This window comes from Nocardia sp. NPDC059180, assembly GCF_042754945.1.
Lineage (GTDB): Bacteria > Actinomycetota > Actinomycetes > Mycobacteriales > Mycobacteriaceae > Nocardia.
Genome location: NZ_JBHZBU010000004.1, coordinates 575334 through 685299, shown reverse-complemented (window position 1 = coordinate 685299; position 109966 = coordinate 575334). Strand labels below are relative to the sequence as shown.

The following is a 109966-nucleotide window of genomic DNA, read 5'->3' as shown; positions in this document are numbered from 1 at the left end:
GCTTGCCTTCGGCTTGCGCAGCGGCACCGGAGACGCGAGACGGGCCGCGAACTCTATGCTCGGTCTCGCTTCGCTCGAAATTTGAGATGCACCGACAATCGCATTCGGTTGCGTCTGGCAGGGCTGGGCGTCTAGGGGTCAGCGCCCGGAGCGTCGGCCGAGGGGGACCCTGAGCACGGCGTCGGTGCCGATGTCGGCACCAGGATGCAAGCCGATGGATCCGCCCAGTTCCGCCGTCACCAGTGTGCGCACGATCTGCAAGCCGAGCCGGTCGGAGGCTTCCAGACTGAAACCGGCGGGCAGGCCGCGGCCGTCATCGCTGATGATCACATCCAGCCAGCGCGCCGAACGCTCCGAACGAATCGTCACCGTGCCGTTCTCGCCGGCGTCGAAAGCGTGCTCGATGGCGTTCTGCACCAGCTCGGTCAGCACCATCACCAGCGGGGTCGCCCGTTCGGCGGAGAACACGCCGAGCGAACCCGCCCGCCGCACCTTGATCCGCGCGGTGTGCACGGTCGCGACGTCGGCCATGATCGGCAGTAGCCGGTCCACCACTTCGTCGAGGTCGACCTCTTCGTCCACCGACATCGACAACATCTCGTGCACCGAGGCGATGGAGGTGACGCGGCGAACCGACTCGGTCAGCGCGACCTGCGCCTCCTCGTTCTCGGTGCGTCTGGCCTGCAAACGCAGCAGCGCGGCCACGGTTTGCAGATTGTTCTTCACCCGGTGATGGATCTCCCGGATGGTCGCGTCCTTGCTCAGCAGCGCGCGGTCGCGGCGCTTGACCTCGGTGACGTCGCGCACCAGCACCGCCGCACCGGCCAGTTCACCGTGCGGGCGCAGCACCAGTGTGCGCAGCAGCACCGTCGCGCCCCTGGCCTCGACCTCCATCCGGCGCCCGGTCCGCCCGGCCAGCGCGGCCTGGATATCGCCGACCACTTCCTGGGCATCGAATGGGTCGGTGATGAGTGAGCGGGTGGTGACGGCCAGATCTTGCCCGGCCAGATCGGCCTGCAATCCCATCCGGTGGTACGCCGAGAGCGCATTTGGGCTGGCGTAGGTGACGATGCCCTCGGTGTCGAGTCGGATGAACCCGTCGCCTGCCCGCGGGCTGGAATGGGTGGCGGCGCGATCCTCGGTGGTCGGGAAGGTGCCGTCGGCGATCATCTGGCACAGATCGTCGGCGCAAGCGACATAGGCGATCTCGAGGGTGCTGCGCACCTTGGAGCGCTGTAGATCGGTGTCGCGGCTGAGGACCGCGATCACATCGTCACCGCAGCGCACCGGGATGGCTTCGCGGAAAGCATCCACCGGATGCGGGTGATAGACGCCCTTGGCGTCGGACTCGCCGTCGGTGCGCACGATCTGGCCGGTGGTCAGGGCGTCGAACACCTGAGGATGCTCGGCACGTAGGGCCTGGGTTCCGACCAGGTCCTCGTAATGGACCGTAGGCGCGGTGGTCGGCCGGCACTGGGCCACGCACACGATGTCGGCCCCGTCGGTGACAGGTCCGGCCCCGACCCACAGCAGCAGATCGGCGAAGGACAGATCGGCGAGCAGTTGCCAATCACCCACCACTCGTTGCAGATGATCCACGGCGACGCCGGGTAGGTCGGTGTGTTCGGCAAGCAGTTCGCTCAGTGTCGCCATGATCGGTCAGTCGCTTCGATTCCGGCTCGCGCCACTCAGGAGATGACGGCGATCAGATCGCCCTGCTGGAGCACCTGGCCAGGGGTGACCGCGATCGAGGTGACCTCGCCGCCGACCTCGGTGATCACCGGAATCTCCATCTTCATCGACTCGAGCAGTACCAGCGTCTGGTCGTGCGCGACGTGATCGCCGACCGCGACCTCCACCGTCAGCACGGTCGAGACCATCTCCGCACGTACTTCCTCAGCCATGACACCCCGTTCGCTGTGTTGTATGGGTCACCACCGTCGGCGGCGCGTCCCGCTGACGATATAGCCAATCACACACCCGGCCACCGCCTTCGCCGAGGAATGCCCCCAGCCGTTACCGCACACCTGTGCGGTAGATTGTCACGAGCCCCGCGCAGGCGGGGAGGATCGATATTTCCGCGTTGAGCGGGGATGATCCCAATTGTCGACACGAGCCCCGCACAGGCGGGGGTGATCCAGGAGCTACCGATGGGTAAACGTGGCCGTAAGAAGCGCAGCCGCAAGGGCAACGCCGCAAATCACGGCAAGCGGCCGAACGCCTGAGGCGCGGTTGCGCACAGCTGTTGATCGGTCTTCGACCGATACGCGAGCGGCACGTCACTTCCTGACCGGAAGGACGTGCCGTTCGTTTGTTTCAGGGCTGTCAGGACTCTGCGGATTCGGATCGGATCGTCACCGTCCGGCGGATCTCCACCGTCAGCCGATCCCGCAGCGAATCGGGGGCGCGGTCGCCGCCGCACTTGCGGCTGAGCAGCCCCTTGATCTTCTCTTCGATGCCGTAGGCCTCGATGCAGGGCGCGCAATGATCCATATGATGCTGCAGCCGCGCCCGGGTCGAATCGTCGCATTCGCCGTCGAGCATCAGCCACACATCGGCGAGGACCGCCGTGCAGTCGAGCTCCATATCGGGATCGTGCTCGGCGCTCACTGCTTGACCTCCTGGCGCACCGTGCCCGCGGTGGACGCGGACTTCGTGTCGGACGTGCCCCCGGTGCGGTTGAATCCACGTTCGCGCGCCACGTCGGCGAGCAAACCCTTCAATTGCTTACGGCCGCGATGCAGCCGGGACATCACCGTACCGATAGGAGTGCCCATGATGTCGGCGATCTCCTTGTACGGGAAACCTTCGACGTCGGCGTAGTACACCGCCATCCGGAATTCCTCCGGCAACTCCTGCAGCGCGGCCTTGATGTCGTCGTCCGGCAGCGCGTCCAGCGCCTCCACCTCGGCCGAACGCAGACCGGTGGAGGTGTGCTCGGCGGTCGCGGCCAGCTGCCAGTCGGTGATCTCGTCGGTCGGGTACTGCGCGGGCTGGCGCTGCTTCTTGCGGTAGGAGTTGATGTAGGTGTTGGTCAGGATCCGGTACAGCCAGGCACGCAGGTTCGTGCCCTCTTTGAAGGACTTGAAGCCCTGGTAGGCCTTGACATAGGTCTCCTGAACCAGGTCCTCGGCGTCGGCCGGGTTCCTGGTCATGCGCAGCGCGGCGCCATAGAGCTGGTCGAGCAGCGGGAGCGCGTCGCGCTCGAACCGCTGTGTCAGCGCGTCCGAATCCTCCACGCCACCGGCACCCGCGGCGGGGCCGTCGGCCGCGGTAGCTTCCTCGCCTGTCACACGTGTCCCTTCGATCGGCGTCATCGCCAAATCTACCGGCACCAGCGTAACGACTCGGAACCGCGCGTCCGACGCCTCGGTCCGGACCGGGCGTTCCTCGACCAGAACGGGCAACGGGCTCCTCCTTCAGACGTACACCGGACAGACGTGCGGCGGCCGGTGAATCCGCCGAACCGTGGCCTCGCGCCGCACCGGCACTCACACGGCTTCGCTATTCGCATGCAACATGCGAACCGGCTCGCGTGTTCCCGACGTGCGGCGCTGCGTTCGAGCCCGCCGAATTAGGGTGGTCGCTATGGCAGCAGCCGCCACACCGGCGATCCGCACCCTGGTCGAGGCACGGGTCGAGCACCGGGTACACGCCTACACCCACGACCCGCGCGCCGATTCCTATGGCGCCGAGGCTGTCGACGCGCTCGCCGCCGAGCTGGGCCTCGACCCCTGGCAGATCTTCAAGACGCTGGTGCTGGAGTTGTCGACCGGCTCACTGGCCGTCGCGGTGCTGCCGGTGCCGCAGAGCCTGTCGCTGAAGGCGGCGGCCGCGGCGCTCGGCGCGCCCAAAGCGGCGATGGCCGATCGCGCCAAGGCCGAACGCAGCACCGGATATGTGCTCGGCGGAATCTCACCGCTCGGCCAGCGCAAGACACTGCCGACGGTGGTGGACGCGTCGGCGTCGAACTGGGACCGAATCCTGTGCAGCGCCGGACGCCGGGGGCTCGAAATCGATCTGGCCCCCGCCGATCTGATCCGATTGACCGACGCCGTCACCGCCCCCGTGGCCGCAGGCTGACAGACACGTGGTGCGCCACGCCGGTAAACCTCGCCTCGTCCACGTCGGTGTGCGTTACTTGAATCGCCAAGTTCCGACCGATCCGAGGATGTGATGCGAATGTCCCCGCGCCAACGTCTGCGCACCACGATCGCCGCCCTGTCCGGGGCGCTGGTCCTGGCCGCGGGCCCCGCGGTGCTGGCCACCCCGGCCGCGGTCGCCGCGCCGCAGGGCGGCCAGGCCCAGCCCGCCTACCCGTTCGACGGTGACGAGGGCGGCACCACCCATGAGCCCAAGAAGGACGAGCGCGCCGAGCGGGCCGAGGAGTTCGGCGGCGGACTCGCCGGCGAGGTCATCGACCTGGCGGCGAACATCCTCAAGTGCGGCCTGAATGTCGTGACGCCCACGGTGGGGTGCTCGATCTGAGCTGACCAGCGGTCTGCGCGGATGCCCCATGGCGGGCCGGACGTCTCGGCTGCGGCCGATACTCCGGCCCGTTCCATTTCGGCATCCGGACGACTCCTCAGCGGGGCGGACGAGGTGCGCCTGCGCGACAACCGTCGCCCGCATCTCCGCGCGGACACCCTGCGTCGCGTCGTGTACCGCTCAACGGCCGCCGCCTCGCGGGCAGCGAGGGCTACAGCAGACTGATCTGTTCGGACTGCTCTTCTGCCGGTGCCAATAGCTCGGGCCCGTTGTTGCGGACGCTGTTCACCAGCGACGACACCGAGCGCGCGGTGATACCGGCCACCAGTACGGGCGTGGGCGGTTCCAGCAGTTCGGCCGGGGCCGGATGATCCGGGTCCAGCCACGCCTCCCAGTGCTCACTCGGCATCGGCAGCGGCATCCGGTCGTGAATGCGGGTGAGGTCGCCGATGGCGTCGGTGGTCAGGATGGTGCACGACAGCAGCGGCTCGGGCTCGTCTTGGGTGCGGTCGCGCCACACCGACCACAGCCCCGCCATGTACAGCCGCGAACCATCGGCGGCGGACATGAAATAGGGGTGCTTGACCACCTTGCTCTTGGCACCGGAGGGATCCGGCTCGACCAGCCACTCGTACCAGCCGTCCATCGGCACCAGGCAGCGCCGGTACTTCACCGCGTCCCGGAACGACGGTGTCGTTGCGGCCTTGTCGGCGCGCGCGTTGAACAGCGGCTTGCCCTTCACCGGCACGCCCGGCTCGGCCGCTTTGGACCAATGCGGGATGAGCCCCCAGCGCATGCGCCGGATCCGCAGCCGCGGATCGTCGTCGGGGTTGCCGTGTTCGTGGCGTTCGACCACCGTCAGCACCTGCGTCGTCGGGGCGACGTTGTAGTTCGCGGCGCCGCGATCGGAGCCCTCCGAGCCCGCGGCGTCGCCGGTCTCATCGATCGCGTCCAGCTCGACCGCGAGCCGTCCGGGATTGGTCGTCGTCGCATAGCGTCCGCACATATCCCGATACTGCCACCGGGCACCGACATCGGCAGTGAACCGCGCGCCCGCGCACCGGATTCACCGCTCGGCGTGCCGCCGCAAATCCGCCCGTCGACCTGGGAACCACTGCTAGCGTGAGCCCATCTGACGAAGAGGAGAGATCCATGCTTCGATCCAGTTTCCTCCGTACCGGCATCGTCCGAATCTGCGCGGCGCTCGCGCTTGCCGGGTTCACCGCGACCGCACTTCCGGCCATCGCCACCGCACAGGACCCGAGGCCACCGGTATTGCTCAACACGACGGTGTCGGGGGCCACCATCGACTACACGATCGATAACGTCCCCAACCGGCGCGACACCTTCCCGGTCATCCGCGGCGAATGCACCACCGCCGTGGTCGACGTACTCGTCGCCGCGCCCATCCTCGCCCCCGCCGCCATCGACACGATCAGCGGGCGCGAACCCGATGTCTTCGCGCTGCTACAGCGTTTGATCGCCGACGGCGCGCTGGCTGCCGGGCCGCGGATCCAGATCGCCTCCTCGACCGGACAGATCACCGGATCGTTCCCCGACCTCCCGCGTGGAATCTACGCGGTGGGCACGATCTGCAATATCAACCCGATCAGTGGCGAATTCGATCCGGCGCTGTTCGATATCTCCCCCGCGGTCGTCATCGATCTGCGATCGGGTTCGTCGGCACCGGCACCCATGCCGTGATCGAGTGAACTCCGCTGTCACGAAGGGGTAAGAGCGGCAGAGGCGAGATTGTTCACCCAGAACTGATGACACCCTGAGAGTAATGTCATAACATTCTCTCAACGAGTCGGGAACTGCACCCGACCCAGTCGGCATGCGCCCGATAGGCCACGCCACCACCCAGCGCCCGGGCCGAACCCGCCCGGGTGCCCGGCACGAGGAGCCCCTGTGACAACGACCGACGCCGCCCCCGCGGACACGGTGCTCACCTCGGTCGACCCCGCCTCCGGCGCGACCCTGGACACCTTCCCGATCGCCGACGAGGACGCCGTGCGCGCCGCCGTCGCCACCGCCCGCCAGGCCGCCGAGACCTGGGCCGCACTCGATTTCGACGAACGCCGTAAAGCGCTGCTGCGCTGGTCGAGCCGCCTGGTCGCCGAATCCGACGAGTTCTGCGCGCTGATCCACGCCGAGAACGGCAAACCGCTCGACGACGCCTTTCTCGAGCTGATGCTCGCGCTCGAGCACATCGCCTGGGCCGCCAAGCACGCCAAGAAGGTGCTCGCGCCCAAGAAGATCTCCCCCGGCGCGTTGATGTCGAACTTCTCGGCCCGGCTCGAGCAGCGCCCGCTGGGTGTCGTCGGCGTGATCGGCCCGTGGAACTACCCGGTCTACACACCCAACGGTTCCATCGCCTACGCGCTCGCCGCGGGCAACACCGTGGTCTTCAAGCCGAGCGAATACTCGACGGGTATCGGCAATTTCCTCGCCGACGCGTTCACCAAGGCCAATCCGGAGCTGCCCAAGGGCGTGTTCGCCACGATCAACGGCTACGGCGCGACCGGTGCCGCGCTCGTGCGCGCGGGCGTGGACAAGATCGCGTTCACCGGCTCGCCCGGCACCGGCCGCAAGATCATGGCCGCCGCCGCCGACTCCCTGACCCCGGTGCTGCTGGAATGCGGCGGTAAGGACGCGGTGATCGTCGCCGCCGACGCCGATGTGAAGGCCGCGGCCGACGCGGTCGCCTGGGGCGCCACTTCCAACAGCGGCCAGACCTGCGCGGGCGTCGAGCGGGTGTACGTCGACCGATCGGTGCGCGATGAATTCGTCGCCGAACTGCGGCGCATCCTCACCGACGTCAAGCCCGGCTCCGGCTCGGACGCCGACTACGGCCCGATGACGATGCCGAGCCAGGTCGATATCGTGCGCCGCCACATCGAGGACGCCATCGCCAAGGGCGGCACGGCGGTCGTCGGTGGCCCGGAATCGGTCAAGGCCCCGTTCATCGAACCGGTGGTGTTGCTCGACACCGATGAGGATTCGTCGGCGGTCAAGGAGGAGACCTTCGGCCCGACCATGACCATCCGCACCGTCGACAGCATCGACGAGGCCGTCGACCTGGCCAACGACTCCACCTACGGCCTGTCCTCGGCCGTGTACTCCCGCAAGCAGGGTCTCGAGATCGCTCGCAGGCTGCGCGTCGGTGCGACCTCGGTGAACTCGGTGCTCGGTTTCGCCGCCATCCCCGGTCTGCCCTTCGGCGGCAGCGGCGATTCCGGTATCGGCCGCATCCACGGTGAGCCAGGCCTGCGTGAGTTCGTCCGCCCGCATTCGATCGCGATCCAGCGATTCAGCATCCCTGGCATGGCGCTGCTGAGCTACTCGCGCACCCAGTCGACCATGAAAATTCTGCGACGAGTGGTGCCGCTGTTGCACGGGAGGCACAAGTAACAGATCGGGCGGATTCCACGCCGCCCGTGTGTCCACGCCGCGGATAAGCGAAGATGGACTGGTGAATTTCTGGCCAGCGCCCCATGTCGACGCCCCCGTGCACGCGACCGTGACCCTGCCCGGATCGAAATCGATCACCAACAGAGCCCTGATCCTGGCTGCCCTCGCCGAGGGCCCGTCCACGATCACCGGCGCGCTGCGCAGCCGGGACACCAACCTGATGATCGAGGCATTGCGGGCGCTCGGCGCCCGCATCGACGGTGACGCCGAGACCCTCACCGTCACGCCTGCCCCGCTCACCGCCGGCACCGTCGACTGCGGGCTGGCGGGGACTGTCATGCGGTTCCTGCCGCCCCTGGCCACCCTGGCCACCGGCGACGTCGCCTTCGACGGTGACGCACAGGCAAGGGTCCGGCCGCTGCGCACCATCCTCGACGCGCTGCGCGGGCTCGGCGCTCGGATCGACGGGGATGCCCTGCCGTTCACCGTGCACGGCGCCGGTTCGTTGCGTGGCGGCGCGGTCACCATCGACGCGTCGGGTTCCTCCCAGTTCGTCTCCGGGCTGCTGCTGTCGGCGGCCCGCTTCGACGAGGGGATCACCGTCCATCACGACGGCAAGGCACTGCCGTCGATGCCGCATATCGAGATGACGGTGGAGATGCTGCGCCGCGCCGAGGTGCAGGTGCAGGAACCGGCCGACAGCCGCAAGGCGCAGACGTGGGTCGTCGGCCCCGGCCCCATCGCCGCGGTGGACTGGGATGTCGAACCCGATCTGTCCAATGCCACGCCGTTCCTCGCGGCGGCCGCGGTCACCGGCGGCGAAATCAGCATTCCGCATTGGCCGCGGTTGACCACCCAGCCAGGCGACGTCATCCGCGAGATCCTGGTGCGGATGGGTGCCGAGGCACGCATCTTCGACGGCATCTTGACCGTCAGCGGTCCGGACCGGCTCGCCGGTATCGATATCGACCTGCACGACGTCGGCGAACTCACCCCCACTGTCGCCGCGCTGGCCGCGCTGGCCGATTCACCGTCTTACCTGCGCGGCATCGCCCATCTGCGTGGCCACGAAACCGACCGGCTCGCCGCGCTGTCCACCGAGATCAACCGGCTCGGCGGCAATGTCACCGAGACCGAGGACGGGCTCGAGATCGTTCCCGCCCCGCTCACCGGCGGACGCTGGCATTCCTACGCCGACCATCGGATGGCCACCGCGGGTGCCATTCTCGGACTCGCTGTTCCCGGCGTCGAGATCGAGGACATCGGCACCACCGCGAAGACCCTGCCCGATTTCGTCGCCCTGTGGGAGCGGATGCTGGATCCCGCTGATCAGGGAGCGGTGCGCTGAGCTCGCGCGGCCGCTCCACCGCCAGCTACGACGAATCCGATGTGCGGGTGCGTCCCGGCAAGAGTTCGCGTCCGCGCACCAAGACCCGCCCGAAGCACGATGACGCCGAATCCGCCATGGTGGTGTCGGTGGACCGAGGCCGCTGGGGGTGCGTACTCGGGGGCGACCCGGATCGGTTGATCGTCGCCATGCGTGCGCGGGAGCTCGGCCGCACCCCCATCGTCGTCGGCGATCAGGTCGACGTCGTCGGCGATCTGTCCGGCAAACCCGACACCCTGGCCCGCATCGTTCGCGTCGGTGAACGCCGAACGGTGTTGCGCCGCACCGCCGATGACACCGATCCCTTCGAACGTGTCGTCGTCGGTAATGCCGAACGCCTGTTCATCGTCGTCGCCCTTGCCGATCCGCCGCCGCGCACCGGTTTCGTCGAACGTGCCATGGTCGCCGCGTATGCCGGTGGCCTGCAACCGATCCTGTGCCTGACCAAACACGATCTGGCCGCGGATTCCGAATTCGCCGCCCTGTTCGACGATCTCGAACTCACCATCGTCTACGGCGGTGTCGACGACGGCATCGAACCGGTCCTCGACCTGCTCACCGGCCACCTCACCGCCTTCATCGGCCATTCCGGTGTCGGCAAATCCACCCTCGTCAACCGCCTGGTCCCCGACGCCGACCGCGCCGTCGGCGAGGTCTCCGGCGTAGGCAAAGGCAAACACACCTCCACCCAATCGGTGGCCCTGCCCCTGCCCGCGGGCGGCTGGGTCATCGACACCCCCGGTGTCCGCTCCTTCGGCCTTGCTCACATCACCCCCGACGACGTCATCGCCGCCTTCACCGACCTCGCCGACGCCATCGAAGACTGCCCGCGAGGATGCACCCACCTCGGCCCTCCCGCCGATCCGGAATGCGCACTGGATGCATTGCCCGCCAAGGAGCGCCGGGTAGCGGCGATCCGCCAGCTGCTGACGGCCTTGAATTCGAACGATCCGTGGTAATCGCTCCCGGCTGAGGTCAGTCCGGACTGCGCGTAACAATCCGCGCGGAAGGAACCGCAGCAGCCAGCTGCCGAATGTCATCCGGATCAGAAGTGATGACGAGCCCACCGCCATATCGAGCGCACAGGGCAACGACGTGAGCGTCGGCGAGGTAACGGCTGCCCAGCTGTGAGCCATGCAGGATCGCACCAACCTGACGTGCCATGTCGAAGTCTGTGGGTACCACCGCGATCGGCCGCTGCCACGCGTGATCATGAGGCTTGCGTGAGACCAGCGTTTCCACCCGCCGCGTACGGGCCACACCCCGGCACACTTCTGCGCACACCACAGCCGGCACCAGTACTTCGCTGGACCGAACCCGGGCGGCGGCAAGCAGCGCTCGCAGCCGAGCAGGCGGCTTCGGCTCACACAGTGCCGACAACCCGTCCGAGTCGAGCACGATGGGCAGGCTCATGCGATCTCGCGCCGACCACTAGATCCATCGAGTTCAGCGAAGGCATCTTCGGCGTACTGCGCGTCCTCATCAGACACCGGACCGAACTCGTCATCCCAGCCATCCAGCAGATCGCCCAGCGCCGCGTTACGCGCCATCCGCTCGACATGCTCGGCCAGCGCCGCATTCACAACAGCAGACAAATGCGAGTCGCCGAGCTTACGAGCCTGCTCGACCACCTCTTCATCAATCGTCACCGTTATCTTACGTTTGGCCATACAAGTATCGTACCTTGCCCGAATCCATAGCGTATGACTGTCGGTAGCGCTGCGAACTCGGCCCTACGCCCGCGCCGATGACACTCACGCAGAGCCGGTTCAGCGAACGAAGTCAACCGTTACGGATAGCAGACAGGCATCCAGAGCGTGCCGCACCACATGCGGTTCAGCGCCTGGGCCGAACCGCTGGTCAGGAAGTCGGCCGAGCCGCTGTTCACGGCCGTGCCTGCCTGCTGCGGAGTTGACTGGGTTTCCGTGAGCCGCAGCCCGGATTCGGCATGCGCGGGGGCGATGGACATCAGCATCGCGCCGCCCAGAAGTGCGCCCGCGACGATGTGCCGGTTGATACGAGTCATGTCAAACCTGTTCTTCTTCAGTGACTTTCGGCTCACAGAATGTGGTCCGGAGGTTTCATCGCCATCATTTGATGGCCCGTTACATAGCGGCCCGCCATTTCTGACGACACCGCTCGACCGCACGGTTACGGCAGATGACCGACCAGCGCTTCGCCGACAACTGCAGCGTGGCCACATGCCTCACCAACGGTGGTCTCGCCGTGCATGCGCACCGAGAACATGACGCTGCCGTCCGGGACCGCAACGCTGACCGCGCAGGTCGAGTTCTTCACGTCCTGGATCGAGCGGTATTTGAGAGCATCGCGGCCGCCGACGAACACCTGGGCGAATTGCTTGAACTCGGGGTCTTGCCGGACAGCGTCCAGTGAGCGGTCGGTGGATTCCATCGTCAGATCGAAGGCGCCACTGCTGGACTGCCATTGGCAGGTCAGCCAGTCCGGACGCCAGGCACCGGGGATGCTCCGCTCAGTGGAGGCGTCCAGGCCCGCTCCGGCGAGAGCGTCACCGGGTAGGGCGCACGGGTCCCAGAGGCCGGTAGGGACCTCGGTCGATACCGGGTCTGCCTCGGGAGCGCCCGAGCCCTCCGATGGCGCCGGGCTCGCCTCCGGTTCCGAACCGCCGTCCTCGGGCGCCGGCGCCGAGCCTCCGCTTTCTCCGGCGGGACCGCCGTTTTCGCCAGTCGCACCCGTCGCTGTCGTTGTCGTCGCGGCCGAGACGGTCGTGCTCGCCGCGGCGCCGCCGTCGGCAGGCCGAGCCTCACCCGAACTGCCGCTGCACCCGGCGAGCACCAGCACCGAGCAGGCCAGTAGTGCCCCGGCGACGATGTGGCGGTTGATTCGAGTCATCGCAAACCTGCTCTTCTTCAGTGACTTTCGGTCCACGAGCGTGAATCCGGAAGCTTGATCGAGAGCAGTCAACGGCCCGTTACATAGCGGTCCGACCTCACTGCCCATCCGGTTGACCAGGGGCGAACGGCCATTCCTCGAACCAGGTGCAGCGGCCGACGGCGTCGAAGCGCAGAACCCACAGGTCACGCCAGCGGGCCGGGGTATCGCGGCGATACTCGACTTCGACCCGGACGACCGCGGTGGCGCCGTCGATGGCGACGACCTCGGAATCCATGGTGAACGCTTCATCGGGGCCATCGCGGCCTGTGTCCCAGAATTCGGCAAGGGCCGCCGAGCCCCGGATCGGATCGGCCCACGGGGAAACGAGATAACCGATGTCAGGGGCGAAAAGACCGTCGAGCAATTCCGTGCCGGGCGAGCGCCAGGCTCGTTGGTACTCCTCGACCCATGCCTCGACAGCATCGCGGTCCACAACGCGCAGCTTAACGGTCATTTCGCGGGACAACGCGGAAAGACGCGCCATGACATGACGGAGGCGCCCATGGAAACCCATGGGCGCCTCCGCTACTGCTTACTCAGTGCTTGCGACGCGACTTCGGTGCGCGCTTGCCCTTGGACTGGGCGCGGGCGGCTTCGCGGCGTTCGCGGCGGGTGGCGTGGGAATCGTCGCCGTCGCCGTCGCCGTATTCCTCCGACGCGCTGTGGACGGCGGCGTGGCCACCCTCGTCCGGGCCGGAGTAGCTCAGGCCGCGGGGGCCGGAGGTGTCGATGCCCTTGGCGCGCAACGCGGCGGGGGCACCGTTGGCGGCGGGCTGGGCGGGGGCGGCGGGTACCGGGGCAGGAGCCGCGGCGCCGACGGGAGAGCGCAGGCCGGGCTCGACCGCGACACCTTCGGGCTGCGGCTGCTGCACCTCGACCTGGAGGTTGAACAGATAGCCGACCGACTCTTCCTTCAGGCCCTCGAGCATCGCGGCGAACATGTCGAAACCCTCACGCTGGTATTCGACCAGCGGATCACGCTGGGCCATCGCGCGCAGGCCGATGCCCTCCTTGAGGTAATCCATCTCGTAGAGGTGCTCACGCCACTTGTGGTCGAGGACCTGCAGCAGCACCTGACGCTCGAGGGTACGCATGCTGCCCTCGCCGGCCAGGCCGTCGATCTCTTCCTCGCGCTTGGCGTAGGAGTCGTGCGCGTCATCGAGCAATGCCTCACGCAGCTCGTCACTGTCGAGTTCGCCGGCCTCACCGATGGCGGTCTCACCGACCAGCTCCTTGTGGTCGATGCCCACCGGGTACAGCATCTTCAGCGCGGTCCACAGCTTGTCCAGATCCCAGTCCTCGACATAGCCCTCGGCGGTGGCGCCGTCGACGTAGGCGGAGACCACGTCGGCGATCATCTCCTGGACCTGACCCTCCATGTCCTCACCGCGCAGGATCCGGTTGCGCTCGCCGTAGATGACGGTGCGCTGTTGGTTCATCACCTCGTCGTACTTGAGCACGTTCTTGCGGATCTCGAAGTTCTGCTGCTCGACCTGGGTCTGCGCGCTCTTGATGGCCTTGGACACCATCTTCGCCTCGATCGGCACATCATCGGGCAGATTCAGCCTGGTCATGATGGCTTCCAGGGCGGCACCGTTGAAGCGGCGCATGAGCTCGTCACCGAGGGACAGATAGAACCGGGACTCACCCGGGTCACCCTGACGGCCGGCGCGACCACGCAGCTGGTTGTCGATACGCCGCGACTCGTGCCGCTCGGTGCCGAGCACGTACAGCCCGCCGGCGTCACGCACCTTGTCGGCGTCTTCGGCGGTCTGCTCCTTGACCTGCTCGAGGGCGGGCAGCCAGGCCGCCTCGTACTCCTCCGGCGTGTTCACCGGGTCGAGGCCCTGCTTGCGCAGCAGGATGTCGGCGATGATGTCGGGGTTGCCGCCGAGCACGACGTCGGTACCACGACCGGCCATGTTCGTCGCCACCGTGACCGCGCCGGGACGGCCGGCCTCGGCGATGATCTCGGCTTCCTTCTCATGGAACTTCGCGTTCAGCACCGTATGCGCGACACCGCGCTTGGTGAACTGCTTCGACAAGTACTCCGAGCGTTCGACGCTGGTGGTACCGATCAGCACCGGCTGGCCGTTCTCGTGCCGCTCGACCACATCGTCGACCACGGCCGCGAACTTGGATTCCTCGGTCTTGTAGATGAGGTCGGCCTGGTCCGCGCGGATCATCGGCTTGTTGGTCGGGATCGGGATGACGCCCAGGCTGTAGATCTGGTGCAGCTCGGCGGCCTCGGTCTCGGCGGTACCGGTCATACCGGACAACTTCTCGTAGAGACGGAAGTAGTTCTGCAGCGTGATGGTGGCCAGGGTCTGGTTCTCCGGCTGGATCTCGACCTCTTCCTTGGCCTCGATCGCCTGATGCATGCCCTCGTTGTACCGGCGACCGACCAGGATGCGGCCGGTGAACTCGTCGACGATGATCACTTCGCCGTCGCGGACGATGTAGTCCTTGTCGCGGGTGTAGAGCTCCTTGGCCTTGATGGAGTTGTTCAAGTAGCTCACCAGCGGCGAGTTGGCGGCCTCGTAGAGGTTGTCGATGCCGAGCTGGTCCTCGACGAACTCCACACCCGCCTCGTGCACACCGATGGTGCGCTTTTTGATGTCGACCTCGTAGTGCAGGTCCTTCTTCAGCAGCGGCGCGATGCGGGCGAATTCCGCGTACCACTTGCTGGAGGCATCGGCCGGGCCCGAGATGATCAGCGGGGTGCGGGCCTCGTCGATGAGGATGGAGTCGACCTCGTCGACCACGGCGAAGTTGTGCCCGCGCTGGACCAGATCATCCAGCGAATGGGTCATGTTGTCGCGCAGGTAGTCGAAGCCGAACTCGTTATTGGTGCCGTAGGTGATGTCGGCGCCGTAGGCGACGCGGCGCTGGGCCGGCGTCATACCGGACAGGATCGATCCGACCTCGAGCCCGAGGAAGCGGTGCACACGGCCCATCCACTCCGAGTCGCGCTTGGCGAGGTAGTCGTTGGTGGTGACGATGTGCACGCCGTCGCCGCTGATGGCGTTCAGATAGGCGGGCAGCACCGAGGTCAGGGTCTTGCCCTCACCGGTCTTCATCTCGGCGATATTGCCGAGGTGCAGCGCCGCGCCACCCATGATCTGGACCTTGTAGTGCTTCTGGTTCAGCACCCGCCACGATGCTTCACGCGCCACCGCGAACGCCTCGAGCAGCAGCTCGTCGAGGGGTTCACCGTCGGCGTAGCGCTGCTTGAACTCGTCGGTCTTCTCACGCAGCTCGTCGTCGGTGAAGTCCTCGAAATCGGACTCGAGCGCGAGAACCTCGTCGGCGAGATGGGAGAGCCGCTTGACCATGCGACCCTCACCAATCCGTAGCAACCTCGTCAGTGTCAGCGCAGGCACGGGTCTCGTCAGTCCTCTGGTCGGTGTGTCGTCGTGTCCCCGGCCCCCCGGGCCGGTACGCACGGCCCGCGTGGTGCGGAAGCCGCAGCTCGCTTCATGGTAATGCGGCACCCATGGTAGGCGCCGTGGTCAGCCGGTTACAGGGCCGGGCCGAGCACGGGCGAGGCAGCCACCGCATACGCGGTGTCGTTTTGATGAACCCAACGGTACCCGTGCACGACCGATTGCCGGGATATGCCACAGAATGGGAGAAGAATCGCTGTGGCGGGACCACAATGGGTCGGGACGAGCAGCTCGCAGGGGCGGCACGGGAAGGAGCATCGGGCAGCGTGATCACGAGGCTGACGCCGCAGGACGCGTCCTTCTACCGGCTGGAGTCGAGCAGCAACCCGATCCACATCGGCTCCCTCGCGATCCTGCAGAACACCGCTGCCGGTACCGGCGACGGCCACGGCAAGCCCGTTCTCGACTACGGGCGCCTGGTGGACCTGGTGGAATCGCGACTGTCGCTGGTGCCGCGCTACCGCAGGAAAGTGCGGGAGATCCCACTATCGCTCGGCAGGCCGGTCTGGGTGGAGGACAGCCACTTCGACATCAACTACCACATCCGACGCTCCGCGCTACCGGCTCCGGGCACCGAAGAGCAGCTGCACGAACTGGTCTCCCGGCTGTCCTCGCGTCCGCTCGACCAAGGCAGGCCGCTGTGGGAGATGTATCTGATCGAAGGCCTGTCGGGCGGGCGCTGCGCGGTGTTCACCAAATCCCACTCCGCGTTGGTCGACGGTGACGGCGCGCTGGAGATCGGGCACGTCATCCTGGATTCGGGTACCTCGCCGCGCGGTTTCGCCGATGACGCCTGGTGCGCCCCGCGCGAACCGAGCGATGCCGAGCTGCTGGTCGGCGCGTTGTCCCACCTGGCAGGTCAGCCCCGCGAAGCCATCGAGGTGGTGCGCGATGCGGGCTCGGGCGGATTCGGGCTGATCGGCGCGACCGGGCGCGCGGTCGACGCGGCGGTCTCGGCGGTCCGCTCGGTCACCACCGGCGCCCCCGACAGTCCGCTCAACGCGCGCACCTCCCGGCAGCGCCGCTTCGACGTCGTCACCACCGGCCTCGAGGATTACCGCAAGATCCGTCGCCGCTTCGACTGCTCGATCAACGATGCGATCCTCGCGGTGGTCACCGGCGCGCTGCGCAACTGGCTGCTTTCCCGCGGTGAGGCGCTGGTCGATTCGAGCGTGCTGCGTGCGGTGGTGCCGATGTCGGTGTACGTCGAAGGCGCCAACGACAAGCTGAAACCGGCCGGTGAGGTGTCCTCGTTCCTCATCGACCTGCCCGTCGGCGAACCCAATCCGGTGATGCGGCTGAGGCATATCTCGCATGCCACCGATGCCACCGCCAAACACCGGCGCGGCGTGCGGGCGCGCACGCTGGTGCATCTGGCCGGGTTCGCCCCGGCGAGCCTGCACGCGATGAGCGTGCGGGCAGCGAGTACCTTCGCAGAACACACGTTCAACCTGGTGATCACCAATGCGCCGGGTCCGCAGACGCCGATGTATATCGGTGGCGCGCGGATGCTGGAGATGTATCCGGTGTCGCCGTTGCTGCGCAATCAGGTGTCGAGCATCGGGATCACGTCCTATGACGGGCGGGTCTTCTACGGGCTCAATGCCGACCGCGACGCGATGGCCGATATCGGGGTGCTGTCGGCATCGGTGCACGAATCCATGGAGGAGATGCTCGGTGCCTGCCTCTGAGAGCAAGCTGCGCGTCTATGTACCCGCGACTGTGCCGATGCTGCGCGAGCTCGTCGAACAGCGCGAACTGCGCGCCCTCGGCGGCACCGCCTTCGCGGTGACCCCCACGTTGCGGGAGGCCTACGCCTCCGGTGACGACGAGGAGCTGGCCGAAGTCGCCATGGGTGAGGCCGCCCGCGCCGCGCTGCGGCTGATCGCGGCCGAGCGCGACGCCATCACCGAATCGGCGGAGGAGGGCCCGAGCGAGGACGCCGCGCCCGCGCTCCCGGCCGGTGCCCCGGTGTACCGCCGCGCGGTCATCGCCGCCGATGTCACCGGCGCCGAACTGCGCCCCGACCTCGACGACGCGGTGGTCCGGCTGTCCGGCCCGATCACCTATGACCGCATCGCCTCGGTGCACGTCGACCTGGCCGAGGCCGAACCGGCGGTCGCCAAGGCGGTCGATGTCATCGATGCCGCCGATCTCGGCGATACCGACGCCGAATTCGTGCTCGGCGACGCCGAGGATCATCAGCTCGCCTGGTACGCCGCTCAAGAGCTGCCGTTCCTGCTCGAATTGCTCTGAGCGCTGCCGAATCCTTGCCCGAGTGAACCACCGGCGGTCCTGACACCGCCGCGCCGAGCGGCTAACCTACGATGCCGTAACCTTGCGGGCAGGCGGTGGACCGGTCCGCCACGACCAGGGAGACGAACGGCAGCGATGGTTTTCAAGAATGTCCGCGAATGGCTCGAGGCACCGGCCGCGAGCGTCGCCGAGCGCGGCGGACGGTTGAACGTGCTGCGCGGCGCGGTCGCCAGGGTGACCACCCCGTTGCTGCCCGATGACTACCTGCATCTGGCCAACCCGCTGTGGTCGGCGCGGGAGCTGCGCGGCCGCATCGTCGACGTGCGCTCCGAGACCGCCGACTCGGCCACCCTGGTGATCAAGCCGGGCTGGGGCTTCGACTTCAAGTACCAGCCGGGCCAGTACATCGGCATCGGCCTGCTGGTCGACGGCCGCTGGCACTGGCGCTCCTACTCGCTGACCTGTCCCCCCGACTGGACCGACGCCGACGCAGGCGGCAAGGGCAAGCAAAAGGTCATCTCCATCGCCGTGAAGGCGATGCCGGAGGGCTTCCTGTCCAGCCACCTCGTCAACGGTGTCCCGGTCGGCACCGTCGTGCGGCTTGCCGCGCCACAGGGTGCGTTCGTGTTGCCTTCCCCGCCGCCGGAGAAGGTGTTGTTCCTCACCGCCGGCAGTGGCATCACCCCCGTGATGTCGATGCTGCGGGCGATGGATCGCCGCGATGTGGTGACCGATGTGGTGCACATCCATTCCGCGCGCACGGCCGAGGACGTCATGTTCGGCGACGAACTACGCGAGCTGGATCAGCGGCATCCGGGCTTCACCGCACAGCTGCAGCTGACCGGCCAGCAGGGCAAGTTCAGTGTGGCCGCGTTGGACGAGCGCATCCCCGACTGGCGCGAACGCCAGACCTGGGCGTGCGGTCCGCTGCCGATGCTCGACGACATCGAAAAGCACTGGGAAGACGCGGGTATCGCCGACCGGCTACACGTCGAGCGATTCGAGATCGAACGGTCGGCTGTCGGGGAGGGCGGCACCGTCACCTTCGGCCGCAGCGACCGAAGCACCGAGGTCGATGGCGCGACCAGCCTGCTCGAGGCGGGCGAGGCGGCCGGTGTGCAGATGCCGTTCGGCTGCCGGATGGGCATCTGCCAGACCTGTGTGGTCACCATCTCCTCCGGCCACGCCCGCGATCTGCGCAACGGCAATGAGAAGCGCGAGGGCGAGAAGGTGCAGACCTGTGTCTCGGCCGCGGCCGGGGACTGCACACTCGACGTGTGAGCGTGCTCGAGCCGATCGCGCTCCCCTGAATCGGGTGTACGGCGGGTACCCTCTGGGTAAGTCGACTACGGCCCACGGGGACGATCGAATACGGCCCGCCGGGCTGATCGAAATACAGAAGGGACGCCGGTGGCCATCACCGACATCAAAGCCTTTGCCCATCTCACGGCCACCGATATCGAGACCCTCGGACATGAGCTCGATTCCGTGCGTCGTTCGGTGGAGCAGTCGCTCGGCGAACGCGACGCGAACTACATCCGCCGCACCATTGCCGCGCAGCGTGCGCTGGAGGTCGCAGGCCGGGCCGTGTTGTTCGGCAGCCGCAATCGCTGGGCCTGGGTGACGGGTACCGCACTGCTGTCGGTGGCCAAGATCATCGAGAACATGGAGCTCGGCCACAACATCAGCCACGGGCAGTGGGACTGGATGAACGATCCGGAAATCCACTCCAGCTCCTGGGAATGGGATATGACCGGCCCGTCGGCGCAATGGCGCCGGGCCCACAACTACTCCCATCACACCTACACCAACGTCCTGGGCAAGGACGAGGACCTCGGTTTCGGCATCCTGCGGATGACACGGGACGAGCCGTGGCGGCCGCTGCACCTGGTGCAGCCGGTGGCGAATCTGATCCTGGCGGCGACCTTCGAGTGGGGTATCGCCCTGCACGACTGGAGCATCGAAAAGGAGCTCTCCGGCGTACCGCCGCGGCAGCTGCGATCCGAACCGAATGTTGTGTTCGGCCGCAAGATCGCCAGGCAGGTCGCCAAGGACTTCGTGTTCTATCCCGCACTCACCGGCCCCGCCTTCACCTCGACATTGAAAGCCAACGCCACCGCGAACCTGGTCCGCAACCTGTGGGCCTATGCGGTGATCTTCTGCGGCCACTTCCCCGACGGCGCCGAGAAGTTCACCATCGAACAGCTCGAGGACGAGACCAGCGGCGAGTGGTACCTGCGCCAGATGCTCGGCAGCGCCAATTTCAAGGCCGGGCCGACGATGGCGTTCATGAGCGGCAACCTCTGCTACCAGATCGAGCATCACCTCTTCCCGGATCTGCCGAGCAATCGTTACCCAGAGGTCGCCGCGCGGGTACGGGAACTGTGCGACAAGTACGACCTGCCCTACACCACGGGCTCGCTGGGCAAGCAGTACCTGCTGGCGTTCCGCACCATCCACAAGCTCGCACTTCCGGACCGATTCCTGCGCCGCACCTCCGACAATGCGCCCGAGACCTCCTCCGAACGCAAGTTCGCAGGCATCACTCTCCCGACCCCGGTCACGAACTGGAACGGGACCGAGCACCTGCACTGGTCCATCGATCCCGCGACCGGCCGCCGACGTGGCCTGCGATCGGCGCTGCACGAGGCCAAGACGGTGCTGCAGGAGAAGGCCAGGCACGAAAAAGAGGTGCTGCGCGAAGCCAAGCGCACCCTCAAAGAGAAGGCGCGGCACGAGAAGGAAGTGCTGCGCGAGGCCAAGCGCTCGCTGAAGGAGAAGGCCAAGGCCGAACGCGAGTCGCTGCGCCGGGAATACCAGCTGCGGCGGGCGGCAAAATAACAGCTGTGACCGGGTGAACGCAATGCGGGATTTGCCACATTTTCGGCAAGATCTCGATAACCTACGGTCTCGTAACTTACGGTACTGTAACCGCCATGGCGATCTCGGATGTCAAGGAGTACGCGCACCTCACCGAAGCCGATGTGGAAGCACTCGGCGCGGAGTTCGATGCGATTCGGCGCGAAATCGAATCTTCACGTGGTGAGCGAGACGCGCGCTACATCCGCAATGTCATCCGGTTGCAGCGCGCACTCGAGATCAGCGGCCGCACGGTTCTGTTCGCCAGCTTCCTGCCGCCGGCCTGGCTGGCAGGCGTCGCCTTGCTCGGCACCGCCAAGATCATCGAGAACATGGAGATCGGGCACAACGTCATGCACGGGCAGTGGGACTGGATGAACGATCCGGAAATCCACTCCAGCTCCTGGGAATGGGACAACACCGGCCCGTCCAAGCACTGGAAGCACACCCACAACTACCTGCATCACAAGTACACCAACGTCCTCGGCATGGACGACGACATCGGCTACGGCCTGCTGCGGGTCACCCGCGATCAGCGCTGGCGGCCGTTCTACCTCGGCAATCCGGCCTACAACCTGGTGTTGCAGCTGTTCTTCGAATACGGCGTCGCCATCCAGCATCTCGAGCTCGGCAAGCTGGCCGCGGGCAAGTACAAGCCCGGCACCCCCGAGCGCGCCGAATTCGAGCGCAAGCGGTCGGAGGTGCTCACCAAGATCGGCAAGCAGACGCTCAAGGATTACCTGGTGTTCCCGCTGCTGACCGGTCCGGCGTTCTTCAGCACGCTCACCGCCAATCTGGCCGCGAACATGGTCCGCAACGTGTGGACCAACGCCGTCATCTTCTGCGGCCACTTCCCCGACGGTGCGGAGAAGTTCACCAAGGCCGATATCGATAACGAAACTCAGGGCGAGTGGTACCTGCGTCAGATGCTCGGTAGCGCCAACATCTCCGGCGGCCCGGTCATGCACTTCATGACCGGCAATCTCAGCCACCAGATCGAGCACCACATCTTCCCCGACCTGCCGAGCAACCGGTACGCCGATATCGCCGTCCGGGTGCGCGCGCTGGCCGAGAAGTACGACCTGCCCTACACCACCGGTTCGCTGCCGGTGCAGTACTTCAAGGCCTGGCGCACGATCGCCAAGCTCGCGCTGCCGAACAAGTACCTGCGCCACACCGCCGACGACGCACCCGAAACCGCCTCCGAGCGCAAATTCAACGGCAACACCACCGCCACCTTCGACCCGGTCACCGGCCGCCGCAGGGGGCTGCGCACGGCACTGGCCGAAGGCCGCAGGCGCTTCGCGCGCAAGGCACTGCCGATCGGCTAGGCCTGCTCCGCAGTCTGGCGACGCCACCATGCGCACGCCCATCGCGGTCACGCCGACCGAGGTGCGGTGCGCCCGTGATTCACTCTTCGAGTGAGTTCTGCGCGAATGTCGGTGTACGACGCCATCCGGTTGCGGCGCGATGTGCGCGCCGAATTCACCGGAGACGTCGTCGACGAGGGCACCCTGTGGCGCATCCTGGAGGCGGCGCACTGCGCACCGAGCGTGGGTAATACGCAGCCGTGGGACTTCACGGTCGTGCGTGACCGGCAGCGGTTGCGCACCTTCGCCGAGCACGTTGCCGGCAAACGCCGCGAGTTCCACGACTCACTGCCGCCGGAGCGGGCAGCGACCTTCGATCCGATCAAGATCGAAGGTATCGAGGACAGCGGCACCGGCATCGTCGTCACCTACGACCACGGCCGTGGCGGAGAGCATGTGCTCGGCCGGGCCACCGTCCCCGAAACCGGCGTCTACTCAGCGGTTCTCGCTATCCAGAATCTGTGGCTCGCCGCCACCGCCGAAGGTATCGGCGTGGGGTGGGTGTCGTTCTACGATTCGGAGTTTCTGGCAGAGCTCATCGGAATTCCAGCTGGGATTCGCCCGATCGCCTGGTTGTGTATCGGGCCGGTCCGCGAATTTCAGGAGGTGCCCGACCTGGAACGGTTCGGGTGGCGTACCGGTCGTGCATTGAGCGAGGCAGTGCACCGGGAAACCTTCGGCCGACCACAGGACGACATGCGCTGATCGGGAGTCGGTGAACGGAAGACCAGCCGAAGCCGTGGTGGCTCGCCGATCCTCCGCGTCACATCTCAGCCGAAGCCGAACGCGCTCAGACCCGCTCGAGCACCGCAGACGCCCCGATCCCACCGGCTGCGCAGATCCCGAGCAGCGCAGTCTGTTTCCCCGACCGCGCCAGTTCATTGGCCATGGTGGTGACCATCCGCGCGCCGGTCGCCCCGAACGGGTGGCCGATCGATACCGAACCGCCGTGCACGTTCAGCGTGTCGATATCCACCTCGCCGACCGCGGTGTCGCGGTCGAGGCGAGTCTTGGCCCACTCGTCGCTGGCCAGCGCCGACAGCACCGACAAGGTCTGGGCGGCGAAGGCCTCGTGGATATCGACCAGATCGATATCGGCCAGCGACATGCCCGCCTTGTCCAGCGCCCGCGGCATGGAGATCGCCGGGCCGATGAGTACCTGATCGGTCGGGTCGACGCTGACATAGCTCCATGAGCGAAAGGCCGCGAGCGGCTGGTAGCCGAGCGCCAGCGCGGTCTCTTCGCTCATCAGCAGCACCGCCGAGGCGCCGTCGGTGAGCGGGCTGGCATTGCCCGCGGTGACGCTGCCGTCCTCGGCGAACACCGGCTTCAGCTTCGCCAGCTTCTCGATACTGGTATCAGCACGGACCAGACCGTCGCGAGTGATCCTCGGGCCGTCGGGGGTGTGGACCGACAGCACCTCGTCATCGAATCGGCCGGAGGCAATGGCCGCGGCGGCGCGGTGATGGGAGCGGGCGGCGAATTCGTCCTGCGCGGCCCGGCCGATGCCGTGAATGCGCGCCATCTTCTCCGCCGACTCCCCCATCACCTCGCCGGTGGTGCGTTCGGCGATCTTCGGCCGCGACGGCAGCAGGTCGGTGAATGGCGCGAGCTGGGAAATCGCCGACAGATAGTCCTTCGGCTTCGGTTTGCCCAATGCCAGCGGCGCCATCGCGTGCACGATCTTCTGCGGCAGTTTGACCTCGGCACCGCTGGTGGAATCGCTACCGCCGGCGATCATGATGTCGTATTCACCGCGCTCGATCGCAGCGGCCGCCGAGGTCACCGCCTGTAGGCCGGACGCGCACGCCCGGGTGACGGTGTACCCCTCACACCCCGGATCCAGCTTCAGGTCAAGGGCGATCTCGCGCGCGATATTCGGCGCGGCGCTCGGCAGCACCACCCCGCCCCAGACGATCGCCTGCACCTGGTCACCGGCCAGGCCCGTACGTTCCAGCAGACCGCGTACCGCGATATCGGCGAGGTCGATCGAATCCAGCCGGGTGTAATCGGTGAACGCGCGCACGAATGGAGTACGCGCGCCGGAGACGATTACGGCACGGCGAGCAGCACTGGAGGCCATGCGAATTCCTTTCAGCCATCGGTGCATCCAACTTACTCTCAAGTAAGTTGACCGTCGAGGGGGTCGCCGAAAACAACGAGACCCGGCCGGTGCACAGGCACCGACCGGGTCGCCGGAATGTCGGATGGCCGTGGCGGCGGTGCTCGACCCGCCGCGGGCCGTGGCCGTCAGGCCAAGCGGATCAAGCCGTAATCGAAGGCATGTCTGCGGTAGACCACCGAGGGACGGTCGGTCTCCTTGTCATGGAAGAGGAAGAAGTCGTGACCGACGAGCTCCATTTGATAGAGCGCGTCGTCGACCGTCATCGGCGTTGCCGAATGCACCTTGGTCCGCACGATGTGGCCGGGGCCTGCCGCGTAGTCAGGATGTTCGCCCGACTCACGACCGCGACCCTCATCAGGATGCTCATGAGCGCCGCCGCCCGGCTCGAACAGTGCCTCGTCCACCAGATCGGCGGTGGCCCGTGCGACCGAGAGCGGAGTCTTCTCGCCATAGTGCACCCGGCGGCGGTCCTTGGTCCGGCGCAGCCTGCTCTCCAGCTTCGCCGTCACCGATTCGAAGGCGGCGTAGAAGCTGTCGGCGCAGGCCTCTGCGCGGACGACCGGACCTTTACCGCGGGCGGTGATCTCCACGCGCTGGCAGGCCTTGCGTTGACGACGATTGCGCTCATGGAACAGTTCGACGTCGAACAGGAATATCGACGGGTCGAAGCGTTCCAGTCGAGATAGCTTCTCCGACACATAGATTCGATAATGGTCGGGAACCTCGACATTGCGGCCCTTCACCACGATGTCGGCGTTGTTGGCTCGTTGGCGGTCCGCTTCGGGTTGCTCGGCCCGCTGAGCATCCAGCGTCGAAGGATCTACATCTTGCACTGAAGGTCGTGAAGAAGTCGTCACGCGTACCTCCCGGATCTGGCCGCACGACCCGACTGGCGTGCGGCGGGATTGAGAAGTGCCGATCGATCTTGTCGGATGACAGACGCTCGGCACCAGTTGTCCGAGACCCACCTCCAAACTGCCGGTTCGGGTGTGTGACCGCGACGGTAGTACGCCAACCGCTGGTCCGCCACTGTTCACGCAAATTTCCTGAAGTCAAGCCGCACACGTCACCAACGCGGCGTCGACCCGTACTCCGGCACCGGTAAGTGCTCGCACCGACTCGGCGACCGTCGCGCCTGTCGTCAGCACGTCGTCGACCACCACTACCTGGGCATTTGCCGTAATTTCCAGATTCGGGCCGGCCATAATACGGCCTTGCAGATTGTTCCTGCGTTCACCAGCGGAAAGCCCCACCGAATCGTGTACACCGCGCCACACACCCAATGCGCACCACACCTGGCAACCAGGCAGCCAACTCGCCGCCACGCGCGCCGCACGCACCACCGGATCGCCGCCCCGCTGTCGCGCCGCTGCCGTACGGCTCGGCGCCGGAACCAGCACCAGCGGCCGGGAATCGGCCCGCAGGCGAGCCAGTCCGCCAGCCATCGCGCGGCCGAGCGGTTCGGCCAGATCCCGCCGTCGCCGCTCCTTCGCGGCCAGTATCGCGCGCCGTGGCGGACCTGCGTAGCGGCTCAGCGTCCAGCACGGCACACCGGGATCGGTGCGCGGGTGCACTCGCCGCGGGCAAACGGTCAGGTGGGCGGCGCACCACTTACACCAGCCGATGCCCGCAAGTCCACAGCCGGCGCATTCCAGGGGTAACACCAGATCCAGCAGCGTCCGCATCGCCCGAGTGTGCCCGCACCCACCGACACGCATGCTCGCCTCGGGTGGCGGTTCGGCCCACCGGTGCTGCCGGGACGGGCTCGACCGATCAGCCGGGAAGGATCGGCACCGCGCTGGCACCGAGGCCGGGAACCTCGCGCCAGTATTGTTCGCCGCCTTCGGGGTTGGTGGTGAACTCCAGCACGGCGCGGGAATCGGCGACGTACTGATGGTCGGTGGCGGCGGTGACCGACCGGACCGGCGGGGTCAGGTTACGGGTGGTCTGCGAGATGAGCTGGGAGCCGTCGATCGAGACGGTGCTGACCGGGTCGACGTCACCTTCACGCGCCAGGATGATGGTGTCGGAGGTCAGCCAGTTCAGCGAGACCGCGGGCGTACTGAGCCCCACCGCGATGGGCAGCGGCGACGTCAGCGCAAACTTGCCGTCAGGGCGACGTTCGACCACCGCCACATACACCTTGCCGTCGGCGATCAGCGCGGCTCGCACACCGGTGCGCGCGATCCTGATCTCGGTAATGGGCATGCGCAGCCCGTTGGTCATCGCGGAGATGTCCACGTCCTGCACCGACACGTTGCCGGTGGAGCGGTCGTTGACCACCCGGATCACCCGTTCACCGTCGATCACCGCCCACGCCGCCGAACCGTCGACGGCCCACGACGGACGACTGATGGTGGTGCCCTCCGCGACCGGGAACTGATTGCCGCCGTAACTGCCGATCATCAGTGTCCGCGGCGGCTCCGGTGCGGGGCGGCCCGCGTCGGCGACGGCGGCGACGAATTGCCCGTCCGGGGTCAGCGCGACCGATTGCAGGTTGTGCACCGCACCGAAATAGCCGGGCGCCGGGGCGATTCCGTCGCCGTTCACCTCCACCAGAGCACCGTCGCGCAGGGCATGCAAACCGGTCCGGTTCTGGGCGTAGGCCTCGGCGCTGAATTGATGCACATCGGCGACCGACCAGCCGTTGGCGGCGAACCGCTCGTCGAGCGGTTTACCGTCGGCCAGCAGCATGTACGGGCCGAGCACGTCGGCCTTGGCGAGGGTGAGCACGACCTGTGCGGCGAGTAGTTCGCGCTCGCGCGGCGCGAGTTCGGAGGCTCCGGCGAAGTCGACGCGCACACCGCCGAGGCCGACGCCGACCTCGTCGGGATCACCGTTGGCCTTGGTGATCGGGCCGCGCAACGTCACCCGCCTCGCGTCGAGTTCATTGAGCACCACCGGGGCGATGGCGGGCTGTGGACCCTCGCCGAGCAGGGTCAGCAGCCGCTGGGTCAGCTGATCTTTCGGCGAGGCGATCCAGCGCGGGTCGGGCACAACGGCACTGCCGGTCGGATCGACGAAGTACAGCACGTAGCGGCGGTAGAACTTGGCGAAGGCGGGCTTATCGATGACGACACCGTCGGGCAGATCATCGATGCGCCATTCGCCGTCGACCTTGCTCATCTCGACCTTGTACTCGAGCGGGGGCCCGTCGATGGCCCGGTAGGCGCCGTCGGGGGCGAGTTCGGCGACGCGCTGCGCGCGGATTCGGTAGGTGGCGCTGTTCTCGGTGCGTTCTTCCAGCAGGGTGTCGGGCCGTTCCACGATCACAGTGCCCGCCGCGTCGTTCCATTTGGTCGCCGCGGACGGGTTCATGTACTGACGAGCCGCCAGATGCCGGTTGGTCGGGTCCGCACTGGCCTGCAGGAAGTCCAGCAGCAGCAGGCCGGGATCGCGGCCCTCGATGGGTGCGGGCGGACCTGCGGCGGCCGGTTCCCGGTTGATGGTGCCCAACGCCTGCGGCTGCGAGGACTCCGGCAGGCTCGCACAACCACCGAGCAGCAGGACACCGGTCAGCGCCACCGCCAGCGCGGCAAGTAATCGCCCGCGCCGCGCACTGCTGGAATCGGTGGGCCGCATGGTCATGGCTGTTTGTCTCCGGTGTCGGTGAGCACGGCGTCGGTGGGCGACCCGGTGCCGGGCATATCGTCGGCGGGCGGTCCGGCCGTGCCGTCGCCCGGGTGCGACGGTGGCGTGTCAGGCGCGTCGGCGGAACCCGATGCCTGCGCACTCGCGCCAGGACCGTCCGCGCCGGACGTTCCGGGATTCGCGGTGGCCGCAGCCTGTTCGTCGACTGCCTCCGCGCCGGTCGTCTCCGCCTCCGGTTCCGGTGCCGCACCGCGGGTCTTGCGGGCACCCGGCTCCAGCGGCAGCGGGCTCTTACCGAGTTTACGGCCACGTACCAGCGGCAAGGTCAGCCGGAAACTGGCGCCGACGCCGGGTTCGCCCCAGGCCTCGAGTTTGCCGTCGTGCAGGTTGGCGTCTTCGACACTGATCGACAACCCGAGCCCGGTGCCACCGGAGCGACGCATCCGCGACGGGTCCGAACGCCAGAAGCGACTGAAAACCAGCTTCTCCTCGCCGGGGCGCAGGCCGATGCCTTGATCGCGCACGACCACTGCGACCGCATTGGCCTCGCCGTCGCCGCGCATCCGGATCAGCACCGGCTTGCCTTCGCTGTGGTCGATGGCATTGGCCAGCAGATTGCGCAGCACCCGCTCCACGCGCCGCGGATCGACCTCGGCGACCACCGGCTCCTCCGGCAGATCGGTGACGACCTCGACGCCGGATTCTTTCGCCAGATGCCGCACCGTGGAGATCGCGGCGCGCACACACATCCGCACGTCCAGCGATTCCACCTGCAGCTCGGCCACACCGGCATCATGGCGGCTGATCTCGAGCAGGTCGTTGAGCAGTCCCTCGAACCGGTCGAGTTCGGTGACCAGTAGCTCGGCACTGCGCGCCAGGGCCGGGTCGAGGTCTTCGCTGCTGCTGTGGATCAGGTCGGCGGCCATGCGCACCGTGGTCAATGGTGTGCGCAGCTCATGGCTGACGTCGGAGGTGAACCGGCGTTGCAGATTGCCGAATTCCTCGAGCTGGGTGATCTGGTTGGACAGGCTTTCGGCCATCTCGTTGAACGCCTCGGCCAGCCGCGCCATATCGTCCTCGCCGCGCACCAGCATGCGTTCGCGCAGCCGCCCGTCGGCGAAGCGGCTCGCGATCCGCGCGGCCGACCGGATCGGCAGCACCACCTGCCGGGTGACCAAGGCGGTGATCGCGGCCAGCAGCACCAGCAGGACCAGGCCGCCGACCATCATGGTGCCGCGCATCAGCGCCAGCGAGCGTTCCTCGTTGGCGAGCGGGAAGATCAGGTAGGTCTCCAGCGTCGGGTTGTCGGCGCTGGGGCTTCCGATGATCAGAGCCCGCCCGCGGAGACCGTCCGGATCCGACACCGTGGCGAACTGGTAGCTGACCTGGTTGCCCTGGACGAACCGGCGCAGCTCGTCCGGAATCTGGTCGATCGGGCCCGCGGCGATCTGCTGCGGCGGGGTGCCGCCGACGATGCTCAATGCCGAATCGAAGCTGCCGGCCGCACTGCCGGAGCGGCTTTCACCGCCACGATCCGACAGCGCACTGCGGGCATCGGCGAGGCGTTGCTGCAACAGCGCCGGATCGTGGGCACCCTGCAGCTGGCTCTGCACCGTGTTGCGGGCACGGTCCATCTCCTCGACGGCCGCATTGATCTTGGCGTCCAGCAGCCGATCGGTGATCTGGCTGGTGAGCACCACACCGAGAATGGTGATGACGATCAGCGACAGCGTCAGCGTCGAGACGATGACGCGCAACTGCAGCGATCGCCGCCACAGATGGCCGAGGGAACTACCGACGCCCTTGAACCAGGCGCCGACCGGCGCCAGTCCTCGCTGCAGCGAGGCGAGGCGGCCGCCTTCGTGCTCAGGCAAGCCGCCGCCTCCGAGTCATGGACCCGGACCGACTACCGATCACGGCGGTCCGGCCTTGTACCCCACCCCACGCACGGTCAGCACGATCTCCGGGTTCTCGGGATCCTTCTCGACCTTGGCGCGCAGGCGCTGGACATGCACATTCACCAGACGGGTATCGGCGGCGTGCCGGTAACCCCAGACCTGCTCGAGCAGCACCTCGCGGGTGAACACCTGACGAGGTTTACGCGCGAGCGCCACCAGGAGGTCGAACTCGAGTGGGGTCAGCGAGATCTGCGCACCTTCACGGCTCACCTTGTGGGCCGGCACGTCGATGACGATGTCGGCGATGGTGAGCAGCTCGGCGGGCTCGTCCTCGGTGCGACGCAGGCGTGCCCGCACGCGGGCGACCAGTTCCTTCGGTTTGAAGGGTTTGACGATGTAATCATCGGCGCCCGACTCGAGACCGAGCACGACGTCGACCGTATCGGTCTTGGCCGTGAGCATCACGATCGGAACTCCCGAATCGGCCCGCAGCACGCGGCACACATCGATGCCGTTCATACCCGGCAGCATCAGGTCCAGCAGCACCAGATCGGGGCGGATCTCCCGCACTGCCGACAGCGCCTGCGTGCCGTCGCCGACCACATGCGGGTCGAACCCTTCCCCGCGCAGGACGATGGTGAGCATCTCCGCGAGTGCCATATCGTCGTCGACGACCAGAATCTTCGGCTTCATATCTCTATGTTGTCATCTCCCACGCCAGTATCGGGCCACCACGCGCATTACTCGTGCACGCGCGCCGCATATCCAACCTTATTCGCCGAGGATTTCCACACAACGGGCGAGTAGGGCGTCTCGATCGTCATCGGATCGGTATGTCCACCACGGGCCGTACCAGTCGCGGTCGGCCAGCTGCCGGTACACCGCGCCGGTGCGCGCCTGCAGGCCGCCGTCGCGCTCATAGGCGTCCAGCGCTCGCGCGGAGTCGAGTTCGCCTCGCCTGCGGGCTCGTTCGGCGGCGACCTCGGTGGGGATATCGAGCAGCACGGTGAGTGCGGGAACCGGCAGCTTCAGCCTGCCGAACTCCAGATCGCCCACCCAGTCCACGATTTCGCCGTCGGCGCCTTGTTCGGCCCGCGCCGCCGAATACGCTGCGTTGGAAGCGATATAGCGATCGAGGACGACGATGTCATTGCTGTCCAACAGGTTCGACAACTCGGCGGCCGCCTCGGCACGATCGAGCGCGAACAGCACCGCCATACCGTTGATCGAGCCGGCGAGATCACCGTGGGCGCCGCGCAGCGCCTCGGCCGCGAGGTCGGCGTGGATCGACCGGCCGTAGGCGGGGAACGCGAGGGTGCCTGCCCGCAGTCCGCGCTCACGCAGGGCGGTGAGCAGGCCGTCGATCAGCGTCCGTTTTCCGGCGCCGTCGAGCCCCTCGACCGCGATCAGTTCACCCATGGCCAGCAGGGTACTCGGCGCTGGTCCCGGGCCGGAAATCGTTGCTTGCAGCCCTGCAAATATGTGAAGTGGCCACGATTCGGATCCCATAGGATTCGGGTCTGGTCACCGGCGAGCACACCGGGCATTGTCGGTGCACCCGGACAATCTCCGGCCTCGGAGCACACAGGCTCCACATTTCACAGGGAGAACACATGTCGATCAAGCGCGCCCTGCACACCGCCGCCGTAGTAGTCGCCCTCGGCGCCACCGTCGCCGGTGGCACAGCGACCGCGACCGCTGCGCCCCTGGCGCTGGAGCCCGCGGCCCCCGTCGCCAACGCCCCCATCGACGACAGCGGGACCGGCAGCGCCTCGGGAAGTGCGGATATGGTGATCAACACGCTGGAACTGCTGGCCAAGATCAGCCAAGGTTGTTCGCCCGGCACCGTGTGCTGAGCGAGTACCCGCCCTGAACGCGAGTGGCCCGTCGACAGATGCGTCGACGGGCCACTCGGGTATCAACCGATCAGTAGCGGTAGTGGTCGGGCTTGTACGGGCCCTCGACATCCACCCCGATGTACTCGGCCTGATCCTTGGAGAGCTTGGTCAGCGTCCCGCCGAGTGCCTCGACGTGGATGCGGGCGACCTTCTCATCCAGATGCTTGGGCAGGCGGTAGACCTCGTTGTCGTACTCCTCCGGCTTGGTCCACAGCTCGATCTGAGCGATGACCTGGTTGGAGAAGCTGTTGCTCATCACGAACGAGGGGTGACCTGTGGCGTTGCCCAGGTTGAGCAGGCGACCCTCCGACAGCACGATGATGGCCTTGCCGGACTCGCCGAAGGTCCACAGATCGACCTGCGGCTTGATGTTCAAACGCGTTGCGCCCGAACGCTCCAGCCCCGCCATATCGATCTCGTTGTCGAAGTGACCGATATTGCCGAGGATGGCCTGGTCCTTCATCGCCTTCATGTGCTCGAGGGTGATGATGTCCTTGTTGCCGGTGGAGGTGATGACGATATCGGCATTGCCGATGGCCTGCTCCACGGTGACCACGTCGTAGCCGTCCATCAGGGCCTGCAGCGCGTTGATCGGGTCGATCTCGGTGACCTGCACCCGGGCACCCTGTCCGGCAAGCGATTCCGCGCAGCCCTTGCCCACATCGCCGTAACCACAGATCAGCACCTTCTTGCCACCGATCAGCACATCGGTGCCGCGGTTGATGCCGTCGATGAGGGAATGGCGGGTGCCGTACTTGTTGTCGAACTTGGACTTGGTGACCGAGTCGTTGACGTTGATCGCCGGGAACACCAGCTCACCCGCGGCCGCGAACTGGTACAGCCGCAGCACACCGGTGGTGGTTTCCTCGGTGACGCCCTTGACGCTGTCGGCGATCGCCGACCACTTGCCCTTATCGGTCTCGAACCGCTCACGCAGCAGGTTCAAGAACACCGTGTACTCGGCCGAATGGTCCTCATCGGCCGGCGGCACCACGCCGGTCTTCTCGAACTGCGCGCCACGCAGTACCAGCATGGTGGCGTCACCGCCGTCGTCGAGGATCATGTTGGCCGGCTCGTTCGGCCAGGTCAGCATCTGCTCGGCGGCCCACCAGTACTCCTCGAGGGTCTCGCCCTTCCAGGCGAACACCGGGGTGCCCTTCGGCTCGTCGACGGTGCCGTTCGGGCCGACGACGATCGCCGCGGCGGCATGGTCCTGGGTGGAGAAGATGTTGCACGAGGCCCAGCGGACCTGCGCGCCGAGCGCGGTCAGGGTCTCGATCAGCACCGCGGTCTGCACCGTCATATGCAGCGAGCCCGAGATACGCGCGCCCTTCAGCGGCGCCACCTCGGCGTACTCGCGACGCAAGGCCATCAGGCCGGGCATCTCGTGCTCGGCCAGGCGAATCTCCTTACGACCGAACTCGGCCAAGGACAGATCCGCCACCTTGTAGTCGATGCCGTTACGGACATCGGCGGTCAGCGACGTGCGTGCGGGAAGTTCTGAGGTCGTCATGCGCCTGGATCAGCCTCTCTCCGGATATCGGTTCCGAAGCCAGGCTAGTCGCTTCGGTGGCAGCGGTGTTCGGCAACCGATAGGCAGGCCTCAGGCGGTGTTGGATCAACGCCCGATCCGGAGCCCTGCGTGGCTACGCTCCGCTGCCGCCGCCGAGCCCTGACGGATCAGGCGGTCGTGACTCCATGGCGCGCCAGCATCCGGACACGCCTGCGCGGAGCGATATTGGCAAGAGTGATGTCGCCGCCATAGTGCGCGAGCACCCGCGGATCCATCACCCGCCGCCACAGCGGTGGGACCGCGGCGAGCAGGAGCATGGTGGCGTAGCCGGCAGGCAGCTGCGGCGCTTGCTGGGAGCTGCGCAGCGTCTGATACCGGCGTCCGGGATTGGCGTGGTGGTCGCTGTGGCGCTGCAAATGGAACAGGAAGATGTTGGTCACCAGCCGGTCGCTGTTCCAGCTGTCCCGTGGCGAACAGCGCCGGTAGCGACCGCTTGGCCTGCGCTCACGCAGCAGCCCGTAATGCTCGACATAGTTGACCGTCTCCAGCAACATCACGCCGATGACGGCTTGCAGCAACAGGTACGGCAGGATCTCGACGCCGAAGGCCGCCATCAGCGCGGCGAACAGCACGACCGTCATCGACCAGGCTTGCAGGATGTGGTTGTGCACGCTCCACCAGCGCAGCTCGCGTCGCGCCAGCCGGGCGCGTTCGAGCCGGATCGCCGAACGGAATCCGCCGGACACGCTGCGCGGCAGGAACTCCCACAGTGATTCCCCGAGCCTGCCGCTGGCCGGATCCTCCGGAGTGGCCACCCGCATGTGGTGGCCACGGTTGTGCTCGACGAAGAAGTGGCCGTAGCCCGACTGCGCCAGGGCGATCTTGGCCAGCCAGCGTTCCAGGCTCTCGACGCGGTGCCCGAGTTCGTGCGCGGCGTTGATGCCGATTCCGGAGACGAGCCCGAGGGTGGACGCCAGCCCGAGTTTGTCCGCGACGCTGAGTTCGTCACCGGACCAGAGATAGCCGGCGAGTATGAGACCGAGCAGCTGGATGGGCAGGAACAGGTAGGTGCACCACCGGTAGTAGCGGTCGTTGGACAGCAGCTCGTAGTCCTCGTCACGCGGGTTGCTGCCGTCCTCGCCGACCAGCTGATCCAGCAGTGGGATCACGCCGAGCACGATGATCGGACCGATCCACCAGAAGATCGTCAGCCCGGTGTGTAACACCAGTTGAGAAGGCAGCAAAGCGCACGCAGGCGCGATGAGACCGAGAAACCACAGGTGGCGTTTGGGATCGGCCGATCCCCTCGGTTTGCCAACCGTTTGCACGCTTGCCCCGCTAAAAATGAACCCTGACACCAACGGAGATCCATAGTCTCAGACGTGTGGTCTGTTACACCTTTCGTTGGTCCCGAAACGTGGCGACCGTTACAGCCCTGATAGGAGGACGTTGTCCGATCAACCATGTGATCGACGTCACGGCACACCCGCCGCAAACGACTCCGTGGGATCGGCACGCGTTCAAAAGGCCACCGTGCCGTAGCTGAACACATCTCCGTGATCACAGCGGACACATGCAGGCCACGCCCGGCAGCGCCGCAGCTACCGCAACTCGCGGGCCGCCAGAATCGCCTCGACGTATGGCCCGAGCAAGGCGCTCAGTTCCTCGGGTGCATCACGGCCGGGCGCCGGCGGGGTGGGGATATAGCTCAACGCGATCCGCACGAGTGCCTGGGCGAGCACATCGGCCTCGGCAGCGGTGGCATCGACCCAGCTGTGCCGAAATGCCACCGATAGTCGTTCGGTGGCATGCTCGACCAGCGGCTCGGCGTCGAGGGTGATCAGCCGAAGCAGATCGAGCTTGACCTCACCCGCGACCAGCGAGCGCACCAGCGGGTCGGCGGCGGCTTCGAGGAAGAATCCGGACAGGCCCTGCCGGAAGGCGGCTCGGGCGTCGCCGACATTGTCGTCGATGGCGGCCCCGACGTGGTCGACCAGATCGTCGGCCAGTCGCAGGGCGTAGGCCTGGGCCAGACCCGCACGGGAACCGAACTCGTTGTACAGCGTCTGCCTGCTGACACCGGCGCGAGTGGCCACGTCACCGAGGGTGATCTTGGACCAGTCGCGCTCGGTAAGCAGTTCGCGCATCGCATCCAGGACCGAGCTGCGCAGCAGCTCCCGCGCGGCCTCCTGATAGGTGACTCTGGACCCGTTGCGCGGCATGCCTGCGACATTGGCACGGGCATCTGTCGCAGTCAAAACCTCACGACCGCTCGATCTCGACCATGAAGAAATCGGCCTTGGCTGCGCCGCAGTCCGGGCAGGTCCAGTCGTCGGGGATATCGTCCCAGCGGGTACCTGGCTCGATGCCGTCCTCCGGCCAGCCCTGCGCCTCGTCGTATTCGAAGCCACACTGGATGCACTGGTACAGCTTGTAGTCGGTCATCTCGTCACCCTTTTCTCTCGCCTGACTACCGTCGCGCCTGATCGCTGCCGACCGGTTCGAAATCGATCTTTTCCCGCACCCCGCAGTCCGGGCAGCACCAATCGTCGGGAACCGCCGACCACGGCGTTCCCGCCGGGAAGCCCTCATGCGGCTCGCCCTCGACTTCGTCGTAGACGTACTCGCACACCGGACACCGATACGCGCTCATGCTGCGCCTCCTCGACTCACGCCATAACGGGCCAGCACCTTGTCCTGCTTGGCCGGGTGGATATTGGCCCTGGTGATATCGCCGTCGTAGTGCGCGAGCACCCGCTTGTCCATCACCCGGCGCCAGATCGGCGGGAAATAGGCGAGCAGGATCATGCTCGCGTACCCGCTGGGCAGATTCGGCGCACCATCCCAGCTGCGCAGCGTCTGGTAGCGCCGGGTCGGGTAGGCGTGATGGTCGCTGTGGCGCTGCAGGTGGTACAGGAAGATGTTGGTGACGATGTGGTCGCTGTTCCAGCTGTGGGTCGGTGCGGGCCGCTCGTAGCGTCCACTGGCCGTCCGCTGGCGTACCAGACCGTAGTGCTCGAGGTAGTTGACCGCTTCGAGCAGGCTGAATCCCACGACGGCCTGCAACAGCAGATACGGCAGCACCTCGATGCCGAACACCCCGATCAGAACCGCGAACAGCAGCACCGACATCAGCCACGCACTGAGCACCTCGTTCTGCAGCGTCCACGGTTTCTTGCCGAGCCGCTCCAGCCTCGTCTTCTCCAGCCGCCACGACGAGCGAAGACCACCGATGACCGTCCGCGGCCAGAAGGCCCAGAAGGTCTCCCCCACCCGGGAACTCGCCGGATCCTCCGGGGTCGCGACGCGCACGTGATGGCCGCGGTTGTGCTCGATATAGAAATGGCCGTAGCAGGACTGGGCCAGCGCGATCCGCGACAGCCAGCGCTCCAGGTCGACCTTCTTGTGGCCGAGTTCGTGCGCGGTATTGATGCCGATGCCGCCGATAATGCCGACCGTGACCGCGAGGCCGATCTTGTCGACCACCATCAGCCCGCCGTCGATCCCGAGCCAGCTCAGATCACCCGCGGTGATCAGGTAGCAGGCCATGATCAGCGAGGCGTACTGGAACGGCAGGTAGAGGTAGGTCAGGTACCGGTAGTACTTGTCGTTTTCCAGGTACTCCATCACTTCGTCGGGCGGGTTGGCGCCGTCGGGCCCGAAGAAGATGTCGGCCAGCGGGATGATCAGGTACACCAGGATCGGGCCCAACCAGAACGGCACATGAGCCAGGCCCGTCCAGCCCAGTTCGTTCAGCGCCCAGATGAGCGGAATCCCGATGGTGAACAGTCCGGTGGGCGCGAACAGTCCCCACAGCCACATATACCGCTTCCGGTCCCGCCAGGCCGGCGTCTCGGGCGCCAGACCTGCGGTTTCGGCATCAGTAGACATCATCGTCTCCTTCATGCGACACACATCACATGTGATGTGCACTACCACCTAAGGTTGACGATAGACGTTGATTTGTCCTGGGTCTATACAAATGACTCAATTTGTAAAGTGTCCGTGACCTCGCAGGCGATCCATCAGGCAAAGACACACAAAGGCGCCCGCACACTGCCGTGCGGGCGCCCTTCGCAACGCTGCGATAACGACGACTCAGCGAATCAGCACATCGGCGTTATCCGGGAGGGCGCCGATCGGCCACCACCGCAGATCGGTCGATTCGGCACTGCGCACCGGTACCGCGCCCGCAGGCGCGGTGATGCGGAACAGCAGATCCAGATGACGGGTCGGCATCCCGAGCGAGCAGGTGATCGGGTGCGCCTGCGCACCGTAGAGCTGCGGCTCCAGCCGCAGGCCCGCGATCCCCGACTCCTCGGTGGCCTCACGCAGCGCGGCATCGGCCACGGTGGCGTCGCCCTCCTCGCAATGTCCGCCGAGCTGGATCCAACGGCCGACCCGTGGATGCAACGTCAACAGAACGTCGTTGCCGTCAGCGGAGAACACCACCGCGGAGGCGGTGATGTGGCCGGGGGTGTGCTCACGCAGACAGCCACGCGGCGCGGAGCCGAGGAACGCAAGCATCGCCTCGCGCAACGAAGCATCCGGCCCCGCCGCCGGCGACCACGATTCGAGCAACGCCGTGGCCGAGGCGTGCAGCGAGTCCGCGCTCACAGCTCCACCAGCGCCTCGCCAGGCGCCCGCGGCGGACGCGGAGTGAGTTCGTCGAGCGGGTGCCCGATCGCGATGGCACCCAGCGGGCTCCAGTCACCGTCGAGGCCGAGCACCTCCCGCGTCGTCTCCGGCGCGAAGATGGTCGAGCCGATCCAGCAGCTGCCGAGCCCCTCGGTGGCGAGGGCGACCAGCAACCCTTGCACCGCGGCGCCGACCGCGACGGTGAACATGGTCTGCTCGGCCGCGCGGCGCCGGTCGTCGGGATAGTCGTGCGCACCGTCCGGGACGCAGCACGGGATGATCACCTCGGGTGCGTCGACAAGGATCCGGCCGCGGGCGATCCGGCGTTCCACCCGATCGGCGGGCAGTCCGTCGGCGGTGAGATCGGCACGCCATTTGTCGGCCATCGCGGTCAGCAACCGTTCTCGCAGCGCGCGATCGCGCAGCCATACGAAACGCACCGGCCGGGTGTGATGCGGCGCTGGTGCGGTCAATGCGACCGACACCGCCGCCCGCACGCGCTCCGGATCGACGGGGTCGGCAGCGAACTCGCGCACCGACCGCCGCAGCAGCACCGCCTCCGAACGCCCCTGCTCGATCGCCTCGGCGGTGCCGAGCCAGAACAGATCGTCGGTGCCGCGCCGCACGAGATCGGCTGCACTGGAGGCGTCGTCGGTGTAGGCCAGCCCACGCACCACTGCCACCGGGACGCCGCCGAGCTTGCCCTTCACCAGATCGGCGGCCGCGGCCAGCTCGTCGGCCACGGCCACCTGGGTGACGTGCAGTTCGTTGCCCTGTCCATCCACCGCGCCCGCGTAGTCGTGCAGCACCCGCAGCCCGGCGGAGCCGATGGCCGCATCGATCTGACCGTTGCGCCAGGCCCGGCCCATGGTGTCGGTGATCACCACCGCGACCTCCACTCCGAGCCGCTCGGCCAGCGCCGAGCGCAGCGCCTTCGCGCTGGCATCGGGATCGGTTGGCAGCAGCACCAATTCACCCTGCTCCACATTGGACCCGTCCACCCCGGAGGCAGCCTGGACGATGCCGAGCCGGTTCTCGGTGATGAGGGTGCGTCCCTTGCGGGCCAGCACTCGCACGGCCTCCTGATCCACCAGCGCCCGGCGCGCGGTGTCGCGCTCCTCCGGATCCAGCGGCGCCGCGACGATGCGCCCCTCGACCTTGGCGACGATCTTGCTGGTGACCACGAGCACATCACCATCGACCAGCCAGTGCGCGTTCGCCGCGATATGTTCGGCGAGATCATCACCGGGCCGGAATTCCGGCAGTCCGGTGATCGGCAGCAGCCGGAGCTCGCCTGCGGCGTGGTCGGAAGGCCCGGTCACGGCTTGACTCCCGCCAGATCCAGTGCCGCACGCACCATTTCGGCGGTGGTCGGCGGGTCGGTCATCAGCAGCGGGACGCTGCGGACCTCGACACCGGGCACCTCGGCGGTGTCGGTGGTGTGGATCAGCCAGCCGTCCAGGATGCCGGTCGCCGAGCGCGCGCCATAGTGCCTGCCGACCGCCTCGGCCGAGGTTTCCACGCCGATGACCGACAGACACTCATCGGCCATGCCGCGCAACGGTTTTCCGTCGATGACCGGAGAGATGCCGATGACCTTCGCGTCGGTCGTGCGCAGCGCGCCGCGAATGCCAGGCACCGCGAGGATGGATCCGATGCTCACCACCGGGTTCGACGGTGCGAGCAAGACCACATCAGCGGCACCTATGATCTCGGTCACATTTGGCGCCGGTTTGGCTTGATCCGCGCCGATTGTGGCGAATCCATGAGTCTCGATGTCCGCACGGTATCGAACCCACCACTCTTGGAAATGGATCGCGCGGCGTTCGCCAGGGTTGTCCGGGTCACTGACAACGACATGGGTTTCACAACGATCGTCGGTTGCCGGGATCAGTTTCACGCCCGGTTGCCATCGATTGCACAGCGCTTCGGTCACCGCGGAGAGCGGGTAACCGGCGTTCAGCATTTCCGTTCGAACCAAGTGCGTGGCGATATCGCGGTCACCCAGACCGAACCAGTCCGGCTGCGCGTGGTATTTCGCCAGCTCTTCCTTGGCATGCCAGGTTTCTGCCACCCGACCCCAGCCGCGTTCGGTATCGATTCCGCCGCCGAGGGTATACATGCAGGTATCGAGGTCGGGACAGATTCGAAGGCCGTGCATCCACACGTCGTCACCGACATTGACGATCGCCGAAACGTCGGCGTCGGGCAGCAGTTCCCGAACACCTTGAAGGAACCGCGCACCACCCACTCCACCGACGAGCACGGCGATGCGGGGCCCATTGACGGGTGCGATGTCCGCTTGTTCTGAAGTCACATCCACATAGCCTAAGCGTCCCGGGATCGGCCGCGTCGAGAGCCATATTTGCTGCTCATTTGCTATATGACGGTTCAAGATCGTCTTCGAAAGCGCTGCCGGATAGTAACGGAATAGCGACAGCGGCTTGACCATCGACGCGTTCGGCGTGTCTAATCACAGTCATGTCATTCCGGGATCGCGCGAGAGTTCAACGCGCGAACGGCTTTTCGAACGAATGTTCGAGCCGGGGCGGCATGTTCGGGGATGTCCGCGAGACAACGTCGCGGAGTAGTGCCGTCGGTAGGCGTGTTGGTCCGGCGGAAAGAAGCATTCTGCGCTAACACACAGTGAGGAGGCGGAGCGATGGCCAATGAGCTGGCCCCTTCGGGCATGCCGGGCGGCGTATCGCAAACCGATTCCACGGCAGGCGCAGCACGTAGCGTCTGCGCAGAGGCCGGGTGGAATGACCATGAGGGGGGTGAGCGAGATTCGGCGCCCCGACTCAGCTTGGTTGTGCCGGGTTTCGACGAGATGTTCGAGTCGATCGAGGAACAGTGGCAGGAACGTGCCCTGTGCGCCCAGACCGATCCAGAGGCGTTCTTCCCCGAGAAGGGCGGCTCGACTCGCGAGGCGAAACGGATCTGCCTTGGTTGCGAGGTCCGCGACGAGTGCCTGGAATACGCACTCGCACACGATGAACGCTTCGGCATCTGGGGCGGTTTGTCCGAACGCGAGCGCCGCAGGCTCAAGCGCGGCATCGGCTGAGCGTACCTCCGCATTCGCTGCGGCCGTGCGCGGCTGCGGACGGACTGCGTCCGGCAGCGTCGCTGGTACCGGGACCGATCAGGTCCCGGCCGGCCCGCCTCGGTGCGTGTGGCCGGGGCGGGCCGCCAGTATGTCTCGGTAGCTGACTAACGTTTCGGGTATGGCACGCTCCCGCAATCGACGTCCCCCCACAGCCCGGTCGGTGACCCGCCGTGGCCGCGGTGTACGCGGGCCGATGCTGCCGCCGACCGTTCCCGCCTGGCGCACCCGCGGGCAGAAATTCGACCGCCTGGTGCTCGAGGCGTTCGCACCGCTGGATTCGCGCTGGCACGATCGCCTGACCAAACTCGATATCGCCGTCGACGACGTGCCGAAAATCCGTCCGCTGCATCCTGATTCGGTCACCTGGCCGGACGAGGTCGTCGCCGACGGGCCGGTACCGCTGTCGCGTCTCATTCCTGCGGGGGTCGACCGGCACGGCGCCCCCATCCGGGCGCGCGTCGTGCTGTTCCGCAAGCCGCTCGAATTGCGGGCGGGCGATCCGGACGATCTCGTGGAACTACTGCGCGAGGTTCTGGTCCAGCAGATCGCCACTTATCTCGGCGTCGACCCCGACGTCATCGATCCCGAGCCGAACTGACCGCGCGATCGCGCGCGCATCGGCGCGAAATCCGCCGCTGACGACGGCCGGATGCGCCACGACGCGCCGATCGGCAGGGATTCGCTGAGCGTGTCTACCCGCCCCCGGAGCTCCCGCGGGTTACTCTCACTGGCGTGATTCCCATGCGTCGTTGCTGCCGACCCGGTTGCAAGAATCCGGCCGTTGCGACGCTCACCTATGTCTACTCGGACTCCACCGCGGTGGTCGGCCCCCTCGCGACGGTAGCCGAACCCCATTCCTGGGACCTATGCGAGACGCACGCGTCCCGCATCACCGCACCCAAGGGCTGGGACATGGTCCGGCACGAAGGCGGATTCTCCTCCAGCACACCCGACGACGACGATCTGACCGCGTTGGCCGAGGCGGTTCGCGAGGCCGGACTGCGCCGCCGTCCGCCCGAACCCGACCAGCGCGGCTACCGCGACTACGCGCCCCCACCACCGCGCGCCACCCGCACCGGCCGCCGCGGACATCTACGCGTACTGCCCGATCCGCCCAGCTGAGGCCATGCCCGCGGGCAACTACCGGGACCATGTCAGCGCCGCGCCGCCAGGGCACTAGGGTGTTCGCTATGACAGTCGCCCGCTCTGCCGATTTCGTAAACGCGGTGATCAAGGCCTACGACGTCCGCGGTGTGGTCGGTGACCAGATCGACGCCCAATTCGTTTCCGACGTAGGGGCTTCGTTCGCGCGGCTGATGCGCGCCGAGGACGCGCGACGCGTCGTTATCGGACACGATATGCGCGACTCCTCCCCCGAACTTGCGGCCGCCTTCGCCGAGGGCGTGCTCGGACAGGGCCTCGATGTGGTGCACATCGGCCTGGCCTCCACCGACCAGCTCTACTTCGCCTCCGGCAAGCTGGACTGCCCCGGCGCGATGTTCACCGCCAGCCACAACCCCGCCCGCTACAACGGCATCAAGTTGTGCCGCGCCAAGGCGCTGCCGGTGGGCCAGGACACAGGGCTGGCGACCATCGCGGCCGAGGTCACCGCGGGCGTGCCCGGCTACGACGGTGCTCGCGGCAGCGCCACCGAGACCGATCTGCTCGACGATTACGCCACCTTCCTGCGCGAGCTGGTCGACCTGACCGACATCCGTCCACTGACGGTCGCGGTGGACGCGGGCAACGGCATGGGCGGGCATACAGTGCCCGCGGTACTCGGCAGCCTCGCGCAGGTGAAGATCGTTCCGCTGTACTTCGAACTCGATGGCACCTTCCCCAACCACGAGGCCAACCCGCTCGACCCGAAGAACCTGGTCGATCTGCAGGATCTGGTCCGCAAGTCCGGCGCCGATATCGGCCTGGCCTTCGACGGCGACGCCGACCGCTGCTTCGTCGTCGACGAGAACGGCGACCCGGTCTCGCCCTCGGCCATCACCGCGCTGGTCGCCGAACGCGAACTCGGCAAGGAGCCGGGCGCGGTGATCATCCACAACTTGATCACCTCGCACGCGGTGCCCGAACTGGTCACCGAACTGGGCGGCACACCGGTGCGCACCAGGGTCGGCCATTCGTTCATCAAACAGCAGATGGCCGCGACCGGCGCGGTGTTCGGCGGTGAGCACTCCGCGCACTACTATTTCCGGGACTTCTGGGGTGCCGACTCCGGCATGCTCGCCGCGCTGCACGTGCTCGCCGCGCTCGGCGAGAAGGACCGCCCGGTCTCGGAGCTGATGTCGTCCTACAACACCTACGCGGCGTCCGGGGAGATCAACTCCACTGTCGCTGACGCTGCCGAGCGCACCGGCGCCGTGCTGGACGCGTTCGCCGATCGGGCGGTGTCGGTGGACCGGCTGGACGGCGTGACGGTGCACCTGCCCGCCGACGCCTGGTTCAACCTGCGCGCCTCGAATACCGAACCGCTGCTACGTCTCAACGTCGAAGCCAGATCGCCGGAGGAAGTAGACGCAGTCGTAACCGAGATCCTGAGCATCGTGCGGTCCTGACTGGGATAGTGGAATTACTGAGGGAAGGAATCACATGCTCGGGATTCGCGCAGGAAGACAGACCCCTCTTCCCGACCGTGGATCCCGGGCATAGTCGGTTCCCGACTGGAATAGTGGAAGCACAGACCTTGGATTCGCCCGGCCCCATCCGGAGAGGGACGGTCCCGGTGGGCACGACACCGAAGGGTGCGGGCCGACGGCGAACACAGCGCGATGAGGGGAGGTGGGACGCCCGATGATCGCTGGAACACCGGTGCTCGACCTCGACGATGCGGTGTCGCTCGAGGCAGCCGACAGTAGCGGCGCCCTGCGCTCGGCCGCGTCAGGTGGCGCCCAGATCCGCGCCACCGCGGCCGCCGTCGACGAGGGCATCCTGGAGCGGCTCGACGGTCTGCGACCACGCAGTCTGGTATTCGTCTGTGGCCCCGGCCGCGCCATCCGCGCAGCGCGGATGCTCATCGCCGCACTCGGCGATCGGGCCGGTCTGCCGATCGTGCCCGTCGCCGCTGTCCCGCCGTGGGTCGGTCCGCTCGATGTGGTGGTAGTCGCCGGTGACGACGCGGGCGATCCCCGCCTCGTGGACGCCGTCGACCGGGCCCAGCGTCGTGGCGCCGAGGTCGTGGTGGCCGCACCACACGAGGGCCCGCTGCGCGCGGTGGCCGCGGGCCGGTCGGCGCTGCTCTCACCGCGGCTTCCCGTCCTCGATCACAACCGGCTGCTGCGTTATCTCGCGATCGGCATCGCCGTGCTGCGCGCGATCGACCCCGCCCGCAGCGGGCCCGCGCTGCCGGCGTTGAGCGATCTCGCGGATCTGCTCGACGCCGAAGCATTGCGCGACGGCCCGCAGCATGAGCTGTTCCGCAATCCGGCCAAGACCCTGGCCGCGCGGATGCAGCAGCGCGGGCTGGTGCTGGCAGGCGACTCCCCCGCCGCCACCGAGCTCGCAGGCCACGCCGCCGAGGTGCTCGTGCAGTCGGCGGGCCGGATTGCCACCGCGGTCGACCTCACCGTTGCCGTCGCGGCACATCCGCGAATGGTCGCCGCCGCAGGCGAATCCGCGCCCGACTACGATCCGCTCTTCCACGACGAACAGCTCGACGGCCCTGCGCCGGTGGAGCGGATGCGGGTGTTCGTGCTGAGCACCGACGCGGACGAGGTGGCCGCGCGTCGCAAGCTCGGCGTCTTCTCCGGCACCGGTTCCGGGCTGGTCGATGCCGATCTTGTCGCCGTTGACCTGGACCTGCTGCGCAGTGACCTGACCGACCCCGCGGCACCGAAGCCGGACGAATCCGATGCGGAGGTACCCGTCCGCGGCGGCGATCTGGAACGACTCGCCGTGCTCGCCCTTCGCCTGGAGATGACGGCGGCCTACCTGCGCCTGATCGGCACTCGTGAGGTCACCGGCAGCCCCGCCCCCGAACAGTTCGGCTCGGATCAGTTCGACGGGGGACGCTACTAGTGCACGAACTCGTCGGTGCGCTGCGCTCCTATGCATGGGGCTCGCGCACCTCCCTTGCCAGGCTGTGCGGCCGACCGGTTCCATCGGCCCATCCGGAAGCCGAGTTGTGGTTCGGTGCCCATCCCGCCGATCCGGCTCAGGTGCGCATCGGCAACGGCTCGACCACCTCGCTGCTGGAGCTGGTCTCCGCCGATCCGGATCGTGAACTCGGTGCCGCGGCACCGGAATTCGGTGGCAGGCTGCCGTTCCTGCTGAAGATCCTCGCCGCCGAGGAGCCGCTGTCGCTCCAGGCGCATCCCAGCTCCGCGCAGGCCCATGCCGGTTTCCACCGGGAGAACCAGGCCGGGGTGCCGCTGGATTCGCCGATGCGCAATTACCGCGACGAGAACCACAAACCGGAACTGGTGGTGGCCCTGGATCGGTTCGAGGCGCTGGCCGGGTTCCGCGAGCCACGACGCACCGTCGAATTGCTGCGCGCACTCGACGTCGCCGCCCTGGAGTCCTACGCGGATCTGCTGGCCGCCCAGCCGGATTCCGACGGCCTGCGCACCCTGTTCACCACCTGGATCACGCTGCCGCAGAATGTGCTCGCCTCGCTGCTGCCGCAGGTGCTCGACGGATGCGTGCGCTACCTGTCGAGCCGCAAGCGCAAGTTCGCGGCCGAGGCCAGGACCGCATTGGAACTGGCCGAGAACTATCCGGGCGACGCGGGCGTGCTTGCCGCACTGCTGCTCAACCGGCTGACTCTGGAACCAGGCCAGGCATTGTTCCTCGATGCCGGGAACCTGCACGCCTATCTGCGCGGACTCGGCGTGGAGATCATGGCCAACTCCGACAATGTGCTGCGCGGCGGCCTGACGCCGAAACACGTCGACGTCCCGGAGTTGTTGCGGGTACTGGACTTCGAACCGATCGATCTGCCGGTGGTGCTGCCCGAACCGGCCGGTGACGGATCGGTGCGCTACCGCACGCCCGCACCGGAGTTCGCGCTGCGCCGTTTCGATCTGACCGAAGGGTCGGCGCTGGTGCCGCTCACCGAGGCCGGCCCTGGCATCGTGCTGTGCACAGCGGGTTCGGTGCGCCTGTTCCAGGAAGATTCCGAACTCGTCCTCGAACGCGGCGCCGCGGCCTGGATCTCGGCCGCCGACAGCGAAGTCCGCGCTCAGGCGCTGAATGGGCAGGCGCAGGTGTTCTGCGCCTGCGTCGGCGGCACTTCCTGATTTCGCGGTCCGGTCTCGCTCGACCCGCTACCCGGATCCGGCCCAGCGGATAGCGCGCGACTCGCATAGTCTGTTTCGCGGCCCGCTCTGGTCCGGCCCGGACCCGATCGGCTCCGACCGCGCATCACGGCGATGGCGCGGCACATCGAACAGGAGGGCAGCCCGGATGTCGGCTGGTGGTGGGAAGAAGGCGATCATCGCCGCGTTGACGGCGAACGCCGGAATCGCGGCGGCCAAGTTCGTGGGTGCTGCGATCACCGGATCGGCGTCCATGCTGGCCGAGGCCGTGCACTCGGTGGCCGATACCTCCAACCAGGGCCTGCTGCTGTTCGGTCAGCGCCGGGCCGAAAAAGAGGCCGACGAGCTGCATCCATTCGGATACGGACGCAACCGGTACTTCTATTCGTTCGTCGTCGCGCTGGTGTTGTTCACCCTCGGCTCGGTGTATGCGATCTATGAGGGCATCCACAAGATCCAGCATCCCGAGGAACTGAGCTCGCCGATCGTCGCGATCGTCATCCTGGTGATCGCGATCGGCTTGGAGACCTACAGCTTCGCCACCGCGGTACGCGAATCGCGTCCGCTCAAGGGCCGCGCCAGCTGGTGGCGGTTCATCCGCAATTCCCGCAGCCCGGAACTGCCGGTGGTGCTGCTCGAGGACACCGGCGCCCTGATCGGTCTGGTCCTCGCGCTCGCTGGTGTCGGGCTGACCATGATCACCGATAACGCGATCTTCGACGGTATCGGCACCTTGGCCATCGGCATCCTGCTCGGCGTGATCGCGATCGTGCTGATCGTGGAGATGCAGAGCCTGCTCATCGGTGAGGGCGCGACCCCCGACGAGGACCGCGCGATCCGGGAGAACCTGGTGGACGGCGAGCGGATCGACCGCGTCATCCACCTCAAGACCCAGTACCTCGGGCCCGAGGAGCTCTTGGTCGCGGCGAAGGTCTCGATCGTCGCAGGCCAGGGCATCGCGCAGATCGCGGCCGCCATCGACGCGGCCGAGTCCCGCGTCCGCGACGCCGTGCCGACCGCCCGGGTGATCTACCTGGAACCCGACCTGTACCGGACCCAACCGGTCTGACACCGCGAAGTGCCCCTCCGCTGCCATCGCAGCTGAGGGGCACTCTCGTTATGCCCGCTCGGTGCGGTCAGCCGATCCGGAAGCTGATCGGTGCGGCCTGGGTGTTCGCGTACGGCAGCAGTGAGGCGGGCCGCACCGTCGGCTCGAACCGTGCGGGGACATCGGTCCAGCTCGTCGTCCCTGCGACCGGGCCGGTGTCGAGGCGGGCGAGCCGGGTGCGTGTCAGCGAATCCGCGCCGACGGTGTCGGAGGTGGAGGTCTCGGCGGTCAGCCAGGTTCCTTCGGGGGTGAACTCGATCCACGGATTCCCGAGCGCGATCTCCCCCAGGTGGAAGCGGGTCGCGGCGACGACGGTCCCGCGGTAGCGCACGGTGCCGTAGCCTGTGGCGTCGAGATCGGCGGAGTCGAAGGTGAATCCGAGGCTGCCGTCATCGTGGACGCCCGCGCCGCCCGAACCGGCCAGGGTGCCCTGGAGGGTGTCGGTGACGGTGTCCTCGAAACTCGGAGCGAAGGCCCATTGCAGGTCGCGAGGCGGCGGCGGCGGTGCGTTCGGGCCCGGCGCCGGATCGAACACCACGGATGCTGCGAGCTCCTGTTCGGCGTTGACCGCTTCGGCGGCGCCGTAGGTGTAGACGCCGAAACGGGCGTCGGCGGGGATCTGTTCGGGGACGCGCACCTGCAGCCTCGCGGTGAAATCACCCTCTGGCTCCAGCTCGACCCACTGGTGGCGAATGGTGCGCTGGAAGTCGAACGGTGCGCTCGGCACTCGGTCGAGCGCGGACTCCGACAACACCCATTTCACCGCGGACCGCTGCGCGGCGCGGGCACTGGTCGGGGCGCCCTGTGAGGGCCGCCAGTCCGGTGCGAACGCGCCGAAGGTGACGAAGATGCCGTGCGGTACACCCGGCGGGACCGGGACGGGCAGACCCGAGGTGTTGGCCTCGGGATCGAATCCCCGACCTCGCACGACGATGGTGTCACCGATGTGCACGGGCGTATCCGACAGCGGGGTCCTGCCATCGGCGGTGAACAGTTCGATCGCGGGTGCGGGTGGGGCGGCGGCGGTGGGCGCCACGCCGACGACGGTCCCGGTACCCGTGACCGCGGCGATGGCGACGACCGCTAGCAGTGTCGTTCTCACGCACCCGACATTACGACTGGCTCGATTCGCGGCAGTAGGGACGTTCGGCCCTACTGCGATGGGACGCGTGCCACAGTCACCGATGAGCGGCGGCGGGCGCGTCGGTGGCCGCATGCGCCGATGGGTACCGACTCTGCATTCATCGATGCGGCCGGTCGACCTCGCGCGTCTGGCCGGTTCCAGTTGTCGAGGCCGGCGCCGAGCCTCGGATCAGTGGTCGATGTCGTCGGGGCTGGTTCGCAGCAGGTCGAGCGGTTCGGTTCGCACGCCGAACCTCGAACGCAGAACATGACCAGCCGCATGCAGGCCGCACATTCCATGCACACCCGGTCCGGGTGGTGTCGCCGACGAGCACAGGTAGACCCCGGGCAGCGGTGTGGCGTAGGGGTTCCAGCGGGGCAAGGGACGGAAGGCGGTCTGGCGCAGAGTCATCGCGCCGGCAGAGATGTCACCGCCGATGTAATTGGCATTGTGGGCGGGCATCTCGACGGCGGTGCGGACGTTCGTCGCCAGAATCAGGTCGCGGAATCCGGGCGCGAACCGTTCGACCTGCGCGATCACCGCGTCGCTTACGTCGCGATCGGAGCCGTTGGGCACGTGGGCATAGGTGTAGAAAGTGTGCTTGCCCTCGGGTGCTCGGCTCGGATCCACCACGCCGGGCTGGATGGACAGCACGTACGGTCGCTCGGCATGCCTACCCGCTGCTACGGTGCGCTCCGCGGCCATCGCCTCCGCGCGGGTACCGATCAGATGCGCAGTGCCCGCCGAGCCGACCCCCTCGGCCTGCCACGGAACCGGGCCGGAAAGCGCGAAGTCCACCTTGCAGGCGGCCCCGCCGTAGCGGAACCGGCCGAGGCTGCGCCGGTAACCATCCGGCAGGCGCTCGCCCCCGACGCGCAGCAATTCGGCGGGTGCGGTGTCCAGGACGATTGCGCGGGCATCGCGGAATTCGTCGAGGGAATCGACGCGGTGGCCGGTGATCACTCGTCCGCCCAGCCGCTCGAGTTCGGCGACCAGGGCATCGATGATCGCCTGGCTACCGCCGCGCGGTATCACCCAGCCACCGGCATGGGCGAGTGTGCCCAGCAACAGGCCCGCGCCGACGGCGGGTAATGCCCTGGGGACAGTGATCGCGTGCGTGGCCACGCCGGACAGCAGGGCAGGCGCCGCGTCGCCGCGAAACCGCACGTTCCACAGCGGCGACCCCTGCTCCAGCATCCGCAACCCGAACCGGACCGCCGTAGGCGACAGCGCGGGCATATGCCGCAGATCCGACATCGCCAGATCCACCACCTGTGGCCAGTCCCGCACCAGCGGCTCGAACAGCGAGCTCCACGCCCGTCCGTCCACGCCGAGCCCATCGACGGTTCGCTCCAGATCCCGCCAAGCGACCCCGGCCTTGCCCCCGTCGAGCGGGTGGGCATAGGAGGCCTCGGGGGCGAGCAGTTCCACCCCGTGCGCTGCCAGGTCGAATGCGCGGAAGACCGGCGATGCCAACGCCATCGGATGCGCACCGGCGCAGGTGTCGTGATGAAATCCCGGAAGCGTTACTTCGGCGGTCCGGCATCCGCCCCCAGCCGTGTCCTGCGCCTCGTACACCTCGACCGACAACCCGGCCCGCGCCAGCACCACCGCGGCCGCCATTCCGTTCGGCCCGGACCCCACCACCACGACATCAGCCATCCCCCGATTCTGCCGTGTACCACCCAGCGCGCGCCGTCAGCGCCTTCACACCGTGCGGCGACGAGATATCCGCACCAGCCGCACCCCGTCCTGCGTCGCCGTGACGGTCACCCGGGTCCTATCGGCAACGGCAGGTCTGACGACATGATCGCGGGGCGGGGCGCGCCGCACGGGATCCTCACTGCGCGACTGTGCCGCTCGCCCACGTCAGTCGCGACCCGAAGTCAATTGGGCAAGTAACACTTTCATGCGTTCGTCGCGCAGGTCGGGGCGGAGGCGGCCGCTACGGTCGAGGGTTACCAGGCCGTGGACCGCCGACCAGGCGACTTCGGTGCCCGTCTCGACGTCGTAGGGGCCGGCGAAGGGCGCGTAGGCCTGTCGGATTTCGTCGAAGGCGGCCTGCAGGGCTTCGGGCGCTTCCGGGCCGAATCGCAGGTCGGTTTTGAGGACGAAGATCGCGTCGTAGCGGGCAGCGTTGTCGGCGGCGAAGTCGACGTAGGCGCCGATGACCGCGGCAAGAGCTTCGGCGGGATCGGCCGCCGCTGCGCGGGCCTCACGCAGGAGCACGGCGAGTTCGGCGCACCCCTGTTCGGCGACGGCCGACACGATGGCGGTTTTACCGCTGAAATGGCTGTACAGGACGGGTTGGCTGTATTCGATCCGGTCGGCGAGCTTACGGATTGTCACCGCCTCCCAGCCCTGCGTCTCGGCGAGTTCGCGGGCGGCGTCGATGATGCGTTGATGCCGATCGGCGCGTTCACGTTCCTTGCGGGTTCGGGTGGTCACCCCAAAATCCTAGCACCGCTAGACACAGTAGCGAAGATAGATTATCGTTGCTCGTATAGCTAGCAACGCTAGATCGAACACATTGGAGACGACGATGACCCTCTCTCGCATCAACACCGGACTGTCCCTGCTCGGCGCTGCCTTCATCCTCTACATCGGCATCAGCTACCTGATCACGCCGGAGACCATCGCCACCGGATTCGGCCTGCCCGCATGGCCGGAGGGCGAGGCGAGCGCGTTCATGAACCTCAAAGGCGTGCGCGATACCGCATCAGGTGTGCTGATCCTCGCCCTGCTCGCCACCCGGCAACGCCACGCACTCGGTATCGCGCTGCTGGTCATGTCCCTGGTTCCGATCGGCGACATGCTCACCGTCCTGCACTGGGACGGTTCGACCGCCACCGCACTCGGGGTGCACGGCCTGACCGCCGCATGGGTGGCGCTGACCGGCGGCCTGCTGCTGCGCGAGCAGCGGGTGCAGCGTGCAGATTCGGCCGTTCACCGACCAACTGTCGCCGTGGCGTAAGCATGTGACCGGGAACACGTTCGGGCAGCGATGAATCGATCGCTGCCCGAACCGTCTGTACTGATACAACCGAAGATCAGTAATGACCCTCAGGAGATCCGATGACAAAGCCGCACGGGCCCGCGTCCTACTTCCCGTCCATCGAAGCCAAGTACGGCCGAAGCATCGACGAGTGGAAGACCGCCATGCGTGAATCCGGTCTCGGTTCGAACAAGGAGCTGGTCACGTGGCTGAAGACCGAGCACGGTTTCGGACACGGCCACGCCACCGCCATCACCCAGCATTTCCTGAACCCGGAGAAGTGGGAGTCCTGAGTCAGACGTCGGTGGAGAAGCGGATACCACCGTCGGGGAGCTCCACCCCGGGCCAGATCCGCGCACCGCGCAGCAGCTCGCAGCGGGCGCCTACGCTCGCGCCATCACCGATGACGGCGTCGCGGACCAGCGCCCGCGGGCCGATCCTGGCACCGAACCCGATGATCGAACGCTCGACGGTCGCCCCGGCCTCCACCCGGGCACCGTCGAACAGCACCGCACCGTCGAGGCGGGCACCGGCACCGACCTCGGCGCCCCGGCCGACCACCGTGCCGCCGATGAGCAGCGCACCCGGCGCCACCCCGGCACCCTGGTGCACCAGCGATTCACCGCGCTGACCCGGCAGGGCCGGCGAGGGCGCGATCCCGCGCACCAGATCCGCCGAACCACGCACGAAGTCCTCGGGGGTGCCCATATCGCGCCAGTACGAGGTGTCGACATGCCCCTGGAGCCTGGCGCCCTCGGTGAGCAGCGCGGGGAACACCTCGCGTTCCACCGATACCGGACGCCCCGAGGGGATCTTCTCGATGTACTCGCGCCGGAACACATAGCAACCGGCGTTGATCTGGTCGGTCGGCGGATCCTGGGTCTTCTCCAGGAACGCGGTGACCCGGCCGTTCTCGTCGGTCGGCACACAGCCGAAGGCGCGCGGATCGCTGACCCGCACCAGATGCAGGGTGACGTCGGCCTTGGTGGATTCGTGGGTGTCGAGGATCGCACCGAGATCGGTGCCGCCGAGCACATCGCCGTTGAACACCATGACGTTGTCCGCGCGCAGCTTGGGCAGCACATTGCGGATACCGCCGCCGGTGCCCAGCGGTTCGGTCTCGGTGACGTATTCGATCTCGAGTCCGAGGTCGGCACCGTCACCGAAATGCTCCTCGAACACCTCGGCCTTGAACGAGGTGCCGAGCACGACATGGGTGATGCCCGCTTCGGCGATCCGGGCCAGCAGATGGGTCAGGAACGGCAGTCCGGCCGTCGGCAGCATCGGCTTGGGCGCCGACAGGGTCAGCGGACGCAGCCGCGTCCCCTGACCGCCGACCAGAATCACGGCGTCGGTGCCTGAATGTCCTGACATCGAGGGTCCTCTGTTCACAGTGGATCGTCCGCGAGCGGTGCACTCACGAAGCTTCGTCACGCGCCTTCGCACGCAGCGCAGATCGAACCGCAATCCGGGAGCGAACCGCAAGTCCGACCCGTAGCGCCAGCCGCAACGGGGCCTGCCACCAGTGCGGATGCCGATCGGCCTGGAACCGGTAGGCGCTGGCGTGGTGGGCGGGCAGCATCAGCTCTGGGTGACGGCCTGCGGCGTGTCCCTTGGCGTGGGTGACCTCGGCGGTCGGCACGAAGACGTTGTGCCAGCCCGCGCGGCCCATCCGGTCGCCGAAGTCGACGTCCTCCATGTACATGAAGTAGCGCGAGTCGAAGCCGTCGATGGCGTCGAAGGCCTCGCGACGCACCAGCAGGCACGATCCCGACAACCACCCGACGGTGCGTTCGGAGATCTGCTCGTTCTCTTGGCGGTAGCGCACCGTCCACGGATTGGATTTCCAGATCGAGCCGAGAACGGCGTGACCGGCACCGTCGAGCAGTCCGGGCACCGAGCGCGCGGACGGGTAGACGCTGCCGTCGGGTTCGCGAACCATCGGGCCGAGCGCACCCGCGCGGGGCCAGCGCTTCGCGGCGGCGAGCAGATCATCGATCGCGTCGCTGCCCCAGCGGATATCCGGGTTGGAGATGACCACGAATTCGATCGACGGATCCAATTCGGCGACGGCACGGTTGATGGCGCCGCCGTAGCCGATATTGCCCCCGGTACGTAGCAGCCGCACATGCGAGTTGGCCTCGGCAACCAGCTCCGGCACACCGTCGACCGACCCGTTGTCGGCCAGGATCACCTGCGGCTTCTCCGCGGTGGCGGTGGCAAGGGTGCTGATGAAGTGCTCGAGGTGCTCGCCAGGCGAGTAAGTGACCGTGACGACGGCCAGACTGGGCTGACCCGTGGAATCGGAGGGGCTCACAGCCGGTAAGCCTAACGGGCGCAGCCGGGCTTCGCCCGCCCACAGCCCCGCGCATGGCCGGAGCGAATGCGGAGGTACGCCTAACGTGGATGGTCGGTGAGTGCGGCTTCGAGCGCCGAACGCCAGGGACGCAGCGGCGTCAACCCCGCACCGGTCCACGATGCGTCCGACAGCACCGAATACGCTGGGCGCCGAGCGGGTCTGGGGAACTTCGACGAATCACAGGGCCGCACCCGTTCCGGATCGGCGCCGACACCGGCGAATACCGCTCGCGCGAGCTCGAATCGGCTCGCGGTACCGGAATTGGTGGCGTGCAGCAGGCGTGGCGCGTCCGGAGTGCGCGCCAATTCCAGCAGCGCCACGGCAAGGTCGCCGCCGTAGGTAGGGCAGCTGAGCTGGTCGTCGACTACGTCGATGGTGTCGTGTTCGCGCTCCAGTCGCCGCATGGTCGCCACGAAGTCGCCGCCGGCGGCGCGGAACACCCACGAGGTGCGCACCACATGCACCTGTGCGGCTGATTCGAGTACGGCCTGTTCACCGGCCAGCTTGGACTGCCCGTAGACCGACAGCGGCGCGGTGGGATCGGTCGCCTCATACGGCCGGGTCGCGGTTCCGTCGAAGACATAGTCGGTGGAGATATGGATCAGCCGCGCACCGCGGTCGGCGCAGGCCGCGGCCAGCACGGCCGGACCGGTCTCGTTGGCCGCGAAGGCCGCCTCCGGCGCGGATTCGGCCCCGTCGACATCGGTGAACGCGGCACAGTTGACCACCACGTCGCCGGGCCGGACGACCGCGCGCACCGCGCCGGCGTCGGTGACGTCGAGATCGCGGTGACCGAACGCGCGCGCGGCGGGTGCGAACCGGCGCAGCTCATGGCCGAGCAGCCCACCGGACCCGGTCACGACCAAACGTTCGATCAGGGCGGGGTCCGAAGGGTCTCCAGGCGGCGTAGCGGCGGTCATGCGGCCAGTCTGGCACGCCGTGACACCAGCGGTTCGGCTCCACCACCGTTGCCGTTGGTTAGCCTCGTGATGGGGCTGGGTGTCATGAGCGACGCTGAGTCGGAAGGACTGGAATCGGTCGCCGGGTCTGTCGAGCGGACCCGGCGCGGTGGAGAGGACTGCAGGTGGCGCAGCGGAGGAGCGCGGCAAGTGGGGGCAGCGCACCGATGTCCCGCACCGAAGGGGAACCGAGTTCGTTCGGCCCGGTGCGTGCACTGGTGGCGGTGATCGCTGTGCTTGTGCTGGTGGTCACCGGACTGGCCTGGCGCAGTGTGGACAGTCTCATCTCCAATATCGAACGCATTTCCGATCTCGGCCTCGGCGGTGGCCGCGACGGCGCGGTCGACATCCTGCTGGTCGGCGTCGATTCGCGCACCGACGCGCACGGTAATCCGCTGACCGACGCCGAGCGCGCCATGCTGCACGCGGGCGACGAGATCGGCACCAATACCGACACCATCGTGCTGATCCGGGTCCCCAACGACGGCAGTTCGGCCACCGCCATCTCCATCCCGCGCGACTCCTACGTCGACATCCCCGGCCTGGGCAAAGGCAAGATCAACTCCGCCTACGGCATCACCAAGCAGCAGGAGCAGCAGGAGCTGCTGGACGAGGGCGCCTCCGAGCAGGAAGCCGAACGCAAATCCACCCAGGTCGGCAGGCAAACCCTGGTGAAGACGGTCGCCGGGCTCACCGGCATCACGGTCGACCATTACGCGGAGGTGAGCCTGCTCGGGTTCGTGCTGCTGACCGACGCGGTCGGCGGTGTGGACGTCTGCCTGAACAATCCCGTCGACGAATGGATGTCCGGTGCGTCGTTCCCTGCAGGCAAGCAGCGCCTCGACGGTCCGCGCGCATTGAGTTTCGTCCGCCAGCGCCACGATCTACCCCGCGGCGATCTGGACCGGATCGTGCGCCAGCAGGTGTTCATGGCCCAGTTGGTGGGGCAAGTGCTGAGCAAGGACACGTTGAGCAATCCGAGCAGGCTGAGCGAATTGAGTGAAGCCGTCGGTCGCACCGTCGTGCTCGACGAAGACTGGGATGTGCTGGCGTTCCTGCAGCAGCTACAGGATCTGACCGGCGGCAAGGTCACCTTCGAGACGATCCCGGTGGCCGATCTCAACGGCACCACCTCCGACGGCGAATCGGTGGTGCGGGTGGAGCAGAAGGCGGTGAAATCGTATGTGGCCTCACTGGTCGGCGAGGAGAGCGAGCAATCCGACGAGCCGACGGTCGCGCCGTCGACGGTGACGGTGAACGTCTTCAACGCGAGCCTGGTCGGCGGCCTGGCGGGCGAAGTGTCACAGGCATTGAGCACCAAGGGTTTCCGGCAGGGCGAGGTGGACAACTACAGTGGCGAGTCGGTGACGAGCAGCCGGGTGCTTGCCGCGTCGACCTCTGATCCGAAAGCCAAGGCGGTCGCCGAGGCGCTGGGCGGGCTGACGGTGCTGGCCGACGAGACGGTTGCGGCGGATACGGTGAGCGTGGTGCTGGCGAGCGACTATTCTGGTCCCGGGTCGGAGGCGGGCGGCATGTTCGACTTCGATACTCCGTCGACCTCCGCCACCCCCGTACCGCCCGCTCCGCCGATCGATGCAGGCAAGAACGGACCGACATGCGTGAATTAGCCACCGTGCATGAAACAGCCAGTGAGCGTGAACCAGCCGATGCGTGACCTCGAGCAAGCACTGACCCTCACCGAGGCGGTGCTCGACCCGATCCTCGCGCGCGAACCCGCGGGTCCGCGCGTCACCTACTACGACGATGCCACCGGGGCCAGGATCGAGCTGTCCGGCCTGACGCTGGCCAACTGGGCCGCCAAGACGGCCAACCTGGTCCGCGACGAATTCGGGCTCACACCCGGCGCCAGGGTCGCGGTGCTGCTGCCCGCGCACTGGCAGACAGCTGCGGTACTACTCGGCTGCTGGTGGGCCGGGACCGAGGTGGTCCTGCATCCGGATCCCGACGCCGACCTGGCCCTTGCCACCGTCGACCGGCTCGACGACACCGACGGCGCAGGTGAGGTCGCGGCGCTGTCGCTGGATCCGATGGGTATGCCCGTGCGCGATCTGCCGGTCGGCATCACCGATTTCGCCACCTCGGTGCGCGTGCACGGCGATCAGTTCCTGCCCGGCGGGATCGGCATCGCCCTGGATGGGATGTCGGTGCCGGAAGTCCTGGCCGAGGCCCGCACATCGGCGCTGCGCCAAGGGTTCTCCGAAGGCGACCGGGTGCTGTCGAGCACCCCGTGGGATACACCGGCCGAACTCATCGACGGCTTCGTCGCGGTCCTCGCGGCGGGCGCCTCGCTGGTCCAGGTGGTCAACCCGGATCCCGCGCTGCGCGAACGCCGCGTCGAGACCGAACGGGTCACCGCCCTGCGGGGATGAGGCTCGCTGTGCGCCCGACTCCTACCGTGGTATAGGTCGATTGTCCGACTCTGGGACGTTCCCGCTGGTGCGCGGGTTCCGTACGGTGGTGATATCGCACACATCAGACGATGGGGTCGGGTGAGAGATGAAGCCGCAGTATTTGTTCCGGTGGTTGTCGGCCCACGGTATGCCGCGCGCAGTCCTACGGACACAGGCCCGTCGTGGTGACGCCTTCGCACGATTGATGGGCGGGCCCGATGGAGTCGACGATCCATATCCCTTGATCGAGCAGCTCCGCGGCGAGGGTGGGCTACAGCGGGCCGCCATCTCGTGGGTCACCTTCGACCACGGCCTGAGCCGAGCCATTCTGCGTGACAACCGGTTCGGAGTGCGCACCCCGGAGAGTTTCGCACTGCCCGGACCACTGCAATGGCTGTCCAAGAGGTTCCCGGTACCGCCCAATCCGGTGGAGCCGCCGTCGATGCTGGTGATCGATCCGCCCGAGCACACCCGTATGCGCAAGCCGGTCTCCTCGGCCTTCACCCCGCGTGCCATCGGCAAACTGCGCGATCGAGTCGAGACGGTCACCGCCGAACTGCTCGACGCGCTGCCCGCCCACGGTTCCGCCGACCTGGTGGAGTCATACGCCGCCCAGGTCCCGATTGCGATCATCTCCGAAATGCTCGGCTTCCCCGACGAGGACCGGCAGATGTTCCTGCGCTGGGGCGACCGGATGACCCCACTGCTCGACCTGGGTATCTCCTGGCAGGCGCACCGCCGCGCCATGGACGCCACCCACTTCATGAACCATTACTTGATCGAGCACATCGAACGCCTGCGTCGCACCCCCGGCGACGACATCCTCAGCACTCTGGTCACCGCGGACGAGCTGAACACCGAAGAGCTCATCGCAACCGCGAGCCTGCTGATGGGCGCCGGCTTCGAGACCACGGTGAACCTGATCAGTAACGGCATCAGTCAGCTGGTTGCCCACCCCGACCAGCTGGACCGCTTGCGCGAGGAACCCGACCTGTGGCCGAACGCGATCGAGGAAGTGCTGCGGTTCGACCCGCCCGTACAGACCACGGCACGCACCGCAGTCACGGATACCGAACTCGAGGGTGTGCCCTTACGGGCCGGGGCCACGATCGTGCTGTCACTGGCGGGTGCAAACCGCGATCCCGAGGTCTTCGAGAATCCGGCCCGCTTCGACGTGGCCCGGGCCAACGCCAAAGACCACCTCACCTTCAGCAGCGGCATCCACGTCTGCCTCGGCGCCAGCCTGGCGCGTATGGAGGGCACCCACGCCCTGCGTGGGCTCTTCGAGCGCTTCCCGGACCTGCGCCTGGAAGGACCACCGCGGCGCAGACAACTGTTCACCCTGCACGGCTACGAGCACATGCCGGCGAATCTGGGTCCACGCGCGCGCAGCCCGCAGCACACCGGCGTCTGATCGACGCCCCGCGGGTCCCGGGCGGGCCGGGGCGGGGATGGCCCGCCCGGGTCCCGTCAGGCGAAGCCGAGCGCCTGTTCACCCCACGCGGTGTGCAGGTCGTGGTCGGGGTCGTCGACGACGCGGTCGGCGGCATCGATCAACAACGTGGTTCGCGTGGCCTCGTGGTACGGCGGCCAGTGTTTGGACCCATCGAGGGCGGCAGGCACGCCGTGGCGGGCGAAGGCCAGCCAGCGCCGCATCATCCGACCGGACACCTCGGCGGCCACTTTGCGACCACCGAGCCAGAACGTCGGATCGTGATCGAAGGTGCCGAAATTGCCGAAGACATACGGTAATTCGGTGGCATGCCCGGCACCGACGCGGGCCGCACGCAACATCGGGGTGGCATGGTCGAACCGGTACATCCAGGTGCGCGAATGCCGGGAGTGGGTGTCGGCGACCCAATGCGCGGGCATCCGGAACGCGGCATCGGTGGACATGGCCAGCGCGCCACGGGGCTTGGCGAGGTCCGGGTAGGCGGCGGTGATCTCGGCGACCCGTTCATGCGACATCCCGGGGTGGCTCGCCTGCACGCCGTTGAGCATCGCGTTCACCGCATCCGGCGTCACCGGCATGATCGGTGACCGGAACAACCGGAACAGCGACGCCTCGTCCTTATTGGTGCCGATGATCAGCGGCACCTGGTGGGACAGCCCGTCACGGAAGCGATCGGTCGGATAGCCGGGCAGCAGGTCGCCGTCGACGACTGGCGCCGCGGCGAGGGTGCCCGGCGATTGGATCGGCACCTCATCGATCAAGACCGCAGCGGCGTCGATGATCCGGTCGATCGGGCATTCGAGCAGATCAGCGGCTCGTTCGCGGGGCATATCGATCAGTTCCAGGAACCGGTCGGCAACCCCGGCGGCTCGTTCCGGACCGAAGACCGTCGTCGCGGGCGGGCTCTGCGCGATCGCCCGATGGAACAGACCCGCCGCACGGGGTGCGGTCAGCAGCGCGGTCACGCAGCCGCCGCCGGAGGACTCGCCGAAGAGGGTGACATTGTCGGGGTCGCCGCCGAACGCGGCGATGTTGCGCTGCACCCATTCGAGCGCGAAGAGCTGATCGTGCAGGCCGAGGTTGGGTACGAAGTCCGGCGACAGCGACGACAGATCGAGGAATCCGAGCGCACCGATCCGGTAGTTGACCGTCACCAGCACGACATCGCCCATCTCGACCAGTTTGCGTCCGTCGTAGATGCCCTGTGCGGCCGTGCCCAGGCAGTACGCACCGCCGTGCAACCACACCATGACCGGGCGCGGAGTGTCTGCGGTGGCTGCCGGGGCGAAGACATTGAGCCACAGACAGTCCTCCCCCATCCGCAGGCCCTTGTCGATGGGGACGGTGTTGTCCATGTTCTGCGGCGCGATATCACCGAACTCGGTCGTGTCGCGGATACCGTCCCACGGTTGCGGTGCGCGCGGCAGGGAGAACCGATGCGGACCTGCCGGCGCGGCCGCATAGGGAACACCGCGCCAGACGAGCACTTCGCCGTCACGCCCTCCGCGCACCCGGCCGTATTCGGTTTCCGCCACCGGGGCCGACTCGTCCTGCGTCAACGTCGCCCGGAACAACTCAGTGCTCATCGCAGACCCTCCTCACACCTCTGTCTATCGAGGGTACGACGGTGTTCATGACAGCCACGGTGACCGAACCTCGCCACGAGACGGCGAGTCGCGCCCGGCGCGTCGGTACCGCAGTTCAGATAGCAATTCCGCGACGAATGTCTGCTCTGTCACGTGCTCGCTATGCTGTGGCGATGCCGAGTTACAACTTTCGGTGTCGCAGCTGCGGTGACACGTTCGAGGTGAATCGTCCGATGGCCGAGGCGTCCGCGCCCGCCGCCTGCCCGAGCGGGCACGACGACACTGTCAAACTACTCACCACCTTCGGGACGGTCGGCCGGGCCGCCGCGCCCGCGCCCGCCGCCGCACCGCGTCCAACAGGTGGTTGCTGTGGGGGCGGCTGCTGCGGCTGAGGCCGTCCCGTTCAGTCGCGCCTGTCGACGTGGCCGAGGTCGCGGTCCGGGGCGACACGATCGCGCACCCGCTGCTTGAGCACCGCGATGTCCGGGAAGCCGCCGTCGGCCTTGCGTTCCCAGATCTGCTCGTTGTCGACGGTGATACGGAAGACCCCTCCGGTCTCCGGGATCAACGCGACCTCACCGAGTTCGGTGGCGAAGGTAGACAGCAGCTCCTGCGCCATCCAGCTCGCCCGCAGCAGCCAGCGGCACTGGGTGCAGTACTCGATCGCGACACGTGGCATGCGGCGAACCCTACCGGTCGGGCGGTATCAGATCGCGCCGACCGCAAGCCCTGCATGGTGATGCTGCGCTGCCACCTCCGGGCCTGACCGGTCAGGCGGTGACGACGCCGTCGACGTAGACCCAGACGCCGCCCTCGCGGCCGAAGCGGCTGACCTCGTGCAGTGATCCCCGACCGCTGTCGTCGCGATAGTGCGCGGTGAACTCGACCGTGCCGGTGTCGTCGAAGGGCCCGCCGCGTTCGGTGCGCTGGATCTCGAGAAACAGCCATCGCTGGTCCGGGTCGAGTTCGAGCTGTGCCGGGCGGGTGCGCGGATGCCAGGAGCGACGCAGATAGTCGACGTCGCCGACAGCGAAGGCGGTGTAGCGCGAACGCATCAGCGCCTCGGCGGTCGGCGCGCTGCGTTCACCGGCCAGTATCGGCCCGCAGCAGCTGCCGAACGGTTCACCGCGTGTGCAGGGGCACGGCTGCGTCTGATCCATGGCACCGATCATGCTCATCGGCGGCCGCTGCGGCCAATCGCAAGCGACGCCACGAGCTGGTCGGCGCTGTACGAGCCGGATGCGGCGCTCACCGGATCGCGGCGAGATCGTCGGCGATGCGCGCTGTTTCCTCCCGCCACCGGCGCAGCTCGGTGACACCGGGTGCCAGCTCGTAATCGTGATGGTGCGCGGCATGCGACAGCGCCGACCACAGCGTTGCGATCCGCGCCGCGGTGAGTGGCCCGGCGAAGGTGCGCAGGGCCAGCAGCTGGGCGCGCATCGGGCAGCGCATCAGCTCCGGCGCTACCCGCGCCCAGAGTTCGTCGACCACCTGCTCCAGCGCGATCCGCAGGATCCACGCCGTGGCGCGCGACCACAGGCCGCCCGCATCGGTGACGGTGCCATCGAGCAGGCCGTCCACCGCCGCCAGTCGCTCGGCGACGGTCGGACGGTCGACATCGGCAGCTCGATCATCACGACGATGCCGGTTCGGCCCAGTCCGTTCCGGTCTCCGGCGCGTACGCCCGCCCCGGCCGCGCGCACCCCGGCGACGGCGTCGTGCCGGGGTGGCATCCTCGCTCACCGAGCCAGCCAGTCGACGAGCTTCTCGGTATCGGCGATGAGGTCGTGCATGCTGCGCCCGATCGGAACATGGGCGCCCGCAGTGGCGTCGCGCAACGCGCCAACCGCCCATTTACCTTCGCGGGCAAGGCGTTTGCCCAGGTCCTCGATGCGTCCGGACGGGCCGAGTACCGCGAGCGCGACCATCGCCCTTGTGGATTGCGCGGTGTCGATGAGGCGCTGGACCTCACGGTGATCGACACCGGCGGCGAGCAGCTCACGCCGCGCCCTGGCCAGGCTCGCCGCCTCGAGCGCGGAGCGGCAGCAGGTGGCGACCAGCTCGTCGGCGATCGCGGGCGGCAGTTGCGGGGTACGGGTCAGTGCGCGGGCGTCGTCGAGGTAGCGCAGCACCGGATCACCGGACACCCGCACCTCCACCCGCGAACGTTCCCGCCGCTGGACCTCGAGCACCCTGGCGTCGATCTGCATTCGGCGCACCGCCTCGGCGAGCCGCTCGTCATGGGTGAACACCACCACCTGACGCGTCCACGCCACCGTCGCGAGCACCCTGGCCAGCCCGTCGACCTTGGCCGGATCCATCGCCTGCACCGGATCGTCGATCATCACGAACCGGAACGGGCTGTCCTCCACGGTGGCCCGCGGCAGGAACAGCGACAGTCCGAGGGCGTGCAGCTCACCCTGGCTCATCACACCGAGCGCCGCACCGTCCACCTCGTCGACGGTGACATCGAGCAGGACCCGGCGCGCGGTGTTCACATTGCCCTGCAAGCGGATTCCACCCAGTTCGACATTGCTCTGCTGACGCAGGCTGTGCCAGACCCAGCGCGCGGTGGTCTCCAGTGGCGCCATCCGTTCACCACGCAGCCCGGCGGTGGCGGCCTTGAGCCACTCCTCGGCCTTGCGTACGGTGCGCAGCTCGTCCGCGTGCGCGGCTACCTCGCGGGCACCGTCGAGCCAGGCGGCGATGCGCGGAGTCAACGGTGCCCAGACCTCGTCGAGCCGGTCGAGTTCCTTGCGGGTGCCCTGCTGCAGGAGTTCGAGTTCGTCGACCAGTCGCGCATGGGCCGCCAACAGTCGACCGGGCAGGTCGTTGGTGTAGTCGGTGTCGGTGAGCGCTGCCCATTCGGTCCAGGCGTGGCGGACCGCCGCGGTATCCACGCTGGGTGGATTGCGCGGGTCGAATGCCAGTTCTGTGGGGAGCTGCTCCGGCAGTGCTCGGGCCGCCCGCAAGGCGCTGTCGAGGGCGCTGCGGGCACCGGCCAGTGCGGCGACCCGGTCGGTCAGTGCCGCGATGGAGGCGTCGGCGGCGCGCGACCAGTCCGCGTCGAGGGTGCCCTGCCCGCACACCGGGCAGGGGCAGGGGCGCGCGACCGCGGCGTGGTCGCGGGCGCGGGTGAGCAGTTCCAGAATGCGCAGATCGGCCTCCGCGTCGGCAGTGGCGTCGCGGTCGATCGCGGCGCCGCACTCGCTGAGCCGGGCCGCGAGGTCGGCGACCTCGGCTTCGGCGGGCAGCCGCAGGCGCACGATGGCGCGCAGGCCGTCGGGTTCGCTGCCGATATCGGAGCCGAAGAGTTCGGCTTCGACGGCGGTGAGATCCGGTGTGGGCGGGCGAAGTAGTTCGGTCATCCGGACGGCGCGATCATCGGCGACGGTGGCCAGTTCGGCGAGGAGTTCGAGGCGTTCCTGGCGGGAGTCGCGCGCGGCGCGTTCGAGTTCGAGGCGCCGCATGCGGATGGTTTCCTGGGCGACGGTGAGTTCGTCGAGTCCGAGCAATTGGTGCAGGGCGTCGAACAATTCGCTCGGTTTGCCGTCGACCAACGCGCCCAATTCGCTGTAGGACAGGAACGGGCGGTACAGCTCCAGCGGCACCGACCAGCGCCGCGCCGGAAACGGTGCGCGACCGGCGACTGTGCGCTGGGTCCACCGGGCCTCCGACAGGGCGGCGCCGGGCGCCCATTCTTTGGTGACCGTGAGTTCGGGACGCTCGCCGCCGGCGAGAAGTTCCAGTTCGATGCGCGCCGGTTCGGGTTCGTGCAGGTTGCGCCAGCCTTCACGCCAGGCCGCCGACCGTCCGTCCCAGCGCCGATTGCCACCGGTCAGGGCCAGTTCCGCCGCTTCGGCGAAACTGGATTTCCCGCTGCCGTTGCGCCCGACCACCAAGGTCAGGCCGGGGCCCGGCGCGAGTTCGAGGGTGGTCTCGGCGCCGATGCCCCGGAATCCACGTACTCGGATAGCACGCAGGAAGATACCGGCGGCACCGAATTCGGCTGTGGGTTCGCTCGTTTCGAGGTCGCCGAGCGCCGTGAGCACGGTGTGTGCGATATCCGAGGTGACCGCGGGATCGGATTCGAGCCGCCGCGTGACCAGTTGGGCCAACCGGGGCGCCCGCCGACTCGCCGGGTCCGTCTCGGAATTTGTGCGCATACACCACCCCCTGCACCACCGAACCGCGGCGCACCTCCACCCCGCGCGCGGTCGCACTGTACGAAAGCTGTCCGAAACGCTACCCGATAGCCGGGCGCAGGCACAGATGAGAAACTGCCCGCGGGGATGGAATTGGCCATCGAAACGCGGGGCTGCGCTCCGATGTCCACCCCTCGCCAGCCCCGACGGGCAGCTTGTTGGTGTGTCACCCTATTCGGGTGGCTCGGGCGAGCCGAACAGGTCAGAATGCCAGAGGTCACACCACAATGCAAGAGATGCGGGCGGCGGTCTGGTCTCGAATGTGTCGACGGCACACCGGGTTTCCCAGGTCGGGGCCGGGATCGGGTGAACTTGTCGGTGGGATGCGGTACAAATCCGGGGACCGAATGCAGGGGGCACGTCGAGCGGGGGAATCATGGGTATCGTGAGGCAGAGCCGGTGATGGCCCGCCAGAGCGCGGCAGCGGAGCAACGCCGGGTGCGAGTGAGCGCGGGGTTGGCCGAACTCGATATCTGGCTCGCCGACCAGGTGCGGACCGGGCTGGCACAGTCGGATCGGTCGTTCGGTGCCTTCGAGACGATGGCGGCGCGAATGGTGGACGCGCAGGCGCCGGGAGTGGCGGCGATCCTGCGGCAGGTGCCCGTCGCCGTGATCACCAGGTCCGATTGGCCGCAGGTGGTGCTGGACCGCTACGCCCGGCTGCACCTGCTGGTCACCGCCCATCGCAGGCTCGACGAACTTCCTGCCGCGCTGGCCTCGAGCGTCCGCACCCATATCGGCTATCCGACGAAAACCGACGCTGTGCGCGTCGAGCCCGCGGTCCGCGATCACTGGATGACGCTGGGAATCCGCGTCACCGAGGACGAACGCCTCTACACCCGGCGTACCTGGCTGTACGGACGCCGCAGTGGGCGTTGGGCACTGCTGATCGATCACAGTTTCGGCTCGCCCGGATTCGCCGTCGAAGCACCCGCGCTCGGCATGATGGCCGATGCCGATGTGCACTTCTATCCGGCCGCCGCGCCGCTGCGGGCGCTGTGGGGCGCGGCGCACGGCGGTGCCGAACCGTTCACCACGGTGCCGCGCGATACCGACGCCGCAATCGTGGCAGCGATGGACCGGTACGCCGACGCGCTCGGTGCCGATCCATGGCTGGGCGCCTGGCCCATGCTGTTGACGGATGTGGTGCCGGTGGCCGGTGAGCAGGGCGGGTATCTCGCCGGATCCGACGGCACCGCATTACCACTGGCAGCTGCCGAGCCTGCGTGGCGCATGCTCGGTGCCTCCGGCGGCCATCCGGTCACCGTGACCGCCGAATGGACCGATGGCGGCCTGCTGCCGCTGTCTGTGCTGTCCTCGGGCGAGGTGGTCGACGTCGGCGCCGTCGCAGGCGCCGGTGCCGGTCGAGCGGCGATCGTGTCGGAGGATCTGGCGTCGACCGCGTTGCTCGGCACCGCACGCCGTGCGCCACAGACCGGCATGTTGCCCGCACCCGTTGCCGCGACAGCGAGCCGGCTCGACACCGATCCGGCGCTGCTGCTGCTCGAATCCGCCGCGCTGGATGTCGCATTCGCCCGCGCGGGCGCGCTTCCCGGCTCGATCACCGTGCCCGAACCCGCCGCCGACGACCCGCGCCCGATGCTGCCGCGCGCCGCCGCCGAACGACTCGCCCAACTGCTGCGGGACCGCTCACATTTCCTTCCCGAATGGCTCGGCGCTGCCGAACCGTTGGACTACCGCGCCCCCGACACCCTGTGTGCCCAGCTGCTGGAGTACGCGGCGGGCCACGCCGATGTCCGGGAACCATTGCTGCGTCTGGCCGGCGCACGCGGCCGCTGGCTGGCTGCTCGGAATCCGGCCTGGCACGCCTTGATCCGCCACGGCACCGCCGAGTCGGAGCCTGCCGATTCCGACGACGCGTGGCGCTTCGGACATCCACCCGAACGTATGGACTGGCTGGCCGCGCTCCGGCGGCGTGATCCGGCAGCCGCGCGCGCGGCCCTGCTTGCGGTGTGGCCGTCGGAATCCGGGCCGCTGAAGGCCGAACTGCTCGCGGTGTTGCGCAGCGGGATCTCGTCCGAGGACGAGTCCCTGTTCGAATCCGCGCTCGACGATCGTCGCGGCGATGTCCGCCGTACCGCGGCCGGTCTGCTACGACTGCTACCCGATTCGGCGTTCGCGCGTCGGATGACCGAGCGGGCCGGAGCTTGGGTGCGGGTGCGCAGGCGCGCGCTGCACACCCAGCTGGACGTCGGCATTCCGGACGAGCTCGACGACGATGCGATCCGCGACGGCATCACCGACCGCACCGGCGAGTTCGGCTATCGCTGGGCCGGTGGCCCCGATGTCGCGGCCGCACGACTGCGCCATCTGGTGGCCGCGACGCCACTCGCCCACTGGGACGCCGCGCTCGGCTCACCGCAGCGTGCCACCGCGGCGACCATCGAGGACCGATTCCGTCAGCCGATGTTCGACGGATGGGTCGATGCAGCCCTTGCCGAACGTGACCCGCGGTGGGCGCGAGCACTGTTCGATGCGGGCGTCCCGTCGGATCTGGCCATGCTGCGACGCCGCGAACTGTTCGGCCTGCTCCCGCTCGCGGACCGGACCCAGCATGTCCTACGACTCGACGGCGCCTGGCTGTCCGAGATCGAAGCGCTGCTGCCCGCCATCGGCCACCCCTGGCCGCAGCCGGTGGCCCGGCATGTGCTGTTGTTGCTGCACGAACGCGCCCGGGCGGCCGAACGGCGTCCCGGTGCACACGGCACCACACCGGCGGCGCATCGGTCGCTGTTGACCGCCGCCTCCGTTCACCTGCCGCCTGCCGCGGCGCACACCGCGCTGACCGTGGCCCGCCGCTGCGCGGATCCGGCATGGGCAGCGGCTTTCGACCGCCTGGCCGCCGACATCACGACCCGATCGACGATGCTCGAGGAGTTGCAGTGACCGCCACCGAATCCCATCTGCTGCGTCCGCACGCCGAACAGGCCTTCGCCGACGAACTGCGGGCCCTCGCCGCCACCGACGACCGGCCACGGCCGCCGTCATGGCGACTGTCGCCGTGGGCGGTGGTCACCTATCTGCTCGGTGGCACTCTCGGCGACGGCACGGTGATCAGCCCGAAATACGTGGGGCCGCGACGTTTGATGGAAGTCGCGGTGGCCACCTTGGCCACCGATCGGGCGCTGCTGCTGCTCGGCGTGCCCGGCACCGCCAAAACCTGGGTGTCGGAACATCTTTCCGCCGCCATCAGCGGTGCCTCCACCCTGCTTGTCCAGGGCACCTCCGGCACCGGCGAGGAATCCGTCCGCTACGGCTGGAATTACGCGCGGCTGCTCGCGGAGGGGCCGAGTGACGGCGCACTGGTGCCGTCGCCGGTGCTCACCGCCATGCGCGAGGGCGCGATCGCGCGGATCGAGGAACTCACCCGCATCCCCTCGGACATACAGGACGCGTTGATCACCGTGCTGTCGGAGAAGACGCTGCCGATCCCCGAGCTGGGCGCGGAGGTGCAGGCGGCCAAGGGGTTCAACGTGATCGCCACCGCCAACGATCGCGACCGCGGCGTCAACGAACTGTCCTCGGCGCTGCGGCGTCGCTTCAACACCGTGGTGCTGCCGTTGCCCGCGAGCGAGGAAGACGAAGTCGCCATCGTCACCCGGCGGGTCGCGCAGCTCGGTACCGCCCTGGAGCTGCCCGAAGTACCGGCGGCCGCGGAAGAAGTGCGACGCGTGGTGCGGATCTTCCGCGAGTTGCGCGAGGGCATCACCGCCGACGGGCGCACCAAGCTGAAATCGCCGTCGGGCACGTTGTCCACCGCCGAGGCGATCTCGGTGATCACCAATGGCCTGGCACTGTCGGCGCATTTCGGTGACGGTGTGCTGCGCGCGGGTGATGTGGCGGGCGCCGTCCTCGGATCGGTGATCAAGGATCCGGTGGCCGATTCTGTGGTCTGGACCGAGTATCTGGAGGCTGTGGTCCGGGAACGCCCAGAATGGACCGACTTCTACCGCGCCTGCCGCGAGGTCGGCGGGTGAACGCGCCGGCTCCCGACTCGGACCCGGCCGCCGCCGCGCAGCAGACCCGGGTGTTCGGGATCCGCCACCACGGGCCGGGTTCGGCCCGATCACTGTGTCTCGCCCTGACCCACTACCGCCCGGACACGATCTTGATCGAGGGTCCGGCCGACGCCGATCCGCTCACCGCCTTCGTCGACGACCCGGACCTGGTGCCGCCGGTAGCCATGATCGCCTACGTTCCGGATACGCCGACCCGCGCCGCTTTCTGGCCGTTCGCCGAGTTCTCCCCTGAGTGGCAGGCGCTGCGGTATGCCGCCGAACACGATGTGCCGGTTCACTTCTGCGATCTGCCCGCCACCACGGTGCTCGCGCTGGACGCCGAGCCAGGCGACAGCATCGACCCGCTGGCCGAACTCGCCACCGCGGCCGGTTACGACGACGCCGAACGCTGGTGGGACGCGATCGTCGAATCCACCACCGACATCGAAACCTTCGACGCGCTCACCGAGGCAATGGGCGCCCTGCGCGACAGCATCGCCGGCCGAGCAGGATCGGTGCCCTCCGATCCTGGTGCACCCCGCGGGTCCGGTACGCGGGCCGAGTCTCCTTCGTCCAGTGGTAGCCCGGAGGAGCACGCCGCGACGAGCTCGGGATCGGCTACAACAGAACGCGACCCTGCGAGCAGCACGGCGAACGAGCGCCCAGCGCCCGGCGACGGCATCGATACGCATACGCTGCGCCGCGAAGCGTATATGCGACAGACCATCCGACAGGCATTGAAAGGCGGGGCGCAGCGGGTCGCGATCGTGTGCGGAGCCTGGCACGCACCCGCGCTGGTGGAACCACTGGGTCCCGCCGCGCCCGACGCGCGGCTGTTGAAGGGACTGCCGAAAGTGAAAACGCGGCTGACGTGGGTGCCGTGGACGCATTCCCGGCTTGCTGCTGCCTCCGGGTACGGCGCCGGTGTCACCTCCCCCGGCTGGTATCGCCACCTGTTCAGCGAGACAGACCAGCCCATTGCCCGCTGGCTGACGAAGGTCGCGACCGCGCTGCGCGGACACGATCTGCCGGTATCGAGTGCCCACATCATCGAGGCGGTGCGCCTCGCCGAAACCCTGGCCTCGCTGCGCGATCGGCCGCTGGCCGGGCTCTCCGAGGTCACCGAGGCCACCCGCGCCGTGCTGTGCGACGGCGACGAGACCCTGCTGCGGCTGATCGGCGCCGAACTGGTGGTCGGTGAGGCGCTCGGAGCGGTCCCGGCGACGACTCCGACGGTGCCGCTGGACGCAGATCTGCGGGCACAGATCCGCACCCTGCGACTCAAACAGCAGCCGCAGGCCACCCTGGTGGAACTAGACCTGCGCAAGGAACGCGACCGGCTCAAATCCCGGTTGCTGCACCAGCTGCGGATCCTCGAATTGGGGTGGGGCACTCCGACCGACAGCGAGGTGCGCGCCACCGGCACCTTCCGCGAGACATGGGCGTTGCAGTGGGAACCGGAATTCGCGGTGGCGGTGATCGAGGCCTCGAGGTGGGGCACCACAGTCCGCTCCGCCGCCGAAACCAAACTTCTCGACACCGCGAGGCGCGACGATCGCACCGTCGGTGACCTCACCGACGCACTCGGCCTCGCGCTGCTGGCCGACCTCGGTGGCGCCACAACCGAACTCATTCGCAGGCTCGAGTCGGTGGCGGCGTTGGACCACGACGTCACCCATCTACTGGCCACGCTGCCAGGTCTGGTGCGCACCCTGCGCTACGGCGATGTGCGCGGTACCGATACCGCGGCGTTGACCCACGTCGCCGACGGCATGCTCATCCGCATCTGCGCGGGCCTGCCCGGCGCGGTCACCGGTCTGGATACCGATGCGGCACAGGAGTTGCGCGCGCTGATCGACGCGGGCCACACCGCCATCCACATCCGCGACGATGCCGGCGCGCGCGACGCGTGGCTGGGAACTCTGCACCGCATCGCCGACCGTGACGATGTGCACGGCGCGATCGTCGGCCGTACGGTACGGCTGCTGTGTGATGCCGGTCGAATCGACGCCGGTGAGTCGGCACGCCGTCTCGCTGCGGCGTTGTCGATCGGTAGTACCGCTGCGGCCAAGGCTGATTGGATCGACGGTTTCCTCGGCGGACGCGGCCTGCTGCTTGTGCACGACCGCGAGCTGCTGCGGCTGGTAGACGACTGGCTCGGCGGCCTCGACGACGACCAGTTCATCCAGACCCTTCCACTGCTGCGCCGTACCTTCGGCGCCTTCGAATCCGGCGAACGCCGTGCCATCGGCGCGGCCGTGCGCGACGGTGTACCGTCCGCCGCCGACGCAGGCACCGCACCACTGGACGTTGACCGCGGTATCCGTGCGATGCGGGTAGTCGCCGACATTCTTGGGGTGGGGTCATGAACGACACGCACGACGAGCCCATCGACGGGCCCGGTGAATCACAAGCCCGCCGTTGGCGTCTGGTGCTCGGCACTGCCGCCGAAGCCGAAGTCGGCGGCCTCGACTCCGGCGACGACGCCGCGATGGACGGCGCTCTGTCCACGCTCTACGACAGTGATCCACCCGCCGGATCCGGACCGCGCTCGGCCGGTTTGCAAGGCTCGGCGCCGCGGGTGGCCCGCTGGCTCGGCGATATCCGCACCTACTTCCCGTCGTCGGTGGTGGAGGTGATGCAGCGTGATGCCATCGAGCGGCTGAATCTCACCCAGCTGCTATTGGAACCGGAGCTGCTCGAGGCGGTGGAACCGGATGTGCACCTGGTCGGCACGCTGCTCAGCCTGAACCAGGTGATGCCGGAAACCACCCGGTCCACCGCGCGCACCGTAGTGGAGCAGGTGGTACGCGATATCGAACGCCGGATGGCGGCGCGGACGGTCGCCGCGGTCACCGGCGCGCTCGATCGCGCGGCACGGGTGAGCAGGCCACGTCCGCGCGATATCGACTGGGATCGCACCATCCGCAAGAACCTGGGCAACTACCTGCCCGAGCAGCGCACCGTCGTGCCCGAACGCCTGGTCGGCTACGGCCGCCGCGCCAAAGCGGTGCGACGCGATGTCGTGCTGGCGATCGACCAATCCGGTTCCATGGCGTCGAGTGTGGTGTACGCGTCGGTGTTCGGCGCGGTCCTGGCTTCCATGCGGTCACTGCGCACCTCCCTCGTCGTCTTCGACACCGAGGTGGTCGATCTGACCGAGCACCTGTCCGATCCGGTAGACGTCCTGTTCGGTACCCAGCTCGGCGGCGGCACCGACATCAACCGCGCCCTCGCCTACTGCCAGACCCTCGTCACCCGCCCTGAGGAAACCTTGTTCGTGCTGATCTCCGACCTCTACGAGGGCGGTATCCGCGACGACATGCTGCGCCGGGTCAACGCACTGAAGGAATCCGGCGTGCAGACCGTCGTACTGCTCGCTCTCTCCGACGACGGCGCCCCCGCCTACGACCACGACAACGCCGCCGCCCTCGACGCCCTCGGCATCCCCGCCTTCGCCTGCACCCCCGACCGCTTCCCCGACCTACTCGCCCTCGCCCTCAACCGCGGAGACATCCGCACCTGGGCCAACACCGAGGCAAGGCGGTCGTGATCGACCACACCCGGAAAATGTAATACACTTCTGGCGTGCGAATCACCATCCTCGAATGCGCGAGAAAGCACGGGATAACTGAACAAGAGATTCGGGCGGTGGTGTCGTACCCACTGCTACGCGTGCAAGTGACTCCGCGCCTACCCGGCGCTGTGCCGCACCTCTTCATCGGAAACTTCGATGAAGGTGAGCCGCTACTCGAGATCATCGCAGATCTTGTCGATCCGGCCGAATGGGTCGTCTTCCACGCGATGATGCTGCGACCCCAGACGATCAAGCAACTCCAACTCGAGGCTCTCCTCGGAGACGGAGACCTTGCCCAACAACGACCGGAGAGGAGAGATAACCCATGAGCGCGAAACGTGCGGGCCGTAAGCCCACAGCAGAAGGCGACCGGAGGCTCACTGTCGCAGACTATGAACGAATGGCTGACGACTACGCAGCATCCCCTGTCCGGGGTACCGAAATCGTCGGGCCGGTGGAGATCGGCACCACTGTGCTGCGAAAGGGTCGCCCCGCGGGCATCAGGAAGGGAAATACGCCCGGACAGTCAGTGCGGCTGCCCGAGGCTCTGCGGGAACGCTTGGCTGCTCAGGCAGAGCGCGAGGAGGCAACCCCAAGCGAGGTCATCCGACGCGCCGTCTCGGAGTACCTGGATCGGCACTCCGCGTAATCGCCGCACTGACACACGGCCACCCGAGCGGCTGGCTTGTTGCAGGCGCCTTCGCCGCAATCATTTCGGGATTATGGACCGGACACGACCTCGGCACCGCGGTAGACCAGGCACGCACGGGGCGATGTGGGGAAATCTCCTCGGGGCCAGCTACGGCTATCACGGCATACCCGAGGTATGGGCGGTGCGTGCGAAATCGCCGGTCCGGTCTGGGAACTCGCGCACGATTTCAGCATCGAGTTCGGCCCTCGCCCGCCCAGCGATCCGAGCGGCTATATGGATTACGGCTGGAGGGCCAAGTATCACAGCTGATGGGACGTGGTCGGCCACCGCCAAGGGCGATCGCCGACCACCCATCTACAGATCCGCGATAGCCGCCAGCGGCGGCGTCCGCGCCGCGCGCACCGCAGGCCACAGCGCCGCGAGCACACCGACCACCGCCGAACCCACCAGCATCAGCACCAGCTGTCCCCACGGGACGGCGATCTGGTCGAGCCCGAGATCCCGCAGGGTGCGCAGGAATCCGACACCGAGGCCCAATCCGAGGATCGCGCCGACGATGGCGCCGAAGACGGCGATGAGCATGGATTCCAGGTAGATGGTGCGCCGCACCTGGGCGCGCTGGGTGCCGACGGCGCGGAGCATGCCGATCTCGCGGCGTCGCTCCACCACCGACAAGGCCAGGGTGTTCACGATGCCGAGGATGGCGATCACCACTGCCAGCGCGAGTAGGCCGTAGAGGATGGCGAGCATGGTGTTGATCTGTCTGCCCTGCGCGCCCTTGAACTCCTCGCGGTCCTGCACTTGAACCAGGGAGGCCTCGGTGGACTGGTCCGGATCGGATGCGGTGCCGGACTCGTCGGCGCCGAAGACCGACTGCACCGTGGCCTGTTCCAGGTCGGCGCGCATGGCGGCGAGGTCCGCACCTGGCTCCGCGGCGACGAGGGCCAGTACGTTGACGCGCATGTTCGGTGGCATCACCTGGTCGAACACCGCCGACGGCACGACCAGCGGACCCATCAGCGGCGACTTCCGGTAGATGCCGGCGACGGTGACGGGAATCTTCTTGTTATCCATACTGGTGAGCGTGATCTGCTGCCCGGCGCTCAGATCGTGTTCGGCCGCTTCGTCTTCGGCGACCAGGATGTCGCGGTCACCGAGGGTGTCGGTGCCGCTGAGGATGTCGTAGTTCAGTACCCGGTTCAACGGTCCGTCCGGCGAGGTGCCGAATTCTTCGTCGTCGTTGATCTTCACGCCGACGCCGCGGATCGCGACCACTTCCGCCACTCCGGGCACTCCGCGGGCCGCCTCCACGGCGGGTGCGGGGACACCGACCGACTGTGGCCCGCCCACCTGTGGTCCGGCCAGTACATAGTCGGCCGCGACGCCCTTGTCGACCAGCACGCCGACGCTCGCCTTCGCGGAGGCGCCGAGCATGCCGATGGCCGCGACCAACATCAGCCCGAGGGTGAGTGCGAAGGCTGTCGCGGCGGTACGGCGCGGATTGCGCATCGCGTTGTTGCGCGCCATCGCCCCGATCGGACCGAACGGACGCAACAACAGGCCGAGCCCACCCACTACCGGTCGCGAGAGTGCGGGCGAGGCGAGCAGCACCGCGAAGATCAGCGCGAGCGCCCCGACACCGACGATCGCCGCCGCCGTTCCACCGGTCGACTGCGCTCCGATCACCACCAGCGCCACGCCGACCACGGCGAGCGCGAGCCCGAGCCAGGTCCGGACCCGCAGTGAATCACCGGCCGAGGCGAATTCCTCTCGCATCGCCTGCACCGGCGGGATCTTTGCCGCCCGGCGCGCCGGCGCGTACGCGCTGACCATGGTGACCAGCAAGCCGACAAGTAGTCCGACCAGAATCGTGCGCGGCAGCACCGTCATCGACCCTGTCGGCAGGCCCAGGTCGAACGCGTTGAGTACCGCCGACAGCCCGAAAGCCAAGGCGACCCCGCCCGCCAGCCCGATGACGCTGCCGATCACGCCGATCACGAAAGCCTCGGCGACCACCGAACGACCGACCTGCTGTCTGCTGGCCCCGATCGCGCGCAACAGCGCCAGCTCCCGCAACCGCTGGGCCACGATCATGGAGAAGGTGTTGTAGATGATGAAGGTGCCGACGATCAGCGCGATCGCACCGAAGGCGAGCAGGAAGTAGTTGATGAAGTTGAGCGCCTCGGAGATCTGGGCCTTCATCTCGGCGCGGACCTGCTCACCGTTTTGCACCTTGAAGTCGGGGAATGCCGCGTCGATCTTGTCGCGCAGTTCGTCACCCGGTATGCCCTGCGCCGCGACGTCCACGTGGGCGACATGGCTGCCGTCGGTGAACAATTCCCGTGCCTGGCTGTCCTCGAACAGCACTCCGATGAATCCGCCGGTGTCGGCGGCAACCTCATAGATGCCGGTGAGCGTGACGTCCAGGGCGCCCTGCGAGGGGACCAGCACCTTGGTCCGATCCCCCACCGCGAGCCCGGCCCGCTCGGCGCCGCCGCTGTTCAGCGCGATCTCGCCAGGATGCGAAGGCGGTGCGCCCTCGACGAATCGGTCTGGTTCGGCGATCGCCCGCTCCGGCGGCAGGTAGGACTCACCGATCGTCGGCGCACCGCCGGTCTGCACGGCCTTCTTACCCGCCGGATCGAGCAGTACGACGGCTCCGCTCACGCTCGGTGCGACAGCGCGTACGCCGTCCATGGCGGCGATCTTGTCCACCACGTCCTGCGGAACACCCAGCGACTGCCGCTCCTCCGGGCTGACGCGCACGTCGACGCCCTTGGCTTCGTCGGCGAATATCCCGTCGAAAGTCCGCTGCAGGGTGTCGGTGAACACGAACGACCCCGCGATGAACGCGGTGCCGAGTACCACCGACAGCAGTGTGAGCACCAACCGCACCTTGTGCGCGGCGAGGTTGCGCAAGGCCACCTTGCGCATCGGATTGCCCGCCATCACTTGGTCTCCAGCGCCTTCATCCGATCCAGGACCGAATCCGCGGTCGGCCCGCGCAATTCGTCGACGATGCGGCCGTCGGCGAGGAAGACGACCCGGTCGGCGAAGGAGGCGGCATGCGGTTCGTGGGTGACGATGACGACCGTCTGGCCGAATTCGTCGACCGCCGCGCGCAGGATCGAGAGCACCTCGCCCGAGGAGCGAGAGTCCAGGTTGCCGGTCGGCTCGTCACCGAAGATGATCTCCGGTTTACCCGCCAATGCCCGCGCGCACGCCACGCGCTGCTGCTGCCCACCGGAGAGTTCACTGGGCCGGTGGGTGAGCCGGTCGGTGAGCCCGAGTCGGTCGAGCACGGTATCGAGCCACTCCTGGTCGGGTGTACGGCCCGCGATATCCAGCGGCAGCGTGATGTTCTCCAGCGCCGTCAGGGTGGGCACCAGGTTGAACGCCTGGAAGACGAACCCGATGCGGTCACGCCGCAGCTTGGTCATCTGTTTGTCCGATAGTTCGTTCAGGGCGGTCTCACCGATGCGCACCGTGCCCGAGCTCGCGCTGTCCAGCCCGGCCAGGCAGTGCATGAGGGTGGATTTACCCGAGCCGGACGGCCCCATGATCGCGGTGAACTCGCCCTTGACGAATTCGGCCGATACCGAATCCAGCGCGGTGACCTGGGTGTCTCCGGTGCCGTACACCTTGGACAGGTCTTCGGCGGTTGCCGCGACGACGGCCGGGGCCTGCGTCTGGGCGGGGTCGATGCCAACGGCGTGCGAGGTCATGGTGACCAGTCTGTCGGCGTTCGCGCCGTCGCGCCATCGGGGAGTTCACCCAGACCGCAGGGATGATCCGGCGATCGTTCGGTTCGGCTAGTTCAGCGGCGCCGACTTCCACCAGGTGAGCACCTGGTCGATGGTGCCGACGATGCCGTCGGTGTACATCAGGAACTGGCCGCGTTCGGGGTCACCGGTGAAGACGGTGACCATCTTGGGACCGTCCTTATCGATCTTGTAATTGGTATAAGTCTTGCCGCCGCTGACGTCGGAGGACTTGGTCGCGCTCGCGGGCAGGCCGTCGATCACCGCCTGCACATCGGCCGCGCTGTCGTAGACATAGAACCGGTAGAACGGGTCGTCGTTGTCGGCGCCGCCGTAGCAGCGCCACTGCCAGCCGTAATTGCCGAAATCGGGTTCGCCGGTCTCGGAGTCGGGCGCGTACCGCGGTTCGGTTTCCCAGCACTTGGCGTTGTTGTAGCCGACATCGCCGGTACTGGACGCCGGGACCATGCCCGGGAACTCCGTACTGATCGATTCGGCGGTCGCAGGCACTGCGGGGACGCTCGTCGCGGTGGTCGTCGTCGAGGTCGATCCGCTCGACGAGCTCGAGTCGTTGCCCGCGACCGCGACGACGATGCCGATGATCACCACCAGCAGCAATGCCAGTCCAACCGCGATGCCGACGATCAGGCCGGTGTTCTTCTTCGGCCCCTGCCGCCCCGTATACACCGGTGACATGGGCGGGGGCGACTGGTGGAACCCGGGCTGCTGCGCGTACGGGTTCTGATTCGCCATGGGCGGCGGCGCGGGAACGTGCGGACTACTCGCGAACGGCTGCTGCTGGGTGCCGCTGTTGTACGGCTGCTGATGTGTTCCGCCGGCGAAGGGCTGCTGATGTGTTCCGCTGCCATGCGGCTGCTGGTGCGTTCCGCTGGCAAACGGCTGCTGATGTGTTCCGCTGCCGTGCGGCTGGGCGGTGGCGCCGCTGGTGAACTGCGCATTGGCGGTCGGGTAAGGCGCTTGGCCCATCGCCGTGCGCGGTCCGCCCTGCAACGGCATGCCCTGGGCGGTCGGCCCGGCGATCGGGACCGCGGGCGCGCTCGGGGCGTTGAGGGCCTGACCTGCGGCGGCGGCGAAATCCGAGCAGGAGGCGAAGCGGTCGTCGGGGCGCTTGGCCATCGCCTTGGCGAGCACAGCGTCCAGCGCGGGCGGCAAGCCGGGCCGGACGGAGCTCAGTGCGGGCGGCGGCGACTGTAGATGCCCCTGGATCACGGCGGCCGGGTTGGTGGCCTGGAACGGGCCGTGCCCGGTGAACAGCCAGAACAGGGTGCAGGCCAGCGAGTACTGGTCGGAGCGGTGATCGAGCGTCGCGCCGGTCAACTGCTCAGGAGAGGCATAGGCAAGCGTCGCGGTGAAGGTGCCGGTCTGGGTGAGATGACCGGTGTCATCCCGCAGCCGGGCGATACCGAAGTCGGTCAGGTAGACGCGTTCGCCCCGGCCGCTGGTGGCGCGGGCCAGCAGGATGTTGGCCGGTTTGACGTCACGGTGCAGCACGCCCATGCCGTGGGCGTAGTCCAACGCGTCGGCGGTCTCCTTGATGATCTGCACCGCACGCTCGGGCGGCAGCTTGCGCGGATCCACCGATGCGGCGTCGATGCCGTCGATGTAATGCATCGAGATCCACAGCTGCTCGTCCTCGAGCCCGCGGTCGTAGACGGTGACAATGCTCGGATGGTCGAGCCGGGCGACCAGATCCGCCTCCCGTTCGAACCGCGCCCGCACCTCCTTGTCGAAGAACATCTCGCGGTTCAGCAGCTTCAACGCCGTCATCCGCGGCAGCCGCGGATGCTTTGCGAGGTACACCGAGCCCATGCCACCGCGGCCCAATTCGCGGTCGATGACATAGCCGGCGAAAACGTCGCCGTTGGCCAGCATTTCTGCTCCACTTCCCGCCGCCACCGGGACCCACCGATGAACAGGCGTACAGGCAAAAAGAACACATGGTCGAACCTGTCCCGGCCCGACCACGGAAAGCACCGAAACCATAGCAGCAGTCAGCGGACTCGCCGTCCCGGTCGCGGGGCCGGCCGGAGTCTGCCCGCGGGTTTCGGGGCAGCACGACGGCCTGGTTATCGGCCGCGCGTCGGGGCAGGCCACGGCGGGCCGATCACCAACCCACCGGGCCGACGGTCACGGGTGCTCCGGTCGGGTCGTCCAGCGAATCCGTCCCGCGACGCGGTTGCCGAGCCACAGATGGAAACCGTCTCGGCCCTGTGGTGGCCGCTGTCCGGGCCGTGCGAGCGTTCAGCGGCGACGGACCGTCGATCACTGCTCCGGCGGCGGTTGCCGCGGCCTGCCGAGCTGCCCGCCGAACGGTGCCCGACCGGGTCGACGCGGCGCGCCGGGCAGATCGATCACGGCGGCGGGCGGACGTCGCGGCGCTGCCGGACGCGATCCGCTGCCCTCGCCGGCCTGCTCCGGCGGGTCGGCATCATCCGGCGCGTGGGTGCCGGGATCCGCACCTGCCCGTGGATCGCCGGCACCGTGTCCGGATGATCCGGCGCGGCCGCCCGGAGTCGGCCACTGATCACCACTGCGATGTGCGGGCGGAGCGCCGTTCTGCGGCGACTGCGGGAAAGGCCTGGTCCCGGGTGGCATCGCCGCGCCGGGACCGCCCGGACCACCGTGCGCGGGCGGAGCGCCCGCGCCGTGGCCCGGAGGCCCGGCGTTCGGCGGCAGCTGGCCGGCGGGATGCGGCGGTACCCAACCCGGTGGGAAGCGGTGGTCCGGCCGCGATTCGGGCGCGCCGCGACCGTGCGGCGCCGGATGCCCGGTGGCGGGTGTGTGGGCTGGGCCATGATGCGGCGTGCCCTCTTGGGGCGGCGCCCCGTACGGGCCGGGGGCTTGCCGCTGCGGGTACCGGTACAGCGGAACCCCGCGGGAGGGCGGTGGCGCCACCGGATGCGGTGGCGGGGTGCTGTGCCGGTGCGGCGGCGCGCCGGCGGCGTTGCCATGGTGCGGCGCGGGTCCGGCAGAGCCATGGCGCGGCGGCACATACGGCCCCGGCATGGGCAGCCACCCGGTGTACAGCTGCTGGGCGCCCGATGTCCCCAATGCCCCGCGGGCCGCGGCAGCGAACTCGCTGCAGCTGCCGAAACGTTCGACCGGGTCCTTGGCCAGCGCCCTGGCAAGCACCTCGTCGAGACCGAGCGGCAACCCGGGGCGCGCCCGGCTCAGCCGGGGCACCGGTGCCGACAGGTGACCGTTGATGACCGCCGCCGGTGTCGCGGCCGCGTACGGCGAATCACCGGTCAACAGCCAATACAGCGTGCAGGCCAGTGAATACTGGTCGCCGCGGTGATCGAGCTTCGCGCCGGTGAGCTGTTCGGGGGCGGCGAAGGCGAGCGTCGCGGTGATGGTGTCGGCCGAGCTCAACGTAGTGTCGCTATCGCGCATGCCCGCGATGCCGAAATCGGTGAGCAGCACTCGCTCCGGCTGACCGATGGGTGCCTTGGCGAGCAGGATGTTCGCCGGTTTCACATCCCGGTGCAGTACCCGGTTGGCGTGCGCGAAATCCAGCGCGGCCGCCGTCTCGGCGATGATCTGCACCGCACGCCCCGGCGCGAGCACGTTCACATCCGCGATGGAAGCGTCGGCGCCGGGCACGAACTGCATGGAGATCCACAGCTGCCGGTCGTCGGCGCCACGGTCGTAGACGGTGACGATATTGGGATGGTCCAGCTGCGCGGCGAGATCGGCCTCGCGTTCGAAACGGCGGCGGATCTCGTTGTCGGTGTAGAGCTCCCGGTTGAGCAGCTTCAGCGCCGTCAGCCGTGGCAGCCGGGGATGCTTGGCCAAGTAGACGGTGCCCATACCGCCGCGGCCGAGCACTTTCCGGATGGTGTAACCCACGAACTCATCGCCAGCCGCCAGCACCGTGCACCCCCCTCTTCGGGTCGAATCCAATCCTACCGATGTATATCCCCGACCCGCCCGGGCGCAACACCTCGAAGCTGTCGGTGGCGGTCGTTATCGTGACAGCATGCGCATTGGAGCACATGTCAGGCTCGACAGCGATCCGATCGGCTGGGGTGAGAAGCTCGGCGCCGAGGTCATCCAGCTGTTCGTCGTCGACCCGCAGAGCTGGGACAAACCGCAGCCGCATCCGCGGGCCGAGCAGATCCTGGCCAGTCCGATCGATGTGGTGGTGCACTCCTCCTATCAGATCAATGTGGCCAGCCTGAACAACCGGCTGCGCATGCCCTCGCGCAACGCGGTGGCCCAGCAGGCGAAGGCCGCTGCCGACATCGGTGCATTCGGCCTGGTGGTGCACGGTGGACACGTCCGTTCCGATGACGAGATCGAGGCGGGGATCGTCAACTGGCGCAAGCTGTTCGAACGTCAGCAGGACAAGGGCGGCTTCGCGGTGCCGATCTTGATCGAGAACACCGCCGGCGGAAACCACGCCATGGCCAGGCATTTCGATTCCATCGCCCGGCTCTGGGATGCCGTCGGCGATTTCGGGGCCGGCTTCTGCCTCGACACATGCCACGCCTGGGCCGGTGGTGAGGAGCTGGTCGGTGTGGTCGAACGCATTCGCGCGATCACCGGCCGCATCGATCTGGTGCACCTGAATTCCTCACGCGACGAGTTCGATTCCGGCGCCGACCGGCACGCCAACTTCGCCGACGGCACCATCGATCCACAGCTGCTGGCCGAGGTCTGCCGCACCGCCGACGCGCCCGTGATCCTGGAGACTCCCGCCGAGGGTGTGGCCGACGATCTGGCCTACCTGCGCGAACACGTCGGCTGATCCGCGGCGGGTCCCCCGTTGCGATCAGGCCGACCGTAAACCTGTCCGCGCGGGCTGGGCGGTGATGTGCTCATCGCATCAACATCCGCTCCCCGCGAAGGTGACCCATGACCGTCGACAACGCCACCCCCGCCTCCGCTGCCGTCTCGGTGGTCAAGCTCGGTTCCCGCATCGGCGCCAGGATCGACGGTGTCCGGCTCGGCGCCGACCTTGACGCCGCGACGGTGGCCGCCGTCAATCGAGCGCTGCTCGAGCACAAGGTGATCTTCTTCCGCGACCAGCAGCACCTCGACGAGGACGGCCAGCACGAGTTCGCGCAGCTGCTCGGCAGCCCGACCACCCCGCATCCGACCGTCTCCTCACAGGGCATCAAGTCGCTGGCCATCGACTCCGAACGCGGTCGCGCCAACAGCTGGCACACCGACGTCACCTTCGTCGACCGGATCCCGAAGGCCTCGATCTTGCGCGCGGTGCATCTGCCGACCTATGGCGGTTCCACCACCTGGGCCTCGACGGTGGCCGCCTACGATTCGCTGCCCGATCCGCTCAAGTTGCTGGCCGAGAACCTGCGCGCGGTGCACACCAACGCCTACGACTACGCCACCCGCACCGGCACCGAACCCACCGACCACCAGCGCGAATACCGTGCCGAGTTCGAGTCGACGCTGTTCGAGACCGAACATCCGGTGGTGCGGGTGCATCCGGAGACCGGCGAGCGGGCACTGCTGCTCGGCCATTTCGTCAAGAATTTCGTCGGCCTGTCCGCGACCGAATCGCAGGCCTTGTTCCGGCTGTTCCAGGATCGGGTCACCAAGCTCGAGCACACCGTGCGCTGGAACTGGTCCGATGGTGATGTGGCGATCTGGGACAACCGCGCCACCCAGCACTACGCCATCGACGACTACGACGACCAGCCGCGCAGGCTGACCAGGATCACCCTGGCCGGCGACATCCCGGTCGGGATCGACGGCTCACTGAGCACGGTCCGCACCGGTGACGCCGAGCACTACTCGATCATCGACGTGCCGCAGCCTTCAGCTGCCTGACCGGTCAGGGCCCGGAGGCGGTAGCGAAGCGTCACCACGCAGGGCCCCCGGTCAGGTGCAATCAGACACAGCTGCCTGACCGGTCAGGGCCCGGAGGCGGTAGCGAAGCGTCACCACGCAGGGCCCCCGGTCAGGTGCAATCAGACACAGCTGCCTGGCCATGGGTGTGTCCGCCCGACGGAGGCAAACGCCGGGCGGACACACCCATGGTTCACACTGATGGCCATGAGTATCAGGCCCCTGGACGGTGTGCGAGTCCTGGAACTCGGCAATTACGTGGCCGCTCCGACCGCCGGACGTATCCTCGGCGATTTCGGTGCCGAGGTGATCAAGGTCGAACGCCCCGAGACCGGCGACGAACTACGCAACTGGCGTCTCTACGGCGGCGACACCTCGATGCTCTATCGCACCATCAACCGCAACAAGAAGTCGATCACCCTGGATCTGCGCACCGATGCCGGGCGCGCGGTGGTGCTCGATCTGGTGCGGCACTGCGATGTGCTGCTGGAGAACTTCCGGCCAGGCATGCTGGAGAAATGGGGGCTCGGTCCCGAGATCCTCGAAGCAGCCAACCCGAATCTGGTGATCACCCGCATCTCCGCCTACGGCCAGACAGGTCCGCTGGCCGCGCGGCCCGGTTTCGCCGCGGTGGCCGAGGCGGTGGGTGGACTGCGTGAACTGGTCGGCGACCCGGACCGTCCACCGGTGCGCGTCGGTGTCTCGATCGGCGATTCCATCGCCGGGATCTACGCCGCGTTCGGCACGGTGATGGCGTTGTTCCAGCGCGAGCGCAGCAACGCGACGGTGCCGCTGGAACAGCGGGTGATCGACGTCGCGCTCAACGAGGCCATCCTGTCGGTGATGGAGTCGCTGGTCCCGGACTATCTCGCCTACGGCATCAACCGGGAGCGGGTGGGCGGCCGGATGGAAGGCATCGCCCCGAGTAATGCCTATCCGTGTTCGGACGGCACGAGCATCATCATCGGCGGTAACGGTGATGCCATCTTCCAGCGCTATATGACTGTGATCGATCGCACCGACTTGGCCGCAGATCCGGAACTACAGGACAACGCGGGCCGCTGGCGCCACCGCGACCGCCTCGACGCCGCCATCGGCGAGTGGACGATCCGGCATTCCCGCGATGAGGCGCTACGCATCTTGGAGGACGCCGCCATTCCCTGCGGCCCGATTTACACCGCAGCCGACATCGTCGCCGACGAGCAGTACGCGGCGCGCAATATGATCCAGCACTTTCCGGTCGACGTAGGCGAACCCGAACCCAAACAGGTGGGATTCCCCGGCATCGTCCCGGTCATCGGCGACCGATCGCTGCCGATTCGCTCGGTGGGCCCCGACCTCGGCGAGCACACCAGACAGGTGCTGACGGACGTGCTCGGGATGAGTGCGGCCGAGATCGACGCCCTTACCGGCGCGCGGGATCAGGAGGCGGCCTCGTGAGGCGGCGTCGTACCCCGCGTCGCCCACCGGCGCGCGGCAGCTGGGAGCTGCGCGCGCCGGAGCATCGGCGTCCGACCGTGCATCCGAATCCGGCCGGGATGAACGAGAAGCCGTGCGGCGGCGTCATGTGCGTGCCGCCGCAGGCGCAGGACAAGCGAGCGCCGCGGTGGCTGTGACCGCCGCGCCACTGCTGCGCGATGTGACCCTGCGTGACGGTCTGCAGCTGACCGGGAAGCCGCTGCCGGTGGAGCAGAAGGTCGACGTCGTGCGGCGGCTGCTCGCGCTCGGTGTGCCCGCGCTGGAGATCGGATCCATGGCGCGCCCTGATCTGGTGCCGCCGATGGCCAACAGCATGGAACTCGTCGCCGCGCTGACCCCCGAGGAACTCGAGCGCTGCTGGCTGTGGGTCGCGACCCCACGCCACGTGGAGAAGGCCTCCGCCGCCGGCGTGCGTAATTTCCAGTACTGCTTCTCGGTGTCGGATGCGCACAATCGCGCCAATATCGGCCGCGATACCGAAGCCAGCGTCAGCGCCATGCCTGATGCCGTGCGGATCGCCACGGAAGCGGGCGGCGCCATTCAGCTGTGTCTCGCCACGGCGTTCACCTGCCCGTTCGACGGCCCGGTCGATCCGGAGCGGGTGCTGGCCATCGCGTCGGATCCGCGCACCGAGGGCGCCACCGACATTGTGCTGGCCGACACGCTCGGCCAGGCCTATCCGGCCGAGGTCGCCGCTCTGGTGACAGCCGTGCGCGAGCGAACCCCGCAGCGCCGCATCGTCTTCCACGGCCACGACACCTGGGGTATGGGTGTGGCCAATTCGCTGGCCGCGATCGGCGCGGGCGCCACCATGGTGGACGGTTCGCTCGGCGGACTCGGCGGCTGCCCGTTCGCGCCGGGCGCCAGCGGCAATACCGCGACCGAGGACCTGCTCTTCGCCACCCGACCGGACTGGTTCACGCCGGATTCTCTGGCTGCGGTGGTTGGTCTCACCGAGGAGATCCTCACCGTGCTCGGCGAGCCCAACCGATCGCGCACCACCCAGGGCGCACGTTCGAAAGCGCAAGCGTTCGATTGGGTAATCCGGGCACGCTGAGCATTGCTGCCGCGCGCCTGCCGGATCGCGCTTGGTGAGTCCGTGATTCCATCGTCACCCGCTTACCGACGAACCGGAACGGCACTGCCGTCTTGTCAACCGAGTGCGAGCACGGATCCCTTGCTCGGTCCAGCTGTGTCGTAGTACTGTCCAGACACGTGTCCATCATTTGACCGGACAGTGATCACCGGGAGGTTTTCGATGACTCTGGTGCAGCCGCGACGAGTCTCCGGCGGCGACTCCGAATATGGCCATCTCGACGAGTTCCGGGTCGACCCGATCGCGCTGATGCGCCGGGTCCGGACCGAATGCGGCGATGTCGGCGCATTCGAACTCGCAGGCAAACGGGTGATCCTGCTGACCGGAGCCGAGGCCAACGAGTTCTTCTTCCGCGCGGGCGATGAAGATCTGGATCAGGGGGCGGCCTATCCGTTCATGAAACCGATCTTCGGTGACGGCGTCGTCTTCGACGCGAGCCCCGAGCGCCGCAAGGAAATGCTGCACAACCAGGCCTTACGCGGCGACCAGATGCGCGGACACGCCGCGACGATCGCCGCCGAGGTCGACAAAATGGTGGCGAACTGGGGCGACTGCGGAGAAATCGATCTGCTCGATTTCTTCGCCGAACTGACCATCTACACCTCCTCGGCCTGCCTGATCGGGGTGAAATTCCGCAACCAGCTCGACGGCCGATTCGCCCAGCTCTATCACGATCTCGAACGCGGCACCGACGCCCTCGCCTACGTCGATCCGTACGCGCCGATCGAGAGTTTCCGCCGTCGTGATGCCGCCCGCAGCGAGCTGGTCGCGCTGGTGCAGGAGATCATGGACACCCGCGCGGCGAATCCGCCTGCCGACTCCAGTGATCGCGACATGCTCGATGTGCTGGTGTCGGTGCCAGGTGAGGACGGTAAGCCACGGTTCAGTGCCAGCGAGATCACCGGCATCTTCATCTCGATGATGTTCGCCGGGCATCACACCACCTCGGGCACGGCGGCGTGGAGTGTCATCGAATTGCTGCGCCATCCCGAGCAGCTTCGGAAGGTGGTGGCCGAGCTCGACGAGCTCTACAGCGACGGGTCCGATATCAGTTTCGGTGCGTTGCGCCAGATTCCGCAGCTAGAGGCGGTGCTGAAGGAGACGCTGCGCCTGCATCCGCCGCTGATCATCCTGATGCGGGTGGCGCGCGACGAATTCGATGTGTGCGGTAGCCGGATCGAATCCGGCGATATGGTGGCCGCGACGCCAGCCATTTCGAATCGGATCGCCGAGGATTTCCCGGACCCGGACACTTTCGATCCGGGCCGCTATATCGACCCGAACCAGGAAGACATCATCAACCGATGGACCTGGATTCCGTTCGGCGCAGGCCGCCACCGCTGCGTCGGCGCCGCGTTCGCGCTGATGCAGTTGAAGGCCATCTTCTCGATCCTGCTACGGGATTGGGAATTCGAGATGGCGCTGCCGTCGCAGGATTACCGCAACGACCACAGCAAGATGGTGGTGCAAATGCAGCAGCCGTGCACGGTGCGTTACCGCAGGCGACAACAATGAGAAATGGGGGTCCGCTCGGTGAGCGGACCCCCATTCAGCAGTAGGTCAGAGCAGCGCCTCGACGGCGGCGACCAACGCGGCATCGTCCGGAGTGGTGCGTGGCCGGAACCGGCCCGCCACCGCACCGTCACGGCCGATCAGGAACTTCTCGAAATTCCACTGGATATCGCCTGCCGCGCCCTCGGTGTCGACGGTCTCCACCAGAGGCCGGTAGAGCGCGTGCCGCTCGTCACCATTGACGTCGACCTTCTCCAGCAGCGGAAAGTCCACGCCGTAGGTCATCGAGCAGAACTGCTGGATCTCCTCCGCGGTCCCCGGCTCCTGGCCCATGAACTGATTGCACGGCACACCGACGACGCTGAACCCACGCTCGCCGTAGCTCTTCTGCAGTTCGACCAGGCCCGAATACTGCGGGGTCAATCCGCATTTGGACGCCACGTTCACCAGCAGCACGACTCGGTCCCCGACCAGTCCGGTGAGCGTGGACGGCTCACCGGAGATCGTGCGCACCGGAATGTCTCGAACGTTCACTCGTATCGCACCTGCCAATTCTTGATTCCGTTGATCCACCCCGAGCGCAACCGTACCGGATCGGCGACCGACCGCAGGTCGGGCATCGCGTCGGCGATGGCGTTGAACATGAGGTCGATTTCCAGCTTGGCCAAGTTGGCCCCGACGCAGTAGTGCGTGCCGGTGCCGCCGAAACCGACGTGCGGATTGGGATCGCGGAGGATATCGAAGGTGAACGGGTCGGCGAAGCCCTCTTCGTCGAAATTGGCGGAACTGTAGAACAGGCCGAGGCGCTGGCCCTTGGTGATGTGCTGTCCGCCCAGCGTCAGGCCCTCGGTTGCGGTGCGCTGGAAGGCGGTCACCGGGGTGGCCCAGCGCACGATCTCGTCGGGTGCGGTGCGTGGGCGTTGCTGTTTGTACAGCTCCCACTGGTCGGGGTTGTCCACGAACGCTTTCATGCCGTGAGTGATCGCGTTACGGGTGGTTTCGTTGCCCGCGACCGCGAGCAGGATGACGAAGAACCCGAATTCGTCGGAGCCGAGTCCTTCACCGTCGATATCGGCATTGACCAGCTGGGTGACGATATCGTCGACCGGATTCCCCCGGCGCTGCTCGGCCATGTTCCAGGCGTAGCCGAGGATTTCCGCCGAGGCCATGGTGGCATCGCCGTACTCGGGGTCGTCGTAGTTGAGCATCTGGTTCGACCAGTCGAACAGTTTGCGCCGGTCCTCCTGCGGCACGCCGAGCAGTTCGGCGATCGCTTGCAATGGCAACTCACAAGCGACCTGGGTGACGAAATCCCCACCGCCGGTCTTCTTCGCCTCGTGCACGATCTTGGCGGCGCGCTCGGTCAGCGCCGCGCGCAGTCCTTCGACCGCGCGCGGGGTGAACCCCTTGGAGATGATCCGGCGGATCTTGGAATGTTTCGGCGGATCCATATTCACCAGCAGCGCGCCGGTCACCGACATCTGTTCCGGGGTGATGTCGCCGGGCAACCGGATGATGGCGCCCTTGTCCTGCGAGGAGAACAGCTCCGGGTTGCGCGAGATCTCTTTGATATCGGCCAGCTTGCTGACCACCCAGAAACCGCCGTCGCGGAAACCACCTGAGGTGTCATCGGATTGGGCGTTCCACCACACCGGCGCGGTCCGGCGTAGCAGCGCGAATTCTTCGACCGGACTGCGCTCGGCCCATAATGCGGGGTCGGTGAAATCGAATCCCGGCGGCAATATCGATGTCATTGGGGTGTCCTTTCTGGAATCGATCACACGACCGTGAGGGGCAGCGGGATGCCGCGATCGCTGAAGGCGAAGCCCGCGCCGGTGCTGACCTTGGCGATCGCTACCTCGATCGCCTCCCGGAAGGGTTCATCGGCCTGCGCGATCGTGACAGTCCATTCGTCGTCGGCGGTGATGACCTCGTCCACGTGGAAGCACGGATTCACCCCGCGCACCATGGCATCCAGCGGCTGGGTGTGTTCGGCGTCGATCAGCGCAGGCCACGCACGGTCGCTGACGGCGTCGCTGCGTTGCGGGAAACGCAGACGGACCGTGGTGTCGCTCGCCTCGACCCGGATACCGGTGTACGGCAGCGGATTGAACGCCGGATGCCGCCGCAACACCTCGGCCAGCGCCGCGACATCGGTGCCGAGCCCGAGCGCATTACGCAGCCGTTCGGAGGTGAGCCCGGCGATACCTGCGAACTGTTTGCGCAAGATGGCGGCTGCGGACTCTGGATCGGTCCGCCTGCCGACCGCGATCCCGAAGGCGAGGGTGAGCAGATGCTGCTGTAGGCACACCTCGTCGGCCAGCCGGATCAAGGCCGAACGAGAGAAGTCGCCGAAGCGGATATCGCTGAGCAGCGGACCGGAATAGTCGCCGCGGCCTTCGTCGTCGGGGTCGATCGCGGTCAAAGTGGTATGCGCGGCGGCCGATTCCGCCACCAGCTCCGCGCCCTCCGGAATGGGTGGCGGGGTATTGGCCGGATCGATGGTGACCGTCCACGCGCACACCGGTGTCCGGTCGGCCGGCTCCCGCGGCGGGCGATGCACCGGCCGGACCTGAGCATGCGGATTGGTGGCCAGCGCGGTGGCATCGAAGGTGGGGTCTTCGATGTCGTGGCACATGGCGACCACGAAATCCCGGCCGAGCGGCTCGACGTCGGCGAGCGCACCACAGTGGTCGAGCCAGAATTCGCCGTGCCGGTCATCGTGCAGGCGGTACCGGAAATCCATGAACTGCGGCGGTGCGCCGATATCGAGCTGCAAACCTTTGAAGATGGTCTCCACATCGTCGCCGGTGAATCGCAGGGCCTGTTGCGTGCGGCGGGTGTAGACCGGGCTGGCCAGCTGCCATTCGGTGATGGCCACCTCGGTCATGCCTTCGCGCCCGAAAGCGCCGATGGTGTGGGCCATTCCGGAGCGATCGATGAGATGCCCACACAGCAGCAGTTCGGGCAGCAGCGTCGCCAAGGTATTCCGGGACAGGCCCGCGTAGTTGCTCACTGGTTCGGACATGGCATCACCACAGCGGGACAGGGGATTCGCCGATGCGGTACCAGCCCGGCAACGGCTCGCCCGACACCGAACGCTGGATGCGTTTCTGCATGCCGTCGGTCAGCGCGTTCTGCTGGATCATCTCCACGAACAGGTTCGACACATTGCCGAAATCGAAGAAGTCACGCTGCCAGGACCATCGGAAATCGCCACCGTATCGGAACCAGCTGCCGCCGATGCCTTCCGGACTGTAATGGCGGCCGTCCTCCCTCGTCGCTTCCGCGAGCTGCTTCCACAGGCCGATGACGTTGCCGGAGCGTTCATCGATGACGAATTCCTGGTACGGATAGGTCCACCCCTCCAGCCCCTGCATTTCCTGCACCAACGCCAGATCACGGATCTCGTCGCGCCCGACCGCCATGAATTCCTGGGTGGGGCCGTAGTTCCAGCCGTAGGTGGCGTCCTCGGTGTACATCTCGGCCAGCGGCGCCCAGTCACCTTTGTCCTCGCAGTCCCGGTTCGCCTCCACCCAGCGCCGCACCATCTCGTCGAGTTCCGCGCGGTCGAAACCTGCCATCATCGTCTACCTTCCTGCGATGTCCCGGCTCCGCTCGGCGCGGAATCGGAGTCCGCGTCGTCGACGATCGACAACGCCTGGGTCGGGCAGTAACGCACTGCCCGTTCGATATCGGGACGGGCGGCGGCATCCGGGGTCTCGTCCAGGATTTCCACCTGCCCGCGTTTGGGCACCGTGAACACCTCGGGGGCTTCGTCCTGGCAGACCGCATGCCCCTGGCACAGATCCAGATCCACCCGGATTCTCACCGCCTGCCTCCTTCTGGTTCGCGGTTCGCGGTGCGCCGTTCCCGCAGCGGCGCTTCTGGCTGAACCTCGACCGACACCAGGTGCGAGCCGCGCGGCGTGGACACCACCGCCACCACCGCGGCGGCCAGATCGGACGCGCGCAGCATGTACGGGTGCCGGGCGAAACCCCAGTCCTTCCAGTCCTCGAGCAGCGGGCCGACCACCTCAGGCGTCGAATTCATACCCATGCCGGTGAGCGTCGGACCCGGACGGACCATGGAGGCGCGGATGCCGCTGCCCTCCAACTCCATCTGCAATTGGGTGACCATGTTCTCCAACCCGGCTTTGGCGGCGCTGTAGGCACCCGTACGCGGCCGCGGCGCGGGCGCGCAGTCGGAGGTGATCAGCACCAGATCGCCCCGTTGACGTTCGACCATCCCCGGCAGCACGCGATGCACCAGCCGATGCGCACCGATCAGATGGACCTGAACCTGCTGGGCGAACCGCTCCGGGTCCATCTCCTCGACCAGTGCGAAGTCGATATCGCCCGCACCGGACACCATGATCTCGGCCGGTCCGTGCGCGTGTTCGCCGGCCTGGACGAATTCGTCGACCGAGGCGGTGTCGGTGACGTCGAGTCGCTGCGCGATGGCCTCGCCGCCGTCGGCCCGGATCTTCCCGGCCAGCTCTTCACATAGTTCGACGCGACGGGCGCCGAGCGTCACCGGGTGGCCGAGTTCGGCCAATGCGATCGCGGTGGCGGCGCCGATGCCGGAGGACGCGCCCGCGATCAGGGCGGGTCGCCGGGCGGGGTGGGGTTCGAAGCGCGGCATCAGCGCACCTCCTGTCTCGTGGTCTGATCGGAGCGAACGAGCGCTGCGTGGTCTCTCATCGGGCTCGCACCGAAATCGGTAGCCGGGCGAACCCGCGCACGTTCGTCGAATGCACCCGTTCCACACCGGCGGCGTGCACTTCGTAGGCCCGGGTCCTTGCGGCGAATTCCTCCAGTGCGACGCAGGCTTCCAGCCGCGCCAGATGGGCGCCGAGGCAGAAGTGCACGCCCGCACCGAAACTCACCAGCGAACCCTTGTCGGTGCGTTCGATGCGGTAATCGTCGCCGTCCTCGAACACCGCGGAATCGCGATTGGCCGAACCGATCACCAGCAGCACCTTCGCGCCGGCCGGGATGACACCGCCGTGCCGCGGGATATCGACGGTCGCGGTGCGCGCGACGATCTGGCTGGAAGTGTCGTAGCGCAGCGTCTCCTCCACCCAGTCGGTGACCAGCCCCGGGTCGGCGACGACCTTGGAGTACTCCCCCGGATTGTGCGCACCCCAGTACAGCGCGTTGCCGAGCAGCTTGGTGGTGGTCTCGTTGCCTGCCACGACCATCAGGAACATGAAGCCGATGATTTCCTGATCGGTCAGCCGATCGCCCTCGATCTCGGCGTCGAGCAGTGCCGAGGTGAGGTCGTCGACGGGTTGGCGGCGCCGCTGCGCGACCATCTCGGTGTAGTAGCCGATGAGCGCGACCGAGGCCTCGATCGCGCCCATCGGCACATCCAGGACACCGTCCTCGCGGTGCACCACCAGATCGGCGAGCCTGCGGATCTCGGCGCGGTCCGCGACGGGCACACCGAGCATTTCGGAGATGACGTCCATCGGCAGCTTGCCCGCGAAATCCTCGATCCAGTCGAATTCCTCGCCCGCGAACGCCGGTTCCAGATGTTCGAGGGTGAGCTCGCGGATGCGGTCGGACATCTCGGCGACCCGCTTCGGCGTGAAACCCTTGAACACCAGCCTGCGCATCCGCATATGCCGCGGATCATCCATGGCCAGGAACGACATCACGTGATGTGCGTGCGGCCCCCATGCGGCGGGATCAAGCGACACCCCGTTGGCGCTGGACAGGCGGGTGGCATCACGGAAACCAGCGAAGACATCCGCGTGCCTCGACAACGCCCAGAAATCCAGATCGGGGTTGTAGTACAGCGGCGACTCGGTGCGCAGCCGCTGATAGACGGGGTAGGGATCTTCGTGGAAGCCGTAGTCGTAGGGATCGAAGATCAGTGGTTCCACCGACGCGGTCGTCATCGCACCCACCTCGCATTCAGCAACCAGTTCTTACCGGAGATCCGGCCGCCACCGTGCGGTAGAGACACATAGCTGGACATGTGTCTGGACGGTACCAGCGTCCCGTCTCGCCGACAACGATTCGCGCTGTTTATCCAGCACGATGGCCATTTTCCGAAGAATTTCCGATGCCGCGCAGAGTTGGCGCCACGACCGCGACACCCCTGGGCAACCCCCGCCCGCTCTAGAACAAGTTCTTGCCTAACCGAAAGAAGCCGGACTATATTCCGTACACCTGTCCAGACACTTACGGAGTCAGCCATGAACAGTCTGCTGTCCACCGGCGGCCCCGCGCTGATCGGCGGAACGCTGATCACCGAGGGCGGCGCCGGCGTCTTCAGCACCGTGAATCCCGCGACCGAAGAAGTGCTCGGGCACGCCGCCAACGCCGACGCCGCCGATATGGACGCGGCCATCGCCGCCGCCAGGCGCGCCTTCGACGACACCGATTGGTCCCGCGATCACGCCTTCCGCGCGCACTGCCTCACCCAGCTGCGCACCGCATTGCAGGAACACGTCGAGCCGCTGCGTGAGATCACCGTCGCGGAGGCGGGCGCACCGATCATGTTCACCCGCGGACCGCAGTTGGAGGGTCCGATCGCCGACCTGGATTTCGCGGCGAAACTGGCCGAGACCTACAGCTGGGAAACCGATCTCGGTATCGCCGCGCCGATGGGGATCAGCAGCCATCGGGTGCTGCGGCGTGAGGCCACCGGGGTGGTCGGCGCGATCACCCCGTGGAATTTCCCGCATCAGATCAACTTCGCCAAGCTCGGCCCGGCACTGGCGGCGGGCAATACCGTCGTGCTCAAACCGGCACCGGATACCCCGTGGTGCGCCGCGGCGGTCGGCCGGATCATTGCCGAGCACACCGATATCCCGGCCGGCGTGGTGAATATCGTGACCTCCGATGATCACGGCCTCGGCGCCCAGTTGACCGGCGATCCGCGGGTGGACATGGTCAGCTTCACCGGCTCCACCGCCACCGGCCGCGCGGTGATGACCGCGGCCGCGGCCACCATCAAGAAGACCTTCCTCGAGCTGGGCGGCAAATCGGCGTTCATCGTGCTCGACGACGCCGATATCAACGCGGCCGTGGGCGTCGCGGCGTTCTCGGTATGCGTGCACGCCGGGCAGGGCTGTGCGCTCACGACCCGGCTGCTGGTCCCCCGCGCCGCCTATGACCAGGCGATCCAGGTCGCGGCGGCGACCATGGGCAGTATCGCCCCCGGCGATCCGACCGCACCCGGCACCGTCTGCGGCCCACTCATCTCCGCGCGGCAACGCGACCGCGTCGAACGCTATCTCGCGATCGCCCGTGACGAGGGCGGGCGCATCGTGGTCGGCGGCGGGCGCCCGCCCGGACGAGATCGCGGCTACTTCATCGAACCGACGCTGATCGCCGATATCGCACCCGACGCCACGGTCGCCACCGAGGAGATCTTCGGCCCGGTACTCGTGGTGATCCCGCACGACGGCGACGACGACGCCATCCGCCTCGCCAACGATTCCCCCTACGGCCTGTCCGGCGCGGTCTGGGGCACCGATCCGGAACGGATCCGGCGCGTCACCGACGGCGTGCGCACCGGAACGCTGAGCGTCAACAACGGCGTCTGGTACGCGGCCGACGCACCGTTCGGCGGATACAAGCAGTCCGGCATCGGCCGGGAAATGGGCGTCGCCGGGTTCGAGGAATACCTGGAGACCAAGCTCATCGCCACCGCCCGCCCCAGCTGATCGCCCACCACCATCCCTCAGGAGCTCGCATCATGGTCCGTTTCACCGGAAAGTCGGCCATCGTCACCGGAGCCGCCCGCGGCATCGGCGCCGCCTACGCGCAGGCATTGGCCGCCGAAGGCGCGAACGTCGTGGTCGCCGACCGCAATACCGAGCTCGGCACCGCCGTCGCGGAGAAGATCGTCGCCGACGGCGGCAAGGCGGTCTTCGCCGAGGTCGACGTCTCCGATCCCGAATCCGCCGCGGCGCTGGCCGAATTCACCGTCGCCGAATTCGGCGGCATCGATCATCTGATCAACAATGCCGCCATCTACGGCGATATGAAGCTCGACCTGCTGCTCACCGTGCCGTGGGACTACTACCAGCGGTTCATGAACGTCAACCTCAACGGTGCGCTGATCATGACGCGGGCGGTCTGGCAGCATATGGCCGCGCGCGGCGGCGGGTCGATCGTCAACCAATCCTCCACCGCCGCTTGGGTGTACTCGGGCTTCTACGGCCTGGCGAAGGTGGGCATCAATGGGCTGACGCAGCAGCTGTCGTTCGAGCTGGGTGGTTCGAAGATCCGGATCAATGCCATCGCTCCCGGCCCGATCGATACCGAAGCCACCAAAACGGTGACGCCGGGTGTCATCGTCGAGGACATGATCAAGCGGCTGCCGCTCAAGCGGATGGGCACCCCGCAGGACCTGGTCGGCGCCTGCCTGTATCTGCTGTCGGACGAGGCGAGCTGGGTGACCGGGCAGATCTTCAATATCGACGGCGGGCAGGTGTTCCGGTCGTGAGTAGCGCGTCGGCCGGTTTCCGGATCGGTTTCATCGGCTTGGGGAGCATGGGCGCCCCGATGGCCAAGCAGCTGCTCGAATGGCCGGGCGGGCTCACCGTGTGCGATACCCGTGCGGAAGCGCTCGTGCCGTTCGTCGATGCGGGCGCGGAGTCCGCGACCTCGGCCGCCGAGCTCGCCGAGAAATGCGCGGTGATCTCGGTGACCGTCGTCGACGACGCGCAGGTTCGTCAGGTGGTTACCGGTCCGGGTGGCTTGCTGGAAACCGCGGTATCCGGCACGATCATCGCCGTCCATTCGACGATCAGCGATTCGACCGCGGTCGACTTGGCCGCCCGGTGCGCCGAGCATGGCGTCGAATTGGTCGACGCCCCTGTCAGCGGCGGTGCGCCCGGTGCCGGGCGGGGTGCGCTCGCGGTGATGGTCGGCGGCAGCGCGGCGGCGTTCGCCCGGATCCGCGAACCGTTCGGCTGTTTCGGCGATCTCATCGTGCACGCGGGCCCGGTGGGTGCGGGCACCCGAATGAAGCTGGCGCGCAACCTACTGCATTTCGTCGCGTTCACCGCGGTCACCGAGGCCCAGCGGCTGGCCGAGGCGGCCGGGCTCGATATCACCACGCTGGGCAAGGTCGTCCGCCATTCCGACGCCGTGACCGGCGGTCCCGGCGCGATCATGCTGCGTGATCGCACCAGGCCGATCGCCGACGGCGATTTCTGGCTGCCGATCATGCGCCACGTCCGCGATCTCGGCGACAAAGATCTGTCCCTGGCATTGGATCTGGGCGCGCGGCTCGGTGTCGACCTGCCCCTGGCCGGGCTGGCCCGCGAGCATCTGGGACCGGGGCTCGGTGTGCCTGCGAACGACCCGGCGGCCACCGACGCAGAGAAGGAGAACTGATGAGTGAGGCAAACGGCACCGAACCCACCGTGCGCGAGCGCGGCCTGGCGAAGATGGAGGAGGTGTACGGCACTCCGTTCCAGGAGTACCCCGGCGATCATTTCGCGATGACGGCCGATCACCTGTTCGCCAACGTCTGGTCTCGGCCGGGCTTGAGCATCCGGGACCGCCGGCTCGTCCTGCTCGGCGCCCTCGCCGGCCAGGGCCTGATGGATACCGCCGCCATCCAGATCGGCGCCGCACTGCGCAACGGTGAACTCACCGAGGAGCAGCTGCACGAGATCGCGCTGTTCCTGTGCCATTACATCGGCTGGCCGACGGGCAGCAAGCTCGACATCTCGATCAGCACGATCGTCGGGCAGCAGAAAAAGGCGGCGCGCGAGAAACGGGAGAAGGAAGCGTCGTCCGCCGAATCGCCGAAGCCATGAGCACCGCCGCCACCGGGCCACAGAGCGGGACACACCCTGGACAAGATCGGTACGGGTCCACACCATGACTGGAATCGGCACTGTCCACACCGCGCTCGGCGCGCACCCACCACTGCGTTCGGACATCGGTTCCATCCGGGTGAGCAGGCCGACCGCCGCGAACCCGCGAACACGACTTGTGAGGAGCACACATCATGGCTGACACCACGCCGACCACTGTCCGCCCGCTGCCGGTCGGCGAGGTGGCGAGCTGGGATTACACCGCAGACGTCGTCGTCGCCGGATACGGCATCGCGGGCGTTTGTGCGGCCATCGAAGCCGCCCGCGCCGACGCGAGCGTGCTGATCCTGGAACGCACCGGTGGATGGGGCGGCGCGGCGGCGCTGGCGGGCGGGTTCATCTACCTCGGCGGTGGCACCCCGTTGCAGCAGGCGCTCGGCTTCGACGACACCCCGGAGAACATGGCGAAGTTCCTGCTCGCCGCGCTCGGGCCGGGCGCGGACCGCGGCAAGATCGCCGACTACTGCGACGGCAGCGTCGAGCACTACGAATGGCTGGTCTCGTGTGGGGTGCCGTTCCGGGAGGCGTTCTGGGCCGAACCCGGCTGGGAGCCGCCGCACGACGAAGGCCTGATGTACACCGGCGGTGAGAACGCGGCGCCGTTCAACACCATCGCCGACCCCGCCCCGCGCGGCCACGTCCCGCAGATGGCCGATAAGCGCACCGGGGAGAAGGGTGGCGGCTACATGCTCATGAAGCCGCTGGCCGAGACGGCCGAAAAGCTCGGTGTCGGCGTCGAATACGACATGCGCATCCAGCGCCTCGTCGTCGACGGTGACCGGGTGGTCGGCGTGATCGCCAAACGATACGGACAGCAGGTCGCGATTCGAGCCGACCGCGGTGTGGTGCTTGCTACCGGTAGCTTCGCCTACCAGAAGCAGATGATCGAGGGGTACGCACCACGGTTGATCGGACGGCCCGCCGCCGCCATCGAGGAGCACGACGGCATCGGTATCCGGGTGGCGCAGGCGCTCGGCGCCGAACTGGCGCATATGGATGCCACCGAGGTGGCGTTCTTCGGCGATCCGCAGATGCTCGCGCGCGGCATCCTCGTCAACGGGCGCGGTCAACGTTATATCGCCGAGGACACCTATCCGGGCCGCATCGGCCAGGCCACCCTGATCCAACAGGACAATCAGGCCTACCTGGTCATCGGCGAGGCCGCCTACGAGCAGGCGCTGACCACCGAGACCTCGACGCCGTTCTTCCGGCAGCCGCCCACCTGGGCTGCCGAGTCGGTCGCCGAACTCGAAGCCGAGATGGGTTTGCCCGCTGGAGCATTGACCTCGACGGTGCAGGTGTACAACACCCACGCCGCCGAGGGCTCCGATCCGGTGCTCGGTAAGAAGGCCGAGTGGGTGACGCCGATCGACGGCCCGGTCGCGGGCTTCGATATGCGGGGATTCACCGCGGGATTCACCCTCGGTGGCCTGCGGACCGACCTGGACAGCCGGGTGCTGCACGTCGACGGCGAACCCATCGCCGGACTGTTCGCCGCCGGACGCTGCACCTCGGGCATCTGCGCGGGCGGCTACGTCAGCGGGGCCTCGCTCGGCGACGGCAGCTTCTACGGGCGCCGCGCGGGCATCGCCGCGGCCAAGAGCTGAGAATGTAGTATCCAGACACATGTCCGAAGGCGATTCCATCATCCTCGAGGCGACCAGGCGTCGCCTCACCGAGAAGCAGGCCGACACCGTCGACAAGCTGACCAAGGCGGCGGTGGAGGTACTCGCGCGCGAGGGATTCGCCGGGATGACCATCCGGATGGTCGCGGCGGCGGCGGGGGTCGGCACGGCCACCGCGTACACCTATTTCTCGTCGAAGGAACATCTGGTCGCCGAGATCTTCTGGCGGCGGCTTGCGGCCTCACCGTCGCCGGTCAGCGACGACCCGGACACCAAGGTCCGGGTGGTCGCCGAACTCCGCAATATCGCCATGCTCGTCGCCGACGAGCAGCAGGTATCGGGCGCGGTGACCAGCGCACTGCTCGGCCGCGACCCCGATGTGGCGCATCTGCGCGGCCGGATCGGCGGCGAGATCCGCAAACGGATCGTGCGGGCGCTGGGCCCCGACGCCGACGACGATGTCGTCGAATCGCTGGAGCTGCTGTACGCGGGCGCGCTGGTACGCGCGGGCATGGGTTACGGCTCGTACTCCGAAATCGCCGACCGCATCGAAACATCCGCGCTGCTCATCCTGCGCTGACACTCAGGAACGGAACCGACGTGCCGAACAAACGCCCACCCAATCTCGATTCGCCGCTGGTGCCGAAGATCATGAAGTACATGTCGCGCGCGCATGTGTGGCTGTACAAACGCAGCGGTGGCCGAATCGGCAAGAATTGGCGGATCGGGGCTGCTTTTCGCAAGCCCGCGCCGAATCTGCTGCTGGAACATCGTGGGCGGAAATCCGGCAAGCTGTTCACCACACCGCTGGTGTTCCTGGTCGACGGCGCAGACATCGTCGTCGTCGCATCGCAGGGCGGGCTGCCGAATCATCCACAGTGGTACCGCAATCTGCTCGCCGACCCCGACGCCGCGGTCCAGATCGGCACCGAACGCAGGCTGGTGCGCGCCCATGCCGCCGACGACACGGAACGGGCGCGGTTGTGGCCGATGCTGCTGGAGTTGTACGCCGATTTCGACAGCTATCAGTCGTGGACCGAGCGCCGGATTCCGGTCGTAGTACTCGAACCTCGGTGACCGCCTCGAACCGTCGAGAAATCCGACCGTAGTCGGTTATGCCGAGTGGCTTCGCCCGTTAGCGTGGAGCAGGTAGTCGGACGGAAGGGGCGGGAACGATGAGCACGAGGACTGTTGCACGACAGTGCACGCTGTGCGAGGCACACTGCGGGATTCTGGTCACGGTCGAGGACGAACGCGTCACCCGCATCGAGGGCAACCGCGATGACGTGCTGTCGAAGGGCTATATCTGTCCCAAGGCGACCGCGATGGGCGGGCTGCACCACGACCCCGACCGGTTACGCACCCCGGTCCGGCGCGTCGGCGACAGGTTCGAACCGATCGGCTGGGAGGAGGCCTTCCGCGAGATCGGGCAGCGGCTACGGGCGATTCGCACCGCACACGGACCAAGCGCCATCGGCATGTACATGGGCAACCCGGCCGCGCACAGTTCCTCGGTGCTCTACGGGGCACTGTTGCGTGCCGCGCTGCTCACCCGCAACTTCTTCACCGCCTCCTCGATCGACCAGTTCCCGCAGGAATTCGCGGCCTGGCGGATGTTCGGATCCAACGCGCTCATGCCGGTGACCGATATCGACCGCACCGACCGCCTGGTAATTCTCGGCGCCAACCCGGCCGTGTCGAACGGTTCGATCACCACCATGCCGGGCGCCAAACAGCGGATCCGGGACGTGCGCGGTCGCGGCGGCACCGTCGTCGTCATCGACCCGCGGCGCACCGAGACCGCACGCCTGGCCGACGAGCATGTTGCGGTAGCGCCTGGCGGTGATGTGTACCTGCTGCTGGGGATGCTGCATGTGCTGGTCACCGAAGGGCTGTACGACGAACGCGCGGTGCGCGAACAGTGCGCCGACTGGGAGCCGTTGCGCCGCCTGGTCGCCGACCTGACACCGGAGCGGATGGCGCCGCACGCGGGCGTCGACTCGGACACCATCCGGCGGCTGGCTCGCGAGCACGCGGCCGCACCGTCCGCGGTGCTCTACGCCAGGATCGGGGTGTGCCAGCAGGTGACCGGCACGCTGACGCACTGGCTGGTGAATACGATCAACGCCGTCACCGGCAATCTGGACCGGGCCGGCGGCCAGATGTTCGCCACCCCGCCCGTCGACGCCGCCCGCTACGTCAAACACCTGCCGATGGGACACGGCGCGTGGACCGACCGATCCGGTGCGCACAAATCGTTCCGCAGCGAACTACCCGTCGGTGTGCTGGCCGAGGACATCCTCACCGAGGGCCCCGGCCAGATCAAGGCGATGATCACCTACGCCGGGAACCCGGTGCTGTCGACACCGCAGAGCGGCCGGCTGGACGCGGCACTGTCCTCGCTCGACTTCTACGTCGCTGTCGACATGTACATCACCGAGACCACGCGGCACGCCGACATCATCCTGCCGCCGGTCTCGCCGCTGGAGCGCGAAGAGCTCAACATCCTGTTCCCGGTGTTCAGCGTGCGCAACAACGCCCGCTACGACGCCAAGGTCTTCGAGCCGTCCGCCGGTGCTCTCGAGGATTGGCAGATACTGGCGCGACTGGTCACCGAAGTGGTGCCACTGCCCGCGCGCCGAATCACCGGTCGAGCTGTCGACGGTGTGCTCGCCCGAATCAGCCCGCTGCGTCTGACCGCGGCGGCCGTCGCCACCGGCCCCTACGGCATGCTGCGCAAGGGCCGGAAAGGGCTGACGATCAAGCGGATTCGCGAGGCACCCGGCGGGATCGATCTGGGCCCACTGCGCCCGCGCCTGCACGAACTCATCGGCACACCAGACCGCAAGGTGCAGGTGGCGCCGCCCGATTTCCTGGCCGAAGTCCGGCAGATCCTGGAGGACGCGGACGCCGGACGTGCGCTCACCGCACCGGGTGAGGGCTTCGACCTCAAGCTCATCGGCCGCCGCCACCTGCGCAGCAACAACTCGTGGCTGCACAACATCCCGTCGATGATGAAGGGCCGCGACCGCTGCACCGTGCTGATCCACCCCGACGACGCCACCGAACGCGGTCTCGCCGACGGCGATTCGGCCACAGTCGCCTCCCCCGTCGGCGCGATCACACTGCCGGTCGAGATCAGCGACGACATCCGCCCCGGCGTGGTCGCCATCCCGCACGGCTGGGGCCACGGTGAACCCGGAGTCGGCTGGTCCGTCGCCGCCGCCCAGCCCGGCGTCAATGTCAATCTCCTGCACGACCCCGCGCTCACCGACCCGCTCTCAGGAGCGGCGGCGGTGAACAACACGTGGGTGCGGGTCAGCCGGGTATCGACCGAAGCGGCTCGCCCGACCGGGGAATCAGAGGCCATCGCAACACCAACGTAAGTCTGGGGTGAAAGCGCTACGCCTGCCGGTTCTCACCACCGCCTCCGCTGATGTGTGCCCATGCCTGACGAACCGTCTTCAGTGCGGTCTCGGCCGTCACTGTAAGCCGAGTTTGACCAGCCAGCTGCGAATTCCAGTCATGAAGATCGGGTGGCCGTTCGAACAGGTGGGAACCGGGCAGTTTATTGGTCGGCCCATAGCGCCGATACAGATTCCCTGCCGCGTCATCGATCGCTCCGATGCGCGCAAGTGCCCACAAGTCCCACAGATCGCGTGGTGCGCGACGGTCGTGCCAAGTCGCGGTCTTCCCTGCCGCAAAGGCAGATAGCGTCGGCACAAGCAGTGCGGCCGCCGCGACGTCCTGATAGCGCTGTTCGAGACGGCGGCGTTCAGTCGGCCACAGGATGCGATCATGCGACGACAGCAGTTGGACCTTGACATTCAGTCCACTTACAGAGCGAAGGCTGGCAGCGATGGTATCGGGGACATCACTGAGGGACGGCGTCCACTCGAGCCGACCGTACTGTCGCGCGACAGCGCGTGGCAGCGCGGCATCGAGTTCCCGCGCGAGCGCAGTCCTGTTTCCGACCGCGACAAGATCGATGTCTTCGCTGAGTCTCCCCTGCGGGAGGTGAGTGCGGGCGAGTGCGGTTCCGCCGATGAAATGGAGGCGGTCGCCAAATCGGTCGCTGATCACCGCGAGGATATGGGAGATGAGATGGTCCCGTTCGACTTGTTCTGGCGACACCCCGAATACAGCCGCGACAGTGTCTCGTTCGTCGATATTCACGACCGCATCCCAGCCCAGTCTTCGGCGCGCCGAAGCGCCGCCGTCAAGTTCTGCTCGGCGGCGAGTTGCGCAAGTCGCACGAGATCGCTGCTCTGGTAGAGAGTCGCGACGGCGGTGGGCACATCTGCTCCTGCATTGCCGAGCTCCGGGCGTCGCGCGAGATCCAGCACGGTCTGCTCACGCGTGGTCGTCAATGCGGATCCGAGAGGAGTCTCGATGCGCTCTGCGTCGAGTGCATCGGTATCTCGTCGGACGAACCGAACCGTGGCGGGGCGGTCGGTGAGCGCTATCGTCCGATGTTGGCTGGGAACTGCGACTACCCCGGTAGCCAGTCCGCGGGGTATCGCCCCGAGCACACGGGCGGCAGTGACCCCCATCAGAACGGCCCGATCCGGACCATAGATAGTCGAGGCGATACCTGCCGACACGGCCTCCAAGCTTGGTATCCAAGAACGGCCGACATACTCCTGGGGGACCACCACGTAGTAGCCACGCGCCACCCGGTGCAAAACACCACGCTCAGCGAGCCGCGCGAACTCGGGACGGGGATGGGCAAATACTTCCGTGGCGTCCTGTGGCCGGATGGTCCGAAGTGGTGCCCGCCCCAAATCCGGCGGCAGCGGAGCAGCCTGTCGTGAAGTCATACCCATCTCCTTGGAGTATGCATTACGTAGGCTGTAACCCTACGAAATGCATACTCTCCACGCAAGGTGGAGACCTATAGCGCACGGCCCTCGTCTGAGCGCACGCCGATCGCCCTACGATTCAGGCCGAGCTGGGAACGTTGGCTCGCTCGGCCACCAGAGTGGTGTCCGGCCCGTGCCCGGTGTGCACCACCGTCTCCCCCGGCAGCGGGAACAGCCGATCGTTGATGGACGCCAGGATGGTCGGGTAGTCCGAGTAGGACCGCCCGGTGGCACCCGGTCCGCCCTCGAAAAGGGTGTCGCCGCTGAACAGTTCGCCGAGTTCGGGCAGGTAGAGGCAGCAGGAACCCGGGGAATGGCCCGGTGTGTGGATGACCTCGAGGTGGGCAGAGCCGCCGGTGAGCTGCTGCCCGTCGCTCAGCGCGGAGTACTCGATGCCCGGATGGGTCTGCTGCCAGAGCACGTCGTCATCCGGATGCAGGTAGAGCGGGGCGCCGGTGGCGGCCGATAGTTGCGGTGCGACGGTGACGTGATCGTTGTGCGCGTGGGTGCAGACGATCGCGGTGACCCGCCTGCCCGCCACCGCGTCCAGGATCGGGCGCGCGTCGTGGGCGGCATCGATGATCAGCACCTCGGTGTCATCGCCGACCAGCCAGATGTTGTTGTCCACGTCCCAGCAGCCTCCGTCCAGGCAGAACTGGCCCGACGTGACGACCCTGTCGACGCGAGTCACAGCACGACCACCGAACGCAGCACCTTGCCGCCGTGCATGGTGTGGAAGGCGTCTTCCACGGCGTCGAGACCGATCCGCTCGGTGACGAACTTCTCCAGCGGCAACCGACCCTGCCGGTACAGCTCGATCAGGGTCGGAAAATCACGCTCGGGCAAGCAGTCGCCGTACCAGGAGGATTTCAGGGCGCCGCCGCGGCTGAAGAAGTCGATCAGCGGCATCTCGAGGGTCATATCCGGGGTGGGCACGCCGACCAGTACCACCGTTCCCGCCAGGTCGCGGGCATAGAAGGCCTGCTTCCAGGTCTCCGGTCGCCCGACCGCGTCGATCACCACATCCGCACCGAAACCGCCGGTGAGTGCCTGGATCTCGGCCACCGCATCGGTGCTGGAGGCATCGATGGTGTGGGTGGCGCCCAGTTCGAGCGCCCATTCGAGCTTGCCGGCGTCACGATCGACCGCGATGATCGTCGTCGCACCAGCCAGCCGCGCACCCGCGATCGCCGCATCGCCGACACCGCCACAGCCGATGACCGCCACCGAATCGCCACGCCCCACATTGCCGGTGTTCATCGCGGCGCCGAGCCCCGCCATCACGCCACAGCCGAGCAGGCCCGCGACTGCCGGATCGGTGTCCGGGTCGACCTTCGTGCACTGGCCCTCATGCACCAGCGTCTTGTCCGCGAACGCGCCGATACCGAGCGCTGGGGCGAGCGCGGTGCCGTCCTCGAGCGTCATCGGCGTGCTGGCATTGAAGGTGTCGAAGCAGTACCAGGGCTTGCCACGCTTACACGCGCGGCACTGCCCGCAGACCGCCCGCCAGTTCAGCACCACGAAATCGCCGACCTCGACATGCGTGACGGCCTCTCCGACCGTCTCCACGATGCCTGCCGCCTCGTGCCCGAGCAGGAACGGGAATTCGTCGTTGATCCCACCGTCGCGGTAGGTGAGGTCGGTGTGGCACACCCCGCAGGCCTGCACCCGCACCACCACGTCGTTGGGCCCCGGATCCGGGATCACAATCGTGACGAGCTCCACCGGAGCACCCGATCGACGGGCGATGACACCTCGGACGTTCTGCGGCACGATCTCTCCTCTCTGAGCGGGCACGGCCCACGGGCCGACTGTCTCACCGTAGCCGGGGCGGTCGGCGGGCGCGGCGATCTGGGCACCGTGCAGGCCGGATCGCGCGCCGACCTGCGCCGGACGGCACACCGACCCGGGCCGGGCTCCGGATCTCGCGTGGCGCCGCCCCGCGCCGGCGGCTCAACGCGTCCGGACCACCAGCGGAAGGGTGGCGTGCCTGCGCACGAACAAGCTCGGAACCCACTGTGGTGGATCGTCTTCTGCCAGTTCGAATTCGGTGGTGCACGCCAGCAGCGTGGTGATCGCGGCCAGGGCTTCCATGCGCGCCAGGGCCGCGCCGACGCAGTAGTGCGCACCTTTGCCGAAGGCGAGGGTGGTGCGGCCGTTGCGGCGGTCCAGATCGATGGTGTCCGGGTCGGTGAATATGCGCGGGTCTCGGTTGGCCGCGCCCCACAGCAGCAGGAGGTGGCCACCCGCGGGCAGGTCGATATCGCCAAGCGTCGTATCCCGGGTGATGTGGCGGTGATGACCGCGGAACGGCGACTCCACCCGCAGCACCTCGTCGAGAAACGGCGGAATCAACGCGGTCTCGGCGCGCAGCCGGTGCTGCAGATCAGTGCGGCAGGCCAGGATTCGGGCCGAATTGGCGATCAGCCCGGCAGTCGATTCGCCGCCCGCGCCGACCAGCTGCAACAGGATCAGCACCGCCACGTCCGCGTCGAGGTCACCGCCTCGACAGGCACTGGCGAGCACGGCGAGAAGGCTGGTGACCGTGTCGTCGGTCGTCGACAGAGCGGCGGCGAATTGTTGATGCAGATAGCCCGCGAGTTCGGCCGCCGAGCCGACCAGCTGGGCGAGGCGACCTTCCGGCACGATGCCGCCCAGCATCTCGGTGCTGTCGTAAGCCCAGGCGAGTAGCTGTGGCACGTCCTGCTGTGGCAGACCGATCAGGTCGGCGACCACGCCGAGCGGCAGCCGGTCGGCCATGCCGGTCGCGAAGTCGATCCGGTCACCGCGCAGCTCCGCACGCCAGATCCGGTCGACCATCCCGTCCACCAATGGGCCGAGTTCGCGAATTCGCCTGCCGATGAAAGGGAAAACCAGCTTGCGATGCGCGGCGTGCACGGGATCGTCGGCGGTGGCCAGCACGTGCACGGCCTGGCCGCCGCCGTCCATATCGAACACGAGCGGCGCACCGTCCGCCTGGTGGATCATGACGCCGGTCAGGTTCGATGAGAAGTCGTCGGCCCTGGTGGCCGCCTCGGTCACCAAGTCCCAGGTCGACACCAAGAAGAAGTCGGTGCCCGGCACCCGCCACACCGGCGCCTGCTCGCCCAGCATCCGATAGGTCGGATACGGGTCGTCCAGGAACGCCGGGCCGAAAATGTCGATATCGCTCGGTGCCGCTGCCATCGCGCACTCCCGTCCTCGAATCCGTTACCGGATCCGACGCTGCGCCTTGGCCGACACCCCCGTCAACAGAGGTCTCACCCCGAGACAGCCGCTGACGGGCGAGTGGAGACCGAACTCGCACATATGCCCACCACACCTGGAAATTCAGGGTGTACAAATCTATGAATACGTCTCATGCTGAGACACCAGCCCTCATCAGGAGTCGACTGCATGGCGCAACAACGCGAAGACTGGCTCACTGGTGGCGACCGCCGAGCCGCCGCCGTCGCCCGCATCGAATCCGCCGCCACCGAACTGTTCCTCGAACGCGGAATCGACAATGTCGGCGTCGACGAGGTGGCCGCCCGCGCCGGCTGCTCCCGCGCCACCCTCTACCGCCACGTCGGCGGTAAGTCCGCGCTCGTCGACGCCGTACTCACGAAATCGGCGGCGACCGTCAGCGACCGCGTCGCCGCCGCGGTCGGCAGGCACACCGGCCCCCGCCGCGTGGTCGAAGCCATCCTGGCCTCGGTAGCCGCCATCCGCGCCGACCCCGTTCTGTCCCGCTGGATGGCCACCCGCTCCACCGGCGGCGGCGACTACCTCACCGCATCCCCGGTCCTGTCGCGAATCGCCGCCACCCTCACCGGCACCACCGACGACGAAGCCGCCCAATGGATCGTCCGCGTAGTTCTATCGCTTCTCACCTGGCCCCTCCCCGACGCGGCCACCGAGCGCGAGGTGGTGCAGCGCTTCGTCGGGCCGGGTTTTGTTACCCGATGCTGATTTTCAGGTGGCCGGCCCCCGAGATACCGCCGGCCCAGCCGGGTCGACGGCGACGGCGGTCGTCTCAGCGACTAGCTGATTACAGCAGCCCCCAGGCTTGCAGCAGATACGTGACGTTGGCGGCGAGGGATGTCACCGTGTTCGCCAGGTTCAATGCCGACGATCCGAGATCGATGATGTTCACAAATTCCTCCTCATCAGGCCCGACCTTTTACCCAAGGTAGCGAGGTCGCAAACGTGGAGCATCCTCCTCGCGGATGACTCGGCGCCAGACCTGAGGTTGACCTGCGACATCGGTGGGGCCGGTGCGATCGAGACCACATCGTTCGGGCCTCGACTGCAACCACCAGGGCCGGATCCGGCTCCTCGGGCCCGGTCAACCACACCCTCGGCTCACGCCGATTCCGAGGCCCGCAGCCGGGCGCTGACCTCGAGGAAGCGATCGTTTTCTTCCGGGGTGCCGATCGTGACACGCAGGTTCTGCGGTATTCCGACATCTCGGATCAGAACATCGTGTTCGAGATAGCGCTGCCAGGTTCGGGGTGCGTCGGAAAACGATCCGAAGACCAGGAAATTGGCTTCACTGTCGTGAACCCGGAAACCGATGTCCCGCAGAGACTTCGCTACCCGCGCTCGTTCGGAGACCACCGTTGCGGCCCGGACCAGCGTTTCATCGGTATGCCGCAGCGCCACTCGCGCAGCGGTCTGTGTGAGGGTCGACAGGTGGTAGGGCAAGCGCACCAGCAGAACCGCCTCGATGACGGCCGGGGTGGCGACCAGGTACCCCACGCGAGCGCCCGCCAAAGCCAGCGCCTTGCTCAACGTCCTCGTGACCACTAACTTCGCCGGGTACTTCTCGAGGAGGCCGATAGCGCTGGGCGCAGCGGAAAACTCGGCGTAGGCCTCGTCCACGACCACCAGTCCCGGCGCACTGCGCAGCAAGCGCTCCAGATCCGCGTGCCCGAGGAGCGCGCCGGTGGGGTTATTCGGAATGGTCACGAACACGATGTCCGGGCGGTGCTCGATGATCTGGTCCAGGGTGTGCTCGATATCGAGCGAGGAATCCGCCCCGCCCGCGACCGATATCCATTCGGTAGCGAGGCATTCGGCAGCGATGCGATACATCGAATAGGCGGGTGCGACACCGAGCGCACGGCGTCCGGGACCTCCGAAAGCGAGCAGGACCTGCTGCAGAATCTCGTTGGAGCCGTTGGCCGCCCAGACATTGCCTGCATCCACCTCGACACCGGTCTGCCGTGCCACGTAGGCGGCGAGATCGCCGCGCAGCGCGACTGCGTCGCGGTCGGGGTAGCGGTGCAGCTCGGTGGCCACGGCGCGGATCGATGCCATGAGATCGTCGATCATCGCCTCCGATGGCGGATGCGGGCTCTCATTGGTGTTCAACCGCACCGCAACGACCGGTTGTGGCGCACCGTAGGGCGTATGCCCACGCAGACTGTCGCGCAGCGGCAGATCGGCCAGAGTGACCGCCGCAACAGACGGCACGGAAACATGCTCCACGGCAACAACATCGCTACCGACAGCGACCGATCCCATACTGCAAACCTCTCGAGCGTGCGCGACCGACGCCGCGGACAATGCAGTGATCACAGGTCCTAGCGGTCTCGCAACCGCCCTCATTCTGCGCCACCACCACCGTTGGGAAACCTGCTTTCACCATGGGGCTGGCGGGTTGCTGAGCGGGGAACGACCGGCCAACGTTCGGCGTCGGGTCGGCGTCGGCGAATCGCGACATGCCGCGAACCTTCGCATCGAGGCCCCACCGAACGGGCCTACTCGGATCGGTTCCGGAACTCGTAGGCGGTGCAGTTCTCGACCGGCAGGAAGCCCAGCCCACGGTAGAGGCGGTTGGTAAGCGCATTGTCGGTATCGGCGAACAGGCAGACGTCGGCGGATTCGGCCCGGATCACCTGCGAGACATGAGCGGTGAGCGCGCTCGCGTAACCACGACCCCGCGCGACGGGCGGGGTGAAGACAGGGCCGATACGCGCCCAGCCGAAGGAGGCGAGCTGCCGGGCGACGAGGCTGACGGGTTCGCCGCGGTCTTCCCACAACCACCACGAACCCGCGACGATGCGTTTACGCACCGCGTCGGCCGATGGTGGGCCCGCGGGTATGCCGGTTTCGACCCGCATGGCCGTCATCCACGACATACATAGGTCCAGGTCCGCTTCCCCGGCTTGCCGGGCATATCCCGGCACGGTCGGCACGACGAGTTCCTCCAGCCGGTACAGGGTGGTGGCGAAAGCCGGCCGGCAGTCACCACCGAGCGCCTCGCACCAGCGCTCGGCGAATGCGGTAGCGACCGAGGTGATGCCCTCCACTCCGGTGGCCTCCGGCGACGAAGCGGCGAAAGTGTCGGTGACGGCGGGAATGAGATCCGGCGAGAGCGCGCCGAGGTAGACATCGCGATGACCCGCCCGCATGGCGATACCGGTGACCCCGGAGCCGTTGTGCGCCGAGACGAAGACCGGCGTCGTCTTCGGGCTGTCCAGCCCGGAGACGATGTTGTTGACGGTCGTGGCGATCACCGTGTGCCGCAGGGGATCACGGTGCAGAACCGCACCGGCACGATCACGGAACCGGGCAGCATCGCTGGTGGTCTCGATATCCATCTACACAGGCTAGACAGCCGAGCCTGTTGCATACCCGGCCTTTTCAGCGGGGCGGCCGGTCAGCTCGCGGCTGCGGAACCCGTGGTCTCGGCTCGCAGTTTGAGCAGAATCAGGCCGGTGGTGCAGGCCAGAATGAGTCCGGCGACGGTGATTTCGACGTGCAGACCCGCGATGCCGAGAATCGCACCGACGAGTCCACCGATGAAGAACACCCAGGCCAGCACCCGCGACACGACGGCGGGTACGGCACGTGAACGCGCATCGCCGAGATTCGGCGACGGTGCCGTGGCCGAAGCGGCCGCGGCGGTCAGTGGGGTGGTCGAAGAAGCTCCCATCATCTACTCCTCGATGACGCCGATCCGAGTAATTCCGTGCGCGCCAACCGCTCGATGCGCTCTCATCCAGGTTTCAGGCGTCTCACGCGTAACTTGCATCACACACGCTACGGCCGCAACCAGCGAATTGTGCCGCACCCGGGCGTGCGACACGCCGAGGAGATCGGTTCGTTATCTGAGCTAATTACGTTTCAGAATCAGCGCGCAGTGACAGACCCGCTACCGGCGCACAGTCGCAACCCGTACCAGCATCTGGCCCGGACAGTCGCCCTCGTCTAGGGTGAGCGCGACTCGTACTTACCCAGGAGCATCACCGATGGAGAGCAGCAGGGCGAAAATCGTCGGTCCGGTGGCGGCCGTCGGTGCCGTCTCCCTCGGCTTGGTCCTCATCGGCGCCTGCGGTGTCGGACG

At 67.5% G+C, this 109966-nt stretch carries 107 protein-coding genes (1 of these 107 running past the window's edge); 50 read left to right on the top strand and 57 right to left on the bottom strand.

Annotation, left to right across the window (positions count from 1 at the left end):
• Positions 1–138: 138 nt before the first annotated feature.
• Positions 139–1653 (bottom strand): sensor histidine kinase, encoded by a 1515-nt coding sequence (locus ACFXNW_RS17210; protein ID WP_379418642.1) that lies wholly within the window; start codon positions 1651–1653, stop codon positions 139–141.
• Between the two features lie 35 nt (positions 1654–1688).
• Entirely contained in the window at positions 1689–1904 is a 216-nt protein-coding gene (locus ACFXNW_RS17205; protein WP_379418641.1) for a biotin/lipoyl-binding carrier protein, read from the bottom strand.
• A 246-nt stretch (positions 1905–2150) separates the two neighbouring features.
• Between ACFXNW_RS17205 and ACFXNW_RS17200 the strand changes: the two genes are divergently transcribed.
• The gene (locus ACFXNW_RS17200; protein ID WP_022597109.1) at positions 2151–2225 is read left to right on the top strand and encodes a 50S ribosomal protein bL37; all 75 of its coding nucleotides are present in this window, start codon (positions 2151–2153) and stop codon (positions 2223–2225) included.
• 100 nt (positions 2226–2325) lie between these two features.
• Here the strand turns inward: ACFXNW_RS17200 and rsrA are convergent, their stop codons facing one another.
• Both rsrA and ACFXNW_RS17190 read right to left on the bottom strand, forming a co-directional pair.
• On the bottom strand, positions 2326–2586 hold the full coding sequence (gene rsrA, locus ACFXNW_RS17195) for a mycothiol system anti-sigma-R factor (RefSeq protein WP_379418684.1): 261 nt from the start codon (positions 2584–2586) through the stop codon (positions 2326–2328).
• A 20-nt stretch (positions 2587–2606) separates the two neighbouring features.
• Positions 2607–3317, bottom strand: coding sequence for a sigma-70 family RNA polymerase sigma factor (locus ACFXNW_RS17190; RefSeq protein WP_379418683.1), 711 nt, complete (start codon positions 3315–3317; stop codon positions 2607–2609).
• Between the two features lie 271 nt (positions 3318–3588).
• Here ACFXNW_RS17190 and ybaK point away from each other — a divergent pair, with 271 nt between their 5' ends.
• Positions 3589–4083 carry a Cys-tRNA(Pro) deacylase gene (gene ybaK / locus ACFXNW_RS17185; RefSeq protein WP_379418640.1) on the top strand — a complete coding sequence of 165 codons (495 nt, stop codon included), beginning with the start codon at positions 3589–3591 and terminating at the stop codon, positions 4081–4083.
• A gap of 93 nt (positions 4084–4176) precedes the next feature.
• Positions 4177–4488, top strand: a complete 312-nt coding sequence (locus ACFXNW_RS17180) for a hypothetical protein (protein ID WP_379418639.1) — start codon at positions 4177–4179, stop codon at positions 4486–4488.
• A 211-nt stretch (positions 4489–4699) separates the two neighbouring features.
• Here the strand turns inward: ACFXNW_RS17180 and ACFXNW_RS17175 are convergent, their stop codons facing one another.
• The gene (locus ACFXNW_RS17175) at positions 4700–5494 is read right to left on the bottom strand and encodes an SOS response-associated peptidase (protein WP_379418638.1); all 795 of its coding nucleotides are present in this window, start codon (positions 5492–5494) and stop codon (positions 4700–4702) included.
• 146 nt (positions 5495–5640) lie between these two features.
• Here ACFXNW_RS17175 and ACFXNW_RS17170 point away from each other — a divergent pair, with 146 nt between their 5' ends.
• The 4 genes from ACFXNW_RS17170 to rsgA all read left to right on the top strand — a co-directional run bounded on the left by ACFXNW_RS17170 (position 5641) and on the right by rsgA (position 10248).
• On the top strand, positions 5641–6192 hold the full coding sequence (locus tag ACFXNW_RS17170) for a hypothetical protein (RefSeq protein WP_379418637.1): 552 nt from the start codon (positions 5641–5643) through the stop codon (positions 6190–6192).
• A 207-nt stretch (positions 6193–6399) separates the two neighbouring features.
• Positions 6400–7902, top strand: a complete 1503-nt coding sequence (locus ACFXNW_RS17165; protein WP_379418636.1) for an aldehyde dehydrogenase family protein — start codon at positions 6400–6402, stop codon at positions 7900–7902.
• 61 nt (positions 7903–7963) lie between these two features.
• Positions 7964–9250 (top strand): 3-phosphoshikimate 1-carboxyvinyltransferase, encoded by a 1287-nt coding sequence (gene aroA, locus ACFXNW_RS17160; RefSeq protein WP_379418635.1) that lies wholly within the window; start codon positions 7964–7966, stop codon positions 9248–9250.
• Positions 9251–9291: 41 nt separating this feature from the next.
• A complete protein-coding gene (rsgA, locus tag ACFXNW_RS17155) occupies positions 9292–10248 on the top strand; it encodes a ribosome small subunit-dependent GTPase A (protein WP_379418634.1) in 957 nt (318 codons plus the stop codon).
• A 16-nt stretch (positions 10249–10264) separates the two neighbouring features.
• Here rsgA and ACFXNW_RS17150 read toward each other — a convergent pair whose 3' ends face one another.
• From ACFXNW_RS17150 to secA, 6 genes are all read right to left on the bottom strand, one after another.
• The gene (locus ACFXNW_RS17150; protein WP_379418633.1) at positions 10265–10702 is read right to left on the bottom strand and encodes a type II toxin-antitoxin system VapC family toxin; all 438 of its coding nucleotides are present in this window, start codon (positions 10700–10702) and stop codon (positions 10265–10267) included.
• Complete coding sequence (locus ACFXNW_RS17145; RefSeq protein WP_379418632.1) at positions 10699–10959, bottom strand: type II toxin-antitoxin system CcdA family antitoxin; 261 nt, start codon at positions 10957–10959, stop codon at positions 10699–10701. The genes ACFXNW_RS17150 and ACFXNW_RS17145 overlap by 4 nt, the downstream gene beginning before the upstream one ends.
• Positions 10960–11078: 119 nt before the next feature.
• Positions 11079–11315 carry a hypothetical protein gene (locus ACFXNW_RS17140; protein WP_379418631.1) on the bottom strand — a complete coding sequence of 79 codons (237 nt, stop codon included), beginning with the start codon at positions 11313–11315 and terminating at the stop codon, positions 11079–11081.
• 125 nt (positions 11316–11440) lie between these two features.
• On the bottom strand, positions 11441–12160 hold the full coding sequence (locus ACFXNW_RS17135) for a DUF3558 domain-containing protein (protein WP_379418630.1): 720 nt from the start codon (positions 12158–12160) through the stop codon (positions 11441–11443).
• A gap of 97 nt (positions 12161–12257) precedes the next feature.
• Positions 12258–12635: a nuclear transport factor 2 family protein gene (locus ACFXNW_RS17130; RefSeq protein WP_379418629.1), complete on the bottom strand. Its 378-nt coding sequence runs from the start codon at positions 12633–12635 to the stop codon at positions 12258–12260.
• Positions 12636–12738: 103 nt separating this feature from the next.
• Positions 12739–15585 carry a preprotein translocase subunit SecA gene (secA, locus tag ACFXNW_RS17125; protein ID WP_379418628.1) on the bottom strand — a complete coding sequence of 949 codons (2847 nt, stop codon included), beginning with the start codon at positions 15583–15585 and terminating at the stop codon, positions 12739–12741.
• Between the two features lie 329 nt (positions 15586–15914).
• Here secA and ACFXNW_RS17120 point away from each other — a divergent pair, with 329 nt between their 5' ends.
• The 6 genes from ACFXNW_RS17120 (at position 15915) to bluB (ending at position 22838) form a co-directional block, all read left to right on the top strand.
• Positions 15915–17339, top strand: coding sequence for a wax ester/triacylglycerol synthase family O-acyltransferase (locus tag ACFXNW_RS17120; RefSeq protein ID WP_379418627.1), 1425 nt, complete (start codon positions 15915–15917; stop codon positions 17337–17339).
• Positions 17340–17376: 37 nt separating this feature from the next.
• Positions 17377–17904 (top strand): DUF6912 family protein, encoded by a 528-nt coding sequence (locus ACFXNW_RS17115; RefSeq protein ID WP_379418682.1) that lies wholly within the window; start codon positions 17377–17379, stop codon positions 17902–17904.
• Positions 17905–18039: 135 nt separating this feature from the next.
• Positions 18040–19185 (top strand): ferredoxin reductase, encoded by a 1146-nt coding sequence (locus ACFXNW_RS17110; protein WP_379418626.1) that lies wholly within the window; start codon positions 18040–18042, stop codon positions 19183–19185.
• 129 nt (positions 19186–19314) lie between these two features.
• A complete protein-coding gene (locus tag ACFXNW_RS17105; RefSeq protein WP_379418625.1) occupies positions 19315–20745 on the top strand; it encodes a fatty acid desaturase in 1431 nt (476 codons plus the stop codon).
• Positions 20746–20840: 95 nt separating this feature from the next.
• Positions 20841–22094 carry a fatty acid desaturase family protein gene (locus ACFXNW_RS17100; RefSeq protein ID WP_379418624.1) on the top strand — a complete coding sequence of 418 codons (1254 nt, stop codon included), beginning with the start codon at positions 20841–20843 and terminating at the stop codon, positions 22092–22094.
• 105 nt (positions 22095–22199) lie between these two features.
• Entirely contained in the window at positions 22200–22838 is a 639-nt protein-coding gene (gene bluB, locus ACFXNW_RS17095) for a 5,6-dimethylbenzimidazole synthase (protein ID WP_379418681.1), read from the top strand.
• Positions 22839–22923: 85 nt separating this feature from the next.
• On the opposite strand, the gene ACFXNW_RS17090 is transcribed toward bluB, so the two are convergent.
• From ACFXNW_RS17090 to ACFXNW_RS17060, 7 genes are all read right to left on the bottom strand, one after another.
• Positions 22924–24216 (bottom strand): acetyl-CoA C-acyltransferase, encoded by a 1293-nt coding sequence (locus ACFXNW_RS17090; protein ID WP_379418623.1) that lies wholly within the window; start codon positions 24214–24216, stop codon positions 22924–22926.
• Positions 24217–24383: 167 nt separating this feature from the next.
• Positions 24384–25067 (bottom strand): ribosome hibernation-promoting factor, HPF/YfiA family, encoded by a 684-nt coding sequence (gene hpf, locus ACFXNW_RS17085; RefSeq protein WP_379418680.1) that lies wholly within the window; start codon positions 25065–25067, stop codon positions 24384–24386.
• A 243-nt stretch (positions 25068–25310) separates the two neighbouring features.
• The gene (locus tag ACFXNW_RS17080) at positions 25311–25943 is read right to left on the bottom strand and encodes a ComF family protein (RefSeq protein ID WP_379418622.1); all 633 of its coding nucleotides are present in this window, start codon (positions 25941–25943) and stop codon (positions 25311–25313) included.
• Positions 25944–26031: 88 nt separating this feature from the next.
• A complete protein-coding gene (lpqB, locus tag ACFXNW_RS17075; protein ID WP_379418621.1) occupies positions 26032–27846 on the bottom strand; it encodes an MtrAB system accessory lipoprotein LpqB in 1815 nt (604 codons plus the stop codon).
• Positions 27843–29690: an MtrAB system histidine kinase MtrB gene (gene mtrB / locus ACFXNW_RS17070; RefSeq protein WP_379418679.1), complete on the bottom strand. Its 1848-nt coding sequence runs from the start codon at positions 29688–29690 to the stop codon at positions 27843–27845. The genes lpqB and mtrB overlap by 4 nt, the downstream gene beginning before the upstream one ends.
• Positions 29691–29762: 72 nt before the next feature.
• Complete coding sequence (gene mtrA / locus ACFXNW_RS17065) at positions 29763–30440, bottom strand: MtrAB system response regulator MtrA (protein WP_379418620.1); 678 nt, start codon at positions 30438–30440, stop codon at positions 29763–29765.
• Between the two features lie 78 nt (positions 30441–30518).
• Entirely contained in the window at positions 30519–31166 is a 648-nt protein-coding gene (locus ACFXNW_RS17060) for a dTMP kinase (protein WP_379418619.1), read from the bottom strand.
• Between the two features lie 194 nt (positions 31167–31360).
• Between ACFXNW_RS17060 and ACFXNW_RS17055 the strand changes: the two genes are divergently transcribed.
• Entirely contained in the window at positions 31361–31603 is a 243-nt protein-coding gene (locus tag ACFXNW_RS17055) for a hypothetical protein (protein WP_379418618.1), read from the top strand.
• Between the two features lie 70 nt (positions 31604–31673).
• On the opposite strand, the gene ahcY is transcribed toward ACFXNW_RS17055, so the two are convergent.
• The 9 genes from ahcY to cofD all read right to left on the bottom strand — a co-directional run bounded on the left by ahcY (position 31674) and on the right by cofD (position 40113).
• Entirely contained in the window at positions 31674–33158 is a 1485-nt protein-coding gene (ahcY, locus tag ACFXNW_RS17050) for an adenosylhomocysteinase (protein WP_379418617.1), read from the bottom strand.
• 167 nt (positions 33159–33325) lie between these two features.
• The gene (locus ACFXNW_RS17045) at positions 33326–34384 is read right to left on the bottom strand and encodes an alkane 1-monooxygenase (RefSeq protein ID WP_379418616.1); all 1059 of its coding nucleotides are present in this window, start codon (positions 34382–34384) and stop codon (positions 33326–33328) included.
• A gap of 375 nt (positions 34385–34759) precedes the next feature.
• On the bottom strand, positions 34760–35380 hold the full coding sequence (locus tag ACFXNW_RS17040) for a TetR family transcriptional regulator (protein WP_379418615.1): 621 nt from the start codon (positions 35378–35380) through the stop codon (positions 34760–34762).
• A 40-nt stretch (positions 35381–35420) separates the two neighbouring features.
• Complete coding sequence (locus ACFXNW_RS17035; RefSeq protein WP_379418614.1) at positions 35421–35603, bottom strand: rubredoxin; 183 nt, start codon at positions 35601–35603, stop codon at positions 35421–35423.
• 25 nt (positions 35604–35628) lie between these two features.
• Positions 35629–35811 (bottom strand): rubredoxin, encoded by a 183-nt coding sequence (locus tag ACFXNW_RS17030; protein WP_379418613.1) that lies wholly within the window; start codon positions 35809–35811, stop codon positions 35629–35631.
• A complete protein-coding gene (locus ACFXNW_RS17025; RefSeq protein ID WP_379418678.1) occupies positions 35808–37049 on the bottom strand; it encodes an alkane 1-monooxygenase in 1242 nt (413 codons plus the stop codon). Before ACFXNW_RS17025 ends, ACFXNW_RS17030 begins: the two co-directional genes overlap by 4 nt.
• A 207-nt stretch (positions 37050–37256) precedes the next feature.
• Positions 37257–37775 (bottom strand): NUDIX hydrolase, encoded by a 519-nt coding sequence (locus ACFXNW_RS17020; protein ID WP_379418612.1) that lies wholly within the window; start codon positions 37773–37775, stop codon positions 37257–37259.
• Entirely contained in the window at positions 37772–39118 is a 1347-nt protein-coding gene (locus ACFXNW_RS17015) for a coenzyme F420-0:L-glutamate ligase (RefSeq protein ID WP_379418611.1), read from the bottom strand. The genes ACFXNW_RS17020 and ACFXNW_RS17015 overlap by 4 nt, the downstream gene beginning before the upstream one ends.
• Positions 39115–40113: a 2-phospho-L-lactate transferase gene (gene cofD, locus ACFXNW_RS17010; protein ID WP_379418610.1), complete on the bottom strand. Its 999-nt coding sequence runs from the start codon at positions 40111–40113 to the stop codon at positions 39115–39117. The genes ACFXNW_RS17015 and cofD overlap by 4 nt, the downstream gene beginning before the upstream one ends.
• A 513-nt stretch (positions 40114–40626) precedes the next feature.
• On the opposite strand from cofD, the gene ACFXNW_RS17005 reads away from it, so the two are divergent.
• The 7 genes from ACFXNW_RS17005 (at position 40627) to ACFXNW_RS16975 (ending at position 47235) form a co-directional block, all read left to right on the top strand.
• Entirely contained in the window at positions 40627–40860 is a 234-nt protein-coding gene (locus tag ACFXNW_RS17005; RefSeq protein WP_040709504.1) for a WhiB family transcriptional regulator, read from the top strand.
• 160 nt (positions 40861–41020) lie between these two features.
• Entirely contained in the window at positions 41021–41500 is a 480-nt protein-coding gene (locus tag ACFXNW_RS17000) for a metallopeptidase family protein (protein WP_379418609.1), read from the top strand.
• Between the two features lie 143 nt (positions 41501–41643).
• Complete coding sequence (locus ACFXNW_RS16995; protein WP_379418677.1) at positions 41644–42024, top strand: DUF3499 domain-containing protein; 381 nt, start codon at positions 41644–41646, stop codon at positions 42022–42024.
• A 68-nt stretch (positions 42025–42092) separates the two neighbouring features.
• On the top strand, positions 42093–43469 hold the full coding sequence (locus ACFXNW_RS16990; RefSeq protein WP_379418608.1) for a phosphomannomutase/phosphoglucomutase: 1377 nt from the start codon (positions 42093–42095) through the stop codon (positions 43467–43469).
• Between the two features lie 235 nt (positions 43470–43704).
• Positions 43705–44928 (top strand): tobH protein, encoded by a 1224-nt coding sequence (locus tag ACFXNW_RS16985; protein WP_379418607.1) that lies wholly within the window; start codon positions 43705–43707, stop codon positions 44926–44928.
• Positions 44928–46148, top strand: coding sequence for a mannose-6-phosphate isomerase, class I (manA, locus tag ACFXNW_RS16980; RefSeq protein WP_379418606.1), 1221 nt, complete (start codon positions 44928–44930; stop codon positions 46146–46148). The genes ACFXNW_RS16985 and manA overlap by 1 nt, the downstream gene beginning before the upstream one ends.
• Before the next feature lie 166 nt (positions 46149–46314).
• Positions 46315–47235, top strand: coding sequence for a cation diffusion facilitator family transporter (locus ACFXNW_RS16975; protein ID WP_379418605.1), 921 nt, complete (start codon positions 46315–46317; stop codon positions 47233–47235).
• A 67-nt stretch (positions 47236–47302) separates the two neighbouring features.
• Here ACFXNW_RS16975 and ACFXNW_RS16970 read toward each other — a convergent pair whose 3' ends face one another.
• The 3 genes from ACFXNW_RS16970 to ACFXNW_RS16960 all read right to left on the bottom strand — a co-directional run bounded on the left by ACFXNW_RS16970 (position 47303) and on the right by ACFXNW_RS16960 (position 50845).
• Positions 47303–48376 carry an HtaA domain-containing protein gene (locus ACFXNW_RS16970; protein ID WP_379418604.1) on the bottom strand — a complete coding sequence of 358 codons (1074 nt, stop codon included), beginning with the start codon at positions 48374–48376 and terminating at the stop codon, positions 47303–47305.
• 210 nt (positions 48377–48586) lie between these two features.
• Positions 48587–50059, bottom strand: coding sequence for a phytoene desaturase family protein (locus ACFXNW_RS16965; protein WP_379418603.1), 1473 nt, complete (start codon positions 50057–50059; stop codon positions 48587–48589).
• Positions 50060–50266: 207 nt separating this feature from the next.
• Positions 50267–50845, bottom strand: coding sequence for a TetR/AcrR family transcriptional regulator (locus ACFXNW_RS16960; protein ID WP_379418602.1), 579 nt, complete (start codon positions 50843–50845; stop codon positions 50267–50269).
• 94 nt (positions 50846–50939) lie between these two features.
• On the opposite strand from ACFXNW_RS16960, the gene ACFXNW_RS16955 reads away from it, so the two are divergent.
• Positions 50940–51371: a DUF4267 domain-containing protein gene (locus ACFXNW_RS16955; protein WP_379418601.1), complete on the top strand. Its 432-nt coding sequence runs from the start codon at positions 50940–50942 to the stop codon at positions 51369–51371.
• A 101-nt stretch (positions 51372–51472) separates the two neighbouring features.
• Complete coding sequence (locus ACFXNW_RS16950) at positions 51473–51685, top strand: DUF4287 domain-containing protein (RefSeq protein WP_379418600.1); 213 nt, start codon at positions 51473–51475, stop codon at positions 51683–51685.
• 1 nt (position 51686) lies between these two features.
• On the opposite strand, the gene ACFXNW_RS16945 is transcribed toward ACFXNW_RS16950, so the two are convergent.
• From ACFXNW_RS16945 to rfbD, 3 genes are all read right to left on the bottom strand, one after another.
• Entirely contained in the window at positions 51687–52766 is a 1080-nt protein-coding gene (locus ACFXNW_RS16945; protein WP_379418599.1) for a sugar phosphate nucleotidyltransferase, read from the bottom strand.
• Between the two features lie 43 nt (positions 52767–52809).
• A complete protein-coding gene (locus tag ACFXNW_RS16940) occupies positions 52810–53709 on the bottom strand; it encodes a glycosyltransferase family 2 protein (RefSeq protein WP_379418598.1) in 900 nt (299 codons plus the stop codon).
• 80 nt (positions 53710–53789) lie between these two features.
• Positions 53790–54671, bottom strand: coding sequence for a dTDP-4-dehydrorhamnose reductase (gene rfbD, locus ACFXNW_RS16935; protein WP_379418597.1), 882 nt, complete (start codon positions 54669–54671; stop codon positions 53790–53792).
• A 206-nt stretch (positions 54672–54877) separates the two neighbouring features.
• On the opposite strand from rfbD, the gene ACFXNW_RS16930 reads away from it, so the two are divergent.
• The 3 genes from ACFXNW_RS16930 (at position 54878) to ACFXNW_RS16920 (ending at position 58535) form a co-directional block, all read left to right on the top strand.
• Positions 54878–56338, top strand: a complete 1461-nt coding sequence (locus ACFXNW_RS16930) for an LCP family protein (RefSeq protein WP_379418596.1) — start codon at positions 54878–54880, stop codon at positions 56336–56338.
• Positions 56339–56377: 39 nt separating this feature from the next.
• On the top strand, positions 56378–57100 hold the full coding sequence (locus ACFXNW_RS16925; protein WP_379418676.1) for a TIGR03089 family protein: 723 nt from the start codon (positions 56378–56380) through the stop codon (positions 57098–57100).
• Between the two features lie 127 nt (positions 57101–57227).
• On the top strand, positions 57228–58535 hold the full coding sequence (locus tag ACFXNW_RS16920; protein ID WP_379418595.1) for a cytochrome P450: 1308 nt from the start codon (positions 57228–57230) through the stop codon (positions 58533–58535).
• Positions 58536–58591: 56 nt separating this feature from the next.
• Here ACFXNW_RS16920 and ACFXNW_RS16915 read toward each other — a convergent pair whose 3' ends face one another.
• The gene (locus ACFXNW_RS16915; RefSeq protein WP_379418594.1) at positions 58592–60160 is read right to left on the bottom strand and encodes a carboxylesterase/lipase family protein; all 1569 of its coding nucleotides are present in this window, start codon (positions 60158–60160) and stop codon (positions 58592–58594) included.
• 47 nt (positions 60161–60207) lie between these two features.
• Here ACFXNW_RS16915 and ACFXNW_RS16910 point away from each other — a divergent pair, with 47 nt between their 5' ends.
• Positions 60208–60552 (top strand): zinc ribbon domain-containing protein, encoded by a 345-nt coding sequence (locus ACFXNW_RS16910; protein ID WP_379418593.1) that lies wholly within the window; start codon positions 60208–60210, stop codon positions 60550–60552.
• A gap of 11 nt (positions 60553–60563) precedes the next feature.
• Here the strand turns inward: ACFXNW_RS16910 and ACFXNW_RS16905 are convergent, their stop codons facing one another.
• The 4 genes from ACFXNW_RS16905 to ACFXNW_RS16890 form a co-directional block, all read right to left on the bottom strand.
• Complete coding sequence (locus ACFXNW_RS16905; RefSeq protein ID WP_379418592.1) at positions 60564–60839, bottom strand: SelT/SelW/SelH family protein; 276 nt, start codon at positions 60837–60839, stop codon at positions 60564–60566.
• Positions 60840–60930: 91 nt separating this feature from the next.
• Positions 60931–61320, bottom strand: coding sequence for a YchJ family protein (locus ACFXNW_RS16900; protein WP_379418591.1), 390 nt, complete (start codon positions 61318–61320; stop codon positions 60931–60933).
• 88 nt (positions 61321–61408) lie between these two features.
• The gene (locus tag ACFXNW_RS16895; RefSeq protein ID WP_379418590.1) at positions 61409–61741 is read right to left on the bottom strand and encodes a hypothetical protein; all 333 of its coding nucleotides are present in this window, start codon (positions 61739–61741) and stop codon (positions 61409–61411) included.
• Between the two features lie 158 nt (positions 61742–61899).
• Positions 61900–64326, bottom strand: coding sequence for an AAA family ATPase (locus ACFXNW_RS16890; RefSeq protein ID WP_379418589.1), 2427 nt, complete (start codon positions 64324–64326; stop codon positions 61900–61902).
• Positions 64327–64767: 441 nt separating this feature from the next.
• Between ACFXNW_RS16890 and ACFXNW_RS16885 the strand changes: the two genes are divergently transcribed.
• The 7 genes from ACFXNW_RS16885 to ACFXNW_RS16855 are packed head-to-tail and all read left to right on the top strand — an operon-like array spanning position 64768 to position 72984.
• Positions 64768–67272 carry a DUF5691 domain-containing protein gene (locus ACFXNW_RS16885; RefSeq protein ID WP_379418588.1) on the top strand — a complete coding sequence of 835 codons (2505 nt, stop codon included), beginning with the start codon at positions 64768–64770 and terminating at the stop codon, positions 67270–67272.
• Positions 67269–68363, top strand: coding sequence for an AAA family ATPase (locus ACFXNW_RS16880; RefSeq protein WP_379418587.1), 1095 nt, complete (start codon positions 67269–67271; stop codon positions 68361–68363). Before ACFXNW_RS16885 ends, ACFXNW_RS16880 begins: the two co-directional genes overlap by 4 nt.
• Entirely contained in the window at positions 68321–70753 is a 2433-nt protein-coding gene (locus tag ACFXNW_RS16875) for a DUF5682 family protein (protein WP_379418586.1), read from the top strand. The genes ACFXNW_RS16880 and ACFXNW_RS16875 overlap by 43 nt, the downstream gene beginning before the upstream one ends.
• Positions 70750–71937, top strand: coding sequence for a VWA domain-containing protein (locus ACFXNW_RS16870; RefSeq protein ID WP_379418585.1), 1188 nt, complete (start codon positions 70750–70752; stop codon positions 71935–71937). Before ACFXNW_RS16875 ends, ACFXNW_RS16870 begins: the two co-directional genes overlap by 4 nt.
• Before the next feature lie 35 nt (positions 71938–71972).
• The gene (locus tag ACFXNW_RS16865) at positions 71973–72290 is read left to right on the top strand and encodes a hypothetical protein (RefSeq protein WP_379418584.1); all 318 of its coding nucleotides are present in this window, start codon (positions 71973–71975) and stop codon (positions 72288–72290) included.
• Positions 72287–72610, top strand: coding sequence for a CopG family ribbon-helix-helix protein (locus ACFXNW_RS16860; protein ID WP_379418583.1), 324 nt, complete (start codon positions 72287–72289; stop codon positions 72608–72610). The genes ACFXNW_RS16865 and ACFXNW_RS16860 overlap by 4 nt, the downstream gene beginning before the upstream one ends.
• Positions 72610–72984, top strand: coding sequence for an ADP-ribosylglycohydrolase family protein (locus tag ACFXNW_RS16855; RefSeq protein ID WP_379418675.1), 375 nt, complete (start codon positions 72610–72612; stop codon positions 72982–72984). Before ACFXNW_RS16860 ends, ACFXNW_RS16855 begins: the two co-directional genes overlap by 1 nt.
• Here the strand turns inward: ACFXNW_RS16855 and ACFXNW_RS16850 are convergent.
• From ACFXNW_RS16850 to ACFXNW_RS16835, 4 genes are all read right to left on the bottom strand, one after another.
• Entirely contained in the window at positions 72968–75562 is a 2595-nt protein-coding gene (locus tag ACFXNW_RS16850) for an ABC transporter permease (RefSeq protein WP_379418582.1), read from the bottom strand. The genes ACFXNW_RS16855 and ACFXNW_RS16850 overlap by 17 nt on opposite strands.
• Entirely contained in the window at positions 75562–76338 is a 777-nt protein-coding gene (locus tag ACFXNW_RS16845) for an ABC transporter ATP-binding protein (RefSeq protein WP_379418581.1), read from the bottom strand. The genes ACFXNW_RS16850 and ACFXNW_RS16845 overlap by 1 nt, the downstream gene beginning before the upstream one ends.
• Before the next feature lie 87 nt (positions 76339–76425).
• Complete coding sequence (locus ACFXNW_RS16840) at positions 76426–78267, bottom strand: protein kinase (protein ID WP_379418580.1); 1842 nt, start codon at positions 78265–78267, stop codon at positions 76426–76428.
• A 390-nt stretch (positions 78268–78657) separates the two neighbouring features.
• The gene (locus tag ACFXNW_RS16835) at positions 78658–80244 is read right to left on the bottom strand and encodes a protein kinase (protein ID WP_379418579.1); all 1587 of its coding nucleotides are present in this window, start codon (positions 80242–80244) and stop codon (positions 78658–78660) included.
• A gap of 130 nt (positions 80245–80374) precedes the next feature.
• On the opposite strand from ACFXNW_RS16835, the gene ACFXNW_RS16830 reads away from it, so the two are divergent.
• From ACFXNW_RS16830 to ACFXNW_RS16805, 6 genes are all read left to right on the top strand, one after another.
• Positions 80375–81145 carry a deoxyribonuclease IV gene (locus ACFXNW_RS16830; RefSeq protein ID WP_379418578.1) on the top strand — a complete coding sequence of 257 codons (771 nt, stop codon included), beginning with the start codon at positions 80375–80377 and terminating at the stop codon, positions 81143–81145.
• 107 nt (positions 81146–81252) lie between these two features.
• On the top strand, positions 81253–82191 hold the full coding sequence (locus ACFXNW_RS16825) for a TauD/TfdA dioxygenase family protein (RefSeq protein WP_379418577.1): 939 nt from the start codon (positions 81253–81255) through the stop codon (positions 82189–82191).
• Positions 82192–82416: 225 nt separating this feature from the next.
• Positions 82417–83649, top strand: a complete 1233-nt coding sequence (locus ACFXNW_RS16820; protein ID WP_379418576.1) for a CaiB/BaiF CoA transferase family protein — start codon at positions 82417–82419, stop codon at positions 83647–83649.
• Positions 83646–83825 carry a hypothetical protein gene (locus tag ACFXNW_RS16815; RefSeq protein ID WP_379418575.1) on the top strand — a complete coding sequence of 60 codons (180 nt, stop codon included), beginning with the start codon at positions 83646–83648 and terminating at the stop codon, positions 83823–83825. The genes ACFXNW_RS16820 and ACFXNW_RS16815 overlap by 4 nt, the downstream gene beginning before the upstream one ends.
• Entirely contained in the window at positions 83816–84745 is a 930-nt protein-coding gene (locus ACFXNW_RS16810; RefSeq protein ID WP_379418574.1) for a hydroxymethylglutaryl-CoA lyase, read from the top strand. Before ACFXNW_RS16815 ends, ACFXNW_RS16810 begins: the two co-directional genes overlap by 10 nt.
• Positions 84746–84946: 201 nt before the next feature.
• Entirely contained in the window at positions 84947–86299 is a 1353-nt protein-coding gene (locus ACFXNW_RS16805; RefSeq protein ID WP_379418573.1) for a cytochrome P450, read from the top strand.
• 45 nt (positions 86300–86344) lie between these two features.
• Here the strand turns inward: ACFXNW_RS16805 and ACFXNW_RS16800 are convergent, their stop codons facing one another.
• From ACFXNW_RS16800 to ACFXNW_RS16770, 7 genes are read right to left on the bottom strand one after another with little or no spacing between them, the layout of a single operon-like run.
• On the bottom strand, positions 86345–86830 hold the full coding sequence (locus tag ACFXNW_RS16800) for a glutathione peroxidase (protein WP_379418572.1): 486 nt from the start codon (positions 86828–86830) through the stop codon (positions 86345–86347).
• The gene (locus tag ACFXNW_RS16795; RefSeq protein ID WP_379418571.1) at positions 86827–88050 is read right to left on the bottom strand and encodes a cytochrome P450; all 1224 of its coding nucleotides are present in this window, start codon (positions 88048–88050) and stop codon (positions 86827–86829) included. The genes ACFXNW_RS16800 and ACFXNW_RS16795 overlap by 4 nt, the downstream gene beginning before the upstream one ends.
• A 23-nt stretch (positions 88051–88073) precedes the next feature.
• Positions 88074–89324, bottom strand: a complete 1251-nt coding sequence (locus ACFXNW_RS16790) for a hypothetical protein (RefSeq protein WP_379418570.1) — start codon at positions 89322–89324, stop codon at positions 88074–88076.
• Positions 89325–89328: 4 nt separating this feature from the next.
• Complete coding sequence (locus tag ACFXNW_RS16785) at positions 89329–89880, bottom strand: nuclear transport factor 2 family protein (protein ID WP_379418674.1); 552 nt, start codon at positions 89878–89880, stop codon at positions 89329–89331.
• Positions 89880–90128, bottom strand: coding sequence for a ferredoxin (locus tag ACFXNW_RS16780; RefSeq protein ID WP_379418569.1), 249 nt, complete (start codon positions 90126–90128; stop codon positions 89880–89882). Before ACFXNW_RS16780 ends, ACFXNW_RS16785 begins: the two co-directional genes overlap by 1 nt.
• Complete coding sequence (locus tag ACFXNW_RS16775; protein WP_379418568.1) at positions 90125–90940, bottom strand: SDR family oxidoreductase; 816 nt, start codon at positions 90938–90940, stop codon at positions 90125–90127. The genes ACFXNW_RS16780 and ACFXNW_RS16775 overlap by 4 nt, the downstream gene beginning before the upstream one ends.
• Before the next feature lie 55 nt (positions 90941–90995).
• On the bottom strand, positions 90996–92201 hold the full coding sequence (locus ACFXNW_RS16770; protein ID WP_379418567.1) for a cytochrome P450: 1206 nt from the start codon (positions 92199–92201) through the stop codon (positions 90996–90998).
• Between the two features lie 300 nt (positions 92202–92501).
• Here ACFXNW_RS16770 and ACFXNW_RS16765 point away from each other — a divergent pair, with 300 nt between their 5' ends.
• From ACFXNW_RS16765 to ACFXNW_RS16730, 8 genes are all read left to right on the top strand, one after another.
• Positions 92502–93977 carry an aldehyde dehydrogenase gene (locus ACFXNW_RS16765; RefSeq protein WP_379418566.1) on the top strand — a complete coding sequence of 492 codons (1476 nt, stop codon included), beginning with the start codon at positions 92502–92504 and terminating at the stop codon, positions 93975–93977.
• Between the two features lie 32 nt (positions 93978–94009).
• Entirely contained in the window at positions 94010–94762 is a 753-nt protein-coding gene (locus ACFXNW_RS16760) for an SDR family oxidoreductase (protein ID WP_379418565.1), read from the top strand.
• Positions 94759–95658: an NAD(P)-dependent oxidoreductase gene (locus ACFXNW_RS16755; protein ID WP_379418564.1), complete on the top strand. Its 900-nt coding sequence runs from the start codon at positions 94759–94761 to the stop codon at positions 95656–95658. Before ACFXNW_RS16760 ends, ACFXNW_RS16755 begins: the two co-directional genes overlap by 4 nt.
• Entirely contained in the window at positions 95658–96086 is a 429-nt protein-coding gene (locus ACFXNW_RS16750) for a carboxymuconolactone decarboxylase family protein (RefSeq protein WP_379418563.1), read from the top strand. The genes ACFXNW_RS16755 and ACFXNW_RS16750 overlap by 1 nt, the downstream gene beginning before the upstream one ends.
• A gap of 194 nt (positions 96087–96280) precedes the next feature.
• Complete coding sequence (locus tag ACFXNW_RS16745; RefSeq protein ID WP_379418562.1) at positions 96281–97753, top strand: FAD-dependent oxidoreductase; 1473 nt, start codon at positions 96281–96283, stop codon at positions 97751–97753.
• Between the two features lie 19 nt (positions 97754–97772).
• Positions 97773–98351, top strand: a complete 579-nt coding sequence (locus ACFXNW_RS16740) for a TetR/AcrR family transcriptional regulator (protein WP_379418561.1) — start codon at positions 97773–97775, stop codon at positions 98349–98351.
• A gap of 20 nt (positions 98352–98371) precedes the next feature.
• Positions 98372–98848 carry a nitroreductase family deazaflavin-dependent oxidoreductase gene (locus tag ACFXNW_RS16735; RefSeq protein WP_379418560.1) on the top strand — a complete coding sequence of 159 codons (477 nt, stop codon included), beginning with the start codon at positions 98372–98374 and terminating at the stop codon, positions 98846–98848.
• Positions 98849–98946: 98 nt separating this feature from the next.
• Positions 98947–101157: a molybdopterin oxidoreductase family protein gene (locus tag ACFXNW_RS16730; protein ID WP_379418559.1), complete on the top strand. Its 2211-nt coding sequence runs from the start codon at positions 98947–98949 to the stop codon at positions 101155–101157.
• Positions 101158–101173: 16 nt separating this feature from the next.
• Here ACFXNW_RS16730 and ACFXNW_RS16725 read toward each other — a convergent pair whose 3' ends face one another.
• From ACFXNW_RS16725 to ACFXNW_RS16705, 5 genes are all read right to left on the bottom strand, one after another.
• Positions 101174–101947: a nucleotidyl transferase AbiEii/AbiGii toxin family protein gene (locus tag ACFXNW_RS16725; RefSeq protein WP_379418558.1), complete on the bottom strand. Its 774-nt coding sequence runs from the start codon at positions 101945–101947 to the stop codon at positions 101174–101176.
• Entirely contained in the window at positions 101944–102324 is a 381-nt protein-coding gene (locus ACFXNW_RS16720) for a type IV toxin-antitoxin system AbiEi family antitoxin (protein ID WP_379418673.1), read from the bottom strand. Before ACFXNW_RS16720 ends, ACFXNW_RS16725 begins: the two co-directional genes overlap by 4 nt.
• Before the next feature lie 388 nt (positions 102325–102712).
• The gene (locus ACFXNW_RS16715) at positions 102713–103324 is read right to left on the bottom strand and encodes an MBL fold metallo-hydrolase (protein ID WP_379418557.1); all 612 of its coding nucleotides are present in this window, start codon (positions 103322–103324) and stop codon (positions 102713–102715) included.
• Positions 103321–104406, bottom strand: a complete 1086-nt coding sequence (locus ACFXNW_RS16710; RefSeq protein ID WP_379418556.1) for an S-(hydroxymethyl)mycothiol dehydrogenase — start codon at positions 104404–104406, stop codon at positions 103321–103323. Before ACFXNW_RS16710 ends, ACFXNW_RS16715 begins: the two co-directional genes overlap by 4 nt.
• A gap of 180 nt (positions 104407–104586) precedes the next feature.
• Positions 104587–105819, bottom strand: a complete 1233-nt coding sequence (locus ACFXNW_RS16705; RefSeq protein WP_379418555.1) for a cytochrome P450 — start codon at positions 105817–105819, stop codon at positions 104587–104589.
• Between the two features lie 210 nt (positions 105820–106029).
• On the opposite strand from ACFXNW_RS16705, the gene ACFXNW_RS16700 reads away from it, so the two are divergent.
• Positions 106030–106584 (top strand): TetR/AcrR family transcriptional regulator, encoded by a 555-nt coding sequence (locus tag ACFXNW_RS16700; RefSeq protein WP_379418554.1) that lies wholly within the window; start codon positions 106030–106032, stop codon positions 106582–106584.
• 393 nt (positions 106585–106977) lie between these two features.
• On the opposite strand, the gene ACFXNW_RS16695 is transcribed toward ACFXNW_RS16700, so the two are convergent.
• The 3 genes from ACFXNW_RS16695 to ACFXNW_RS16685 all read right to left on the bottom strand — a co-directional run bounded on the left by ACFXNW_RS16695 (position 106978) and on the right by ACFXNW_RS16685 (position 109555).
• Positions 106978–108141 (bottom strand): histidinol-phosphate transaminase, encoded by a 1164-nt coding sequence (locus ACFXNW_RS16695; protein WP_379418553.1) that lies wholly within the window; start codon positions 108139–108141, stop codon positions 106978–106980.
• A gap of 236 nt (positions 108142–108377) precedes the next feature.
• A complete protein-coding gene (locus tag ACFXNW_RS16690; protein WP_379418552.1) occupies positions 108378–109220 on the bottom strand; it encodes a GNAT family N-acetyltransferase in 843 nt (280 codons plus the stop codon).
• A gap of 59 nt (positions 109221–109279) precedes the next feature.
• Positions 109280–109555, bottom strand: coding sequence for a hypothetical protein (locus ACFXNW_RS16685; RefSeq protein WP_379418551.1), 276 nt, complete (start codon positions 109553–109555; stop codon positions 109280–109282).
• Positions 109556–109871: 316 nt separating this feature from the next.
• Between ACFXNW_RS16685 and ACFXNW_RS16680 the strand changes: the two genes are divergently transcribed.
• Positions 109872–109966, top strand: partial view of a hypothetical protein gene (locus ACFXNW_RS16680; RefSeq protein WP_379418550.1) — the beginning only. 502 nt of this gene lie beyond the right edge of the window; the window shows 95 of its 597 coding nt (coding positions 1–95); its start codon is at positions 109872–109874; its stop codon lies beyond the right edge, outside the window.

Excerpts from the sequence above, each read along its gene's own strand:
- ACFXNW_RS16875 (WP_379418586.1), top strand. The coding sequence starts at position 68,321 with ATGGACCGACTTCTACCGCGCCTGCCGCGAGGTCGGCGGGTGAACGCG.
- ACFXNW_RS16805 (WP_379418573.1), top strand. The coding sequence starts at position 84,947 with ATGACTCTGGTGCAGCCGCGACGAGTCTCCGGCGGCGACTCCGAATAT.
- ACFXNW_RS16950 (WP_379418600.1), top strand. The coding sequence starts at position 51,473 with ATGACAAAGCCGCACGGGCCCGCGTCCTACTTCCCGTCCATCGAAGCC.
- ACFXNW_RS16770 (WP_379418567.1), bottom strand. The coding sequence starts at position 92,201 with ATGACGACCGCGTCGGTGGAACCACTGATCTTCGATCCCTACGACTAC.
- ACFXNW_RS17175 (WP_379418638.1), bottom strand. The coding sequence starts at position 5,494 with ATGTGCGGACGCTATGCGACGACGACCAATCCCGGACGGCTCGCGGTC.
- ACFXNW_RS17180 (WP_379418639.1), top strand. The coding sequence starts at position 4,177 with ATGCGAATGTCCCCGCGCCAACGTCTGCGCACCACGATCGCCGCCCTG.
- ACFXNW_RS16765 (WP_379418566.1), top strand. The coding sequence starts at position 92,502 with ATGAACAGTCTGCTGTCCACCGGCGGCCCCGCGCTGATCGGCGGAACG.
- ACFXNW_RS17205 (WP_379418641.1), bottom strand. The coding sequence starts at position 1,904 with ATGGCTGAGGAAGTACGTGCGGAGATGGTCTCGACCGTGCTGACGGTG.
- ACFXNW_RS17080 (WP_379418622.1), bottom strand. The coding sequence starts at position 25,943 with ATGCGGACGCTGCTGGATCTGGTGTTACCCCTGGAATGCGCCGGCTGT.
- ACFXNW_RS16775 (WP_379418568.1), bottom strand. The coding sequence starts at position 90,940 with ATGCCGCGCTTCGAACCCCACCCCGCCCGGCGACCCGCCCTGATCGCG.
- ACFXNW_RS16930 (WP_379418596.1), top strand. The coding sequence starts at position 54,878 with ATGTCCCGCACCGAAGGGGAACCGAGTTCGTTCGGCCCGGTGCGTGCA.
- ACFXNW_RS16785 (WP_379418674.1), bottom strand. The coding sequence starts at position 89,880 with ATGGCAGGTTTCGACCGCGCGGAACTCGACGAGATGGTGCGGCGCTGG.
- ACFXNW_RS16965 (WP_379418603.1), bottom strand. The coding sequence starts at position 50,059 with ATGGCTGATGTCGTGGTGGTGGGGTCCGGGCCGAACGGAATGGCGGCC.
- ACFXNW_RS16790 (WP_379418570.1), bottom strand. The coding sequence starts at position 89,324 with ATGTCCGAACCAGTGAGCAACTACGCGGGCCTGTCCCGGAATACCTTG.
- ACFXNW_RS16910 (WP_379418593.1), top strand. The coding sequence starts at position 60,208 with ATGACAGCCACGGTGACCGAACCTCGCCACGAGACGGCGAGTCGCGCC.
- ACFXNW_RS17090 (WP_379418623.1), bottom strand. The coding sequence starts at position 24,216 with ATGGCCTCCAGTGCTGCTCGCCGTGCCGTAATCGTCTCCGGCGCGCGT.
- ACFXNW_RS17170 (WP_379418637.1), top strand. The coding sequence starts at position 5,641 with ATGCTTCGATCCAGTTTCCTCCGTACCGGCATCGTCCGAATCTGCGCG.
- ACFXNW_RS16945 (WP_379418599.1), bottom strand. The coding sequence starts at position 52,766 with ATGTCAGGACATTCAGGCACCGACGCCGTGATTCTGGTCGGCGGTCAG.
- ACFXNW_RS17005 (WP_040709504.1), top strand. The coding sequence starts at position 40,627 with ATGTTCGAGTCGATCGAGGAACAGTGGCAGGAACGTGCCCTGTGCGCC.
- ahcY (WP_379418617.1), bottom strand. The coding sequence starts at position 33,158 with ATGACGACCTCAGAACTTCCCGCACGCACGTCGCTGACCGCCGATGTC.
- ACFXNW_RS16990 (WP_379418608.1), top strand. The coding sequence starts at position 42,093 with ATGACAGTCGCCCGCTCTGCCGATTTCGTAAACGCGGTGATCAAGGCC.
- ybaK (WP_379418640.1), top strand. The coding sequence starts at position 3,589 with ATGGCAGCAGCCGCCACACCGGCGATCCGCACCCTGGTCGAGGCACGG.
- ACFXNW_RS16740 (WP_379418561.1), top strand. The coding sequence starts at position 97,773 with ATGTCCGAAGGCGATTCCATCATCCTCGAGGCGACCAGGCGTCGCCTC.
- ACFXNW_RS17055 (WP_379418618.1), top strand. The coding sequence starts at position 31,361 with ATGTCGATCAAGCGCGCCCTGCACACCGCCGCCGTAGTAGTCGCCCTC.
- ACFXNW_RS16985 (WP_379418607.1), top strand. The coding sequence starts at position 43,705 with ATGATCGCTGGAACACCGGTGCTCGACCTCGACGATGCGGTGTCGCTC.
- ACFXNW_RS16700 (WP_379418554.1), top strand. The coding sequence starts at position 106,030 with ATGGCGCAACAACGCGAAGACTGGCTCACTGGTGGCGACCGCCGAGCC.
- ACFXNW_RS16795 (WP_379418571.1), bottom strand. The coding sequence starts at position 88,050 with ATGACATCGATATTGCCGCCGGGATTCGATTTCACCGACCCCGCATTA.
- rsrA (WP_379418684.1), bottom strand. The coding sequence starts at position 2,586 with ATGGAGCTCGACTGCACGGCGGTCCTCGCCGATGTGTGGCTGATGCTC.
- ACFXNW_RS16845 (WP_379418581.1), bottom strand. The coding sequence starts at position 76,338 with ATGACCTCGCACGCCGTTGGCATCGACCCCGCCCAGACGCAGGCCCCG.
- ACFXNW_RS16840 (WP_379418580.1), bottom strand. The coding sequence starts at position 78,267 with ATGCTGGCCAACGGCGACGTTTTCGCCGGCTATGTCATCGACCGCGAA.
- ACFXNW_RS17210 (WP_379418642.1), bottom strand. The coding sequence starts at position 1,653 with ATGGCGACACTGAGCGAACTGCTTGCCGAACACACCGACCTACCCGGC.
- ACFXNW_RS16745 (WP_379418562.1), top strand. The coding sequence starts at position 96,281 with ATGGCTGACACCACGCCGACCACTGTCCGCCCGCTGCCGGTCGGCGAG.
- ACFXNW_RS16870 (WP_379418585.1), top strand. The coding sequence starts at position 70,750 with ATGAACGACACGCACGACGAGCCCATCGACGGGCCCGGTGAATCACAA.
- ACFXNW_RS16825 (WP_379418577.1), top strand. The coding sequence starts at position 81,253 with ATGACCGTCGACAACGCCACCCCCGCCTCCGCTGCCGTCTCGGTGGTC.
- ACFXNW_RS16695 (WP_379418553.1), bottom strand. The coding sequence starts at position 108,141 with ATGGGATCGGTCGCTGTCGGTAGCGATGTTGTTGCCGTGGAGCATGTT.
- ACFXNW_RS17030 (WP_379418613.1), bottom strand. The coding sequence starts at position 35,811 with ATGAGCGCGTATCGGTGTCCGGTGTGCGAGTACGTCTACGACGAAGTC.
- ACFXNW_RS17135 (WP_379418630.1), bottom strand. The coding sequence starts at position 12,160 with ATGACTCGAATCAACCGCCACATCGTCGCCGGGGCACTACTGGCCTGC.
- ACFXNW_RS16830 (WP_379418578.1), top strand. The coding sequence starts at position 80,375 with ATGCGCATTGGAGCACATGTCAGGCTCGACAGCGATCCGATCGGCTGG.
- ACFXNW_RS16690 (WP_379418552.1), bottom strand. The coding sequence starts at position 109,220 with ATGGATATCGAGACCACCAGCGATGCTGCCCGGTTCCGTGATCGTGCC.
- ACFXNW_RS17060 (WP_379418619.1), bottom strand. The coding sequence starts at position 31,166 with ATGGGTGAACTGATCGCGGTCGAGGGGCTCGACGGCGCCGGAAAACGG.
- ACFXNW_RS16685 (WP_379418551.1), bottom strand. The coding sequence starts at position 109,555 with ATGGGAGCTTCTTCGACCACCCCACTGACCGCCGCGGCCGCTTCGGCC.
- ACFXNW_RS16905 (WP_379418592.1), bottom strand. The coding sequence starts at position 60,839 with ATGCCACGTGTCGCGATCGAGTACTGCACCCAGTGCCGCTGGCTGCTG.
- ACFXNW_RS16955 (WP_379418601.1), top strand. The coding sequence starts at position 50,940 with ATGACCCTCTCTCGCATCAACACCGGACTGTCCCTGCTCGGCGCTGCC.
- ACFXNW_RS17100 (WP_379418624.1), top strand. The coding sequence starts at position 20,841 with ATGGCGATCTCGGATGTCAAGGAGTACGCGCACCTCACCGAAGCCGAT.
- ACFXNW_RS17040 (WP_379418615.1), bottom strand. The coding sequence starts at position 35,380 with ATGCCGCGCAACGGGTCCAGAGTCACCTATCAGGAGGCCGCGCGGGAG.
- ACFXNW_RS16730 (WP_379418559.1), top strand. The coding sequence starts at position 98,947 with ATGAGCACGAGGACTGTTGCACGACAGTGCACGCTGTGCGAGGCACAC.
- mtrA (WP_379418620.1), bottom strand. The coding sequence starts at position 30,440 with ATGAAGCCGAAGATTCTGGTCGTCGACGACGATATGGCACTCGCGGAG.
- ACFXNW_RS16975 (WP_379418605.1), top strand. The coding sequence starts at position 46,315 with ATGTCGGCTGGTGGTGGGAAGAAGGCGATCATCGCCGCGTTGACGGCG.
- ACFXNW_RS17190 (WP_379418683.1), bottom strand. The coding sequence starts at position 3,317 with ATGACGCCGATCGAAGGGACACGTGTGACAGGCGAGGAAGCTACCGCG.
- ACFXNW_RS17110 (WP_379418626.1), top strand. The coding sequence starts at position 18,040 with ATGGTTTTCAAGAATGTCCGCGAATGGCTCGAGGCACCGGCCGCGAGC.
- ACFXNW_RS16995 (WP_379418677.1), top strand. The coding sequence starts at position 41,644 with ATGCGTCGTTGCTGCCGACCCGGTTGCAAGAATCCGGCCGTTGCGACG.
- ACFXNW_RS16900 (WP_379418591.1), bottom strand. The coding sequence starts at position 61,320 with ATGGATCAGACGCAGCCGTGCCCCTGCACACGCGGTGAACCGTTCGGC.
- ACFXNW_RS17115 (WP_379418682.1), top strand. The coding sequence starts at position 17,377 with ATGCTGCGCGAGCTCGTCGAACAGCGCGAACTGCGCGCCCTCGGCGGC.
- ACFXNW_RS17000 (WP_379418609.1), top strand. The coding sequence starts at position 41,021 with ATGGCACGCTCCCGCAATCGACGTCCCCCCACAGCCCGGTCGGTGACC.
- ACFXNW_RS17025 (WP_379418678.1), bottom strand. The coding sequence starts at position 37,049 with ATGTCTACTGATGCCGAAACCGCAGGTCTGGCGCCCGAGACGCCGGCC.
- ACFXNW_RS16820 (WP_379418576.1), top strand. The coding sequence starts at position 82,417 with ATGAGTATCAGGCCCCTGGACGGTGTGCGAGTCCTGGAACTCGGCAAT.
- ACFXNW_RS16925 (WP_379418676.1), top strand. The coding sequence starts at position 56,378 with ATGCGTGACCTCGAGCAAGCACTGACCCTCACCGAGGCGGTGCTCGAC.
- ACFXNW_RS16850 (WP_379418582.1), bottom strand. The coding sequence starts at position 75,562 with ATGGCGGGCAATCCGATGCGCAAGGTGGCCTTGCGCAACCTCGCCGCG.
- ACFXNW_RS16760 (WP_379418565.1), top strand. The coding sequence starts at position 94,010 with ATGGTCCGTTTCACCGGAAAGTCGGCCATCGTCACCGGAGCCGCCCGC.
- ACFXNW_RS16885 (WP_379418588.1), top strand. The coding sequence starts at position 64,768 with ATGGCCCGCCAGAGCGCGGCAGCGGAGCAACGCCGGGTGCGAGTGAGC.
- ACFXNW_RS16705 (WP_379418555.1), bottom strand. The coding sequence starts at position 105,819 with ATGGCAGCGGCACCGAGCGATATCGACATTTTCGGCCCGGCGTTCCTG.
- ACFXNW_RS16750 (WP_379418563.1), top strand. The coding sequence starts at position 95,658 with ATGAGTGAGGCAAACGGCACCGAACCCACCGTGCGCGAGCGCGGCCTG.
- lpqB (WP_379418621.1), bottom strand. The coding sequence starts at position 27,846 with ATGACCATGCGGCCCACCGATTCCAGCAGTGCGCGGCGCGGGCGATTA.
- ACFXNW_RS16920 (WP_379418595.1), top strand. The coding sequence starts at position 57,228 with ATGAAGCCGCAGTATTTGTTCCGGTGGTTGTCGGCCCACGGTATGCCG.
- ACFXNW_RS17035 (WP_379418614.1), bottom strand. The coding sequence starts at position 35,603 with ATGACCGACTACAAGCTGTACCAGTGCATCCAGTGTGGCTTCGAATAC.
- ACFXNW_RS17150 (WP_379418633.1), bottom strand. The coding sequence starts at position 10,702 with ATGAGCCTGCCCATCGTGCTCGACTCGGACGGGTTGTCGGCACTGTGT.
- ACFXNW_RS16720 (WP_379418673.1), bottom strand. The coding sequence starts at position 102,324 with ATGGGGGTCACTGCCGCCCGTGTGCTCGGGGCGATACCCCGCGGACTG.
- ACFXNW_RS17140 (WP_379418631.1), bottom strand. The coding sequence starts at position 11,315 with ATGACTCGTATCAACCGGCACATCGTCGCGGGCGCACTTCTGGGCGGC.
- ACFXNW_RS16890 (WP_379418589.1), bottom strand. The coding sequence starts at position 64,326 with ATGCGCACAAATTCCGAGACGGACCCGGCGAGTCGGCGGGCGCCCCGG.
- bluB (WP_379418681.1), top strand. The coding sequence starts at position 22,200 with ATGTCGGTGTACGACGCCATCCGGTTGCGGCGCGATGTGCGCGCCGAA.
- ACFXNW_RS16860 (WP_379418583.1), top strand. The coding sequence starts at position 72,287 with ATGAGCGCGAAACGTGCGGGCCGTAAGCCCACAGCAGAAGGCGACCGG.
- ACFXNW_RS16915 (WP_379418594.1), bottom strand. The coding sequence starts at position 60,160 with ATGAGCACTGAGTTGTTCCGGGCGACGTTGACGCAGGACGAGTCGGCC.
- rfbD (WP_379418597.1), bottom strand. The coding sequence starts at position 54,671 with ATGACCGCCGCTACGCCGCCTGGAGACCCTTCGGACCCCGCCCTGATC.
- ACFXNW_RS17145 (WP_379418632.1), bottom strand. The coding sequence starts at position 10,959 with ATGGCCAAACGTAAGATAACGGTGACGATTGATGAAGAGGTGGTCGAG.